Source organism: Rhodococcus sp. IEGM 1341, from assembly GCF_030056895.1.
GTDB lineage: Bacteria > Actinomycetota > Actinomycetes > Mycobacteriales > Mycobacteriaceae > Rhodococcoides.
The window spans coordinates 57672-170904 of sequence record NZ_JASHKV010000009.1; the positions used below are offsets into that span (position 1 = coordinate 57672).

113 protein-coding genes, 4 tRNA genes, 2 pseudogenes and 2 riboswitches (2 of these 121 only partly in view) are annotated in these 113233 nt (G+C 65.2%); of the genes and pseudogenes, 58 read left to right on the plus strand and 61 right to left on the minus strand.

Translation table 11 applies throughout. From position 1 onward, the window contains the following. The 3 genes in view from purS to QM615_RS18245 are tightly spaced (at most 36 nt apart) and all read left to right on the plus strand, a layout consistent with a single transcriptional unit that may run on beyond the window. On the plus strand, positions 1-22 hold the final stretch of the coding sequence (gene purS, locus QM615_RS18235) for a phosphoribosylformylglycinamidine synthase subunit PurS (protein WP_032395924.1). The gene continues 230 nt to the left of window position 1, outside the view; the window shows 22 of its 252 coding nt (coding positions 231-252); the start codon falls outside the window, past its left edge; its stop codon occupies positions 20-22. Then, positions 19-696, plus strand: a complete 678-nt coding sequence (gene purQ / locus QM615_RS18240) for a phosphoribosylformylglycinamidine synthase subunit PurQ (protein ID WP_068283306.1) — start codon at positions 19-21, stop codon at positions 694-696. Before purS ends, purQ begins: the two co-directional genes overlap by 4 nt. A gap of 36 nt (positions 697-732) precedes the next feature. After that, positions 733-1083, plus strand: a complete 351-nt coding sequence (locus tag QM615_RS18245) for a VOC family protein (RefSeq protein WP_149404994.1) — start codon at positions 733-735, stop codon at positions 1081-1083. 124 nt (positions 1084-1207) lie between these two features. Here the strand turns inward: QM615_RS18245 and QM615_RS18250 are convergent, their stop codons facing one another. After that, on the minus strand, positions 1208-2104 hold the full coding sequence (locus QM615_RS18250; RefSeq protein WP_283347713.1) for a hypothetical protein: 897 nt from the start codon (positions 2102-2104) through the stop codon (positions 1208-1210). A 58-nt stretch (positions 2105-2162) separates the two neighbouring features. On the opposite strand from QM615_RS18250, the gene QM615_RS18255 reads away from it, so the two are divergent. After that, positions 2163-3437, plus strand: coding sequence for a M18 family aminopeptidase (locus QM615_RS18255; protein WP_149405582.1), 1275 nt, complete (start codon positions 2163-2165; stop codon positions 3435-3437). Positions 3438-3806: 369 nt separating this feature from the next. On the opposite strand, the gene QM615_RS18260 is transcribed toward QM615_RS18255, so the two are convergent. Beyond that, a complete protein-coding gene (locus tag QM615_RS18260; RefSeq protein WP_262498243.1) occupies positions 3807-4571 on the minus strand; it encodes a nucleoside phosphorylase in 765 nt (254 codons plus the stop codon). 113 nt (positions 4572-4684) lie between these two features. Between QM615_RS18260 and purL the strand changes: the two genes are divergently transcribed. The 10 genes from purL (at position 4685) to purM (ending at position 18211) form a co-directional block, all read left to right on the plus strand. Continuing rightward, positions 4685-6976: a phosphoribosylformylglycinamidine synthase subunit PurL gene (purL, locus tag QM615_RS18265; RefSeq protein ID WP_269594779.1), complete on the plus strand. Its 2292-nt coding sequence runs from the start codon at positions 4685-4687 to the stop codon at positions 6974-6976. Between the two features lie 83 nt (positions 6977-7059). Further along, positions 7060-8787 carry an alpha/beta hydrolase gene (locus QM615_RS18270; protein ID WP_269594860.1) on the plus strand — a complete coding sequence of 576 codons (1728 nt, stop codon included), beginning with the start codon at positions 7060-7062 and terminating at the stop codon, positions 8785-8787. Further along, a complete protein-coding gene (locus QM615_RS18275; RefSeq protein ID WP_502941891.1) occupies positions 8784-9437 on the plus strand; it encodes a CPBP family intramembrane glutamic endopeptidase in 654 nt (217 codons plus the stop codon). Before QM615_RS18270 ends, QM615_RS18275 begins: the two co-directional genes overlap by 4 nt. A gap of 5 nt (positions 9438-9442) precedes the next feature. Beyond that, positions 9443-9829 (plus strand): sterol carrier family protein, encoded by a 387-nt coding sequence (locus QM615_RS18280; RefSeq protein WP_269594780.1) that lies wholly within the window; start codon positions 9443-9445, stop codon positions 9827-9829. Positions 9830-9954: 125 nt separating this feature from the next. Beyond that, the gene (gene purF / locus QM615_RS18285) at positions 9955-11517 is read left to right on the plus strand and encodes an amidophosphoribosyltransferase (RefSeq protein ID WP_269594781.1); all 1563 of its coding nucleotides are present in this window, start codon (positions 9955-9957) and stop codon (positions 11515-11517) included. A gap of 116 nt (positions 11518-11633) precedes the next feature. Beyond that, positions 11634-13319: an ABC transporter substrate-binding protein gene (locus QM615_RS18290; RefSeq protein WP_269594782.1), complete on the plus strand. Its 1686-nt coding sequence runs from the start codon at positions 11634-11636 to the stop codon at positions 13317-13319. Between the two features lie 56 nt (positions 13320-13375). Then, positions 13376-14416 (plus strand): ABC transporter permease, encoded by a 1041-nt coding sequence (locus QM615_RS18295; RefSeq protein ID WP_269594862.1) that lies wholly within the window; start codon positions 13376-13378, stop codon positions 14414-14416. After that, positions 14416-15384 carry an ABC transporter permease gene (locus QM615_RS18300; protein ID WP_037194582.1) on the plus strand — a complete coding sequence of 323 codons (969 nt, stop codon included), beginning with the start codon at positions 14416-14418 and terminating at the stop codon, positions 15382-15384. Before QM615_RS18295 ends, QM615_RS18300 begins: the two co-directional genes overlap by 1 nt. Next, on the plus strand, positions 15381-17018 hold the full coding sequence (locus QM615_RS18305; RefSeq protein WP_283347714.1) for an ABC transporter ATP-binding protein: 1638 nt from the start codon (positions 15381-15383) through the stop codon (positions 17016-17018). The genes QM615_RS18300 and QM615_RS18305 overlap by 4 nt, the downstream gene beginning before the upstream one ends. A gap of 92 nt (positions 17019-17110) precedes the next feature. After that, positions 17111-18211, plus strand: coding sequence for a phosphoribosylformylglycinamidine cyclo-ligase (gene purM, locus QM615_RS18310; protein ID WP_027495851.1), 1101 nt, complete (start codon positions 17111-17113; stop codon positions 18209-18211). Positions 18212-18283: 72 nt separating this feature from the next. Here purM and QM615_RS18315 read toward each other — a convergent pair whose 3' ends face one another. The 3 genes from QM615_RS18315 to ygfZ all read right to left on the minus strand — a co-directional run bounded on the left by QM615_RS18315 (position 18284) and on the right by ygfZ (position 20501). After that, on the minus strand, positions 18284-18475 hold the full coding sequence (locus QM615_RS18315; protein WP_082898823.1) for a DUF3073 domain-containing protein: 192 nt from the start codon (positions 18473-18475) through the stop codon (positions 18284-18286). Between the two features lie 272 nt (positions 18476-18747). Then, positions 18748-19383, minus strand: coding sequence for an MOSC domain-containing protein (locus QM615_RS18320; protein ID WP_283347715.1), 636 nt, complete (start codon positions 19381-19383; stop codon positions 18748-18750). After that, complete coding sequence (gene ygfZ / locus QM615_RS18325) at positions 19380-20501, minus strand: CAF17-like 4Fe-4S cluster assembly/insertion protein YgfZ (protein WP_283347716.1); 1122 nt, start codon at positions 20499-20501, stop codon at positions 19380-19382. The genes QM615_RS18320 and ygfZ overlap by 4 nt, the downstream gene beginning before the upstream one ends. 110 nt (positions 20502-20611) lie before the next feature. Here ygfZ and QM615_RS18330 point away from each other — a divergent pair, with 110 nt between their 5' ends. The 6 genes from QM615_RS18330 to QM615_RS18355 all read left to right on the plus strand — a co-directional run bounded on the left by QM615_RS18330 (position 20612) and on the right by QM615_RS18355 (position 28813). Next, complete coding sequence (locus tag QM615_RS18330; RefSeq protein WP_068049893.1) at positions 20612-21910, plus strand: dicarboxylate/amino acid:cation symporter; 1299 nt, start codon at positions 20612-20614, stop codon at positions 21908-21910. A 34-nt stretch (positions 21911-21944) separates the two neighbouring features. Further along, positions 21945-22811, plus strand: coding sequence for an aminodeoxychorismate lyase (locus QM615_RS18335; protein ID WP_283347717.1), 867 nt, complete (start codon positions 21945-21947; stop codon positions 22809-22811). Between the two features lie 131 nt (positions 22812-22942). Then, a complete protein-coding gene (locus QM615_RS18340) occupies positions 22943-24490 on the plus strand; it encodes a cytochrome ubiquinol oxidase subunit I (RefSeq protein ID WP_283347718.1) in 1548 nt (515 codons plus the stop codon). 9 nt (positions 24491-24499) lie between these two features. Continuing rightward, the gene (cydB, locus tag QM615_RS18345; RefSeq protein ID WP_283347719.1) at positions 24500-25537 is read left to right on the plus strand and encodes a cytochrome d ubiquinol oxidase subunit II; all 1038 of its coding nucleotides are present in this window, start codon (positions 24500-24502) and stop codon (positions 25535-25537) included. Beyond that, entirely contained in the window at positions 25534-27234 is a 1701-nt protein-coding gene (gene cydD, locus QM615_RS18350; RefSeq protein ID WP_283347720.1) for a thiol reductant ABC exporter subunit CydD, read from the plus strand. The genes cydB and cydD overlap by 4 nt, the downstream gene beginning before the upstream one ends. Further along, positions 27227-28813, plus strand: a complete 1587-nt coding sequence (locus QM615_RS18355; RefSeq protein WP_283347721.1) for an amino acid ABC transporter ATP-binding/permease protein — start codon at positions 27227-27229, stop codon at positions 28811-28813. Before cydD ends, QM615_RS18355 begins: the two co-directional genes overlap by 8 nt. A 196-nt stretch (positions 28814-29009) precedes the next feature. Here the strand turns inward: QM615_RS18355 and QM615_RS18360 are convergent, their stop codons facing one another. Beyond that, entirely contained in the window at positions 29010-29708 is a 699-nt protein-coding gene (locus QM615_RS18360) for a heme-binding beta-barrel domain-containing protein (RefSeq protein WP_411567275.1), read from the minus strand. A gap of 327 nt (positions 29709-30035) precedes the next feature. Between QM615_RS18360 and QM615_RS18365 the strand changes: the two genes are divergently transcribed. Beyond that, complete coding sequence (locus tag QM615_RS18365; protein ID WP_283347722.1) at positions 30036-31571, plus strand: cutinase family protein; 1536 nt, start codon at positions 30036-30038, stop codon at positions 31569-31571. Positions 31572-31650: 79 nt separating this feature from the next. Here the strand turns inward: QM615_RS18365 and QM615_RS18370 are convergent, their stop codons facing one another. The 5 genes from QM615_RS18370 to QM615_RS18390 form a co-directional block, all read right to left on the minus strand. After that, positions 31651-31956 (minus strand): DUF1416 domain-containing protein, encoded by a 306-nt coding sequence (locus QM615_RS18370; RefSeq protein WP_037194601.1) that lies wholly within the window; start codon positions 31954-31956, stop codon positions 31651-31653. A 1-nt stretch (position 31957) separates the two neighbouring features. Then, positions 31958-32794, minus strand: coding sequence for a sulfurtransferase (locus QM615_RS18375; RefSeq protein WP_068049880.1), 837 nt, complete (start codon positions 32792-32794; stop codon positions 31958-31960). A 74-nt stretch (positions 32795-32868) separates the two neighbouring features. Next, complete coding sequence (locus QM615_RS18380; RefSeq protein WP_269594793.1) at positions 32869-33357, minus strand: DUF4395 domain-containing protein; 489 nt, start codon at positions 33355-33357, stop codon at positions 32869-32871. A gap of 252 nt (positions 33358-33609) precedes the next feature. Continuing rightward, positions 33610-34029 carry a thioredoxin family protein gene (locus QM615_RS18385; RefSeq protein WP_269594794.1) on the minus strand — a complete coding sequence of 140 codons (420 nt, stop codon included), beginning with the start codon at positions 34027-34029 and terminating at the stop codon, positions 33610-33612. Further along, entirely contained in the window at positions 34026-34805 is a 780-nt protein-coding gene (locus QM615_RS18390; RefSeq protein ID WP_269594795.1) for an LmeA family phospholipid-binding protein, read from the minus strand. The genes QM615_RS18385 and QM615_RS18390 overlap by 4 nt, the downstream gene beginning before the upstream one ends. A gap of 130 nt (positions 34806-34935) precedes the next feature. Here QM615_RS18390 and QM615_RS18395 point away from each other — a divergent pair, with 130 nt between their 5' ends. The 6 genes from QM615_RS18395 (at position 34936) to pstB (ending at position 40755) form a co-directional block, all read left to right on the plus strand. Further along, entirely contained in the window at positions 34936-35697 is a 762-nt protein-coding gene (locus QM615_RS18395; protein ID WP_068049874.1) for a winged helix-turn-helix transcriptional regulator, read from the plus strand. Then, positions 35698-36603 carry a mycothiol synthase gene (gene mshD, locus QM615_RS18400; protein ID WP_269594796.1) on the plus strand — a complete coding sequence of 302 codons (906 nt, stop codon included), beginning with the start codon at positions 35698-35700 and terminating at the stop codon, positions 36601-36603. Positions 36604-36806: 203 nt separating this feature from the next. Further along, positions 36807-37904 (plus strand): phosphate ABC transporter substrate-binding protein PstS, encoded by a 1098-nt coding sequence (gene pstS / locus QM615_RS18405; protein ID WP_149405012.1) that lies wholly within the window; start codon positions 36807-36809, stop codon positions 37902-37904. 87 nt (positions 37905-37991) lie between these two features. Continuing rightward, positions 37992-39029, plus strand: a complete 1038-nt coding sequence (gene pstC / locus QM615_RS18410; RefSeq protein ID WP_149405013.1) for a phosphate ABC transporter permease subunit PstC — start codon at positions 37992-37994, stop codon at positions 39027-39029. A 3-nt stretch (positions 39030-39032) separates the two neighbouring features. Continuing rightward, positions 39033-39941, plus strand: coding sequence for a phosphate ABC transporter permease PstA (gene pstA, locus QM615_RS18415; protein WP_149405014.1), 909 nt, complete (start codon positions 39033-39035; stop codon positions 39939-39941). A 37-nt stretch (positions 39942-39978) separates the two neighbouring features. Continuing rightward, entirely contained in the window at positions 39979-40755 is a 777-nt protein-coding gene (gene pstB, locus QM615_RS18420; protein ID WP_032395896.1) for a phosphate ABC transporter ATP-binding protein PstB, read from the plus strand. Positions 40756-40909: 154 nt separating this feature from the next. Here the strand turns inward: pstB and phoU are convergent, their stop codons facing one another. From phoU to QM615_RS18450, 6 genes are all read right to left on the minus strand, one after another. After that, the gene (gene phoU / locus QM615_RS18425; RefSeq protein ID WP_094639310.1) at positions 40910-41584 is read right to left on the minus strand and encodes a phosphate signaling complex protein PhoU; all 675 of its coding nucleotides are present in this window, start codon (positions 41582-41584) and stop codon (positions 40910-40912) included. Positions 41585-41650: 66 nt separating this feature from the next. Continuing rightward, positions 41651-43591: an LCP family protein gene (locus QM615_RS18430; RefSeq protein WP_269594798.1), complete on the minus strand. Its 1941-nt coding sequence runs from the start codon at positions 43589-43591 to the stop codon at positions 41651-41653. 118 nt (positions 43592-43709) lie between these two features. Beyond that, complete coding sequence (gene dusB, locus QM615_RS18435) at positions 43710-44849, minus strand: tRNA dihydrouridine synthase DusB (protein ID WP_269594799.1); 1140 nt, start codon at positions 44847-44849, stop codon at positions 43710-43712. Positions 44850-44985: 136 nt separating this feature from the next. Continuing rightward, entirely contained in the window at positions 44986-45942 is a 957-nt protein-coding gene (locus tag QM615_RS18440; protein ID WP_283347723.1) for an acyl-ACP desaturase, read from the minus strand. 519 nt (positions 45943-46461) lie between these two features. Further along, entirely contained in the window at positions 46462-46803 is a 342-nt protein-coding gene (locus QM615_RS18445; RefSeq protein ID WP_269594800.1) for a helix-turn-helix domain-containing protein, read from the minus strand. 17 nt (positions 46804-46820) lie between these two features. Then, positions 46821-47156, minus strand: a complete 336-nt coding sequence (locus QM615_RS18450; protein ID WP_283347724.1) for a type II toxin-antitoxin system RelE/ParE family toxin — start codon at positions 47154-47156, stop codon at positions 46821-46823. A 107-nt stretch (positions 47157-47263) separates the two neighbouring features. Between QM615_RS18450 and QM615_RS18455 the strand changes: the two genes are divergently transcribed. Further along, positions 47264-47449: a helix-turn-helix transcriptional regulator gene (locus tag QM615_RS18455; RefSeq protein WP_269594802.1), complete on the plus strand. Its 186-nt coding sequence runs from the start codon at positions 47264-47266 to the stop codon at positions 47447-47449. Positions 47450-47634: 185 nt separating this feature from the next. Here the strand turns inward: QM615_RS18455 and QM615_RS18460 are convergent. After that, positions 47635-47710: transfer RNA gene (locus QM615_RS18460), tRNA-Lys, on the minus strand. A 69-nt stretch (positions 47711-47779) separates the two neighbouring features. Continuing rightward, positions 47780-49033 (minus strand): lipase family protein, encoded by a 1254-nt coding sequence (locus tag QM615_RS18465; protein WP_283347725.1) that lies wholly within the window; start codon positions 49031-49033, stop codon positions 47780-47782. Between the two features lie 619 nt (positions 49034-49652). Between QM615_RS18465 and QM615_RS18470 the strand changes: the two genes are divergently transcribed. The 6 genes from QM615_RS18470 to QM615_RS18495 all read left to right on the plus strand — a co-directional run bounded on the left by QM615_RS18470 (position 49653) and on the right by QM615_RS18495 (position 51865). After that, a complete protein-coding gene (locus QM615_RS18470) occupies positions 49653-50321 on the plus strand; it encodes a TetR family transcriptional regulator (protein ID WP_068047934.1) in 669 nt (222 codons plus the stop codon). 79 nt (positions 50322-50400) lie between these two features. Continuing rightward, a tRNA-Glu gene (locus QM615_RS18475) sits at positions 50401-50473 on the plus strand. Positions 50474-50597: 124 nt separating this feature from the next. Beyond that, positions 50598-50671: transfer RNA gene (locus tag QM615_RS18480), tRNA-Asp, on the plus strand. A 56-nt stretch (positions 50672-50727) separates the two neighbouring features. Then, positions 50728-50804: transfer RNA gene (locus tag QM615_RS18485), tRNA-Phe, on the plus strand. A 99-nt stretch (positions 50805-50903) separates the two neighbouring features. Continuing rightward, on the plus strand, positions 50904-51479 hold the full coding sequence (locus QM615_RS18490; RefSeq protein ID WP_094671531.1) for a DUF6584 family protein: 576 nt from the start codon (positions 50904-50906) through the stop codon (positions 51477-51479). A gap of 83 nt (positions 51480-51562) precedes the next feature. Further along, positions 51563-51865: a hypothetical protein gene (locus QM615_RS18495; RefSeq protein ID WP_149405017.1), complete on the plus strand. Its 303-nt coding sequence runs from the start codon at positions 51563-51565 to the stop codon at positions 51863-51865. A 13-nt stretch (positions 51866-51878) separates the two neighbouring features. On the opposite strand, the gene QM615_RS18500 is transcribed toward QM615_RS18495, so the two are convergent. Together QM615_RS18500 and QM615_RS18505 are read right to left on the minus strand one after the other, a co-directional pair. Further along, complete coding sequence (locus tag QM615_RS18500; RefSeq protein WP_143536687.1) at positions 51879-52178, minus strand: ANTAR domain-containing protein; 300 nt, start codon at positions 52176-52178, stop codon at positions 51879-51881. A 90-nt stretch (positions 52179-52268) separates the two neighbouring features. Beyond that, on the minus strand, positions 52269-52853 hold the full coding sequence (locus QM615_RS18505) for a helix-turn-helix domain-containing protein (protein WP_149405019.1): 585 nt from the start codon (positions 52851-52853) through the stop codon (positions 52269-52271). Positions 52854-52986: 133 nt separating this feature from the next. Here QM615_RS18505 and QM615_RS18510 point away from each other — a divergent pair, with 133 nt between their 5' ends. After that, positions 52987-54078: a hypothetical protein gene (locus tag QM615_RS18510; RefSeq protein WP_269594804.1), complete on the plus strand. Its 1092-nt coding sequence runs from the start codon at positions 52987-52989 to the stop codon at positions 54076-54078. On the opposite strand, the gene QM615_RS18515 is transcribed toward QM615_RS18510, so the two are convergent. From QM615_RS18515 to metE, 6 genes are all read right to left on the minus strand, one after another. After that, complete coding sequence (locus QM615_RS18515) at positions 54005-54922, minus strand: pseudouridine synthase (RefSeq protein ID WP_269594805.1); 918 nt, start codon at positions 54920-54922, stop codon at positions 54005-54007. The two genes, QM615_RS18510 and QM615_RS18515, sit on opposite strands and share 74 nt — an antisense overlap. Before the next feature lie 89 nt (positions 54923-55011). Next, complete coding sequence (locus QM615_RS18520; RefSeq protein WP_269594806.1) at positions 55012-56007, minus strand: NADP-dependent oxidoreductase; 996 nt, start codon at positions 56005-56007, stop codon at positions 55012-55014. 9 nt (positions 56008-56016) lie between these two features. Continuing rightward, positions 56017-56442, minus strand: coding sequence for an organic hydroperoxide resistance protein (locus QM615_RS18525; protein WP_027495882.1), 426 nt, complete (start codon positions 56440-56442; stop codon positions 56017-56019). Next, on the minus strand, positions 56439-56897 hold the full coding sequence (locus QM615_RS18530) for a MarR family winged helix-turn-helix transcriptional regulator (RefSeq protein WP_283347726.1): 459 nt from the start codon (positions 56895-56897) through the stop codon (positions 56439-56441). Before QM615_RS18530 ends, QM615_RS18525 begins: the two co-directional genes overlap by 4 nt. A 97-nt stretch (positions 56898-56994) precedes the next feature. Then, positions 56995-58038, minus strand: coding sequence for an ABC transporter substrate-binding protein (locus tag QM615_RS18535; RefSeq protein ID WP_283347727.1), 1044 nt, complete (start codon positions 58036-58038; stop codon positions 56995-56997). Between the two features lie 106 nt (positions 58039-58144). Further along, positions 58145-60400 (minus strand): 5-methyltetrahydropteroyltriglutamate--homocysteine S-methyltransferase, encoded by a 2256-nt coding sequence (metE, locus tag QM615_RS18540; protein WP_269594809.1) that lies wholly within the window; start codon positions 60398-60400, stop codon positions 58145-58147. Positions 60401-60530: 130 nt separating this feature from the next. Further along, positions 60531-60744, minus strand: a riboswitch (cobalamin riboswitch). A gap of 239 nt (positions 60745-60983) precedes the next feature. On the opposite strand from metE, the gene QM615_RS18545 reads away from it, so the two are divergent. Then, on the plus strand, positions 60984-62066 hold the full coding sequence (locus QM615_RS18545) for a 3-deoxy-7-phosphoheptulonate synthase (RefSeq protein ID WP_149405023.1): 1083 nt from the start codon (positions 60984-60986) through the stop codon (positions 62064-62066). On the opposite strand, the gene QM615_RS18550 is transcribed toward QM615_RS18545, so the two are convergent. Then, the gene (locus tag QM615_RS18550) at positions 62063-62683 is read right to left on the minus strand and encodes an alpha-ketoglutarate-dependent dioxygenase AlkB (protein WP_269594810.1); all 621 of its coding nucleotides are present in this window, start codon (positions 62681-62683) and stop codon (positions 62063-62065) included. The two genes, QM615_RS18545 and QM615_RS18550, sit on opposite strands and share 4 nt — an antisense overlap. Before the next feature lie 40 nt (positions 62684-62723). On the opposite strand from QM615_RS18550, the pseudogene QM615_RS18555 reads away from it, so the two are divergent. Next, positions 62724-62810, plus strand: a pseudogene (locus QM615_RS18555) (VOC family protein); the annotation flags it as partial. On the opposite strand, the gene QM615_RS18560 reads toward QM615_RS18555, so the two are convergent. Together QM615_RS18560 and QM615_RS18565 are read right to left on the minus strand one after the other, a co-directional pair. After that, positions 62803-63828, minus strand: a complete 1026-nt coding sequence (locus QM615_RS18560) for an AraC family transcriptional regulator (RefSeq protein WP_283347728.1) — start codon at positions 63826-63828, stop codon at positions 62803-62805. The pseudogene QM615_RS18555 and the gene QM615_RS18560 overlap by 8 nt on opposite strands. After that, positions 63825-64997, minus strand: coding sequence for a pyridoxal phosphate-dependent aminotransferase (locus QM615_RS18565; protein WP_269594811.1), 1173 nt, complete (start codon positions 64995-64997; stop codon positions 63825-63827). The genes QM615_RS18560 and QM615_RS18565 overlap by 4 nt, the downstream gene beginning before the upstream one ends. Before the next feature lie 62 nt (positions 64998-65059). On the opposite strand from QM615_RS18565, the gene QM615_RS18570 reads away from it, so the two are divergent. Then, positions 65060-66046: an LLM class F420-dependent oxidoreductase gene (locus QM615_RS18570; protein WP_269594812.1), complete on the plus strand. Its 987-nt coding sequence runs from the start codon at positions 65060-65062 to the stop codon at positions 66044-66046. 16 nt (positions 66047-66062) lie between these two features. Here the strand turns inward: QM615_RS18570 and QM615_RS18575 are convergent, their stop codons facing one another. From QM615_RS18575 to QM615_RS18585, 3 genes are all read right to left on the minus strand, one after another. Beyond that, positions 66063-66731: a DUF3239 domain-containing protein gene (locus tag QM615_RS18575; protein ID WP_269594813.1), complete on the minus strand. Its 669-nt coding sequence runs from the start codon at positions 66729-66731 to the stop codon at positions 66063-66065. 39 nt (positions 66732-66770) lie between these two features. After that, positions 66771-68426, minus strand: coding sequence for a DNA repair helicase XPB (locus QM615_RS18580; protein WP_094639782.1), 1656 nt, complete (start codon positions 68424-68426; stop codon positions 66771-66773). A gap of 88 nt (positions 68427-68514) precedes the next feature. Next, positions 68515-70806: a helicase-associated domain-containing protein gene (locus QM615_RS18585; protein WP_269594814.1), complete on the minus strand. Its 2292-nt coding sequence runs from the start codon at positions 70804-70806 to the stop codon at positions 68515-68517. A gap of 61 nt (positions 70807-70867) precedes the next feature. Here QM615_RS18585 and QM615_RS18590 point away from each other — a divergent pair, with 61 nt between their 5' ends. Beyond that, on the plus strand, positions 70868-71056 hold the full coding sequence (locus tag QM615_RS18590; RefSeq protein ID WP_008719333.1) for a hypothetical protein: 189 nt from the start codon (positions 70868-70870) through the stop codon (positions 71054-71056). A 79-nt stretch (positions 71057-71135) separates the two neighbouring features. Here QM615_RS18590 and QM615_RS18595 read toward each other — a convergent pair whose 3' ends face one another. From QM615_RS18595 to QM615_RS18605, 3 genes are all read right to left on the minus strand, one after another. Further along, positions 71136-71747: a resuscitation-promoting factor Rpf1 domain-containing protein gene (locus QM615_RS18595; RefSeq protein ID WP_149405030.1), complete on the minus strand. Its 612-nt coding sequence runs from the start codon at positions 71745-71747 to the stop codon at positions 71136-71138. Between the two features lie 8 nt (positions 71748-71755). After that, positions 71756-71956: riboswitch (cyclic di-AMP (ydaO/yuaA leader) on the minus strand. 276 nt (positions 71957-72232) lie between these two features. Beyond that, complete coding sequence (locus tag QM615_RS18600; protein ID WP_037187421.1) at positions 72233-72607, minus strand: YccF domain-containing protein; 375 nt, start codon at positions 72605-72607, stop codon at positions 72233-72235. A 2-nt stretch (positions 72608-72609) separates the two neighbouring features. Further along, positions 72610-72828 carry a hypothetical protein gene (locus QM615_RS18605; protein WP_082898830.1) on the minus strand — a complete coding sequence of 73 codons (219 nt, stop codon included), beginning with the start codon at positions 72826-72828 and terminating at the stop codon, positions 72610-72612. 197 nt (positions 72829-73025) lie between these two features. Here QM615_RS18605 and QM615_RS18610 point away from each other — a divergent pair, with 197 nt between their 5' ends. Next, positions 73026-73442, plus strand: a complete 417-nt coding sequence (locus tag QM615_RS18610; RefSeq protein ID WP_269594863.1) for a cold-shock protein — start codon at positions 73026-73028, stop codon at positions 73440-73442. A 13-nt stretch (positions 73443-73455) separates the two neighbouring features. Here QM615_RS18610 and QM615_RS18615 read toward each other — a convergent pair whose 3' ends face one another. From QM615_RS18615 to QM615_RS18625, 3 genes are all read right to left on the minus strand, one after another. Beyond that, positions 73456-73968 carry a DUF2771 domain-containing protein gene (locus tag QM615_RS18615; RefSeq protein ID WP_269594815.1) on the minus strand — a complete coding sequence of 171 codons (513 nt, stop codon included), beginning with the start codon at positions 73966-73968 and terminating at the stop codon, positions 73456-73458. After that, a complete protein-coding gene (locus tag QM615_RS18620) occupies positions 73965-75566 on the minus strand; it encodes an MFS transporter (protein ID WP_410482224.1) in 1602 nt (533 codons plus the stop codon). The genes QM615_RS18615 and QM615_RS18620 overlap by 4 nt, the downstream gene beginning before the upstream one ends. 193 nt (positions 75567-75759) lie before the next feature. Further along, the gene (locus QM615_RS18625; protein WP_410482220.1) at positions 75760-76590 is read right to left on the minus strand and encodes a glutaminyl-peptide cyclotransferase; all 831 of its coding nucleotides are present in this window, start codon (positions 76588-76590) and stop codon (positions 75760-75762) included. 41 nt (positions 76591-76631) lie between these two features. Between QM615_RS18625 and QM615_RS18630 the strand changes: the two genes are divergently transcribed. The 3 genes from QM615_RS18630 (at position 76632) to QM615_RS18640 (ending at position 80909) form a co-directional block, all read left to right on the plus strand. After that, positions 76632-77624 (plus strand): DUF3027 domain-containing protein, encoded by a 993-nt coding sequence (locus QM615_RS18630; protein WP_149405034.1) that lies wholly within the window; start codon positions 76632-76634, stop codon positions 77622-77624. Positions 77625-77725: 101 nt separating this feature from the next. After that, complete coding sequence (locus tag QM615_RS18635) at positions 77726-80368, plus strand: sacsin N-terminal ATP-binding-like domain-containing protein (protein ID WP_502941892.1); 2643 nt, start codon at positions 77726-77728, stop codon at positions 80366-80368. Further along, on the plus strand, positions 80358-80909 hold the full coding sequence (locus QM615_RS18640; protein ID WP_188078532.1) for a phosphatase PAP2 family protein: 552 nt from the start codon (positions 80358-80360) through the stop codon (positions 80907-80909). The genes QM615_RS18635 and QM615_RS18640 overlap by 11 nt, the downstream gene beginning before the upstream one ends. Here QM615_RS18640 and QM615_RS18645 read toward each other — a convergent pair. After that, on the minus strand, positions 80878-81021 hold the full coding sequence (locus QM615_RS18645) for a hypothetical protein (protein ID WP_156516107.1): 144 nt from the start codon (positions 81019-81021) through the stop codon (positions 80878-80880). The two genes, QM615_RS18640 and QM615_RS18645, sit on opposite strands and share 32 nt — an antisense overlap. Before the next feature lie 140 nt (positions 81022-81161). Next, on the minus strand, positions 81162-81401 hold the full coding sequence (locus tag QM615_RS18650) for a DUF2530 domain-containing protein (RefSeq protein WP_082898832.1): 240 nt from the start codon (positions 81399-81401) through the stop codon (positions 81162-81164). A gap of 84 nt (positions 81402-81485) precedes the next feature. Here QM615_RS18650 and QM615_RS18655 point away from each other — a divergent pair, with 84 nt between their 5' ends. Genes QM615_RS18655 through QM615_RS18665 form a run of 3 tightly spaced genes read left to right on the plus strand, consistent with a single transcriptional unit; the run spans position 81486 to position 84747 of the window. Continuing rightward, positions 81486-82937: an NCS2 family permease gene (locus QM615_RS18655; RefSeq protein ID WP_149405038.1), complete on the plus strand. Its 1452-nt coding sequence runs from the start codon at positions 81486-81488 to the stop codon at positions 82935-82937. Positions 82938-82989: 52 nt separating this feature from the next. Further along, positions 82990-83418, plus strand: a complete 429-nt coding sequence (locus tag QM615_RS18660; RefSeq protein ID WP_037188786.1) for an Rv0880 family HTH-type transcriptional regulator — start codon at positions 82990-82992, stop codon at positions 83416-83418. A 57-nt stretch (positions 83419-83475) separates the two neighbouring features. Then, positions 83476-84747 (plus strand): MFS transporter, encoded by a 1272-nt coding sequence (locus QM615_RS18665; RefSeq protein WP_149405587.1) that lies wholly within the window; start codon positions 83476-83478, stop codon positions 84745-84747. 7 nt (positions 84748-84754) lie between these two features. On the opposite strand, the gene QM615_RS18670 is transcribed toward QM615_RS18665, so the two are convergent. Genes QM615_RS18670 through QM615_RS18690 form a run of 5 tightly spaced genes read right to left on the minus strand, consistent with a single transcriptional unit; the run spans position 84755 to position 88461 of the window. After that, the gene (locus QM615_RS18670) at positions 84755-85360 is read right to left on the minus strand and encodes a response regulator transcription factor (protein ID WP_094639381.1); all 606 of its coding nucleotides are present in this window, start codon (positions 85358-85360) and stop codon (positions 84755-84757) included. Further along, positions 85357-86493, minus strand: coding sequence for a sensor histidine kinase (locus tag QM615_RS18675; protein ID WP_149405039.1), 1137 nt, complete (start codon positions 86491-86493; stop codon positions 85357-85359). Before QM615_RS18675 ends, QM615_RS18670 begins: the two co-directional genes overlap by 4 nt. A gap of 38 nt (positions 86494-86531) precedes the next feature. Further along, positions 86532-87305: an ABC transporter permease gene (locus tag QM615_RS18680; protein WP_283347729.1), complete on the minus strand. Its 774-nt coding sequence runs from the start codon at positions 87303-87305 to the stop codon at positions 86532-86534. Then, positions 87302-88237, minus strand: coding sequence for an ABC transporter ATP-binding protein (locus QM615_RS18685; RefSeq protein WP_149405041.1), 936 nt, complete (start codon positions 88235-88237; stop codon positions 87302-87304). Before QM615_RS18685 ends, QM615_RS18680 begins: the two co-directional genes overlap by 4 nt. After that, on the minus strand, positions 88234-88461 hold the full coding sequence (locus QM615_RS18690) for a hypothetical protein (RefSeq protein WP_176460371.1): 228 nt from the start codon (positions 88459-88461) through the stop codon (positions 88234-88236). The genes QM615_RS18685 and QM615_RS18690 overlap by 4 nt, the downstream gene beginning before the upstream one ends. 143 nt (positions 88462-88604) lie before the next feature. Between QM615_RS18690 and QM615_RS18695 the strand changes: the two genes are divergently transcribed. After that, positions 88605-89912: an MFS transporter gene (locus tag QM615_RS18695; protein WP_188078533.1), complete on the plus strand. Its 1308-nt coding sequence runs from the start codon at positions 88605-88607 to the stop codon at positions 89910-89912. A gap of 2 nt (positions 89913-89914) precedes the next feature. Here QM615_RS18695 and QM615_RS18700 read toward each other — a convergent pair whose 3' ends face one another. Then, the gene (locus QM615_RS18700; RefSeq protein WP_149405043.1) at positions 89915-91114 is read right to left on the minus strand and encodes a GNAT family N-acetyltransferase; all 1200 of its coding nucleotides are present in this window, start codon (positions 91112-91114) and stop codon (positions 89915-89917) included. A 116-nt stretch (positions 91115-91230) separates the two neighbouring features. Between QM615_RS18700 and QM615_RS18705 the strand changes: the two genes are divergently transcribed. Both QM615_RS18705 and QM615_RS18710 read left to right on the plus strand, forming a co-directional pair. Beyond that, positions 91231-92034 carry a TrmH family RNA methyltransferase gene (locus QM615_RS18705; protein ID WP_149405044.1) on the plus strand — a complete coding sequence of 268 codons (804 nt, stop codon included), beginning with the start codon at positions 91231-91233 and terminating at the stop codon, positions 92032-92034. After that, positions 92031-92300, plus strand: a complete 270-nt coding sequence (locus QM615_RS18710) for a DUF2537 domain-containing protein (protein WP_068047820.1) — start codon at positions 92031-92033, stop codon at positions 92298-92300. The genes QM615_RS18705 and QM615_RS18710 overlap by 4 nt, the downstream gene beginning before the upstream one ends. 114 nt (positions 92301-92414) lie before the next feature. Here QM615_RS18710 and QM615_RS18715 read toward each other — a convergent pair whose 3' ends face one another. The 5 genes from QM615_RS18715 to QM615_RS18735 form a co-directional block, all read right to left on the minus strand. After that, on the minus strand, positions 92415-93176 hold the full coding sequence (locus QM615_RS18715; protein ID WP_149405588.1) for a DUF6928 family protein: 762 nt from the start codon (positions 93174-93176) through the stop codon (positions 92415-92417). A 92-nt stretch (positions 93177-93268) separates the two neighbouring features. Next, the gene (gene sepH / locus QM615_RS18720) at positions 93269-94168 is read right to left on the minus strand and encodes a septation protein SepH (protein WP_149405045.1); all 900 of its coding nucleotides are present in this window, start codon (positions 94166-94168) and stop codon (positions 93269-93271) included. 112 nt (positions 94169-94280) lie between these two features. Continuing rightward, on the minus strand, positions 94281-94952 hold the full coding sequence (locus QM615_RS18725; RefSeq protein ID WP_149405046.1) for a rhomboid-like protein: 672 nt from the start codon (positions 94950-94952) through the stop codon (positions 94281-94283). 126 nt (positions 94953-95078) lie between these two features. Then, on the minus strand, positions 95079-96200 hold the full coding sequence (serC, locus tag QM615_RS18730) for a phosphoserine transaminase (RefSeq protein ID WP_149405047.1): 1122 nt from the start codon (positions 96198-96200) through the stop codon (positions 95079-95081). 69 nt (positions 96201-96269) lie between these two features. Continuing rightward, a complete protein-coding gene (locus QM615_RS18735; RefSeq protein ID WP_269594832.1) occupies positions 96270-97388 on the minus strand; it encodes a citrate synthase 2 in 1119 nt (372 codons plus the stop codon). A gap of 135 nt (positions 97389-97523) precedes the next feature. Here QM615_RS18735 and pdxH point away from each other — a divergent pair, with 135 nt between their 5' ends. From pdxH to QM615_RS18760, 5 genes are all read left to right on the plus strand, one after another. After that, positions 97524-98141, plus strand: a complete 618-nt coding sequence (gene pdxH, locus QM615_RS18740) for a pyridoxamine 5'-phosphate oxidase (protein ID WP_269594866.1) — start codon at positions 97524-97526, stop codon at positions 98139-98141. After that, positions 98138-99430 (plus strand): MFS transporter, encoded by a 1293-nt coding sequence (locus QM615_RS18745; RefSeq protein WP_283347730.1) that lies wholly within the window; start codon positions 98138-98140, stop codon positions 99428-99430. The genes pdxH and QM615_RS18745 overlap by 4 nt, the downstream gene beginning before the upstream one ends. After that, complete coding sequence (locus QM615_RS18750) at positions 99414-100343, plus strand: aldose 1-epimerase family protein (protein WP_269594834.1); 930 nt, start codon at positions 99414-99416, stop codon at positions 100341-100343. Before QM615_RS18745 ends, QM615_RS18750 begins: the two co-directional genes overlap by 17 nt. Further along, complete coding sequence (locus QM615_RS18755; protein ID WP_068047796.1) at positions 100340-101278, plus strand: carbohydrate kinase family protein; 939 nt, start codon at positions 100340-100342, stop codon at positions 101276-101278. Before QM615_RS18750 ends, QM615_RS18755 begins: the two co-directional genes overlap by 4 nt. Positions 101279-101348: 70 nt before the next feature. Then, complete coding sequence (locus QM615_RS18760; RefSeq protein ID WP_269594835.1) at positions 101349-102647, plus strand: citrate synthase; 1299 nt, start codon at positions 101349-101351, stop codon at positions 102645-102647. 180 nt (positions 102648-102827) lie between these two features. Here QM615_RS18760 and QM615_RS18765 read toward each other — a convergent pair whose 3' ends face one another. After that, the gene (locus QM615_RS18765) at positions 102828-103628 is read right to left on the minus strand and encodes a carbon-nitrogen hydrolase family protein (protein WP_269594836.1); all 801 of its coding nucleotides are present in this window, start codon (positions 103626-103628) and stop codon (positions 102828-102830) included. Between the two features lie 46 nt (positions 103629-103674). Between QM615_RS18765 and QM615_RS18770 the strand changes: the two genes are divergently transcribed. Further along, positions 103675-104316 (plus strand): GntR family transcriptional regulator, encoded by a 642-nt coding sequence (locus QM615_RS18770; RefSeq protein ID WP_283347731.1) that lies wholly within the window; start codon positions 103675-103677, stop codon positions 104314-104316. Here the strand turns inward: QM615_RS18770 and QM615_RS18775 are convergent. Together QM615_RS18775 and QM615_RS18780 are read right to left on the minus strand one after the other, a co-directional pair. After that, on the minus strand, positions 104288-104899 hold the full coding sequence (locus QM615_RS18775) for an MFS transporter (RefSeq protein WP_283347732.1): 612 nt from the start codon (positions 104897-104899) through the stop codon (positions 104288-104290). The genes QM615_RS18770 and QM615_RS18775 overlap by 29 nt on opposite strands. A gap of 73 nt (positions 104900-104972) precedes the next feature. Then, positions 104973-105200, minus strand: a pseudogene (locus tag QM615_RS18780) (MFS transporter); the annotation flags it as partial. Positions 105201-105330: 130 nt separating this feature from the next. Between QM615_RS18780 and QM615_RS18785 the strand changes: the two are divergent. Both QM615_RS18785 and QM615_RS18790 read left to right on the plus strand, forming a co-directional pair. Then, complete coding sequence (locus QM615_RS18785) at positions 105331-106005, plus strand: DUF2848 domain-containing protein (protein WP_283347733.1); 675 nt, start codon at positions 105331-105333, stop codon at positions 106003-106005. 85 nt (positions 106006-106090) lie between these two features. Next, positions 106091-106450 (plus strand): FKBP-type peptidyl-prolyl cis-trans isomerase, encoded by a 360-nt coding sequence (locus QM615_RS18790; protein ID WP_032377394.1) that lies wholly within the window; start codon positions 106091-106093, stop codon positions 106448-106450. Here QM615_RS18790 and QM615_RS18795 read toward each other — a convergent pair. The 4 genes from QM615_RS18795 to QM615_RS18810 form a co-directional block, all read right to left on the minus strand. Then, positions 106443-107480 carry an isopenicillin N synthase family dioxygenase gene (locus QM615_RS18795; RefSeq protein ID WP_283347734.1) on the minus strand — a complete coding sequence of 346 codons (1038 nt, stop codon included), beginning with the start codon at positions 107478-107480 and terminating at the stop codon, positions 106443-106445. The two genes, QM615_RS18790 and QM615_RS18795, sit on opposite strands and share 8 nt — an antisense overlap. 62 nt (positions 107481-107542) lie before the next feature. Beyond that, the gene (locus QM615_RS18800) at positions 107543-108844 is read right to left on the minus strand and encodes a sensor histidine kinase (RefSeq protein ID WP_283347735.1); all 1302 of its coding nucleotides are present in this window, start codon (positions 108842-108844) and stop codon (positions 107543-107545) included. Further along, complete coding sequence (locus tag QM615_RS18805; protein ID WP_283347736.1) at positions 108841-109569, minus strand: response regulator transcription factor; 729 nt, start codon at positions 109567-109569, stop codon at positions 108841-108843. The genes QM615_RS18800 and QM615_RS18805 overlap by 4 nt, the downstream gene beginning before the upstream one ends. A gap of 10 nt (positions 109570-109579) precedes the next feature. Continuing rightward, entirely contained in the window at positions 109580-109786 is a 207-nt protein-coding gene (locus tag QM615_RS18810; RefSeq protein ID WP_068047758.1) for a hypothetical protein, read from the minus strand. A 141-nt stretch (positions 109787-109927) separates the two neighbouring features. Between QM615_RS18810 and QM615_RS18815 the strand changes: the two genes are divergently transcribed. Beyond that, entirely contained in the window at positions 109928-111256 is a 1329-nt protein-coding gene (locus QM615_RS18815; RefSeq protein WP_283347737.1) for a cryptochrome/photolyase family protein, read from the plus strand. A gap of 36 nt (positions 111257-111292) precedes the next feature. Here the strand turns inward: QM615_RS18815 and QM615_RS18820 are convergent, their stop codons facing one another. Further along, positions 111293-112195: a DMT family transporter gene (locus tag QM615_RS18820; RefSeq protein ID WP_283347738.1), complete on the minus strand. Its 903-nt coding sequence runs from the start codon at positions 112193-112195 to the stop codon at positions 111293-111295. 73 nt (positions 112196-112268) lie between these two features. Beyond that, positions 112269-113233, minus strand: the 3' portion of a protein-coding gene (locus QM615_RS18825) for a propionyl-CoA synthetase (RefSeq protein ID WP_269594843.1). The gene runs 892 nt beyond the window's last position; only the last 965 of its 1857 coding nucleotides appear in the window; its start codon lies off the right edge, out of view; it ends in the stop codon at positions 112269-112271.

The window sequence follows — 113233 nt, forward strand, 5'->3', positions numbered from 1 at the left end:
ATCGGTAGAGCCCGCCGCATGAGCGCCCGCGTAGGAGTCATCACTTTCCCCGGGACTCTCGACGACGTCGACGCCTCTCGCGCGGTCACCCTCGCCGGCGGCGAAGCCGTCAGCCTCTGGCATGCCGACGCCGATCTGAAGAACGTCGACGCCATCGTGGTCCCCGGCGGATTCTCGTACGGCGACTACCTCCGCGCCGGAGCGATCGCTCGCTTCGCCCCCGTGATGGAGTCCGTCGTCAAGGCCGCCGAGGGCGGTATGCCGATCCTCGGTATCTGCAACGGCTTTCAGGTGCTCTGCGAAGTAGGCCTGCTGCCCGGCGCTCTGACCCGCAACGAAGGGCTGCACTTCGTCTGCCGCGATCAGTGGCTGGCAGTGGAGAACACCGACACCGCGTGGTCTTCGCGATACGAGCCCGGTGCCGAGATTCTGATCCCGGTCAAGAATGCCGAGGGTCGATTCCAGGCACCGCAGAACGTGCTCGACGAGCTCGAGGGCGAGGGCCGGGTGGTCTTCCGTTACAGCGGCAGCAACCCGAACGGATCGCAGCGTGGGATCGCCGGGATCTCCTCGGCCAACGGTCGAGTCGTCGGTTTGATGCCGCACCCCGAACACGCCACCGAGCCGCTCACCGGACCGAGCGACGACGGCCTCGGCATCTTCTATTCGGCACTGGACACGATCGTCAACGCCTGACTCGAACGTGTCGGTGGTCGCGGTTACTGTGCCGCCATGACACTGAACTTGGCGATGATCACGTTCGACACGACCGACCCGGGACCGCTCGCCCGCTGGTGGGCCGCGCAGGCGGACGGAACGATCGTGGAAGAGAACGACGGGTGGTTCTACGTCGTCGAACTCGCGTCGGCACCGTATCGAATGGCCTTCCAGAAGATCGACGACCCGACGCCCGGCAAGAATCGCGTCCACCTCGACATGACCACCGGTGACCTCGACGCTGAGGTCACGCGGCTCGTCGAGGCGGGTGCACGCGAAATTGCGCAGCACACGATGGGCGACTTTCGCTGGGTGACACTGATCGATCCCGACGGCAACTCGTTCTGCGTGTCCGGTTCGCACTGAGTAGCGGATGCCCGTCCAAGCGTGGGTGATGCTCGTGGTCGGCTGGGACGTCTTTGCGTCGCTGCTGCGGGACGGCCCACCACCCCGCCGCCAGAACAGCGGGTCTACCGGCACGTGACGGCGGTCAGGCCGCGGCCGCCGGCAGCTCAGCCAAGGTAGAGGCGAAAACTCCCGTGGGCCCGCCCGATACGTCGCAGTACTCGCCGTCCCGCCAGAAGAACACCGAGCGTGACAGTGGGCTCGGCGTGTCACGACTGAACATGTCTGCCAGATCGGCGAGCTCGGCTGCTGCCGCGAGCGCCACGTCGGCGTTGCGCGGCCGGTGAAAAATGAACTCGTAGGCATTGGGAACGACGAACAATACGCCGTACAGACATTCGCCGAGGTGCGCGGAGATCAGCGTGGTCATATCGGCAATCTTCGACGCGAGGTAGATCGAATCACCGCTGAGGACCTCGATGTCGACGCTGTTTCTGCTGAGAACTCGGCCGTCCTCGAATTTCAGCGCTGCGGTGTTCCTTCGGCCGGCGGCCCAGGCGGCGCTGAGGTCTCGGCCGACGAGATGCCGATCTGCCAGTGTCACAGCGCGATTCGGAGAAGACAGGTTCAGCACCCGTCGCGGTGCGCCCGGCACGTCGAGTAGCGGGACGGAATACTCGTACTCGCACTCACCCATAGCCGCCAGGGCGGACGGAGCGATGACGCGCTCGCGCAGCCTCGAGTAGAACTCGTCGTCCGACAATCCGGTGAAGAACGTGGGATCCGCCTCGCGCATCATCTCGATCATGAGGTCGACATAGCCGGCGATGATGCCGTCCCACGCCGATCGACTCACCCCGGAGCACCGGGCGAACACATTGTTCAGTGACATGCGAACGCCCGAGCCCACCGCCAACGTCGTCGCATCCTCGCGGTGAACCACCACCCCACGCTTGCGAAATGCTTCGATCGTCTTCATCCGCACGATGGCGAATGTGGTCGCATGAACTGCGCCGTAATCAGGCAGAGAATGAAATTTCATGAAGTCGTCCCCCCGGTCGGTGTGTGCTCTCGAGGTGTTCGACGCGGCGGCTGCCACAATGGTTCCCATGTCGACTCACGCCTCCGCAACCGGTCTCTGCAACTTCGTCGACGTCTCTCCGTCACCGTTCCACGTGTGCCGGACAGTCTCCGTCCAACTCGACGACGCAGGATTCGTACGGGTCGACGAGACCGATACCTGGCCTACGGAAGCAGGCCGCTACTACCTGATCCGCGGCGGATCGCTGGTTGCTTGGAGTACCGAGAGTGATGGTCCGTTCCGTATCGTCGGCGGACACACCGACAGTCCCAACCTTCGCGTGAAGCAACATCCCGATCTTCAATCCGCGGGCTGGCAGATGGTGGGCCTCGAACCGTACGGCGGTGCGTGGCTCAACTCGTGGCTCGATCGCGATCTTGGCATTTCCGGCCGGCTGAGTGTGCGCGACGGAAACGCGGTGCGCGAGGTTCTGGTGAAGGTCGACGAGCCCATTCTGCGAGTCCCGCAGCTCGCGATCCACCTCTCCGAGGATCGCAAGGGCGTCACCCTCGATCCGCAGCGACACGTCAATGCCATTTGGGGCGTGGGCAATTCGCCACAATCATTCATTGCATACGTCGCCGAGCGAGAAGGCGTCGACCCGCATTCGGTACTGGGTTGGGAGTTGATGACGCACGATCTGGCGCCCAGTTCCGTCGTGGGTGTCGAGTCCGAACTGGTCAGCGCGCCGCGTCTGGACAATCAGGGCACCTGCTACGCCGGGACCCAGGCTTTGCTTGCCGCAGTGGACAATCCGACCGCTGTCACGCCGGTGCTGGCCCTGTTCGACCACGAGGAAGTCGGCAGTATGTCCGACCGCGGTGCGTTCTCGGATCTGCTGAACACCGTGCTCGAGCGCATCGTGCTCGGACGCGGCGGCGGCCGTGAGGAATTCCTGCGCACGATGGCCGGATCCATCTGTGCCTCGGGCGATATGGCGCACGCGACGCATCCCAACTACCCGGATCGGCACGAGCCCGCGCATCGCATCGCACTCGGTGGGGGACCGGTGCTCAAGGTCAACCAGAACCTGCGCTACGCAACGGATTCCGCGGGTGCCGGTGCCTTCGCGCTCGCCTGCGATCAGGCTGGAGTTCCCTTGCAGCGCTACGTACATCGAGCCGATCTGCCCTGCGGCTCGACCATCGGACCCATCACTGCGTCACGCACCGGCCTGTCCACGGTGGACGTCGGCGCAGCGCAGCTGGCCATGCACTCGTCGCGAGAGTTGATGGGAGCCAGTGACGTGAAGTCCTACGCCGACGCGTTGGCGGCATTCCTGGCCCCGGCCTGAGCCCGAACGGGGGTCGCAAACGCGCGCGCATTCGTCAGGTGCTCGCGGATTCGTGACCTGTGCTGGGGCGATTTCGCGTGCGTGTGGCAAACGCGCGCGCATTTGCGGGGGGACCGGGGGCGGAGGGTGTGGGCGGAGTCTGAATGCCGCGGCGCAACACCGTTTCCCGTTCCCCGTTCCCCGTTCGGCGGTCGCAAACGCGCGCGCATTCGTCAGGTGCTCGCGGATTCGTGACCTGAGCTGGGGCGAATTCGCGCGCGTATGGCAAACGCGCGCGCATTTGCGGGGGACCGGGGACCGGGGACGGGGCGGAGGCGAGTCAGAGACCCGGTGAACCCGAACCAGCAACCCAGTGAACCCGCGTCTCGGCTAGATCGGGCTCAGTTGCAGGCAAGCATCGGCCGCCAGCCAGAACAATTGTTCGCGCACTGTCGTGGCCTTGGTCCAGCCGCGGTGGTCCCAGTCGGCGGCGAGGGAGTCACCCGCGTACAGCAGTTGCGCGAATCGCACTCCGCGGAATCGGGCGACGGCGCAGAAGGCCGAGGCCTCCATGTCGACGGTGCGGCAGCCTTCGTCGACGCGGCGCGAAACGCGGGCTCGGGTCTCGCGATACAGCGCGTCCGTGGTCCAGGAGCGGCCGGTCACGAAATCGACTCCGGCGTCGGTCAGCACGGATTGCAGCACAGCCACTCCTGCCGGATCGGCGTCGACCACTCGTCCCGGCGGTAGGTAGTGGAACGAGGTGCCCTCGTCGCGGACGGCGCTGTCGACGACCATGACGTGTCCCATGCCCAGGTCGTCGGACAGTGCCCCCGCGCCGCCGACGGCCACGAACTGGGTGCATCCCATCGCGATGGCCTCTTCGAGGAACAGTGCGGCCAGTGGCGCTCCGACGCCGGGGTGGAAGACGGCAAGCTTCTCCCCGTTCCGTTCGATCTCGTAGACGGGATGTTCGCCGTGCTCGGAGCGCATGATCGAGACGACTCTGGCGTCGCCTTTCGCGCAGATGCTCTCGATCACCTCGGAGAAGAAACAGACGACGGCTTTCGGCGGTACGTCGACTCCCTTGGCCACCATCGACGGGTCGATGACGCCCGTTTCGTCCAGATCGTTCTCGGTCAGCGCGATGTCCATCAGTTGATGTTCGCACGACCGATTACAGACCCCGCACGACCGATGCCGTACATGTCGCACGGTCCCGATAGACTCTCCCTGGCATTTCGCTCCATCGAAGGGACCTATTCCTCGTGTCCGCTAGCTCTGTACCCACAGACACTGTCTCCAACGCCGTCGCAACCCCCGACGTAGCGCAGCCGTACAAGGAACTCGGACTCAAGGACGACGAATACGTCCGCATCAAGGAAATCCTCGGCCGCCGGCCGACCGACGCCGAGTTGGCGATGTATTCCGTCATGTGGAGCGAGCACTGCTCGTACAAGTCCTCGAAGGTGCACCTGAAGTACTTCGGTGAGACCACCACCGACGAGATGCGCAAGCCCATGCTCGCCGGTATCGGTGAGAACGCGGGCGTCGTCGACGTCGGCGACGGCTGGGCCGTCACGTTCAAGGTCGAGAGCCACAATCACCCGTCGTACGTCGAGCCCTACCAGGGTGCGGCGACGGGCGTCGGCGGCATCGTCCGCGACATCATGGCCATGGGCGCGCGCCCGATCGCCGTCATGGACCAGCTGCGATTCGGTGCCGCCGATGCACCCGATACGCGCCGCGTCCTGAGCGGCATCGTCGCAGGCGTCGGTGGCTACGGAAACTCCCTCGGCCTGCCGAACATCGGCGGCGAGACGGTGTTCGACGCCTCCTACGCCGGTAACCCTCTGCTGAACGCTCTGTGTGCCGGTGTCATGCGCGTCGAGGACATGCATCTTGCGTTCGCGTCGGGCCTGGGCAACAAGATCATTCTGTTCGGTGCACGCACCGGTCTCGACGGCATCGGCGGCGTGTCCGTGCTCGCGTCGGAGACTTTCGACGGCGACGAAACCGGCGGTGGCCGCAAGAAGCTTCCGGCAGTGCAGGTCGGCGACCCGTTCACCGAGAAGGTGCTCATCGAGGCCTGCCTCGAGCTGTACTCCAACAAGCTCGTCGTCGGTATCCAGGACCTCGGTGGTGCCGGGTTGTCCTGCGCTACTTCGGAACTCGCGTCAGCGGGAAGTGGCGGTATGCACATCGAGCTGGAGAAGGTGCCGATGCGCGCCACCGGCATGACGCCCGCCGAGGTGCTGTCGAGCGAATCCCAGGAGCGCATGTGCGCCGTGGTGACTCCCGACAACGTCGACGCGTTCATGGCCGTCTGCAAGAAGTGGGACGTTCTGGCCACGGTGATCGGTGAGGTCACCGACGGTGAGCATCTGCAGATCACCTGGCACGGCGAGACGGTCGTCGACGTACCGCCGAAGACCGTCGCGCACGAGGGACCGGTGTACAACCGTCCCGTGCAGCGTCCCGCCACCCAGGACGATCTGGTCGCGAACACCACGGCGTCGCTGCAGCGTCCGGAAACCGGGGACGAGCTGAAGGCGACGTTGCTGAAGATGATCGGCTCTCCGCAGCTGTGCAGCCGACGCTTCATCACCGAGCAGTACGACCGCTACGTGCGCGGCAACACCGTCCTCGCCGAGCACGCCGACGCAGGCGTCATCCGCATCGACGAGAAGACCGGTCGCGGAATCGCTTTGGCCACCGACGCGTCGGGTCGCTACACCGCACTCGATCCGTATCAGGGTGCGCAGCTGGCGTTGGCCGAGGCGTTCCGCAACGTCGCCGTCACCGGCGCGACGCCCAAGGCCGTCACCAACTGCCTGAACTTCGGCTCACCCGAGGACCCGGGCGTCATGTGGCAGTTCCAGCAGGCCGTGCGCGGATTGGCGGACGGCTGCGTCACCCTTGGCATTCCCGTGACCGGCGGCAACGTCAGTTTCTACAACCAGACCGGTGCCGAGCCGATCCTGCCGACGCCCGTCGTCGGTGTACTCGGCGTCATCGACGACGTGCATCGCCGCATCCCCACCGGCCTCGGTCTCGAGCCCGGCGAGACGCTGATCCTGCTCGGCGAGACCCACGACGAGTTCGACGGGTCCATCTGGGCTCAGGTCGAGCACGATCACCTCGGCGGCGTGCCACCCAAGGTCGATCTCGCCCGCGAGCAACTGCTGGCAGACATTCTGCTCTCGTCCTCGCGCGACGGATTGGTCTCGGCGGCACACGATCTGTCCGAGGGCGGCCTCGCTCAGGCCGTCGTCGAAGCCGCTCTGGCCGGTGAAACCGGTTGCCGCATCATCCTTCCCGAGGGTGCCGATCCGTTCGTGACGCTGTTCTCCGAGTCCTCGGGCCGCGTACTGGTCGCGGTACCGCGCACGGAAGAAACTCGCTTCACCGGCATGTGCACCGCCCGCGGTCTGCCGTGGGCGCGCATCGGCGTCGTCGACGAGGGTTCGGATTCGATCGAGGTGCAAGGGCAGTTCTCCGTCCCGATGACGGAGCTGCGCGAGACGTTCGAGCGCACTCTCCCCAGACTCTTCGGCTGACCGAGGTGGGGGGACGCACATCGGAGCAGCGCCACGACGAGGTCGACGCGACACTCGAGAAGGACCAGCATCATCGGTACCACCTGCCCTCGGTCGAGTTCGCCGTCCCCTCACCCGCCAAGCATCCGTTCGTCATGTGGGCCTGGGGCCTGCTGCGCCTGGACTTCACCGGAATTGCGTTCAGCGCGTTGTTCTTCTGCTGGTCGTTGACTCCGTCTCTGCTCCCTCGTGGATGGCTGTTCCAGGGCATCATCGGCGGTATCAACGCGGCCATCGGCTACGCCTTCGGCGTCGCGGTGGGTTGGGCCGTGACCCGTTGGTGGCTCTCGTCGCGATCGTGGTGGCCGTTGCCGCGCAAGGTCGAGCTGGCCGTCAAGGTCGCCGTTCCCGTCCTCGCGATCGCGGCATCGATGGTCATGCTGGCGATCTCGGCGGAATGGCAGCGTGAGCTGGCCGCTCTGATGGACGCGGAGGGAACCACCACGACGGGGTATTTCCGCACCGGCGCGCTCAGTATCGCCATGGCAGCGCTGCTGATCTCGGTGTGGCGGGTGTTGCGTGACTTCGTTCGTCTGCTCGCCCGTCAGATCAACCGCATCGTGAAGATGCCGCGCGAAGTGGCCAATGCGCTCGGGGTCGTCGTCCTCGTCGTGCTGTCCGTCGCCCTGGTTCAGGGTGTCCTGCTGCGCGCGGTCTCCGAGGTCACCAATTCCGTGTTCAGTCTGCAGAACGACGAAACCCGGGACGGCGCAGAACAACCCGTCGCCGACGAACGCTCCGGCAGCCCGAACTCGTTGGCGCCGTGGGACACCCTCGGCTTCGAGGGTCGCGACTTCGTCTCCAGCGGACTTCGCGCCGACGAGATGGAGCGAGCCACGGGCCGCCCCAGCCTCGAACCGATCCGGGCATATGCAGGGCTGGAAACCGCAGAGACCCAGGACGAGCGACTGAACATCGTGGTCGCCGAACTCGAACGCACCGGGGCATTCCAGCGCGCGGCTCTCGTCGTCGTCCCGACCACCGGAACCGGATGGGTCAATCCCACCGCCATCGAAGCCGAAGAGCTCATGTTCGACGGCGATGTCGCCACCGTCGCATCCCAGTACTCGTACCTGCCGAGTTGGATCTCCTTCGTCGCGGAGGGAGACAAGGCCGCGCAGGCAGGCAGAGCTCTGATCGACAAGGTGCACGACCGCTGGCTGCAGGAACCGGAGGCCACGCGCCCCAAGTTCTACGTCTACGGCGAGAGCCTCGGTACCCAGGCGGGTGAAGGCGCGTTCGACGGTCTGGCCGACATCCGGGCCACCACCGACGGCGTCCTGTGGGTGGGACCGCCGAACAACAACCGCATCTGGAGTCAGTTCGTCAGCCGACGCGACCCGGGAAGCCCGGAGGTGCGGCCGGTCTACTCCGAGGGCCTGACGGTCCGGTTCGCCGACAACTCGTCGGGCATCCCGCCGGAGGATCAGCCCTGGTACGAGCCGCGGATCCTCTACGTTCAGCACGCGTCGGATCCGGTGGTCTGGTGGTCACCCGACCTGTTGTTCGAGCGTCCCGACTGGCTGTCCGAGCCACCGGGGCCGGACCGGCTGCCGAGCATGCGATGGTTCCCGGTCGTGACCTTCTGGCAGGTGGCCGCCGATCTGACGAACGCCGCAGGCGTTCCCGACGGACACGGCCACAATTACGGAACCCTCGTGCTCGACGGCTGGGTGGCCGTTGCCGCGCCCGAGGGGTGGACCGACCGCGACACCGAACGAGTCCGCGGGGTCATGGAGCAGTTCGCCGGCCGGGACGGTCCGGAGAAGTGAGAACCGCAGTGACGGCCGGAGTGGAGCCTGCGGAACGACCCATTCTGGCCGGAGTGGAGCCTGCGGGACGACCCATTCTCACCGGACTCGCGACGACGGCGTGGAGTACCTACCTCCTTCCCGCGCTCGGTCTCGATGCCCGTGGACGGGCAGTGGCCAACGCGTCGTTCGCCGTCGGTGTGGCTGCACTGTCTCGAACGAGCGCAGCAGAGCTCGGCCTGCGCAACGTCGCCGCCGGGCTGAAGTGGGGCGCTGCGGCGTCGGCCATTCCCGTTCTCGGATCTGCCGTCGTCGCTGCGATTCCTGCGTTGCGTCGCCGCGTCCGGCCGTCCGAGGACGAACTGGCCGAGTGGGTTCTGTTTCGCATCCCGGTGGGAACGGTACTGACCGAGGAACTGCTCTTCCGCGGTGTGCTCGACGCCGCGTCGCCTGCTCTGTCGCCGATCTTCTTCGGGCTCTGGCACATTCACCCGGCCCGCGCGGCGGGTGACACCGTGGTCGGAACGGTGGTGGCAACGGCAGCGGCCGGTGTGGTGTTCTCGTGGCTTCGAGCCCGCAGCGGCAGTGTGCTCGCCCCGGCGCTGCTGCACTACTTTCTCAACGCCAGTGGCGCTGTGCTGGCGCATCTCGCAGCGGACGACAGGAGTTAGGCGCAGTGCCACCGCACAAGGAAGTCGGCCCCGCCGAGGTACGCGAGGCCGTGCTGGCCGTCGAGCAATGGATCAAGGGTGAGGCGGACAAGCCTGCGCGGGCGCAGATAGCCGCAGCGGTACGCACCACTGCCAGAACTCTCGGCCAGAATGCGCCGGGATCCTCGGTGGAGGTGCGGGTACCGCCGTTCGTCGCGGTGCAGTGCATCGAGGGGCCGCGTCACACCCGGGGGACACCGCCGAACGTCGTCGAAACCGACGCGCTGACGTGGCTGCAGGTGGTCACCGGAATCCGCGATTTCGCCGAGGCTCTCGCCGACGGTTCGATCGATGCGTCGGGCAGTAGAGCGGCGGAAGTGGGTCGCTGGCTGCCGCTGTTGTCCATCAGGTGATCGGTGTGAATCGGACACACGTTCACCTACTGGGAATCTCCCGTCCACACGATGCGTTGACTCCGGCCGTGTGCCCGTAGACTCAGGCACGGCCCCCCGCCCCGTCCCCCAAGGGAGCAATGCCCGTGACCAACGCCGATTTGTCGGTCGACAGTCCGAATCTTCTGGTAAGCAAACCCCTCGACGAACCGGAGAACGAGCCGCGCGAGGAGTGCGGAGTGTTCGGAGTGTGGGCACCGGGCGAGGATGTGGCCAAGCTCTCGTATTACGGCCTCTATGCACTGCAGCACCGTGGCCAGGAGGCTGCCGGCATCGCAGTGTCCGACGGTTCCCAGGTGTTGGTGTTCAAGGATCTCGGTCTCGTCAGCCAGGTGTTCGACGAGCAGACGCTCGGCGCTATGCCCGGGCACGTCGCCATCGGTCACTGCCGCTACTCCACCAGTGGTTCGGTCACGTGGGAGAACGCGCAGCCGATCTTCCGTACCACCACCGCCGGGACGGGGATTGCGCTCGGCCACAACGGGAATCTGGTGAACTTCGCCGAGCTCGCCACCAAGGCGCGCGACGCAGGCCTGATCAACGACCGGCTGCAGGGCAACGGCACGTCGGATTCCGACGTGGTGACCGCGCTGCTGGCGCACAAGGCGGCCGACTGCACCATCGAGCAGGCGGCGATGGAATTGCTGCCATTGCTCAAGGGTGCCTTCTGTCTGACGTTCATGGACGAGCACACCCTCTACGCCGCGCGTGACCCGCACGGCGTTCGACCGTTGTGCCTCGGGCGCCTCGATCGCGGCTGGGTGGTTGCCAGCGAGACGGCGGCTCTCGACATCGTCGGTGCCGCATTCGTCCGCGACATCGAGCCCGGTGAACTGCTCGCGATCGACGCCGACGGTGTTCGGTCCTCGCGCTTCGCAGCTCCCGAGCCCAAGGGTTGCGTGTTCGAGTACGTGTATCTCGCTCGTCCCGACAGCGTCATCGGTGGTCGTTCGGTGCACTCGACGCGAGTCGAGATCGGACGTCGTCTCGCGAAGGAACATCCGGCCGAGGGGGACCTGGTGATTCCCGTGCCCGAGAGCGGAACTCCTGCTGCGGTCGGTTTCGCGCAGGGCTCCGGCATCCCGTACGGCCAGGGTTTGATGAAGAACGCCTACGTGGGCCGCACGTTCATTCAGCCGTCGCAGACCATTCGTCAACTCGGTATCCGGCTCAAGCTGAATCCTCTCAAAGAGGTCATACGGGGCAAAAGGCTGGTGGTGGTGGACGATTCGATCGTTCGCGGCAACACCCAGCGCGCCCTGATCAGGATGCTCCGCGAGGCCGGTGCGCTGGAGATTCACGTGCGTATCGCGTCGCCGCCGGTGCGCTGGCCCTGCTTCTACGGCATCGACTTCGCTTCTCCCGCAGAGCTGATCGCCAACGGTGTCGATTCCGAGGACGGAATTCTCGAGGGTGTGCGGCAGGCGATCGGTGCCGATTCGTTGGGGTACATCTCCATCGACGGCATGATCGCGGCCTCCGAGCAGCCTGAATCCCGGTTGTGTGCAGCATGTTTCACCGGCAAGTATCCGATCGATCTGCCGGCCGACAACGCACTCGGCAAGCACGTTCTCGAGGGTCTGCTGGCCTCGGCCGCCGGGCAGCCGGTGGACAACGACGCGAACGTGAGTGCTCTGAGTCGTCCCTGAGCAGGGCGTTCCTGCGAGGGAACAGCAGGGTTTTCTCAATGCCACATATTGGAAACAGTCCGTCGGTACTGTCCTTTCAGTTACATAGGACACACCGATTGGATAGAGGCTTTCAGATGACCCTGTCGCCCGACGACGGACGCATGCAGCGCTACAGCGCGGCATCGAAGACCGCTGCACCCAGCTCAGCGGGACGCAAGCACGGCAAGAAAGTTGCTGCAGTGGCAGCACTGTCGGTACTCGCATTGACTGCGGCAGCCTGCGGCTCGGGCCGCACCGACGAAGCCGGTGGCTCCGGCGAGGGCAGTGGTGACACCATCACCGTCGGCACCACCGACCAGGTGACGTCACTCGACCCGGCCGGCTCGTACGACAACGGCTCGTTCATGGTCATGAACCAGACGTATCCCTTCCTGATGAATTTTGCGCCCGGTAGCTCCGAGCTCGAGCCCGATGTCGCCGAGAGCTGCGATTTCACCGAGCCGACCGTGTACACGTGCACGCTGAAGGACGATCTGACGTTCGCGAACGGCAACCCGCTGACGAGCGAGAGCGTGAAGTTCTCCTTCGATCGCATCGTCGCCATCAACGATCCCAACGGACCCGCGTCGCTGCTGACGAACCTCGACAGCGTCGCGACTCCGGACGAGAAGACCGTCGAGTTCACGCTGAAGGCCGCGAACGATCAGACGTTCCCGCAGATTCTGGCGACACCGGCGGGCCCGATCGTCGACCAGACCGTGTTCCCGGCAGATTCGATTCTCGACGACGACGCCATCGTGGCGGGCACCCCGTTCGCAGGCCCGTACTCCATCTCGAGCTACGCCAAGAACTCCCTCGTCAGCTTCACCGCGAACGGCGACTACAAGGGCATCCTCGGAACTCCGAAGACTTCGTCGATCAACGCGAAGTACTACACCAGCTCCGACAACCTCAAGCTCGACGTGCAGAACAAGGCCATCGACGTCGCGTGGCGATCGCTGACCCCGACGGACGTCGAATCTCTCGGCAGCGTCGACGGTCTGACGGTGCACGAGGGACCCGGCGGCGAATCGCGCTACATGGTCTTCAACATGAACACGATGCCCGGTGACAACCCTGATCAGAAGCTGGCCGTGCGCAAGGCAATTGCGGCCTCGGTGGATCGCCAGGCGCTGTCCGACGGCGTCTACAAGGGCACCTACACCCCGCTGTACTCGGTGGTCCCCACCGGTCTGGCCGGTGCGAACACCGCGTACGGCGACGTCTACGGCACCACCCCGAACCGCGACGAAGCAGCCGGATTCCTCTCTGCCGCAGGCGTTGCCACCCCGGTGCAGCTGAACCTGCAGTACAACCCGGACCACTACGGTTCGAGCTCGAGCGAGGAATACGCCGCGATCAAGAGCCAGCTCGACGCGACGGGCCTGTTCAACGTGAACCTGCAGTCCACCGAGTGGAGCACGTACACCAAGGAACGCGTCGCCGACGCCTACCCCGTGTACCAGCTGGGCTGGTTCCCGGACTACCCCGATGCGGACAACTACCTGACGCCGTTCTTCGGGCCGGACAACTTCCTGCAGTCGCACTTCGAGAGCCCGGCCATCACGTCACTGCTCGATCTCGAGCGCACGACCGCCGACGAGAATGCGCGGATGCAGATCATCGGTCAGATTCAGACCGAGCTCGCGACGAACTACCTGCCGACGCTTCCGTTGTTGGAGGGCAAGCAGATCGCCGTCGCCACCGACGAGATCAGCGGCGTGGACGAGACTCTCGACGCCTCGTTCAAGTTCCGATTCGTCACTCTCGCCAGGGGCTGACCGGCGTGCCCACTACCGACAGCACGACGGTAGAGGGCGAGAAGCAAGCACAGCAGGTGAGCGCGCCGTCACGGTACGGCGCGCTCGCCCGTTATCTCGGGGTCAGATTTCTGCTGATCATTCCGACTGCCTGGATTCTCGTCACCGTCGTGTTCTTTCTGATGCGGGTGATCGGTGATCCGATCACCGCGGCCCTCGGTGGTCGCCTACCTGCCGAACAGATCGCCCAGCGCAAGGCCGAGGCCGGCTACGACCGACCCATTCTGACGCAGTACTGGGAGTACCTGACCGGACTGTTGCGCGGCGATTTCGGCCGCTCCGCCACCGACAACCGCGCGATCAGCGACGTCCTGCTCGTCAACGGCGCTGCCACACTGGAATTGGCGTTCTGGGCACTGCTGGTCGCCTTCGCGGTCGGCATCCCGCTCGGGTTCTTCGCCGCCACCCATCGGGACCGCTTCGGTGACGCCTCGCTGCGGATCTTCGCGATCCTGGCGTACGCGGCTCCGGTGTTCTTCGTCGGCATGTTGCTCAAGCTGCTGTTCGCAGTCAAGCTCGGCTGGCTGCCCGTCGCCGGTCGTGCCAGCACCAATGTGGAACTGGCACTGCAGAACGTCTCGCCCAAGACCAACATTCTGATCGTCGACTCGTTCCTGTACGGCGAGCCGAGCTACATCGTGAACGTGCTCGAGCATGCCGTACTACCCGCACTCGCCCTGGGTCTGTTGACGGCCGGAGTGTTCCTGAGGCTGGTGCGCGTCAACCTGATTCAGACGTTGCAGGCACCGTTCGTCGACGCTGCGCGCGCTCGCGGTTTGAGCGAGGGCACGGTGACGCGACGACATGCGTTCCGCAACGCCATGATTCCCATCGTCACCGTCATCGGCCTGCAGATCGCCGTGCTCCTGGGCGGTGCGGTACTGACCGAGACGACCTTCGAGTGGCAGGGCCTGGGCTACGAACTCGCCCGATACCTCCAGCAACGCGATTTCGTTGCGGTGCAGGGCATCGTGACGTTCCTGGCCGTCGTGGTCGCCGTCGTCAGCTTCGTCACCGACGCGATCGTCGCACTCATCGACCCGAGAGTGAGGTTCTGATGAGCACCGAAGTCGTGCTGTCCGACGTCCCTCCCACCCGTCCGCATCGTCGAGGATTTCCCGGCGTCGCATTCGTCAAGTCCACGTCGGGGTTGCAACGCGTCACCTTGATCGTCGGGTTGGCACTGATGGTGGGGTTCGTGATCGCCGCAGTGTTCGCCCCGCTTCTCGCGCCGTACGGGTTCTCGCAGACCAGTGATGCCGGGCAGGATTTTGCTCGCCAAGCGGCTCCGTCTGCCCAGCACTGGTTCGGCACCTCGGTTCGCGGTGAGGACGTGTTCTCGCGCGTGATCTACGGTGCCCGAACGGCATTGATGGTGATCGCGTCGTCGTTGATTCTCTCGCTGATCATCGGTGTTCCGCTCGGCCTGGCCTCGGGCTACATCGGCCGTTGGTTCGACCGCGTGCTCGTGCTGTTCATGGACGCGATGTACGCGTTCCCGTCTCTGCTTCTCGCGGTGGTTATCTCGATCGTCGTCGCAGGCGGGCAGTCGTCGAGCTTCGGTGGCATCGCATCCGCAGCCATCGCCATCACGGCGATCTTCGTGCCGCAGTACTTCCGCGTCGTGCGCAACGCCACGGTGGCGGTCAAGACCGAACCGTACGTCGATGCCGCTCGGGTCACCGGTGCCGGTACTCCGCGAATCCTGTTCCGCCACATCCTCGCCAACGTGGTGCAGACGCTGCCGGTCATCATCACCCTCAACGGTGCCGAGGCCATCCTGACCCTCGCCGGACTCGGATTCCTCGGATTCGGCATCGAACCCACCTCCGCCTCGGAGTGGGGATACGACATCAACAAGGCGCTGCCCGATATCTCCAACGGCATCTGGTGGACGTCGGTGTTCCCTGGCCTGGGCATCGTGTTGGTGGTGCTCGGCCTGACCATGGTGGGCGAAAGCGCAAGCGAGACACTCAATCCGCTGCTGCGCACCCGCAAGAAGTTCAAGAAGGCGGTGAAGGTATGACATCGAGTGTTGCAACTCCACGCGAGTCCGCATTGTCGGTGAAGTCGTTGTCCGTCACGTTCCTCACCGATGCCGGCGAGGTCGATGCCGTCACCGAAGTCTCGTTCGAGGTGTTCCCCGGCGAAGTACTGGCCGTGGTGGGGGAGTCCGGATCGGGCAAGTCCGTCAGCGTCCGATCCGCCATCGGCCTGCTCCCCGACACCGCACGCGTCGAGGGACACGTGGTACTCGGTGGCCAGGACGTGACTACGCTGAGCAACAAGGCGTGGGCGCAGTTGCGCGGCAACAAGATTTCGATGGTGTTCCAGGAACCGGGCAGCGCCCTCGATCCGCTGTTCACCATCGGCTATCAAATAGTGGAGGCGCTGCGGGCGCACACGCGCGACGACGGCAAGCGAATGTCGGCGAAGGACGCCAAGATTCGGGCCGTCGAGCTGTTGACGATGGTGGGTCTGCCCAACCCCGAGCAGCGGTTCTCGTACTATCCGCACGAGCTCTCGGGTGGGCAGAAACAACGCGTCATGATCGCGATCGCCATCTCGTGCGAGGCGAAGGTCATCATCGCCGACGAGCCGACCACCGCCCTCGACGTCACGGTGCAGGCCGAAATCCTGGAGCTGCTCCGTGATCTCAAGGACCGGCTCGGCTGCGCCATCGTGCTCATCACCCACAGCATGGGCGTCGTGTCCGACCTGGCCGACCGCGTCGTCGTCATGCAGAACGGCCGCGTCGTCGAGGAAGCTCCGGTGGCGCAACTGTTCGACGCACCCGCCGACGACTACACCAAGAAGCTGCTGGCCGCGGTGCCGACCCTCGCCGCCGTGGAGTCCGACAAGACGGTCGACACCTCCGGCGAGCCGGTACTCGACGTCTCGCGTTTGGTGGTGCAGTTTTCCGGCGGCGTCGGCTCACCTGCGTTCCGGGCGGTCGACGACGTCTCGCTCACCATCCACCGCGGCGAAACACTCGGGCTGGTGGGCGAATCCGGCTCGGGCAAGTCCACGATCGGCAGATGTGTTGCAGCACTGCAGAAGCCGACCAGCGGCAGCGTGACGGTGATGGGGCAGAACATCGCAGGCGTGAGCGAACGCAAGCTGAAGCCGCTACGCAAGCGATTCGGGTTCGTCTTCCAGGACCCGTCCGCATCACTGAACCCCCGACTGACCGTCGGGCAATGCATCGCCGAACCGATGATCGTGCATAAGTACGGCTCCAAGGACGCGATCGCGGCGAGGACGACCGAGCTGCTCGACGCCGTGCAACTGCCGTCGGGCACCGACAAGCGCTACCCCCACGAGCTCTCCGGTGGGCAGCGGCAACGCGTCAGCCTGGCGCGGGCACTGGTGCTGGGACCTGATCTGGTGGTCGCGGACGAGCCGACCAGCGCTCTGGACGTGTCGGTGCAGGCAGCCGTGCTCGATCTGTTCGAGGCACTGCAGCAGGAATTCGGCTTCGCCTGCCTGTTCATCAGTCACGACCTCGCGGTGGTCGACCGCGTTGCGCACCGCGTGGTGGTACTGCGCAACGGGGCAATCGTGGAGGAGGGGACACCGTGGAAGATCCTGCGATCCCCGGAGGCGGAGTACACCAAGAAGCTGTTGGCGGCGATCCCGGGTAAGCGCCTGCACACGTGAATTCTTCTCGCCACCGGGCACTCCGGTACCGTTAGGGCGCTATCTGTGCCGTCACGGGCGCTGACATGATCGAGTACACAGGCTGGAGCCGAATGACCGAGGAATCCCAACCCACGAGCGCAACTCACTCGGGCGGTGCCTCCTACGCGGCGGCCGGGGTCGACATCGCCGCAGGAGATCGAGCAGTGCAACTGTTCGCGCCGCTCGCCAAGAAGGCCAGCAGGCCCGAGGTCATGGGCGGTCTCGGCGGTTTCGCCGGCCTCTTCGCGCTCAAGGGCGACTACCGCGAGCCCGTCCTGGCCGCCTCGACCGACGGCGTCGGCACCAAGGTGGCCGTGGCGCAGGCGCTCGGCAAGCACGACACCCTCGGCCTCGACCTGGTCGCAATGGTCGTCGACGACCTCGTCGTCTGCGGTGCCGAGCCACTGTTCCTGCAGGACTACATCGCCGTGGGCCGAGTGGTTCCCGAGCAGGTCGCCGAACTGGTCAAGGGCATCGCAGAGGGCTGCATCATCGCCGGTTGCGCACTGCTCGGCGGCGAGACGGCCGAGCACCCGGGACTGATGGCCGACGGCGATTACGACCTCTCGGCCACCGGCATCGGCGTCGTCGAGGCGGATTCGATCCTCGGACCCGAGCGGGTGCGTCCCGGTGACGTCGTCATCGGCATGGGATCGTCGGGTCTGCACTCCAACGGCTACTCCCTCGCGCGCAAGGTGCTGCTGGAGATCAACCACATGGATCTCGGCGGACACGTCGAGGAGTTCGGCCGCACCCTCGGCGAGGAGCTGCTCGAACCGACCAAGATCTACGCCAAGGACTGCCTCGCGCTCGCGGCGGAAACCGACGTGCGCACGTTCTGCCACGTCACCGGCGGCGGATTGGCGAACAACCTCTCACGGGTGATGCCCGAGGGCCTGGTCGCCGAACTCGACCGCACCACGTGGAGCCCTGCCCCGATCTTCTCGCTGATCGCTCAGCGCGGACGCGTCGAGCGGGCGGAGATGGAGCAGACGTTCAACATGGGAGTCGGCATGGTCGCCATCGTGGCACCCGAGGACGTCGATCGAGCACTCGCCGTGCTGACCGCACGCCACATCGACTGCTGGACGTTGGGCACGGTGAAGAAGGCGGCCGGTAAGGACGTCGCCGACGAGCGTGCGCTGCTGCTGGGTAACCACCCGAGGTTCTGATCGCCCGAGGACGGGCAAACAAGTGAGGGGGAGCCGCATCGCGGCTCCCCCTCAGTCGTTCAGTGCTCAGTACTAGCGTCGCCAGTCCTCGTACTCGTCTTCTTCGACTCGGGAAGGCGCGTCCGAGTCGACGCCGCCACGATGCGAGTTCGACGAACCACCGGAGAGCTCTTGCTGCAGTCTCTCCAAGTCCGTAATAGGCGAGCTGTACTTGAGCTCACGAGCGACCTTTGTCTGCTTTGCCTTAGCCCTGCCTCGGCCCATGGCGGTGCCCCCTCGCGGACTTTCGGGGCGGCCTGGGGAAATTTGGCGGCCCCGTTAGAGTTGGTATTTCTTCCTGGGACACACTCTAGCGCGCGAATCGCCGCGATGCGCAGACGGCACCACGTGTCGGTGCCGGGCGAACGGGCGCGACACGCCCGGGAAAAGGGTCGACGCCGCCTGTACCTGCAGAAATCCGTGCACAGGCAAACTATCTCCGTTTCGCGACACGAGAACTACGTGCTGCGCGTCATGGGGAGCGACGCACTCAGGGGTCAGTTCCGCAACGATTTCAGTGCCGCTGCCGCATCGCGGTAGACCTTCGGTGCCAAATCGGGCTGATCGAGCAAAGTGGACATCGCGGTCGCGTCTGTTCCTCGGAACAGGTCGCGAACCGTCACCCCGTGTTGCGGTACCGACTCCACGGTCACCGCGTCACCACCGCCGAAGACCCCTGGTTCGAGAACTCGAAAGTACGCACCCACATCACCTCGGTCCGCGAAGCGACGGATCCATCTCGGCTGGTCCATCCACCGTGCGAACGTCGCGCAGGGCTTGCGGGCGATCGTCACCTCCAAGGCCACCGTGCCGATGCGAAACCGCGACCCGATCACCGCGTCGGTCACCGGTACACCCTCGGTGCGGAGGTTCTCCCCGAATCGACCCGGTGGAACCGGCACCCCCAGCTCGTCGGCCCAGTGCTGCGCCTCGACCTCGTCGTAGGCGTACACGGCCTGATCGAGTCCACCGTGGAATTTCGTGTCCCGACAGTGATCACCGCCGATACCGAGCTCGTGCACGTCCACCTGCCCGTCGACGGGCCGCTTGTCGATACCACTGTCGACCACCGCTCGGCGTCCGAACGGAACATCGGCGTGCACGACGCAGACCGCCAGGACCCTCCCGGTCACCGGCCGCGCAGGCGGTCGACCGCAGCGCGGCCGGCCTGGACGTCGTCGTACGACGGGATCGAATCCGGATCGATCGACGCGGCACACGGCCCCGCCTCGAGGGCAGTGTCGACCGGAATCGTCCGTTTTAGAAGAGCCAACGCGATCGGCCCCAGCTCGAAGTGGTCGATGACGGTGCCCAGACGGCCCACCGAGCGTCCACCTGCGGTCACCGGATCGCCCGTGCCGGGCCGGCCGTCCGCGGAACCGTCGAGATGCAATAGCACCAGGTGCCGGGGCGGTCGACCGAGATTGTGCACGCGCGAGACCGTCTCCTGCCCGCGGTAGCAGCCCTTCTCCAGATGCACCGCGCCGAACTCGGCTGCGCTGCCGATCCAGCGAACCTCGTGCGGAATGGTCTTCTCGTCGGTGTCCACGCCCACGCGCGGACGCAACGATTCCACCCGCAACGCGTCGAACGCCCAGGTTCCGGCCGGAGCGGCCCCGGCGTCGCGCAGTCGGAGGAACCACTCGCTCAGGCTCGCGCGGGGGATCACCACGTCGTAGGAATTCTCGGCCGGCCAGGGCATCCGCCGCACGAAACCGCCGCCGTCGATCGGCGACGCACCGTAGATCTCGCTCGGAGCCGGCAGGCCGGCCTTCTCGAGCACCGATGCCGCGTCGGATCCGAGGACGGTCAGAACGGCGAGTTCGTCGGCCTCACGGGGTTCGGCCTTGGCCCAGAACACCATCTTCTTCAGGAACGACAGCAGATCCGGTCCGGCCGAGCGCTCGGTGTCGATGTACGTGACGCCGGCCAGGTCGGTCTGGACGAAGTGATGCTCGATGCGGCCGTTGACGTCCAGGCTCAGATTCTCGGCCGAGCTGCCGTCGGGCAGGTTGGAGACGAGTTGGCTCGAGATCGTGTTCAACCAACTCAGACGTTCGTCTCCGCTGATGGCCAGAACGAAACGATGGGAACGGTCGATGACGGCAGCGCCGCTGACCGCGTCGCGTTGTTCGCCGAACGGATTGCCGTAGTGCCAGGCCACCCCGGCATCGACGCTGTCGTCGGGGGAGGGCACTGCGCCGGGGAGTGTCAGAAGTGGACTCGGGCTGATCGTGACTGTGTCGGACACATCTCCATAGTAGGAGCCCGTCGGCGCAGCAACTCGGTGACCGGTCCCTTTACACCCTCGAAACGGCGACGACACGGCACCGCGACGACACGGACCTAGCGTGTCGATCCATGAAGAAACTGGCGCATCCGGCCGCGCAGATCGGCCTCGCCGCGATCGGCGGCATCGTGTTCGGGTTGGTGGTCGGCGAGTGGGCCGCGAACCTGAAGTTCATCGGTGATCTGTTCATCCGACTGATCCAGATGTCGATCGTCCCGCTGGTGATGGCTTCGGTCATCGTGGCCACCGGGTCGATGGCGGGGGCGGGCACCGGCAAGATCGCGTTTCGCACCTTCAAGTGGATGATCGGGTTCTCGGTCGTCGCCGCTGTGCTGGCCTGGGTGCTGAGCACCATCATTCGGCCGGGCGCGGGCATGGTGTTCACCCAGCAGCTCGATCCGGCGCTCGAGGAGTCGGCGAGCGAGGCGCTCGGCTGGCAGGACACGCTGCTGAACTTCGTCAGCACCAACGTGTTCGACGCCATGTCGACGGCGACGATGGTGCCGATCATCGTTTTCTCGCTGCTCTTCGGTATCGCGCTGCGCAGTCACATCACCAAGACCGGCAACACCCAGGTGCTCTCGTTCATGGACCAGATCCAGCAGATCGTCCTGACGATGATCCGGCTCGTCATGGTCATCGCCCCGGTCGGTGTGTTCTGCCTGCTCGCCGCGCTCGCCGGCGACGTCGGGTTCTCCGTGGTGTCCACCGCGCTGAGTTACCTCGGTACGACGCTGCTCGGGGTGTTGATTCTGTTCGCACTCTTTGTCGTGGTCGTGACGATGCGGACCCGATTGAACCCGTGGAAGCTGCCCAGCAAGCTCACTGAACAGACGGCCGTCGCGGTGACGACGACGAGTTCGGCCGTCACGTTCCCGACGGTGCTGCGCAACACTGTCGAGAAGGTCGGCGTCAGTCAGAAGGTCGCCAACTTCACGCTGTCGATCGGGTTGACGATGGGCTCCTACGGTGCCGTTCTCAATTACATGATCGTGGTGATGTTCCTCGCGCAGGCAGGCAACATCGACCTGAGCCTCGGGCAGATCGTGCTGGGCATGGGCCTGGCGGTTCTGCTGAACATGGGCACCATCACTGTGCCCGGCGGATTCCCCGTCGTCGCTATGTTCCTCGCGACCTCGCTCGACCTTCCCTTCGAGGCCGTCGGCCTGCTGATCGCCGTGGACTGGTTCGCCGGGATCTTCCGTACCTTCCTCAACGTGAACGGAGACACGTTCGTCGCGATGCTCGTCGCCAACGCCGACGACGAGATCGACCGCGAGGTCTACAACGGCACCAAGGTCGTCGTCGCCGAGGATCTCGACCTCGACGAGTACGCCGACGCGTTGGCAACGGCCGACCGAGCGGATTGATCGAACGCGTCCGCTCCCCTCTAGGGTGGCGGGCATGTCGGAGTCGGTAGTGGTGACGTTGGACGGCCGAGTGCACGACGCGAATCGGCCGTTGCTGTTCGCCGACGACCTGGCCGCGGTACGCGGCGACGGGGTCTTCGAGACGCTGCTCGTTCGCGGCGGCGCGGCCTGTGCGGTCGAGTTGCATCTGGCCCGGCTGGTGGCGTCGGCGAAGGCGCTGGACCTACCCGTTCCCGATCTCGAACAGTGGCGCGCCGTCGTCGAACAGTCCGTGGGTCTGTGGGCGCAGGAGTCGGAGGACGAGGCTGTTCTTCGCGTGGTCCTCAGCCGGGGACGCGAGGGCGGTGGTGACCCCACCGCGTACGTGACGGTGGGGCCGCTGCCCGAGCGAGTGCAGGCAGCGCGCACCGACGGGGTGTCGGTGATCACGCTCGATCGCGGCTACTCGGTGGATTTCTCGTCGGGAGCGCCGTGGCAGCTCGCGGGGGCCAAGACGTTGTCGTATGCGACCAACATGGCCGCGCTGCGACATGCCGCAACGCAGGGTGTCGACGACGTGATCTACCTCAGCAGCGAGGGGCGGGTGCTCGAAGGTCCGCGCTCGACGGTGGTGCTCGCGCGCGGTAAGACTCTCGTCACACCGTCCGTCGAACAGGGCATCCTGGCCGGGACCACGGTCGCCGGGTTGTTCGCCGTGGCCGAGTCCGCTGGTTGGACATGCGAACACGGGCACCTCTATCCCGCGGATCTCATTGCCGCAGATGGCGTTTGGCTTGTCTCGAGCGTCACTCTCGCGGCTCGGGTCACGGCGATGAACGGCGTTCCCCTGGGCACTCGGAGGCTTGCCGGTGACGTTTCGACGATGGTCGATACGGCCGTGGAGACGGTCGAAACTCGATAGGAGTCCAACGACCCTGCCGAAAGACTCTTCCCTACTACTAACCGTAGTAGTACATTCGAGTTTGTCGCGGGCCAACGCCCTGACCTGCGGTGTTGCCCGTCACAGCTCGGGTGTGAGAGTTCGGAGTATCGATGGACGCGTTGGATGTCTCGCGGTGGCAGTTCGGTATCACCACCGTTTACCACTTCATTCTCGTACCTCTCACGATCGGCCTCGCGCCGATGGTGGCCGCCATGCAGACCATGTGGGTGATCACCGGGAAGGACTCCTGGTATCGGCTGACCAAGTTCTTCGGCAAACTGTTCCTCATCAACTTCGCCCTCGGCGTCGCGACCGGAATCGTCCAGGAATTCCAATTCGGCATGAACTGGAGCGAATACTCACGGTTCGTCGGTGACGTGTTCGGTGCACCCCTCGCGCTCGAGGGATTGGTCGCCTTCTTCCTCGAGTCCACGTTCCTCGGCCTGTGGATATTCGGCTGGAGCCGACTCCCGAAACTCGTTCACCTGGCGACCATTTGGCTCGTCGCCATCGGCGTCAACGCCTCCGCCTTCTTCATCATCGCAGCCAACTCCTGGATGCAGCATCCCGTCGGCGCGATCTACAACGAAGAGACCGGCCGCGCCGAACTCACGGACATCTGGGCACTGCTCACCAACAACACTGCGCTGGCGGCCTTTCCGCACGCCGTCGCAGGAGCATTCCTCACCGCCGCGACCTTCGTCGCCGGCATCTCCGGCTGGTGGATGGTGCGTGAGGCTCGCAGGAAGCAGGCTGAGCTCGCTCCGCTGTCCGAAAACGGACTCACGCCACAGGCTCCACTCCCGGCCACTGGGGTCGCTACTCTGCAGGCTCCGCTCCCGGCCACGGACTCGCGTTCGATGTTCAGATCCGCAGCACGAATGTCCTTCATCGTCATGATCGTTGCCGGCGGTGCGCTCGCCATCACCGGAGACATTCAGGGCAAGCTCATGTTCGAGCAGCAGCCCATGAAGATGGCCTCCGCAGAATCGTTGTGCGACACCGAGACCGGGGCCAGCTTCTCGCTCCTGACCGTGGGCACCCACAACAACTGCGAATCCGTGATTCACCTCATCGCGATTCCCGGACTCACCTCGTTCCTGGCGGAGAACGACTTCGGTGCCACCGTGCAGGGCGTCAACCAACTGCAGGAGCAGTACGAGCAGCAGTTCGGCCCCGGAAACTACAAGCCGAACCTGTTCGTCACATACTGGGCGTTCCGAATGATGATCGGACTAGCCGCCGGCTCGGCCCTGCTCGCCATCGCGGGTCTGTGGGTCACCCGGGGTGGCCGGATTCCCGACCAGAAGTGGTTCTCGTGGTTGTCGCTGCTGGCGATTCCGACGCCGTTCCTCGCCAACAGTGCGGGCTGGATCTTCACCGAAATGGGCCGTCAGCCATGGGTTGTCGCGCCGAACCTCTCGGGAGTCGATCAGATACGGCTGACCGTGGACCAGGGCGTGTCCGACCATCCCGTCGGCCTCGTTCTCGCCTCGCTGGTGACGTTCACACTGCTGTACGCCGCCCTCGGTGGTGTCTGGTTCTTCCTTCTTCGTCGCTATGTCATCGAAGGGCCTCTCGACCACGACGCGCATCCGCACGTCGATCCACCGGAATCGGAAGACGAAGAGCCCAAACAGCTCTCGTTCGCGTACTAGGGGAAAACCATGTCACTACCCGAATTCTGGTTCTTCGTCATCGCCTTCTTCTTCGTCGGCTACTTCGTGCTCGAAGGTTTCGACTTCGGCGTCGGCATGCTCATGCCGATCCTGGGCAGGCATCCCGACGCCGCCACGGGGGAGAAGCGCAGGCGTGCGGTTCTGAACACGATCGGCCCGGTCTGGGACGGCAACGAGGTGTGGCTCATCACCGCAGGTGGCGCACTGTTCGCGGCCTTCCCGGAGTGGTACGCCACGTTGTTCTCGGGCTTCTACCTGCCGCTGCTGCTCATCCTGGTGGCGCTGATCCTGCGTATCTGCGCCATCGAATGGCGCGGCAAGATCGACGACCCGGTGTGGCGTCGGCGCTGCGACATCGGCATCGGCATCGGCTCGTGGGTTCCGGCGGTGCTGTGGGGCGTCGCGTTCGCCAACATCGTGCGCGGCGTCGCGATCGACGAGAACAAGAAGGTCACCGCAGGCTTCTTCGATCTGCTCAACCCGTACGCTCTGCTCGGCGGTGCCACCATGGCTTTGGTGTTCGCCCTGCACGGCGCGGTGTTCATCGCGCTCAAGACTTCCGGGGACGTGCACGAGGATTCCGTGAAAATTGCGGCGCGCCTGTCGGTTCCGGCAGTTCTCGTCGGCGGCACCTTCGCCATGTGGACCCAACTCGCGCACGGCAAGACGTGGACGTGGCTACTCGTCGCGGTGGCCGCTGTCGCACTGCTTCTCGTCGTCGCGCTGACGGCGAAAGTGCGCGAAGGCTGGGCATTCGTCTTCACCAGCGTTGCCATCGTTGCCGTCGTGGTGCTGTTGTTCGCCTCGCTGTTCCCCAATGTCATGCCGTCCAGTACGGATGCCGCGTTCGATCTCACCATCGCGAACGCGTCGTCGAGCCCGTACACGTTGAAGGTCATGACGTGGGCCGCAGCTTTCGCCGCCCCGGTCGTCCTCGGATACCAGGCCTGGACGTACTGGGTCTTCCGCCAGCGCATTTCGAGTGCCCAGATCCCGGACTCGATCGGACTGACGGTGAAATCGTGACCGCGCCCGCTGTGCCGCGGGGACGGGCGAAGGGACCCGTCGATCCGCGACTGTGGAAGTACTCCCGATCGGCGCGGGGCTACCTGATCGTCACTGTCGCTCTGTCGACCGTCGTCACCGTCTGCATCATCGTCGGCGCGCTTGCGATCGGCCGCGTACTGGCCGGCGTCATCACCGACCCGACGGCACGGTCGTTGTCCGCCTGGACGACGGAACTCGCCGTGCTGGCGGGCGCAATGGCCGTCCGTGTGCTCGCCACCGGAGCCCAGTCTCGCTATGCGCACCGGTCGGCGTCACGCGTGGTGGCCGAGCTCGAAGTCGAGGTGCTCACGGCCGCAACACATTTCGAACCGCGCGAGCTCGACCGCGAACGAGAAGAGTTGACCGTCGTCGTCACCCGAGCCATCGGGGGTCTGCGCGCGTACCTGACCGGGTACCTGCCGGCGCTGGTGTCCGCGGTCATCGTCACTCCGCTCGTTCTGGTCGTCATCGTCACTCAGGACGTGACCTCGGCTGTGGTCATCGCGGTGACCCTGCCGCTCATCCCGATCTTCATGATTCTGATCGGGTTGCTGACCAAGGGCCGAGCCGCGGCGACGCTCACGACGATGACCCGGTTGTCTGCGCAGTTGCTCGATCTACTGGCCGGTCTGCCGACCTTGCGCGCGCTGCGCCGCGAACACGGCCCGGCCGCTCGCATCCGTGCACTGGGCGACGCCCATCGACGAACCACGATGCGCGCGTTGAAGGTTGCCTTCCTCTCGTCGATGGTGCTCGAGTTGCTCGCGACCCTGTGTGTCGCACTGGTGGCCGTCGGCATCGGCTTGCGCTTGGTCTTCGGGGAGATGACGCTCGAAGCGGGCATCATCGCGTTGATCCTCGCCCCCGAGGTGTACTTCCCGCTGCGCGCCGTGGGGACCCAGTTCCACGCAGCAGAGGACGGCGTCGAGGCCGCGGAGCGAGCCTTCCGGGTCCTGGACCGGCGTACGACACAGCCGACCTGTGGCCGGACCGTGAACGCGACGACCGCGGACATCGAACTCGTCGGACTCACCGTCGCGAGCCGGGACGGTAACGCTCCGGCCGGACTGAGTGCGCTGTGCCGAACGGGCACCATCACGGTACTGACCGGCCCCAACGGCTCGGGTAAATCGACTGCGCTGCAAGCCGTTCTGGGGCTCACGTCGCCCACGAGCGGTGCGGTACTCGTCGATGGGGTGCCCGTGAGCGATCTCGACCTCGACCGGTGGTGGGCTCAGGTCTCCTGGCTCCCGCAGCGGCCGGTGCTGCTTCCCGGCACGCTGTACGAGAACGTCACCCTCCACGGTGTGCCCGATGCCGATGCACTGGACGCAGCCTGCCGCGCTTCGGGATTCGACGCCGTACTACGAGATCACCCGAACGGCTGGAACACTCGCGTCGGGCAGGGCGGAGTGGGTCTGTCCCTCGGCGAACTGCAACGCCTGGCCCTGACCCGAACCTTCGTCTCCGACGCGACGGTGATGGTACTGGACGAGCCGACGGCGCACCTGGACGCGGCGAGTGAACAGACTGTGCTGCACGCCATTCGAGATGCAGCCGACCGAGGCGTCACCGTGGTGATGGTCGGTCATCGACGCGCGGTGCTGCACGCCGCAGATCGCGTCGTCGAGGTGCGAAGCAGCTCGACGGTGGCACGGGAGTTCGATCATGTCTGACCTACGACGCGCACTGGCCCTGTTCGAGCTCTCCCCGCGCAGGGTGGCACTGGCGGTGGCGGCCGGCGTGGCAACACTCGGCAGCGCACTGGCTCTCGCCGCACTGTCGGCATGGTTGATCACCCGAGCGTGGCAGATGCCTCCGGTGATGGACCTGACCGTCGCAGTGGTAGCCGTTCGGGCGCTGGGCATCTCGCGCGGTGTGTTCCGCTATCTCGAACGATTGACCACGCACGACGCGGCACTACGCGGTACGACGGCAGCGCGCACGAGGATCTACGAGCAGCTGGCGAACGGACACGGCGCGCTCGCTCTGCGTCGCGGTGACGTACTGGCCCGTACCGGGGCGGACGTCGATGTGCTCGGCGACGTTGTCATACGCGCGATCGTCCCCATCTGCGTGAGCGTCGTGATGATGCTCGCAGCCGTCGGACTGCTCGCCGGTATCGCGCCTGCTGCCGCGTCGATCCTGGCGGTGTCGTTGCTGATCGCCGGGATGGGTGCACCGATTCTGGCGGCGCGGTCGGCACGGATCGCCGAGGAGGCCGGAGCCGACGCCGACGCGCGGTTCGCCGAGACCGCCGTCCGAGCACTCGACCACGCCGCGGAACTGCGGGTCGCCGGGCGCCTCGACGCGACCCTCGCCGAAGCCCGCGGTGCAGCGCAGGATTCGGTCACTGCCCGCGACCGGGCGGCGCGACCGTCGGCGCTGGCGGATGCCGCCGTTCCGTTGTCGATCGGTGCATCGGTGATCGGGTCCTTTCTCGTCGGCATCGGGCTGTACGGACCGACCGGAGGCACTGCAGGCGGCATGACTCCGATGGCTCTGGCGATCATCGTGCTGGTTCCGCTCGCTGCCTTCGAGGCGACCGCGGCACTCCCCGGGGCGGCAATCGCCCTGATGCGTGGACGAATCGCGGCCACTCGAGTCATGGCGATGCTGGATGCGGCTCCGCCGCAGTGGCGTGGTTATGTGCCCTCTGGGGTACTCAACCGCACCACTGCGCGGAGCGCACTGATCGGGCCCAGCGGATCGGGCAAGACCACGATGCTGCGGGAGTTCGCCGAGGAATGCGGTTCGGACGCAGCGCTGTTCGCCGAGGACGCGCATCTGTTCGACACCTCGATTCTGGAGAACCTGCGTGTGGTGCGCGGCGATGTCGACGAAGCACAGGCATCGGATGCGCTGCGACGCGTGGGCCTGGGCCCATGGCTCGACGCGCAGCCCCTCGGGGTTCACACCACCCTGGTCGGCGGTGCGCAGGCCGTGTCGGGCGGAGAACGGCGCAGACTGCTGTTGGCGCGCGCTGTGCTCAGTACGGCCCCGATCGTGCTGCTGGACGAGCCGACCGAGCATCTCGACCGAATCTCCGGCGAACAGCTACTGCGAGAGTTGCTCACCACCGACGACGGTCTGTTCGGAGCCGATCGAATCGTGGTGGTCGTCACTCATCAACTGCCGGAGAACACCGACGCCGACCAGGTGATCGACCTCGGCTCGAATCGTGGGAAAAAACTCTTTGCCGACTCGGAAACTCGGGCGTACGTTGTGAAGTACACGAGAGAGGAGGTGGTCTGAAGTTGATGAACTCTAGGACGCGTGAGGTGGCTGTCAGCTAGCCGCAATCGCTGACGGATTCACTGCGAAGACCGCGCGAGCGGCTAGCGAATCCCAGGCAGCTACCCGGCCCCCGAGCCCCCGACCTGTCCGGTCGGGACCTGAAATCAGGTATGGCTCGGGGGCCGTTCGCTGTGGATACCGAAGTGGTTGTGTCTCAGCCGATGTAGCGAGACAGGCGCGCGGACAACCGCGGTGCCAGTGGGCCGTCGGCGACGACGCGTTCCTCGACGTATGCGAGGTCCCCGCCTTCGACGATGCCGTAGAGCCGCTTGGCCCCGCCGACCAACGCACCCGAGGTGCTACGGATGACGACATCGGTGGCCAGTTCCCAGGACGACTTGGTCAGGGCGTGGCCGTAATACAGTTCGACGACTCCGGTGCTGTGGGTCAGCAGCAGTTCGACGAGCTCTTCGTCGTCGGAACCCTTGAGCCCGTGGCCTCCGCTCATCCGCCAGAATCCGGTTTCGCGGAGGTCGGGATGTGCGAAGTTGCCGTCGGAGTCGAGTCGCCACGAACGTGATTCCCAGCTCAGGTAGCTACCCCCGTCGTGCGTGACGACGATCTGCTGACCGAAGGGATAGTCGGTACCCGACTCGGGGTCGTGGCCCTCGCCCTCGCCACGCCACACGCCGACGAGCGGCAGCAGAGCGAGCATCGACGGGTGCAGATCGGGGCCGAGGCGTAGATTGGCCGTGTCGTCGGGGTGCGGGATGTCCGGCAGGACCGGAACGTTCCGCGTCGACGCGTCGGCGAACTTCTGTTCGGCAGCCGCTATTGCTTCGTCGCCACTGGTGACGGGGGTATCGAGCCCCCCGTCTGCTCTGCCGGGTTGCCCCGCAACCGGTTCTGTCACGACTCGTCGTTGACCAGTCGGTAGACGACGTAGAGCGAGAACGCGATGATGGCTACTGCCGCAAGAACGAGAAGTAGCTCGAAGAAGATGACCACGAGTGCGAGTTTAACCCGCAGCGATCGTCGTCGAGGACAGCGGCCCGAATACCGCCTGTGTCCTTGGTGACATCTAACCGAATTCGGGGCCTCGAGTGCGCTGGATCACTCATAGCGGTGGAGAAATCCTGTCGAGCAGGTACCTTCTTCGGGGGGCGTCGGGCGCTCGTGGGTGAGTTTCCGATGTTGTTCACTGTGTTCTGTCACGAAGGCTGGGGAGGTCTCCGCAACAATGCTGCGTCGTAAACGGGCTCTGACATCGTCGTTCGGTCCGTTGTTGATGAGGTCGGCGGTGGTGACCCTGGCGTTGGCGCTGGCCGCTCCCGCAGCCGCATTCGCCGCTCCGGACTCGGGATCGGCAGAATCGGGATCGGCAGAGTCGGGATCATCGGACTCCGGTTCCGCCGACGCGGGTTCCTCCGACTTCGGATCGTCGCAGGGGCCGAACATCGACCCCAACAACTACGCGCAGGACTGCCCCGATGTGCTGGTGCTGGCGGTGTCCGGTGCCACCGACTCGGCGTCGGACCGCAATCCTCTGGCCGAGCAGGCGTCCACTGTCGCGTCGAACTGGGTCGGGAATGTGACGGTCCCGGTCGGTGAGGCGAATGCCGACAGCCCGGGTACCGTCGGCTGGCTCTACGTGCCGTACGCCTCGACGTACGGCTTCGACGTTCTGGACGACGTGCCGACCTACCACGAGTCGATCGTGGAAGGTGTCGCAACGACCAATCGTCTGATGGACGAGTACAAGGTCAAGTGTGGAGACCGAACCAAGTTCGTACTCCTCGGATACAGCGTCGGCGGCGAGGTACTCGATCGTTTGTCCACCGAGATCGGCGCGCGTGACTCGAGTGCCCTGGTCAACGGCGACGACATCGCAGGCGTGATCATGGTCGGTTCGCCCTACCGCCCGGCCGGTGTGCCGAATTTCGGTGACGAGCCGGGTGAATCGCTCGGTGGCTTCATGGACCAGTCGCCGCGGGATTACGGAACGCTGACCGACAAGGTCACCTGGTCGTGCCGACCGTGGGATCTGGCGTGCGACGCTCCGGACGACATCGAACTTCTGCAGCTCGCCCTCGAGGTCATCTCGCAGATGCGGCTGACCGTCCTCAACCCGGTACAGACCGTGTCCGACTTCGCGCGCGCAGTGACGACCATTGCTTCGCGCGCGATCGTTGATATCGCCACCGACAAATCATGGTTCACCTCCGACGAGACTCTGCTGCAGGTCTTGGTGAGGGTGGCGGATGTGGATTACACCGTCGCCGATCAGCAGGCGGTGGACGCACTGACACCGGAGCAGCTCCTCGCCGATCTCAACTGGGCGATGGGGCCCGGTGCCGAGACCGTGGAAGCCAAGCTCCGCGCCGAGGCCACCGGGTTCGAGGAGAACAACAAGGGCATCGCCGACGTCGTGCTCGGGCCCTACCTGGCGCTCGGCTTCCTGCAGCACCTGTCGTACTGGTACAACGACCCCAACGACGGGTACGAGTGGGAGAGCGAGAAGATGGTCGCGTGGATCACCGACCTTGCGCGCACCGAACGCGAGAAGAAGAACGCACCGCAGTCGGCGGCACCTGAAGCCCCCGCCCCGGAGATCGCACCCGAACCCCGCCTGCTGCCGGAGCCCGGAACGGTCACGCAGGTGAGCGATCTCGGAGCGTTCCTCGAATCGCAGGGCATTCCGGTACCGGAAGGGATGTTCCCGCCGCAGTATTCGACGGTTCCCGATCCCGCCGCTTCGGTGCCCGTCCCGAACTAGAAGCCTCCACCGAGCCGAAAGAACCCCGCACCTGCGAGCAGGTGCGGGGTTCTTTTTCGTTCTGGGCGAGCCGGTCGGTTCAGACTCCGACGGTGACGTTCGCCGAGTGCACGCCTGCGCCTTCGGGAGCGATCACGGTGTCGCCGTTGCCCGATGCCGACAGGGCGCGCAGCGTCCACTGTCCGGGAGCGGCGAAGAACCGGAAGTCTCCGGTGCCCGACGCGACGACCTCTGCGGTGAATTCGCCGCTGCCGTCGAGCAGCCGCACGAATGCGCCTGCGACGGGCTCACCGTCGCCGGCGAGGACGCGGCCGGTGATGACCGTTTCCTTCTCGACGTCGACACCTGCGGGGATGGTCTGGCCTTGTACGGGTGCTCCACACATATCAGTGAACCTCCAGCTCGATGGGTGCTCCGACGAGAGAGCCGTACTCGACCCAGCTGCCGTCGTAGTTCTTGACGTCTTCCTTGCCGAGGAGCTCCTTGAGGACGAACCAGGTGTGGCTCGAACGCTCACCGATGCGGCAGTAGGCGATGGTGGCCTTGCTGTCGTCGTAGCCCTTGGTCTTGTACAGCTCTTCGAGCGCTTCGTCGGACTTGAACGTGCCGTCCTCGTTGGCGGTGGTGCTCCACGGGATGTTGATCGCGGACGGGACGTGGCCACGCTGCTGCGCCTGCTCCTGCGGAAGATGAGCCGGGGCGAGGATCTTTCCCGAGAACTCGTCGGGCGAACGCACGTCGATCAGGTTCTTGTTGCCGATGGCGTCGATGACCTCGTCGCGGAACGCGCGGATCGACAGGTCGGGTGCCTCGGCGCGGTACTGCGTGGTCTCACGGCTGACGACGTCCTTGGACAGCGCGCGGCCGTCGAGTTCCCACTTCTTGCGTCCACCGTCGATGAGCTTGACGTCCTTGTGCCCGTACAGCTTGAAGTACCAGTAGGCGTAGGCGGCGAACCAGTTGTTGTTTCCGCCGTACAGCACGATGGTGTCGTCGTTGCTGATGCCCTTGGCCGACAGCAGGTCCGAGAACTGTTCCTGATTGAGGAAGTCGCGGCGAACCGGGTCCTGCAGGTCCTTGCGCCAGTCGAGCTTGACCGCACCTTCGATGTGTCCGCCGTCGTAGGCGCTTGCGTCTTCGTCGACCTCGACGAAGACGGTCTTCGGTGCGTTCAGGTTCTGCTCGGCCCAGTCGGCAGAGACCAGGACGTCGGAGCGAGCCATGGTGTTCCTTTCGGTCTTTCTCTATGGATCGGTGAAGGTCGAGACAGGACTGCAGCCTGCTCAAGCGACCCTGTTCAGGATGCGGTGTGCGAGGTGCTGCGCAGCCGCGAGGCGAGGGGGTAGATCATGCAGCCGAGGCAGACCGCGAACGCGGCGTTGAGGAAAGCCGCGAACAACGCGAAGCCTGCCGCCACGGTTCCGACGACGGGAGCGCCGACCGCGAAGCCGAGGACTCCGACGGCGGCGAACACGAAGCCCACCAGTTGAGCGAACTTCAACGGTGCCACCGGCTCTCGTTCGCTGGTGGGGGAGAGCCGCGGTGCGACGAATGTCGCGTAGATCGTGCCGTACGGACTGCGCTTGGGTCCGCGGACGGCTCCGATTCCGAACACGATCGCCTGTAGCCCGAGCAGGATTGCCGCCGCGGGGACCGAGAACGTGGTCAGGAGGAGAACGACGACCAGAACGGCGGTGGTGATCCACGCCGCGAAGCGTGGACCACGAACGTCCACCTGGTCGATCGTGGCAGTGGGGGTGGTGGTCCGGGTGTCGGGTGTCGACATCGAGAGGTACTCCTGTGCGAGGTCGGGGCACGCCGCATCGGCAGTGCTCGGACATGGATTTCGATCATCGGGCCGTCATCACGCATGGGCGTGGCGGCAGAAGGAAATCAGCAGCAGCGACAGCAACAACCGCCCAGTCGGCACAGATCGACTGTGCGACGACTGGTGAGCATCAGCTCGCGGCAGGAGAACACGAAGAGCATCGTACCCGCTACCAGCGGCGCGTCCTACCGCTGGTCCGAAGAAGCGAGGTCAGAGAGCGTCGAGTGCCGACCGCAGCGCCGCGGCGGACGGCACGCCCGCGATTCTGGAGCGCCGTTGCAATCGGGTGTCGAGTACGAAAGTGGTGGGCAGTGACAGCACGCCCAGTTCGCGAGCGAGGATCGGATGGGCGTCGATGTCGAGTTCGAGTTCTCGGGCATCGCTCCGGCCGTCCAGCACCTGCTGGACGACACGTCGCACGGCTGCGCACGGTCCGCACCAGTCGGCCGAGAAGTGCAGGACGGTCGCAGAGTCGGTCGTGGCACCCGCGTCGAGCAGGAGCGGGTACAGGTCGTCGGTCTCGGTGTCTGGCTCACGCACCGCCCGGACGGTGCCCGATCGGCTCCGGAGGAACAATCCGGTAGCGACGGCAAGGATCGCCACGACGACGAGAACTGTGATCCCTGTCACGGCTTTTCGATTTCGTTGAGGTCGATGGTCACGTTCTCGCCGGATCCTTCGACGACGATCTGCGAGCCCTCCGCATAGACGTCGGTCGGGACCAGCCCGAAGGGCAGGCTCTGACGCTCGATGGTCTTGGTGAACAGTCCGAGAATCGTGGGCTTGGCGAAATCGGGGATCGAGAAGTCCGCCTGACCCTCTGGGCCGAAATAGAAGTCCGACGCCACGATGGCGACGCCGTCACCTTCGAGCAACAGGTCGGCCTGCACGCTCACCGTTGTCTCGAGCGGGCCGACCGGAACCGTTCCGGTCAGCACGACGCCCCCGGTAGTGGTCATGCCCGACCCGCCGGAGCCGCCGGTGCCGTCCGACTTGTCGGCCGGCGGCGCGGAAACCTGCAGGTCGACGATGCCGAGGAACCGGCCGAGGTCCGTGGCCTCGATCCGTACGCGGCCGTCGAGCTCGTCCACGGGAATCGCCCGCACGTTGTTGTCGATCAAGTCGGACAACTCGATGTGCACGCCGCGGAGATTGGCCTCGATCGTCGTCGAGCCGACGTACTCGGTCGGCACGTCCTGCGCGCGGATCTCGATGTTCTGGTAGCGCCCGTCCGCGGCCTGGGTGAGGAACGGGAAACCGTGCACGATCACCTGAGGGTCCGAGGTGAGCTCACCGCCGGCGCGGATCGCGCGGGAGACTCGATACTCCGAGTAGGCCGCAGCGCCGAAATCCACCACGAGGGTGAGGGCCAGCAGGCTGGCGAGTCCGATGAGAAGTGTGCGCACGGGTCCATTGTGACCGACGAATCGCGCACTGCCCTCTTCGGCCGGTTGTACGGACAAGCTAGTCTGTGTCCTTGACGATCACTCAAGTCCAGCCTGGACTGGACCGGCCAGCAGTAAGAATGGAGACGCAGTGGAGCTCCTACTACTGACCTCCGATCCCAATCCGGAGGGCGTTCTGCCGTCCCTCGCTCTCCTGGCGCATCACGTACGCCCGGTACCCACCGAGGTGTCCTCGCTTCTCGAAGCCGGCTCGGCGGACATCGCGCTGGTCGACGCTCGTACGGACCTGGCCGCCGCTCGTGGTCTGTGTCGCCTGTTGGGAAGTACCGGATCGGCCATCCCCGTCGTCGCGGTGCTCACCGAGGGTGGGCTCGTCGCGGTGAATTCCGACTGGGGTCTCGACGACATCCTGCTCCCCGGTACCGGCCCCGCAGAGCTCGACGCCCGGCTGCGGTTGCTGGTCGGCCGTAGTGGAGGAGTTGCCAGCCCGGAGACCTCCGGCAAGATCACGCTCGGCGAACTGGTCATCGACGAAGGTACCTACACCGCTCGGCTGCGAGGTCGTCCGCTCGACCTCACGTACAAGGAATTCGAGCTGCTGAAGTACCTGGCTCAGCACGCGGGGCGGGTCTTCACTCGCGCCCAGCTCCTGCAGGAGGTGTGGGGCTACGACTTCTTCGGTGGCACGCGCACCGTCGACGTCCATGTTCGACGCCTGCGCGCCAAGCTGGGCACCGAGTACGAGTCGCTCATCGGAACGGTACGCAACGTGGGATACAAGGCCGTTCGACCCGCACGCAATGCCAAGGGCGGACCGGTGGTCTCGGACGCTGCCGGCGGAGATTCCGACGATGCGGATTTCGAGTTCGAGCAAGAGAGTACTCTCTCGTAGATGAATTCGGATCCTGCGTTCGACGTCCACCCCATCGACGGCGACGCACCGTCTTCGCGCGTTTCCTACGAGATTCATCAGATCCTCTCCCGTGCAACGGAAGTCGATGGCACTGCGCCCTTGTCGGAGCAGGCTGTGAAGGCTGTCGACCGAGGTGACGACGTCGTTCGTCTGGTCTCCACCGAGGGTGATCGTGTCGTCGGCTACGTCGGAATCGCCGACGGGATGGCCGAGGCCGTCGTCGATCCTCCGTTCCGCGGTCACGGAGTGGGACGCGAATTGGTTTCTCGCGCACTCGAATTCGGCTCCGGTACCCGTATCTGGGCGCACGGCAACCTGCCGGCGGCGCAGTCGGTCGCGGCGCGGCTCGGGTTGCAGGTGGTTCGCGAGCTGCTGCAGATGCGTCGCGCGTCCGCACACCCTGATCTTCCAGATGTGGTTGTGCCGGAAGGTATTTCGCTTCGAACGTATCGTGGGCATCAGGACGATGCCGAGCTGCTGCGGGTCAACAATGCGGCCTTCTCCTGGCACCCCGAACAGGGTGGCTGGACCGATCGCGACATCGCCGCACGACGAGACGAATCGTGGTTCGACCCGGCCGGACTGTTCCTGGCTTTCGAGGAGGGCAGCGACCGCCTCCTCGGCTTCCACTGGACCAAGGTTCATCCGGCCGAAGGCTCGGAACCCGCCATCGGCGAGGTGTACGTCGTCGGAATCGACCCCCAGTCGCAGGGGCGCGGCCTCGGCCGGGTGCTCACGCTGGCCGGCCTGCACTATCTGCATAGCAGAGAACTCGGCCAGATCATGCTGTACGTCGAGGCCGACAACACCGCTGCCGTGCACACCTACAGCAAGCTGGGCTTCGAGAACTACCACGTGGATGCCGCATACGCTCGCAGCGTCTGAACGGACATTTCAGGCTGCGGTGTTCATCTTCCGTTCACCCACGCGGGGGTAAACGTCTACCACCTGCCCTTACCTTTCTCCATGGGTGGCAACCTACGCCGCCTGGTGCGAGGTTCTCTTCTGGAGCCGGCACCCACACAGTCACAGCGCGGCCGATCAGGTCCGAGCGGTGGACACGGCCCAAGATTCCTCGGAGGAAACAGGTGAACCTCAAGCGCAACGGTGCTCTCATGAGCGCAGTGGCCATCAGTGCCATGTTGCTGACCGCATGCGGTAGCGACGCGAACGTCGAGACCGTCGGCGCGGGCGATTCTTCCGCCTCGTGCGAGGGCAAGTCTCCGCTCACGGGCGAAGGATCGTCTGCTCAGCAGAACGCGATGTCCAACTTCACCTCGGTCTACTCGAGCGTCTGCTCCGGCAAGTCCGTCGAGTACACCACCAGTGGCTCGGGCAACGGTCGTACGCAGTTCGTCGCCGGTCTGGTCGACTTCGCCGGCTCCGACTCCGCGATCAAGGACGAGCAGGCAGCCGAGGCGGCCACCCGCTGCGACAGCAACCCGGCATGGAACCTGCCGCTGGTCTTCGGGCCCGTCGCAGTGGCCTACAACCTCGACGGCGTCGACAGCCTGGTGCTCACGCCCGATGTCACCGCACGGATGTTCACCGGCCAGATCACCACCTGGAACGATCCCGCGATCGCCGCCCTCAACGAAGGCGTCGACCTGCCGTCCACCCCGGTCACCCCGGTCTACCGCTCCGATTCCTCGGGCACCAGCGACAACTTCCAGCGCTTCCTGTCCGACGCTGCTCCGGAGGCCTGGACCCTCGATCACAGCTCCGACTGGGCCGGCGGCGTCGGCGAAGGTGCCAACGGCTCCTCGGGCGTCGCCCAGGCCGTGTCCGGGACTCCCGGCTCGATCACGTACGTCGAGTTCGGCTTCGTCGAGCAGGAAGGCCTCAGCGCCGCGAACATCGACTTCGGCAGTGGCCCGGTCGAGCTGAGCACCGAGAGTGCTGCCGCTGCCATCGACGCCGTGACCTTCTCCGGTGAGGGCAACGACCTGGTGCTCGACCTCGACACGCTGTACGCCAGCAACGAGGCCGACACCTACCCGTTGGTGCTCGCCACCTACGAGATCGTCTGCTCGGCGGGCTACGACGCCGACACCTCGGCAGCAGTCAAGTCGTTCCTGCTCAGCGCCGCGAACGAGGGCCAGCAGGGCCTCGAGGAAGCCGGCTACGTGCCGCTGCCGGACCGCTTCAAGGAGCGTCTGATCACCGCTATCGAAGCAATCGCCTGATTAAATGAGACGTAGTCCTGCTTCGGCTCGCGGCATCGCGAGCCGAAGCAGGACCGTCCTCGACCTCCACACGAGACAGTGAGCGGTATGAGCGACACCCACTCGATGACCGGCGTCCCCTCCGCGGCTTCTGTGCCCTCCGCGGGTGCCGCGCACAAACCGGAAGAACCACAATTGTCAGACAAGAAAAAATCGGGGACCGTCACACGTCCCGGTGACAGGATCTTCTCCGGCCTCGCCACGGGCTCGGGCATCTTCATCATCGCGCTGATCGCCGCCGTGGGTATCTTCCTGGTCTGGCGTGCGATCCCCTCACTGTCGAACAACACGGTCAACTTTCTGACCTACAACGGTGCCTGGGACACGTCGAACACCTCGGCCATGGTGTTCGGTGTTCTCGATCTGTTCCTGGTCACCGTCACGGTGTCCCTGTTCGCGCTGGTCCTCGCGATGCCTGTCGCCCTCGGCATCGCCATCTATCTGACGAACTACGCGCCCAAGCGAGTGGCGGGACCGCTCGGTTACGTCATCGACCTGCTGGCCGCAGTCCCGTCGATCGTCTTCGGACTGTGGGGCCTGTACGTCCTCGCGCCGGTGATCAGCCCGTTCGCCGAGTGGCTCAACACCAACCTGGGTTGGTTCCCACTCTTCGGTACCGGGTCGGTCTCCATTGCTGGCGGCGGCACCATCTTCACCGGCGGCATCGTGCTCGCCGTCATGATCCTGCCGATCATCGCTGCCGTGACCCGCGAGGTGTTCATGCAGACGCCGAAGGGTCAGATCGAAGCCGCTCTCGCACTCGGGGCCACCCGCTGGGAGGTCGTGCGAACCACGGTCATTCCGTTCGGAAAATCCGGTTACGTCAGCGGCTCCATGCTCGGCCTCGGTCGCGCACTCGGTGAGACCATCGCGCTCTACATCATCATTCGCAGCACCCAGTCGACGTTCGGCGGAACCTTGTTCGACGGCGGTTCCACATTCGCGACCAAGATCGCGCTGGCCGCGGGCGAGTTCAACAACCCGCTCCAAGCCGGTGCCTACATCGCCGCAGGTCTGGTGCTCTTCATCCTGACGTTCGTCGTCAACGCCGGTGCTCGCGCCGCCATCGCCGGAAAGAAGGACTGACCCATGACCGCAACCATGGACAAGCCCGTCAAGGAACCCACGTTCCAGGGCGTCAGCGCTCGCCGGAAGGCGTCCAACCTCTCGGCGACGATCCTCGTCAGCCTCTCGGTGCTGGTGGCACTCGTCCCACTGATCTGGGTGCTCTACACGGTGATCTCTCGTGGACTGTCCGCGGTGGTCTCACCCACGTGGTGGCAGAACTCGCAGGCCGGCGTCACCCAGTTCATCGCAGGTGGCGGTGCGTACCACGCCATCGTCGGAACGCTCCTGCAAGGACTGTTCTGCGCCGCCATCTCCATCCCGATCGGCATCTTCGTCGCCATCTACCTCGTCGAATACGGCGTGGGCACGCGACTGGCCCGAGTCACCACCTTCATGGTCGACATCCTCACCGGTGTGCCGTCCATCGTCGCGGCCCTGTTCATCTACGCGCTGTGGATCGCCACCTTCGGGTTCCAGCGCTCCGGCCTGGCCGTGGCCTTCGCCCTCGTGCTGCTGATGATCCCTGTGATCGTGCGCTCGGCCGAGGAAATGCTGCGCATCGTCCCTCAGGATCTGCGCGAGGCGTCCTACGCGCTCGGCGTGCCGAAGTGGAAGACCATCGCCAAGATCGTCATCCCCACGGCGCTGTCCGGCATCGTCACCGGCATCATGCTCGCCCTGGCCCGCGTGATGGGTGAGACGGCACCCGTGCTGATCCTGGTGGGATCTGCCACCGCCATCAACTTCAACATTTTCGAGGGGCCGCAGACGTCTCTGCCGCTCATGATGGTCGACCTGCAGAAAGCAGGAACCGGCGTGCTCACCGCTGAGCGCATGTGGGGAGCAGCCCTGACGCTGATCCTGATCGTCGCAATACTCAACATCGGCGCGAAGTTGGTCTCGAAGTTCTTCTCGCCCAAGAACTTCTGACCCACCCGACTCCAGCGAATCCTAAGGAACGAAGAACATGGCAAAGCGTCTCGATCTCAAGGACGTCAACATCTACTACGGCAAGTTCCATGCCGTCTCCGACGTCACTCTGGCCGTACCGCCGCGCAGCGTCACCGCGTTCATCGGACCGTCCGGCTGCGGTAAGTCGACCGTCCTGCGTTCGCTCAACCGCATGCACGAGGTGACCCCCGGCGCCCGCGTCGAAGGCTCGGTGCTGCTCGACGGCGAGGACATCTACGGCAGTGGCGTCGACCCGGTGGGTGTGCGCCGCACCATCGGCATGGTCTTCCAGCGCCCCAACCCCTTCCCGACGATGTCGATCCGCGACAACGTCGTCGCCGGCCTGAAGTTGCAGGGCGGCCGCGGCAAGAAGGAACTCGACGAGATCGCCGAGCGCTCGCTCAAGGGTGCCAACCTCTGGAACGAGGTCAAGGACCGCCTCGACAAGCCCGGTGGCGGCCTCTCCGGCGGACAGCAGCAGCGTCTGTGCATCGCTCGTGCTATCGCAGTCTCGCCCGACGTTCTGCTGATGGACGAGCCGTGCTCGGCTCTCGACCCCATCTCCACTCTCGCCATCGAGGACCTGATCCAGGAACTCAAGCAGGACTTCACGATCGTGATCGTCACGCACAACATGCAGCAGGCCGCACGGGTCAGCGATCAGACCGGCTTCTTCAACCTCGAGGCGACCGGCAAGCCCGGCAAGCTCATCGAGATCGACGACACCGAGAAGATCTTCTCCAATCCGACGCAGAAGGCCACCGAGGACTACATCTCCGGCCGCTTCGGATAACCACACACGAACGCGAGAACCCCCGTCGAGCGAAAGCTCGGCGGGGTTCTTTCGTTCGTGTCTGCGCTCGGTGATTCGATGCGGCTGGTGACTCCTCAACGAAAGCCGAGTAGCGCTGCAGCGCAGCGCCACTCGGTATCGGCGAGGGTGGGTACTACGAAGTGGGGATGTTGTTGTGGCTCAGGTCGACGGGTAGCTCACCGGTCACCAGGAAGATCACTCGACGGCCGACCTCGACAGCGTGATCGGCGAAGCGCTCGTAGAAGCGGCCGAGCAGAGTCACGTCCACCGCAGCAGCGACGCCGTGGCTCCACTCGCGGTCCATCAGCACCGTGAAGAGGTGACGGTGCAGATCGTCCATCGCCTCGTCCTCCTCCTGCAGCTTCGCAGCGCGCTCGGGATCGCGGGTCTCGAGGACCTCACGGGCCGAAGCCCCGATCTGAACGGCGAGGCGACCCATCTCGGCGAAGTACCCGTTGACGACCTCGGGGAGAGCATGGTTCGGGTGCCTGCGACGAGTGATCTTGGCGACGTGCAGTGCGAGTGCGCCCATGCGATCGATGTCGGCGACGATCTGGATGCCGGCCACCACCGAGCGGAGGTCGCCTGCGACCGGAGCCTGCAGGGCGAGAAGGGTGAAGGCCTTCTCCTCGCACACCGCACTGAGCTCGGTGATCCTGTCGTGTTCGGAAATGACCTGCTCGGCGAGTACCAGGTCTGCTTGAAGGAGGGACTGCGTGGCTTTTTCCATGGCCGCACCAGCCAGGCTCGCCATCTCTCCGAGGAGATCGGCAAGCTCGTTCATCTGTTCGTTGTAGGCGACGCGCATGAGCGAAGTTTAGTGGGTCACACCGACCAGTTCCCTGTCCCGAGGGTTAACGGAGCATGAATGAACTCAGGCGCACGTGTCGTCGGCGGCGTTGGTGTACGAGAGATCCTCCGGAAGGGGCGCACTCTGGGTGGTGCCCTCGACCTGAGTGGGATCGATTTGGGTGCCGAATGCCGTCGGAAACTGGGTGTATCCGGGATAGTTCGAGCCGAGCACCACCTCGACGACGTTGTTCAGGCTCGGTGCAAGCTCGATGGCCGCGCCGGGTATCGCCGACGCGACGGTCGCCGCAGCAGCCTCCTGATCCTGGGAGTAGCGCACCACGGTCTGGGCCGCGGTGCCCGAGAAGTTGCCGACCGTCAGGATCTGGAAGCCGTAGACCGCGAGTTCGTCGGATGCCGTCTGAGCCATCCCGGCGATGTCGGATGCGTTGGACACCTGCAGGGAGACAGTTGCTGGATCGACGGCCAACAGCGGCGCGTCGGGTACGGCGGCAGGTGCGGGCTCTTCGGGTGTCACCGGCTCCGCGCGTTCCTCACCGGGCAACGGAGCGTCGTCGATGATGGCCTGGAAGATCGCACCGATCGCGTCGTCGTTGGGGATCTCGTTGCCGTAGTCGTTGGTGCCGGTGGTGGGAATGGTCAGGAAGGTCACCGCACCGGCGTCCACGTTCTGCAGCGAGCGCCCCAGCGTCACCAGGTCCTGAGTCTTGACGTTCTCCACGAAGGTGTCCGAGGTGAACGCGTTGACGAATCCGTTGAGCTTGCCGGGATCGAGCAGCACGTTGTTCGAGAGCGCGGACCTCAGAAGCGACGACAGGAAACGCTGCTGTCGCTTGATGCGGCCGTAGTCGCCGTTGCCCTCGGACTCGACGTTGCGCGCTCGAACGTAGTTCAGTGCGGTGCGGCCGTCGATGCGCTGTGTTCCGACGTTGGGGAGGACGTCACCCAATTCGTAATCGATCAGCGGCTGCGCGGTGCAGACCTCGACACCACCGACCTCGTCGACCATGGACTCGAATCCGGCGAAGTCCATCCCGACGAAGTGTCCGATACGCAGGCCCGAGATCTTCTGGATGGTCTTGACCAGACATTTGGGGCCGCCGAGAGCATACGTGGCGTTGAGCTTGTCGCCGTATGCCTCGGGGAACATCTCTCCGGTGTAGGTATTGGTGTCGTTGTCGAACGCCTCGCATTCCGGCCGCGTCACATCGAGATCACGGGGAAACGAGACGGCGACGACGCGGCTGCGGTCGGCCGGGATGTTGACGAGCATGACCGTGTCCGAACGGGCTCCCTCGGCGTCGGCGACGGTGCCGGCACCCACCTCGCCGCTGGCCCCGGTGCGGGTGTCGGTGCCCACGATCAGATACGTCTCGTCGCCGTATTGGCCTTCGGCGTCGACGACGTCGGTCGAATCGGGATCGAGGGCGGCGACCTGGAGAAATCCCTGATCGGTGTTGCGGAGGTATCCCCACACCACTCCGGTCAAGGCCACCGCCAGAATCGCGACGAGGGAGACCAGGCTTCGGCCGATCATCCGGACTCGACGGCGTCGGCGCACCCGGCTCATGGCCAACCGTGTCAGGGCCGGGCGATCCGTTGCGGGCGCACCCACCGGTTCCGGTGCCGCGTGCGGCGGCGGAGTCGGCGGCACTGCTCGGGCAGGTGGGGGAGTGGAATCGGTGATGGGGGCGATGACCTCGGTCGGCTCTTCGACCTCGGGACGGTCGTCCGGCGCCCGCCGAGTCGATCCCGAGCGCGACATCTTGTCCACCAACTCGGCGACCGAGACGGTGTCGGCGTTACGCGGCGATCGTTTGCCGAGTCTGCCGCTGTCCTCGGGCTGAGGCGGTTGCTCCTCGTCCGGTGTTGCGGGGCCTTCGGAGTGAGGTGGGCGCTGCCCCGACCGTCCGATTGCGCCGGTTTGTCTGATTGAGGACAGCGGGCGCTCCCATGGGGCGCGACCCTCGGGCACCGACGGGCCCGACTCTCGATCGTCTCCCACGAATTCGAACCTGGCCTTCCATCACACGCACGCGCCGCCTGCTCGGCAATCCCAGCCATAGTACTGACTCGAGCGGCAGGGTCCACTCGAGCGAGGTGGGCGGCTGGTCAGGTGCGAATCAGCCGCCGGAATGCATCAGGTCGGCACCGGCGGGGACGCAGACGTCCTCGGGATCGTCGAGCCAACCGTCGGGCAGCGACACCGCGCCCGGTGAGCCCTGTCGACCACGGGGGCCTTCGGCGTCCTTGGGAAACGGAACGGTCGGATCGAGTTGCGCCAGAAGGTCGTCCAGCTCGGTCAGGGTCGAGACCAATGCCATCGAGACCCGGAGGTCGGATCCGGCCGGGAATCCGCGCAGGTACCAGGAGACGTGCTTGCGTAGTTCTCGCAGGCCCTTCTTCTCGCCGTGATGCTGGGCAAGCAACTCGGCATGCCGAGCGATGATGGTGGCCACCTCGCCGAGGGTGGGTGGAGTGGGTTCGGGCCGACCGTTGAGGCGGGCGCTGAGTTCGGCGAACAGCCAGGGCCGACCGAGGCAACCCCGCCCGACGACGACGCCGTCGCACCCGGTCTCCGCCATCATGCGGACCGCGTCGGACGCGGAGAAGATGTCGCCGTTGCCCAGGACCGGGATGCCGGAGACATGTTCCTTGAGTCGAGCGATCTCGTTCCAGTCGGCGGTTCCGGAGTAACGCTGCGAGGCGGTTCGGGCGTGCAGAGCCACCGCCGCTGCGCCCTCGCCTGCGGCGATCCGTCCTGCATCGAGATGAGTGTGGTGGTTCTCGTCGATGCCGACGCGGAACTTGACGGTGACGGGAATGTGGGTGCCCTCGGTTGCCTTGACGGCAGCAGCGACTATGCGGCCGAACAGGTTTCGCTTGTAGGGCAGTGCGGCACCACCGCCTTTTCGGGTGACCTTCGGAACCGGGCAGCCGAAGTTCATGTCTATGTGGTCGGCCAGATCGTCGTCGACGATCATCTTCGCGGCGGCGTACGTGGTGTCCGGATCGACGGTGTAGAGCTGCAGCGACCGTGGAGTTTCGGTGGGGCCGAACGTCGTCATGTGCATCGTGGCCGGCTGCCGTTCGACGAGCGCTCGCGCTGTGACCATCTCGCAGACGTACAGACCCGAGGTGCTACCGGCCCGCTTCAACTCCTGCTCCCGGCACAGGGTGCGGAACGCCACGTTGGTGACGCCGGCCATCGGTGCGAGGACAACGGGGCTGCGCAACTCCAGCGAGCCGATCTGCAGTGTCATGAGGGAAGCCTTTGGAACGGAGGGAACGTGATCATGGTGACATCGGTGGGCCGGGGACAGCGGTCGGAAGACAGAAGCCGGAAAACAGTGGTGCCCGGCACCGAAGTCGGTACCGGGCACACCAGCCGATCTGAGCTTACGACGCGCGTGCTTCGGCCTTCGCGCGTTCGCGGGCGAGGGAGCGATCGCGCATTTCCTCGAACTTGGTGGCCTGCCGCTCGAGGTCTTCGAGGAACGCGGCGAGTTCTTCGCGCTTGTTCTCCCCGCGTGCGGTGAAGTCGTTGCGCTCGAAGACGCTCCACTTGCGCAGGACCGGCCAGACGACGTCCTCGAGGTGCTGACGCAGGTCGTAGATGCCGTGCTTGGCCATCAGCACACCGTTGCGGCGGAAGTTCGGCATCCCGGCACCGGGCATGACGAAGTTCGTCACGATGTCGGAGATCGCGTCGAGGGTCTGGTCGGGAGCGATGTCCATCGCTGCGCCGGTGATGTTTCGGTAGAAGATCATGTGCAGGTTCTCGTCGGCGGCGATGCGCTGGAGCATCCGGTCGGCGATCGGATCGTCGCAGACCTTGCCGGTGTTGCGGTGTGAGACGCGGGTGGCGAGTTCCTGGAAGGTCACGTAGGCGACCGAGTGCAGCAGACCCGTCTGTGATCCTGCCGGTGAGGCGAACCCGTTGGTCATGTGGATCATGCGGGCTTCTTCGAGGGCGACGGGATCGACGCCGCGGGTGACGACGAGGTAGTCGCGCATGACGATGCCGTGGCGGTTCTCCTCGGCGGTCCAGCGGCCGACCCAGGTTCCCCAGGCACCGTCCTGGGAGAAGTTCTCGGCGATCTCACGGTGGTAGGACGGCAGGTTGTCCTCGGTGAGCAGGTTGGTGATCATCGCGGCCTGTGCGACGTCGGAGAGTTTGGACTGCTCCGGGTCGTAGTCCTGGCCGCCGAGTGCGGCGAAGTTGCGACCTTCGTCCCACGGGACGTAGTCGTGAGGGTGCCACTCCCGCGCCATCGAGATGTGACGGTTCACATTGTCCTCGGCAGTGGGCACCAGCTCTTGCAGAAGCTCGAGCTGTGTCAGATCCCTCGCCATTAGATCGCCTCCATAGATTGCGTACGACCGGTCCAGCTTACGGCACCGTAGGTTCGGTGTGAACCGTGTCGAGCCTGTTCACTTGCTGTTCCGGCGGTCGTGATGTTCGGTGTCGATCGACGCGATGTGCCCCCGGAGCGTCGATCCTCCGACCGGCTTCCGCGAGTTCACGACCGCTGCAGTTCCCCCTGCACGTCGCTCGGCCTCGGCCGATCGTTACGTCCGAGTGTACGTTCCGGACAGGTGTGATCACTGTTACCAGGACGGTGTGTGGTGTCCCCAGTAGGACTCGAACCTACGACCTGCGGATTAAAAGTCAGAACGAGTCCGTGACACCTGATGACGGTGAAACCCAGTGAGTGACAGTCAGTCCTGTTCGACGGACCTCCGTGCCATCGGTTGGTGACGGCTGGTTGCGTGGTCACACGGTTCCTCTGTGACCACTTCGAAGCCACCGAACGATGGCACGAAAATGCCCCCCTCCACTGGTGGGAGGGGGGCATGCAATTGAAGGGTGCGTCAGACGAGTTGGCAGTCCGTTTTCGACACACCCTCTGTCGAGGTGGCGTCTGTCGAGGCCTGTACAGCGTCGATATTCACCGAGACCGTCAGGCCGACCGTTCCCGCCATGTTGATCAGGTTGTCGACCGAGAATCGATCGATTTTGCCTGTCTTCAGATCTGATATCCGGGGCTGGGTTACTCCCAGGTTTCTTGCTGCGACCGTCTGCGACCAGCCGAACTCGTCGATGCGCTCTTTGATCTTGATCATCAGAGCGGAGCGCACCTTGAGGTTCTCGGCTTCGGCCGGCGTATCGGACAACGCGTCCCACACACTTGCGAACCTCTGTGATTCCGACATCGTTTGTACTCTCCTCATCACTGTCCCGAACCCAAGGTCTCCAGCGCGATCTTGTATCGCGCCTGACCGATCTTGATGTCCTTCTGGGATGTCTGGTTCGTCTTCTTCTGAAACGCATGAAGAACAACGATTGTGTCGCCAACCTTGGTGACATAGAACACTCGGAACCAACCATCGTTGGCGTCGATGACCAACTCTTGGCAACCTTGACCTACTGTGCCCATGGGCTTGGCCCCGACGGGTCTACCGCCTCGTTGCAGTAGATCGATTTGATAGCCCGCTTGCTGGCGTGCTTCGTCCGGGAAGTCCCTCAGGTCATCGAGGGCCTTGCCGATGAAGTCGACCTCTTTCACGTATCCCGTCGCTTGCTCACCCTGTCACTATACAAACTTTTATATGGTCTGGGTACCGAGTTGCGTTACAGCTTGCTCACGAACATCGGGGCTGATCTGCTCTCAAAATGAGCGCGAATCCGCGTCTGATGAACGTTCACGAACTTGCCGCTGAGCTGGGTGTTGCGGTGGGGACTATTCACAATAACCGGCATACGCACCCGCTGTATTCCAAGGCGATCAAGCTCGGCCCCGCAAACTTGCCGCTGAAGTGGCGACGGACCGACGTCGACGCCTACCTCGACAGCCTCTGAAAACGATGAATCCCTACCGCAGGAGTGCCCGGTAGGGGATTCGTCGCGGAAGCGGCCGCTGGGTTGGTGCCTCGCGCGGGCCGTGACCAGGGGTTACGTCAGGGTCTTCATGACCATTCGGTGACCACTTCGGGTGATTCTGAGGCTCCCGATACTGCGTCTGACCAGGAATTACCTGGTCAAGATGGTGCCCCCAGTAGGACTCGAACCTACGACCTGCGGATTAAAAGTCCGTAGCTCTACCAACTGAGCTATAGGGGCGCGGCTCGAAAGTGTAATGGGCCGCGCGGTGCCGACGGGCAGTACCCCCGGCAGTGGTGTCGACCGGGGTCAGCGTCCGAAGCTGCTGCATCCGCTCGGCACCGGAATGCCGGCCAGTCGGTCGTCGATCCAGGCGTACGCGCCCGGGATGCCGCTGAACGCGACGATCAGGTGCTCGCCGAGATACTCCTCGAGTCTGACGTTCGCACCCTGCGCGCACCATTCGTCGTAGAGGGTCTCGGCTCCCTGTCGTGGAATCCAGAACTCCTGTTGTCCCTGGTAGATCATCGTGGGGATGGTGGGGGCGAGGTCGCCGCCGAGGCGGGTCGCGGCGATGACGCTTTCGGCGATCTCGGTGCGGTCGACGTCGGGGATGTCCGAGAGCGCCTGCGCGGGGATCGGGGCCACCAGTCCACCGGGGGCGAGCAGGCTGACGCACATGTCCTTGGCGACGGTGGCCAGTCGCAGTCCGTTGGCGTTCATCAGCGAGAACAGTTCGGGGTACTCGCGGGCCACTCCGAGCGCTGCGGACAGGAAGAGCGTCGATGCCGCAGTTCCGTTCATCGACGTCAGCAGAATCCGGTAATCGGTCGGCGGACCACCGAACGCCGCGCCGACCAGGTTGACGTCGGGAGCGTACGAGGGGGCCACTTGCGCCGCCCAACCTGTGGCGATCGCCCCACCCGAATACCCCGTGACAGCGATCGGAGACGACGCGGGCAAGCCGAGCTCGGGTAGCCGGACCATCGCTCGGAGGGCATCGAGTACCGCGTGCGCGGCCATGCGTCCGGCGGCGTACGCCTGCCGTGGCCCCTCGTGATCGGTGACGACGACGGCGTAGTTCTTGGCCAGGAAGGCCTGCACTGCCGGGATCTCCCGGGCCAACCCGCGCGGGAGCAGCCAGGACGGTGCGCACGTGTTGCCGAGTGAGTTGATGGCCATGTTGTACGCCACGACGGGCCGGCTTCCGGACCCTGTCCACGGTGCGGTCGGCACGATCACGGTGGTGGCCGCAGCAACGGGCCGGTCCTTGGAGTCGTTGGTACGAAACAGGATCTGAGTCGACGTGACCGGCGTGAACAGCGGCCCGACGGTCACCTGTCGGGTTGCCAGCACCGACCCGGGAGGTCGTTGTTCGTAGCCTGCGGGCGGATCGAACCAGGGCTCGCCGAGTGGTGTGGGTAGGTAGAGAGCTGGATCGGCGACGGGTGCCACGAAGTTGCCCAGAGGGTCGGCGGTCGCCGTTCCGGTCGTCGAGAGCGTGAGCACGGCCACCGCGATCACCGTCGTGATGGAACGAAATGCGCAGATCGATACCTTCATGGCATTCACTCGTCTCGAATCGGCCGATCTCCCCCTGTGGTGTATTTCACAGTAAGTCAGCGCAGGCGCCAGCTCGGTCGAAGACCGTGAACGTGTCGGAAACGTTACCGAGCGGTCTTTCTCATATCGATTACCGTGCAATCGATTTGACCGAATGTGCTCGGCACCTACGACGTATTCGTTTGTTGGGCAGTAGATTTGAAATGCTAACGAGCAAGGCGAAGCAGTTGGCGCTCGAGATCCGTTACCGTGAAATGTAATTCGGTTTTTAACCGAAAGTTGTCCGTGCTCCCGGAGCGGCGTGGGCGACGCGTCGACCGTTCGGTTCGTGGGGAACGGACGGTGTCTCGGGCACCGCCGAAAGCGACTGGGTCGGCGTGTGGTTCGGCGCGGGGAGGGGCGCAGAAGTGCGGCTCGAGTGCGCACCCCCTGCAGCGCACTCGAGCCGCGCAGATCATTCCATTCGGCTTGTTTCGGTTGCCTAACCGATTTTTCTGTCGGGTGTATGTGTCGAAGCGAACCGTAGGTGAGTCGACTCGCATGTCGTTCGGGTGAAGTACTCTCTATCTGTACTACCTGCGGATACGCAGGGCGCTTGGGGCTCGGAGGCACGGAATACATGGCACAACAAGAGCGCGCACGGCGGACCCGGGCGGCCATCGTGGAGGCGGCGGCGGCGGAATTCGCCAAACGCGGATACGCAGCTGCATCCGTCAACACCATTTTGGAGGGCTCCAATGCCACCAAGGGCGCGATGTATTTCCATTTCCAGTCCAAGGAAGATCTGGCCCGGGCTGTGCTCGCTGCCGGACTGGATCGGTACGTCGCCATCACGGAGAAGTGGGCCGACACCACTGCGCATCCGTTCTACGTCATCCGCGGGATCGTGGACGACATCGCACAGAACTTCCAGAACGACGTGATCGTGCGCGCGGAGTTCCGGCTGATAGTCGAGCCGGAGTTCTACGCGGAGGTCCATTCGGGCGGCGGTCGAGTCTGGGGCGCTCAGGGGCTCGCGCAGGCCGAGCGTGCTCTGGCGATGGGTGACCTGAAGCCGGAGTTCGACGCGACCAAGTTCGTGCGAGTGCTCGCAGCGTCGATGGCGGGTCAGCGCTACATGTCGGATCTGGTGGCCGACAACGCAGATCTGCGCGAGCGGTTCGAAGAATCCGTCGAGGTCGTGCTGCTAGCGATGGCGTCGGAGCGTTGGCTCGCCGAGTTCAAACTGCACGGGTGGGATCACTACAGTGAAAACTGCGCAAAAACCGCCTCTGACCTGCCGGTTTGAGATTTACAGCGAAAGTGTCCTAAGCTATCCCAGCTCCCAACGGAACGCCGTTGAGGGTAACGTCGAAGCAGTTCGGCGGGCCCCCTTCGTCTAGCGGCCTAGGACGCCGCCCTTTCAAGGCGGTAGCGCGGGTTCGAATCCCGTAGGGGGTACGTAGGAAGAGATCGGTTTGACAACCCGGTCGGCAGTACAGCATTCTTCGTCTCGCTCTCCGCGAGGTGCGGATTTGCAGTTCGGAGAGTTTCTACGCTAGAAATAGCGCGGCAACAACAGCAAGGCCCTGTGGCGCAGTTGGTTAGCGCGCCGCCCTGTCACGGCGGAGGTCGCGGGTTCGAGTCCCGTCAGGGTCGCAACATCGATACGAGAGTATCGGCATTGCGATGGCATTCTAGTACCGGTGCCGCCCGGCCAGGTAGCTCAGTTGGTACGAGCGTCCGCCTGAAAAGCGGAAGGTCGCCGGTTCGATCCCGGCCCTGGCCACCACGGTGTGGATCGACGAGCACATGTATCGACAAGCACGATGAATGCCCCTTCCGGTACTCCGGCAGGGGCTTTTTCGCGTCCACGAGTTATTGTCGACGCGTGGACGTGATCGATCGAGCGCAGGAGGATCTGGCGCGCGGAGACAGCATCGCTGCCAGGGATCGACTGGTCGGCGCATTGGTCCGAAACCCGACATCGCCCGGCATTCTCGAATTGCTCGCGTACACGTATCTGGTACTCGGCGATCGTGCGGCGGCCGGAGCGGCATGGTTTCTCACCGACAAGTCCGACGACGATCCGACGGCGTCCGCTGCGTTCGCCGCACTGGAGAAGCAGTACAGATCGCCTCTGATGATGGCGCGGGCCCTGCCCATCCACGCGCCGTCCGATTGGTACCCCACCCGTGCTCGGATTCGGCTCGAACGGCTCGGGGCCGCGATCGAAGCCAACGGACAACAGTGGGTGCCGCCGCGAGACGTCGTCTATTTCGACGAGGACGGGCTGAACTCGGACGACTTCTACGACTCCGATCTCGATGCCGACGATGACGACTTCGCCGGTGCTCGTGCGGGGGCGAGCTACCGCACGGTGCGACAGCGAGCCATAGCGGCGACCATCGTGATCGCTATCGCCGCCACCTCGGCGTCCGTGGTCCTGGCACTCGTCTTCGGCTGACACCGGTTCACGAACGAAGCGTTCGACGCCGAGCGTAGAGTCGCGAAAGAATTTCCGGCCGACGATCGAGGGTGACGAGTTCCATGGGCACAGCGAACGGCGCGGCGTCACCGGCTCCGCGAGACGACAACTATGCCGTCAACCTCGAGCAGGCAAAGGTGTTCGCGAGAGGACTGGCCGAACACATCGAGACGTGTTCGGCCTCCATCGAACTGGCGCAGTCCAAGGCATTTCGAGCTCGCGCGGATCGCGCCGAATCCAAGGCCCGAGCATTCGAGTCCGAGGCGTCGGCGCTCAGGACCGAGCTGTACGAAATGTACCGACACATCGATGCGATGACGGCGCGCTTTCCCGAGCTGCGCAGCGATCCATCCGTTCGCGGCTGACTCCCGGGTTCGATCAGACAGCTGCGGAATCGGTGACCATACCGAAGGTCGTCTCCGCGCCTCGACGGCCGAGTGCCGAGCCCCACACCTCGTACACCGCATCGGTTGCGGAGGATCGCTCGATGTCGCGGCCCTCCGCGACGGTGATGAGTGTGCGAGAGAGCTCGAACAGACTGACCCGGTGATTTCTCGCGGTCGTGAACAGCTCGTCGATGGCGTCGGCGACGGAGCCGCCGTGGATCCCGATGAGCACGCCGGTTGCGATGTCCACGTGAGTACGAGATGCAGGCGATTCGGGCAGTCTGTCGGTCATCTTTTTCCTCGAGATGGTGTGGTCGGTGCGGATGACCGAAGCGGTTCCTGGGGTCGAACGGGCTTCACTGTCTCACACGGACATGACATTTCATACCGTCGGTTTCGCCCGCACGTGCATCCGCTCGCCCTGGGGTCCGAACAAGCTCAGAAGCTCGACCGGCCGGTCTCCGACGGCACCGAACCAGTGCGGCACACGAGTGTCGAATTCGGCTGCCTCACCGGCCTTCATCGTCAGATCGTGCTCGCCGAGAATCAGACGCAGGGTGCCGTCGAGGACGTAGAACCACTCGTACCCCTCGTGGGTTCGGGGACGCGGCTCCGAGCTCTCCGGGCGGATCAGAAGCTTGTACGCCTGCAGGCCGCCGGGACGCAGCGTCAGAGGAAGGATCGTCACATGTTCGCGAACGGTGGCCGTGGTGCGCACCCGAGGGTCCGCCACGGGAGGTGCAGTCACCAGATCGTCGAGTTTCATCTGATGGGCCCGAGCGATGGGCCACAGCAACTCGAGGCTGGGCTTGCGGTCACCGGACTCGAGCCGTGACAGTGTGCTGATCGAAATTCCCGTGGTGTCCGACAGCGACGCCAGGGTGGTGTTCTTCTCCATCCTGATGCGCTTGAGGCGGGGGCCGAGGCCTGCGATGACCTCGTCCAGACCCTTGTTCGTGTCGTCCATGACTCCATTGCAGTTTCGGCAACCCAGTTTGTCAACCCGGGAAACAGAGGCGACCGAAAACCGCCCGTGGGCGCGGCGGGCGGCACATAATCGATCGATGACGGGTCGTTCGGGGACCACATACCGCAGTGGCATGATTCGCGATGCTTACGGCAGCCCCGCATCCGAGGCATTCATGGTCGTGGCCATCGCGACCATTCTGATCACCAGGGCATACCTGGAGTTGACCCACTATCCCCAGGTAGGCGGAAAGTCGCTGCACATCGCTCATGCCCTGTACGGCGGAGCGGCGATGATGCTCGCGCTGCTGATCGGGTGGATGTTCATCGGGTTCGGCGTTCGGGTGTTCACCGTGCTGCTCGGTGGGATCGGATTCGGGTTGTTCCTCGACGAAGTCGGCAAATTCGTCACCAAGGACAACGACTATTTCTACGGACCCTCGTCGGAGATCATGTACGTCCTGGTGGTCCTGCTGTTGGTGTTCAGCAGGATCGTCCGGGAGTTCCGCCGGCCCTCGGTCGACGAATCGCTGGCCAATGCGGCTGCGATCGCCGCCGACGGCGTCGCGCACGGACTGCCCAAGCATCGGCGCGACTGGGCGCTACGAATGCTCGCGCGCGCCGAGGCCGAGGGGGCCGACGCGGACACCGTGGCCGGGATCAGACTGTTGCTCGGTCGCTGTCGTTCGTCGACGTCGCGGACCCACTCGCTGTGGAACTTCGTTCCTCGGCTGATCCCCGCCTTCTTCACCAGCCCCCGGTGGATTCCCGTCGTCGGCTGGGGACTGGTTCTGCTCTCCGGGGCCGGAGTGGTGTTCGGAATCGTCGAACTCGTGATCGGCGACCTGGACATCGATCGGCGCGACCTGACGATCGACATCGACGGCATGGGAATTGCCAGCGGGATCCTGTTCGTCAGTGCCTGTCTCACCTTCGCCACGGCGCTGCCGGCGATGCTGCGGTTACGCCCGGAAGGCCCGCTCTGGCCTCTGCGCATCCTCCGCGTGTCCGCGTTGATATTCACTCTTCTCAACGCCCTCGTGGACTTCGCTCAGGAAGGATTTGCCGCGCTGTTCAACGTTGCGATCGGATTGTTCGCGCTTGCAGTCATTTCGCATCGCATCACGGTCCGTACCGCCGAGATCGCCGACGTCACGGCCGAATCTGCTGCATCGCAGGTGGTTCGAGACTCCGATCGCTCTCGAATCGTCGAACCAGGCCGCTGAGCGGATCGACGAACTCGATCGAACGGGCCAACAGGCGGAGGGGGTCGGAGTAATCGTCGTCGGCGACATCGCGGAACGCCGGGTAGAAATTGTCGCCGACGATCGGAATTCCCAACGAGCACATGTGAACTCGAAGTTGGTGGGTCTTTCCGGTTCGCGGATGCAATCGGTACAGGCCGTGGGTTCCGCGCGTGTCGACGAGTTCCACGAAAGTGTCCGCGTTGGGCTCGCCGGGTACCTCACGAGCCTGAAGGACGCCGCGTTCCTTGATGATTCGGCTGCGTACGGTCAGCGGAAAGTCCAGGTCCTGGGCGAGTGGGGCGATGGCGTCGTACTGCTTGGTGATCGCGCGTTGAGCGAACAACTCCTGGTACGGCCGCCGAGCCTGCTGCCTGACGGTGAACACCAGAACACCGGCGGTGAGTCGGTCCAGGCGATGCGCCGGACTCAGTTCGGGCAGGTCGAATCGGCGTCGGAGCAGGACGAGGGCAGATCGCGCGACGTAGGCGCCGCGTGGGGTGGTGGCCAGGAAGTGCGGCTTGTCGACGACGAGCAGGTTCTCGTCCTGATGGACAACGTCGAGGGAGAACGGCACCGTCGGCTCCACGGGTGGATCGCGGTAGAGATAGATGTCCGATCGCGGTCTCGCGACCGTCGTCGAGTCGATGGGTACGCCTGCCGCGTCGACGATCTCGCCGCCGGCGACCTTCTCGGTCAGCCTCGCTGCGTCCTGGGGGAACCGGGCGCGCAGATGCTCGAGCACGGTCACCCCGGTTGCACTGTCCGGCATTCGCACCCGGGTGGGGTCGAGACCGTCGCGCAACGGCAGGGGAGCGGCGGGCATGCATCGACTCTAACCGCTCGAGCATGGAAACACCCCGGTCGGAAATTCCGACCGGGGTGTGGACTGCGGTAGAACCTTTCGGGTCCGACTCAGATGGTGACGACCATCTTGCCGGTGTTCTCACCCTTCATCAGTCCGATGAACGCAGAGGGAGCGTTCTCCAGACCGTCGACGACTGTCTCGTCGAATTCGATTGCGCCACTGTCCAACCACTGGGTCATCTTCGTGCGGAATTCCTCCGTGAGGTGCGCGTAGGAGCCGACGATGAAACCCTTGAGCGTCAGTTCCTTGCCGATGGCCAGCGCGAGATTGCGCGGCGCGGGCGTCGGCTCGGTGGAGTTGTACTGAGCGATGGCTCCGCACATGGCAATTCGGCCGTACTTGTTCATCGAACCGATGGCAGCTTCGAGATGCTCGCCGCCGACGTTGTCGAAGTACACATCGATGCCGTCCGGTGCCGCCTTGCGGAGCTGCTCGGCGACCGGGCCGTCGTGGTAGTCGAATGCCGCGTCGAAACCGAGCTCGAGCAAGCGAGCCACCTTGGCGGGGGAGCCCGCACTGCCGATGACCCGAGATGCGCCGAGCGCCTTGGCGATCTGGCCGACGAGCGATCCGACGGCACCGGCTGCGCCGGACACGAACACGACGTCGCCTTCCTTGAACGACGCGACCTCGGTCAGGCCTGCGTACGCCGTCGTGCCGGTCATTCCGAGTGCGCTGAGGTATGCCGAGGCCTTCGCGGCGCCGAGGTCGACCTTGCTTGCGCCCTTCGCCGGGACGACGGCGAGATCGCGCCAGCCCTTGCCGTGCAGAACGGCGTCGCCGACAGCGAAGCCCTCGGCCTTGGACTCGACGACCTCGCCGACAGCGCCGCCGTCGAGCGGAGCGTCGAGCTGGAACGGCGGGACGTAGGACTTGACGTCGTTCATCCGGCCGCGCATGTACGGATCGACCGACATCACGATGTTGCGGACGAGGATCTGCCCGTCGGCGAGTTCGGGAAGGTCTACGGCCTCCGCGCGAAAGTTGTCCTCCGTCGGCCAGCCTTGTGGGCGGGACGCGAGGTGAATTTCGTGTGCTTTCATGGTGTCTCCCTACTCGTCTTCGGTGACCGTGACGGTGACGTCGATGTTGCCGCGGGTGGCGTTGGAGTACGGGCACACCTGGTGGGCCTTGTCGGCCAATGCCTGTGCGTTCTCGCGGCTCAGGTTCGGCAGCGTCACTTCGAGGGTGACGGCGAGCTGGAAGCCGCCTGCGTCGTTGGGGCCGATGTCGACACGAGCGCCGACGGCCGAATCGGTGACGTCGGCCTTGTCCTGACGTGCCACCATCTGCAGTGCGGAGTGGAAGCATGCGGCGTAGCCGGCGGCGAAGAGCTGCTCGGGGTTGGTGCCGTTGCCGCTGCCGCCCATGGCCTCGGGGATGGCGAGATCGAGATCGAGCCGTCCGTCGGACGTGCGGGCGTGGCCGTTTCGGCCTTCACCGGTGGCCAGTGCCTCGGCGGTGTAGATCGTCTTCATGATGCTCCTTCTGTCTTGCCGGAATCGGTGTGATGCAGAGCGCTCGTCAATGCGTCGAGCGACTCCTTGAGTTTGACGAGATCGTCGACGTTCATGCCGGTCTTCTCGGCGAGCTTGCGTGGAATGTCGAGTGCCTTCGTGCGCATGGCACTTCCGGTCTCGGTCAGGTGGATCTCGACGCGACGTTCGTCGGTGCTCAGGCGTCGGCGCTCGATGAATCCGAGACCTTCGAGCCGCTTGAGCATCGGCGACAGAGTGCCGGTGTCGAGATCGAGTTCGGCGCAGATGTCCTTGACGCCGCGCCCGTCCTTCTCCCACAGCACCAGCAGTACGAGGTACTGCGGGTACGTGACTCCGAGTTCGTCGAGCATCGGGCGGTACACCGCGGTGGTAGCCCGCGAAGCGGAATACAACGCGAAGCACACCTGACGGTCGAGTGCGAGTTCGTTGGTCACTCCAAGAACAGTAGTGCACGGTTGAGTTGTGCGCAACCTACCTGTCCGATGTGATCGGAACCTCGTAGCCTGCTACGAGGTTCCGCGCACGTCGGGGTCAGCTCTGCAGAGCGTTCTTCAGACCGTCGAGCACGATGGTTGCCGCCGTCGGACCTGCGTTGAGGTACCACGGGTCGTCGTCGACTCGGACGATGTGGTTCTCGGTTGCCGCGCTCATTCCGGTCCACAGCGGGTTGGTGGTGTACGACGCGGCGCTCGAATCGGCTTCGGCGTCCTGGCTGGAGACGAACACCCAGTCCGCGTTCGCCAGTTGGATTTCTTCCTCGCTGAAGTCCTGCGAGGTCTTGTCGAACTGCTGGCTTTCCGGTCGGGCCAGTCCGGCGTCCCAGGCGATGTAGCCCGCGAACGACGGGATGCCGAACACGCGTGCCCGGTCGGCGGTGAAGCGGACGAACGAGACCGTGGGCGCGCCACCGCTCGCGAACGAATCTCCCAGTGCCGCAGCATCGGAGGTGAAGGTGTCGACGAAGCTCTGTGCCTGCTCGGTACGGCCCAACGCGTCGGCGAGAAGCAGGAAGTCCTGTTTCCAGTTCACTCCGGTGCCCTCGGTGAGTACGGTCGGCGCGATGGTCGACAGCGTCGAGTAGATGTCCTCGGAGCCGGCCTCGTTCGCCAGGATGAGATCCGGTTCGATGGCGGCGATGGCCTCGATGTCGACCTCCTGCCGGTTGCCGACGTCGACGAACCGGTCCATCCGGTCCGCGTACTGCGGGAACGAGAAGCTGATGTAGTCCGGGACCAGAGCGGCACCGTCTCCGTAGGCGACTCCGGTGGGTACGACGCCCAGAGTGAGGGCCGCGTCGAGCTGACCGGTGGCGATGACGACGATCTTCTTCGGTTCGGCGGGGATCTCGGTGGAGCCGCCGAAGTGGCCGACCGTGCGGGGGAACACTCCGTCCGCGGCACCCGAACCCATGCCGTCGGGGATGCCGGTGGGGCCGGGAGCGTCCGAGGTGGCGTTGTCGGTTCCGGACGCAGCGCTGGTGGAGGGAGTGGCCGTCTGCTCGGCGGTGCCGCCGCAGGCAACGGTGGTCAGTGCGGTGACCGCGACGATCGTGGTGGCCAGGAGTAGACGTTTCACTTCGTTCTCTTTCACAGTCGGACGTAGGCAGGTAAGCCTAGCCTGTATCCGGCGACGCAGGTGAGCGGAACTTCGTAGCAGGGGTCGAGGTTCCGCTCACCCGGTGTCAGCGCAGCGCCACCGCCGCCTGCACCATGTTCGTCAGTGACCGTTCCACCTCGGCCGGCCCGCGGGTCTTGAGCCCGCAGTCGGGATTGACCCAGAGTCGTTCGGCTGGAACCGCTTTCAGTGCCGCCTGCAGTGACTCGGTGATCTCGTCGACACTCGGCACCCGCGGTGAGTGGATGTCGTACACGCCGGGGCCGACGCCGAGGTCGAAGCCGACGGAGTTCAGATCGTCGAGTACCTCCATGTGTGAGCGGGCCGCCTCGATCGACGTCACGTCCGCGTCCAGGGCGACGATCGCGTCGATGATCTCACCGAACTCCGAGTAGCACAGATGTGTGTGAATCTGTGTGTCGTCGGCGACACCGGAGGTCGAGATCTTGAACGACCGCACTGCCCATTCCAGGTACGCCGCTGTATCTTTCGCACGCAGCGGTAGCAGTTCGCGAAGGGCAGGTTCGTCCACCTGGACGATGCGTATGCCCGCTGCCTCCAGATCGATCGTCTCGTCCCGAATCGCCAGTGCGATCTGGGCTGCGGACTCTTCCAACGGTCGGTCGTCTCGGACGAACGACCACGCCAGAATCGTCACCGGGCCGGTCAGCATGCCTTTGACCGGCTTGTCGGTGAGGGACTGGGCATACTCCGACCACTGCACGGTCATGGGCTCGGGACGCGAGACGTCGCCGTACAGAATCGGCGGCCGAACGCATCGAGTTCCGTACGACTGGACCCAGCCGTTCGACGTCGCTGCGAAGCCGCTGAGTCGTTCGGCGAAATACTGCACCATGTCGTTTCGCTCGGGCTCGCCGTGCACCAGCACGTCGAGTCCGATCTTCTCCTGCAGTGCAACGACATCGGCGATCTCGGACCGCATCCGGGATGCGTATTCGGCATCGTCGATCGCGCCCGTTCGCAGCTCTGCCCGAGCACGTCGTATCTGCGTCGTCTGCGGATACGAGCCGATGGTGGTCGTCGGCAACGACGGCAGGTCCAGCCGCTCGGCCTGTGCTCGACGACGTTCCTCGGCCGGAGTGCGGTCGACGGAGACACCCGCCTCCATGCGTGCTCGGATTGCCGAGTCGTGCAGGCGCGGGTCGGTGCGACGGGTCTGGAGCGCATTGCGGGCCTGCTCGAGCTCGGACGACACCGATTCGGTCCCGTCTCGCAGCGCTCGGGCGAGGAGTGTCACCTCGGCGACTTTCTCGGCACCGAACGCCAACCAGGATCGGAGCGGATCGACGATGTCGGTCTCTGCGTCGAGGGTGTACGGAACATGCAGCAGCGAGCACGAACTCGACACCGCAAGCGTGCCGGCACTGCCCAACAGGCTCGCCAACGTTGCCAGTGCCTTGTCGAGATCCGTCCGCCAGATGTTGCGACCGTCGACGATGCCCGCGACTATGTGCTTGCCCGCCAGCGCAGGTACCACGGCAATCTGCTCGACGGTGCCCGGCACCGTCAGATCGATCGAGAATCCCTCGACTCCGGTCGATGCGAGCACGGGCAGCGCAGCGCCGAGGTCGCCGAAGTACGACGCCAGCACTATGGCCGGCCTGGTCGATACTGCGCTCAGAAAGTCGTAGGCCTTCTTCGCGGATTCGATCTCGCTCTGGGTGCGATCGGCCACGAGCGCAGGTTCGTCGATCTGGACCCACTCCGCTCCGGCATCGGCGAGTGTCGTCAGCAGCTCCGCATACAGCGGCAGGATCTCGTCGAGGCGGTCCAGCAGAGGGGCGCTGCCGCCGACTGCCTTGGACAGGAGCAGGAACGTGATCGGTCCGATGATCACCGGTCGGGCCGAAATGCCGAGTGCCACAGCCCCCTTCAGATCGTCCACCACCTTCTCCGAGTGCAGGGAGAAGGTGGTGTCGGGGGAGATCTCCGGGACGAGATAGTGGTAGTTGGTGTCGAACCACTTGGTCATCTCGAGCGGTGCGACGGTGTCGGTGCCGCGGGCTGCCGCGAAGTACCGGTCCAGGTCGGTGCCCAGTCCCATCACTCGCGGTGGCAGCGCTCCGAGAAGCACGGCTGTGTCGAGCATGTGGTCGTAGTACGAAAAGGTGTTCACCGGAACGGAATCGACCCCGGCGGCAGCGAGTTCTCGCCAGGTGTTCTCGCGCAATGTCCGCGCGACGGCTTCGAGTCCGACGGCGTCGAGCCCTCCGGCCCAGTAGTTTTCGACGGCTTTCTTCAGTTCTCGGTTCGGTCCGATACGGGCCGAGCCGAGCACGGTGGCAGTGAATTCGATACTCACGGTTGGTCTCCAGGTGACTGCTGCATCGACGGTGCACCGCCTTCTCGGACGCGCACATCCCGGAGAGCCCCACGAGCAGCCGAACCAGGGTTACGCGCCCATTCCACGAGGCGGTGAACCGCTGCGCACGGCGTGCGCAGCACAGACGGCAGGTATTCGGACTCGCGGGCGCGTGGACGAGAAGCCCACTCCTACTGGCCGTCGCTTCCCGAAGAGGCTTCTTCAGTGCTTGTGGTGACGGCGGTCGTTCCTGCATACCGCTGCGGGACAGTCCCGGATTCTCACCGGGTTCCCTCTCACGATGCGCGGGAACTGCCGCGCATCGCTTCGACGCCGTGGTGAACTTCGGGGCTCCTCATGGACACCTGGCGAACCGACTGCAGGGACGAGCATAGATGCATCGACGGCGAATCTGCTACGGTGCTTTTCATGCAGCGCACGTATTTCTGGTTTAGCAGGCCGGCCCCGGGTGGGTCAGCCAGCGACGCCATGCGCTGACCCTCCACCCCACGAGCCGGATACAGACCGGCTCGAAGTGCGTGTGGAGCATGAGGAGCCGGCCTGGGAACAGGAACGACCCGTCATGACTCTCTCTCTCGACACCCCACCTCTCGATGATCAGCGGACCATCAGCATCAGTCCGCTGGTTGCTCCGTCGGTGCTGCGCCGCGACCATGCAGTGGACGACGCCATCTCTGCCACCGTCAGAAGCGGCCGCGCCGGCGTGGTCGACGTGCTGGACGGCCGTGACGATCGACTGATCGTCGTCGTCGGCCCGTGCTCGGTGCACGACACCGATGCTGCCCTCGACTACGCACGACGCCTCGCGGCCAAGGCGGCCGAACTGGGCGATCGCCTGCACATCGTCATGCGGGTCTACTTCGAGAAGCCGAGGACGACGCTCGGGTGGAAGGGATTGATCAACGATCCGCACCTCGACGGCAGCTTCGACATCAATGCCGGCCTGCGCGTGGGACGTCAACTGCTGCTCGACATTTCCGCGCTCGGTCTGCCGGTCGGGTGCGAGTTCCTCGACCCGATCACCCCTCAGTACATCGCAGACCTGGTCAGCTACGGCGCAATCGGTGCGCGGACTGCGGCCAGTCAGGTGCATCGCCAGCTGTGCAGTGCGTTGTCGATGCCGGTGGGGATCAAGAACTCCACCGAGGGCGACATCCAGGTCGCGGTCGACGGCACCCGTGCTGCCGCCGCGAGCCACGTCTTCCCCGGCACCGACCTCGACGGCCAGGCGGCTCTGATCCGCACCGTCGGAAACCCGGACTGTCACGTCATTCTCCGCGGCGGCGACGACGGGCCGAATTACGATGCCGAATCGGTCGCCGATACCGTTGCACGCCTGCGCAAGTCGGGTCTACCGGAGCGAGTCGTCATCGACGCCAGCCACGGCAACAGCCGCAAGGACCACAACAAGCAGGTCGACGTGGTCACCGACGTGGCAGCGCGGGTCGCGGCAGGCGAACACGGCATCGTAGGTCTGATGCTCGAGAGCTTCCTGGTCGCGGGGCGTCAGGATCTCGAGCTGGGCCACCGTGACGATCTGGTGTACGGGCAGTCGATCACCGACGCCTGCCTCGACTGGGCCACCACGGCAACGCAACTGGACACACTTGCGGCCGCGGTGGAGAAGCGCCGGGCCTCGCGCTAGCGGACCCCGCGCGGTCGGAACTGCACGCTGATGCGTGGGCCGGTCGCGCGGGTGGACTTGGGTACGGCATGTTCCCAGGTTCGTTGACACGAGCCACCCATCACCACCAGGTCGCCGTGACCGAGCGTGAACTTCAACGACGTTCCACCGCCGCGCGGTCGGAGCATGAGTTGCCGTGAGGCACCGAGGGATACGATCGCAACCATGGTGTCCTCGGTGGCGCTGCGGCCGATGTTGTCACCGTGCCAGGCGACGCTGTCGGATCCGTCGCGGTAATAGCACAGTCCGGCGGTGGCGAACGATTCTCCGAGTTCGGCGCGGTAGTGCTCGTCGAGGGCATCGCGTGCGTCGTAGAGTGCGGCGTCGGGCCACCGCTCGCGCTCGGCGTAGAACCGAACCAGGCGCGGGACATCGACCACGCGGTCGTACATCTGCCTGCGCTCGGCCCGCCAATCGACGGAGTCCACCAGTGAATCGAACAGGTGTGTATCGGACAACCAACCCGGCCGAACGTCCACCCACGCCCCGCGTGTGAGTTCGCGACGGGTGACGGACTCGAGCGACCCGACGCCACCGTCGGCGTCACCGAACAACGAGCCCTGCATGGCGAGCGACATGACCGTCACTGTATCGAACGTGTGTTCCCATTTCCAGTGCGCGTCGGTACTGCATCGAGGGCATCAGGGACCCAGTGTCTGGATCACCATGATCGATCCCGAGGGCAACGAGTTCTGCGTCAGCTGAGACGGTACGAGCCGGGGGTCTGGCCGGTCCATCGCTTGAAGGCTCGGCGGAAGGCGCTGGGCTCGGAGAACCCCAACCTGGTCGAGATGTCGTCGACGCTGTCTCCGCGGCTCAAACCGGAAATCGCTGCATCGCGCAGCACTTCTTCTCGCAGTTGGTTGATGGAGGTGCCCTCCTGCCGAAGGATTCGTCGCAGGTGTGGCGGGCTGATGTTCAACATCGCCGCGATTTCGTCGGTTCCCGGTGCGCCACCTTTGAATCCGGTTTCCAGGGCGCGGCGAACCTGGCTCGACGCAGTGCTGTCGTAATCTCGGGACGAGAACAGCAGATTGGGCGACTCCGCGAGGTACTCCGCCAAAGTCGCCTCGGTCTGCACGATCGGTGCCCGCATCACCGCGCTGTCGAATTCCAGTGTGGCGAGCTCGGTTCCGAACTCCACGTGGGTTCCGAAGATGGCGTCGTACATCTTTCCCGCCTCGGGGCCCGGTAGCGCGTAGGGCAGTTGCACCGACAGAAGCTTGACCCGGTTGCCGATGAGCCACGCCGCGAATCGGTGCAGCAGAATCAGCAGGAAGTCGGTCAGCAGTCGCTCGGCGAGTTCGTTGCCTTCCGGGCTCAGGTGGGTGGTGGGAGTGACGTGCACCGTCAGGACCGTGGATTCTTCGGTTCGATCGATCGTCATGGGGCGTACCGGTATCAGTACCCGCATGGTCTCGGACATCCGAATCAGTGCAGCCTGCAGGTTCTCGGTGTGTATGAGGGTCTGGCACACCACGCGAAAGCTCCCGCGCCGCACCGGTACTGCAGCGAGACCGAACAGTTCGTCGCCGGTCATCGTCCAGACCGCCTGGGTGAATGCGGTGACCTGCCGGGTGGTCAGACGCTCGGCAGGATTGTCGAGGATGGTGGATCCGATACCGGCCATCGACAGCGGGTAGGTCATGTCGACCCCGCTCCTCGTCGCGAGGTCGACGGCCTGCCTGACGAAGTAGGCCGGGATCGTCGGTTGCGCAGTCACAACTTCCGTAGCCTTTCGGCCGCGTCGGCGAGAACCTCGTCCTGCTTGCAGAAAGCGAAGCGCACCAACGACTTCCATGGAGCCGGCTCGTCGACGAACGCCGTGACCGGAACCGCCGCGACGCCCACCAGATCCGGCAGGGAACGGCAGAACTCGTAGGCGTCACCGCGTCCGATCGGTGCGATGTCGGCACAGACGAAATACGTTCCCGCGCTGTACTTCACATCGGCACCTGTCGCTGCGAGAGCGGCCGAGAGCGTGTCTCGTTTGCGTTGCAGGCCGTCGCGCATCTGCGCTATCCACGCCTGTTCGTGCTCGAGCGCGTAGGCGACGGCCGGTTGGAAGGGAGTGCCGCCGACGAAGGTCATGAACTGTTTGGCCGCGCGGACGGCGTCGATCAATTCGGCAGGCCCCAGCGCCCAGCCGGTCTTCCATCCGGTGGCGTTGAAGGTTTTGGCGGCACTCGACACCGTGACGGTGCGCTCGAACATCCCGGGCAGTGTCGCGATCGGTGTGTGCACCGTGCCGTCGAAGGTGAGGTGCTCGTAGACCTCGTCGGTGAGGACCAGCAGATCGTGGGTGACCGCGATGTCGGCGATGCGGATCATGGTGTCCCGGTCGAAGACCGTGCCGGTGGGGTTGTGCGGGGAATTGACGATCAGCATGCGCGTGCGGGGCCCGATGGCGCGTTCGAGGGCGTCGGTGTCGACGGTCCATCCGTTGCCGTCGGACACCAGTGGCACGGCGGTTCGAGTAGCACCGGCGAGTGCGATGGCGGCCGCGTAGGAGTCGTAGAACGGTTCGATCAGCAGGACGTCGTCACCTGACTCGATCAGGCCGAGAAGTGTCGCCGAGATCGCCTCGGTGGCACCGACGGTGACGAGTATCTGCGAATCGGGGTCGTAGCGCAGACCGAATCGGGCCGCCCTGTCGTCGGCGATGGCCGCCCGCAGCACCGGCATGCCAGGGCCGGGGGAGTACTGGTTGAGGCCGCTCGCGATGGCCTCACGCGCGGTCTCGAGCATGGCTGGTGGGCCGTCGGTGTCGGGGAAGCCCTGCCCGAGGTTGACGGCCTTCTTCTCGACGGCGAGTGCGGTCATCTCGGCGAAGATCGTCGACGCGAACGGGCGCAACCGTGCCACTGTGCGCGAGGGGAACAACTCGGACATTCCTGCAGCGTAGTTCACAGACGGGAACCGGTCTTTCGCCCTGCGTCTGTACTGTGCCTGTCATGCGATTCGGATTGTTCGTGCCACAGGGGTGGCGTCTCGATCTCGTCGGCATCGACCCTGCCCAGCACTGGAGTGCGATGCGCGATCACGCGCTCGCTGCCGAGGCCGGTCCGTGGGAATCCCTGTGGGTCTACGACCACTTCCACACCGTTCCCACCGCGACCGACGAGGCGACGCACGAGGCCTGGTCGCTGATGTCCGCTCTGGCCGCGACCACCTCTCGAATCCGGCTCGGCCAGATGTGCACCGCGATGTCGTACCGCAACCCGGCATACCTCGCCAAAGTTGCTGCCACAGTCGACATCATCTCCGGAGGTCGCGTCGAGATGGGCATCGGAGGCGGCTGGCACGAGCACGAGTTCCGCGCCTACGGCTATGGGTTCCCCTCTGCCGGAGAGCGATTGGGCAGGCTCGACGAGGGTGTGCAGATCTTCAGACAAGCATGGACGGCCGGAGAAGTATTCCTGGACGGTAAGTACTACGAGATCGACGGTGCCGTGGTGCGGCCCCTGCCGTTGCAGGAGGGAGGCATCCCGCTGTGGATCGCGGGCGGCGGGGAGAAGGTGACTCTGAAGATCGCCGCGAAGTACGCGAACTACACCAACTTCGACGGAACCCCCACTGGTTTCGCCGCCAAATCCGCTCTGCTGCGCGAGCATTGCGCAGCGGTGGGTACCGACTTCGATGCCATCGTCCGCTCGGCGAACTACAACGTCGTCGTCGCGGAGACCGAGGCCGAGGTGGAAGACAAGCTGCGCGCCCTCGAGGCTCGTCTGACCGAGTACGTGGGTGCGGACAAGGCCCACAGCGCACTCGACGCGTACCGCGGCATGCCCGCAGTGGGAACCCCTGAGCAGATCGTGGAGAACCTGACGGCGCTGCAGGAACAAGGGATGACGTACGGCATCTTCTACTTCCCCGAAGCGGCCTACGAACGCTCCGGTATCGAACTCTTCGAGCGGGAAGTGATCGCTGCACTGGCCTAGTGGGTCGCTGCAGGCTCTAGCGCAGGTCGTCGGGAAGATCCGTCGGGTCGATGAGCAACTGCTGGTTCTTGGCCGTGCGGACCTTCTCCGACAGGCCGATGTTGGCGTGCAGCAACGCCCACTCGCCCTCGGTGATCTCCCGGGCGGCGCGTGCGATGACCGCCGGATCGGTGGTTCCCCAGGCGATGGGCATCACCGAGGCCAACTGCCACGCTCGACCTCCGGTGTTTCGGCCACGGTCCGCGAGAACCGACACGGCAGGAACTTGTGCGCCCCGCTCGACGGCGTGTCCGGGCAGGGCCCGGACGACGCGGGTGATCAGCACGTAGTGCGGCTCGTCCACCTCCGGTTTCGCGATGTCGACCAGGGCCAGCAGTATCGCTCCACCCGGTAACTTCTCGGCCACCACCGCCGGCACCAGATCGCCTGCTGCATATTGCGATTCGATGGAACCCATCTTTCGGGGTGCCCACAGCATCACCCAGACCGAGGTGGCCGCGCCGATCAGGAACACCGCGCCGAGGATGTACGACCACGGGGCGGCGATCCAGATGAACCACGCTCCCAGTGCGATGAGGAACACGGCGGTGAGCGCTGCGGAGGCCCGCAACCGGCGAAGCTCGGTGAACGTCTCGTTGACCGACTTCGCGTGGGCTACGTCTACAGGGAACTCGAACTTGCGCACACAGGTATTCCTAGCACGGCACCGAGCCGACCCGAAGTCTCAGATCGCCGGACCGAGCAGATCGTCCGCGTCGGTGATGCGGTACGCGTAGCCCTGTTCGGCGAGGAAGCGCTGACGGTGGGCTGCGTACTCGGCGTCGAGGGTGTCGCGGGAGACCACCGAGTAGAAGTGGGCCTGACCACCGTCGTGCTTCGGCCGGAGCAGTCGGCCCAGGCGCTGAGCCTCTTCCTGCCTGGAGCCGAACGTTCCCGAAACCTGGACTGCCACAGAGGCTTCCGGAAGGTCGATCGAGAAGTTCGCCACCTTGCTCACCACGAGCGTCTGGATCTCGCCCTTGCGGAACGCGTCGAACAGCACTTCACGTTCCTTGTTCTTGGTCGAGCCCTGAATGACCGGCGCGTTCAGCGCTTCACCGAGCTCGTTCAACTGGTCGAGGTAGGCACCGATGACCAGCGTCGGAGCATCCTGGTGTTTGGCGAGGATCGATTTCACGACGGCGATCTTCGTGTGCGCCGTCGAGCACAGCTTGTAGCGCTCCTCGGGCTCGGCCACGGCGTACGACATGCGCTCGGCATCGGTGAGGGTGACGCGAACCTCGATGCACTCGGCCGGCGCGATCCAGCCCTGTGCCTCGATGTCCTTCCACGGTGCGTCGTAGCGCTTGGGCCCGATCAGCGAGAAGACGTCGCCCTCGCGGCCGTCCTCGCGGACGAGCGTCGCGGTGAGGCCGAGGCGTCGACGCGACTGCAGATCGGCTGTCATGCGGAACACCGGCGCGGGGAGCAGATGCACCTCGTCGTAGATCACCAATCCCCAGTCGCGGGAATCGAAGAGCTCGAGGTGCTTGTACTCACCCTTGGTACGACGCGTGATCACCTGGTACGTGGCGATTGTCACAGGGCGAATCTCTTTGCGCTCGCCCGAATACTCGCCGATCTCCTCCTCGGTGAGCGAGGTGCGTGCAATGAGTTCGCGCTTCCACTGGCGACCGGCGACGGTGTTGGTGACCAGAATCAGCGTGGTGGCCTTGGCTCTGGCCATAGCGGCCGCGCCTACCATCGTCTTGCCTGCGCCACAGGGCAGTACGACGACTCCCGAGCCGCCGGCCCAGAACGAATCGGCCGCCATCTCCTGGTAGTCGCGCAGTGTCCAGTTGCCGCCCTCGGTGTCGAGCTCGATGGGGTGAGCTTCGCCGTCGACGTAGCCGGCGAGGTCCTCGGCAGGCCAGCCGATCTTGAGCAACATCTGCTTCACGTGGCCGCGCTCGCTCGGATGCACGATCACCGTGTCCTCGTCGACCATCGCGCCCAGCATGGGCGCAATCTTCTTGTGGCGCATCACCTCTGTGAGCACCGCGCGGTCCAGGCTGATCAGCACCAGGCCGTGCACCGGGCTCTTGACCAACTGCAACCGGCCGTAGCGCGCCATCGTGTCGACGATGTCGACCAGCAACGGCTGCGGCACCGCGTAACGCGAGAAATTCACCAGCGCGTCGACCACCTGTTCGGCGTCGTGGCCCGCGGCACGGGCGTTCCACAGTGCCAGCGGGGTGATGCGATAGGTGTGCACGTGCTCGGGGGCACGTTCGAGCTCCGCGAACGGTGCGATGGCCGCCCGCGCTGCACCCGCGAGTTCGTGATCGACCTCGAGCAACAGCGTTTTGTCGGACTGGACGATCAGCGGGCCGTCGGTCACGGTTCCTCCTAGAGACATCTGCTGCGCCCGAAAGAGCGCAACTTCTCCATTGTCCACAGGTAGGGGCGTGCGTGCACGTGAGCCCGGTCTACTCGACCAATGCGACCGAGGTGATCCGATGCAGGGTGAAGCGCCGAACCCCACCGGTGGCGGGGTCGAACGCGTCGAGTTGGCCACCGCCGATGCTGATCGGATCGACGATGCGATGGGTTGCCACGCCCTGGGCGTCGACGTAGCCGATGCTCACGCTCCGTTTGACCTTCGCCGCGGTCTGCAGCAGCGTCATCGTCGCGGTGCTGCTGGCCCGAGACCCGTCGGCGCGCACCACGGCGCCGCCGTTGCCTGCCGCTCTGTCGGCAGCGCGCATCCCGCGTACCAACGAACCCAGCTGTTCCTCGGTGGGGACGGCCGGAGTGCGGAACGCCTGGCGTGGCCGCCGCGCCGACACCCTCGACCCGCGGGCACGCAGATCGACGATGGTGCCGGACGAGTCCTCGCCCGCAGGCGCGAATCCTGCTCCGCTCAGCACCGTCAGTACTTCGGCGAGCGGGGCCTGTGAGATCGCGACGGTCGGAGCCAGCGCTCGCAGGGCCAGCGATTCGGCTGCCGGGGACGCCATCACCTCGGCCAGCAGTGCCGGGTCCTCGCACCTGACGAACGACGCCGCGACGCCTGCGCGTAGGCGGCCGTGCCGTCGAGCCACGTCGTCGATCAGGTAGGTCAGGGCCTGCGGAACCGGCGTTCTCGAGTGGGTGGCGAACAACGTGTGCAGCTCGGAGGCGGTCAGTCCCACATCGAGAGCGCGGCGCAGGCTGGTGTCGCTGATCCGGTACATCGTGGCCGCGCCCGCGGATTCCACGTCGGCGACCAGTTCGATTCGATCCTGCAGTTCCGGCTCGAGCGGGCCGGGTGCCACCAACGTGAGGTCGGCTTGCACCAGGACGTAGTCGATGGGCTCGGGCAGGGCAGCGCGCATGTCTGCCTCGGCATTGCCGTCGTGCAGCAGGGAGCGGCCCGGGGTCGAGATCGCCCCGCGGGCGACGATGCCGAGAGCGGTGGCTTCGGCGAGAACATGTCCGACGGGTGTGACGCCGAAGCGTCCGGACCACCGGGGTCGACGCCAGGCCAGGGTGCGGGCGAGGTCGGCGGGCTGCGCTGCGTGTCCGCTGCCGAGTTCTGCGAGCAACTCCAGGATCATGCGTCGATCCCGCGGTGCGGCCGGAGAGCGGACTTCCTCGGACAGGGCGGCGATGGGTTTGTCGTTGGGGTCACGCATTCCGATGACCCAGGGTGCCCGCGGCACTTCGAGCCAGGCCGAGGCCAGGGTGTGCCAGCGCGCTGCCGGGGCGGCGGTGAGCCAGGCCTCGACCGCCGGTGTCGGGGCCCAGTAGTCGTCGCCGTTGTCGGACGCAGGAACCGGGTCCGGTGTTCCGCTCGAGATGAGGTGAGCGGCGGCCAGCAACTCGACGAGAACGCTCACTCGATCGTCGTCGAGGCCGGTGGCCTTGGTGATCTTGCGGAGCTCGCGTACTCCCAGTCCGCCGGCCTTCAGAGCGGGTGCAGGCGAAGCGGACAGTGCCTCGATCACCGCGACGCAGTGCCGACCCAGCTCCAGCGCCTCTCCTGCGGCAGCGGCGTCGACGTCGGCGAGCGAATACGTGTTGGTATCGAGTTTGGGTTCGGCGAGCGAGCGCGGGTCCGACATCGGTTCGCCGCGCAGGATCTGGCCCACTTGGACGGGCAGCTCGACGGTTTGTTCGTCCAACCAGATCAGCAGACCGGCGGCGAGCAGCTTCTGGACGGGTCGGTCCGGCGGCGTGCCCGGTGCGGCGTCGCGGGTGCGGCCGGTGGGGGACGATCTGGCGAGGGTGTCGAGAAGGCCGCGTTCGCCGTCGCCGAGTTCTGCCAGCGCCGCGGTGATGTGGGCCTCGGTGAGGTTGTCCACCGGGTCGAGTGCGCGACCGATGCGCCACGGCACCGCGTCCGCCGCTGCGGCGCTGATGCGGAAGCCTGCTGCGTCGCCCCACACCAGCAGGCGTTCGCGCAGCTGGGACAGTGCCTTGTCCACGCTCTTGGCCGGTGCGCGTTTGGCGACCACGGCCAGCAGCGCGGCGCGGGTGACGGGTCGCTCGTATGCCTCTTCGATGGCGAGGATCTCGAGGACCGTCAGAGCGAGGGTGTCGAGGGTGTCCGCGGTGTGCAGGATCGATCGGCGCTGCTCGGCCCGTCCGGCCAGTACGGCAAGGGATGCGGGCGGCGGCGCGGTCAGATCCGGACGCAGCGACATGGCCCTGATCAGCTCGGCGTCGCTGCGAGCTGCGATCCATCGAGGCAGATCCGGGGGCGTATCGGTGTGTCGGTGCGCAGTCGTGTCGGTCATCGTCTATCAGATTAGAGACCTGGGCTGGTGCTTGCCGCAGGGCAGGTGTCAAAATAGGCGCATGGTGAACAAGTCGAAGAAGCCCTATGTCGATCCAGGCTGGCCGGAAACCGCTCGCGGTGACCACGCGGTGACCGAACTCTCGTCCGCTCGCTCGGGTGGCTTGTCGCCCTTCGGCGAGGACACCGAGTTCCCGCTGCCCGTCGAAGACCTTCCCTACGCCCATCCGGTGACCGTGGTCAATCGCTAGCCGCGGCCCTCGAGCACGAAGAAGCCCCCGACAATCCGTCGGGGGCTTCTTTCGTACGAGCTGAACCGTCTCCGGGCGCTTACTGGGGCAGGAATGCCTTGTTGGCCTGGTAGAAGTTCACGATCTGAGGATCGAGCTGGATGCCCTGAGCCGCGTTCTGCACGAACGAGGCGATCTGCGGATCGTTGGTGAGGTTCTGGACGGCGGTGACGATGCCCTCGACGACCTCGGCCGAGTTGTCGACTGCCGGGATGGACGTCAGGTCGGGCAACGCGGGAACTTCCGGTGCCTTGGGGGTGACCGGAACACTGCGCTCGGTGGGCGCGCTGTTCAGGCCGAGGCTCGAGGAGCAGGACGGCCATGCGCCCCAGCCCTGCGAGTCGAGGACCTTCTCTGCGACTGCGATCTGCTCTTCACGGCTGGCCTGGTTGGCCGTGGCCGCGTACTGCTGGCCGCCGTGCGCGTTCCAGGTGCTGGGGGAGAACTGCAACCCACCCTGGTAGCCGTTGCCGGTGTTGATGCCCCAGTTGCCGCCGGCTTCACACTGTGCCAGGCGGTCCCAGTCGGAATCCGGTGCCGCGTTCGCGGTGCCGGTGAAGGCGATGCTCGCGGTGCCCATGATGGCTCCGGTGACTGCGACCTTTGCGACGGTCTTGCCAGTGGTGCTCGGCTTGCGATGACGTCCGCTCATACGAGTTGAAATCCTCTCCACACGCGCCTGCGAGGTCAGCTGTCGGGTTCGGGCTGAGAGGTAGCCCGGCCGTCTCACACACTCCTGCGAGTGGGCAATTGGGCTTCACCCCAAGGGAAGTCGGTGCGGCTTCGTGAGTCGCTACAACTTCCCGGTTGTCCGTGGAGGACGTGGGTCCCCCGTCCTCGTCCCCTGGGTGATCGTCAAGGGTGTTCCGGTTCCCGCGGGACGAGGTTTGGCGCTGCGGGCCGGAATTCGGCCGAACTTTCCGGCCGCTGCTGACCGTACTGAAATTCCCGCCTTACGTCACTATTTGGTAACTGTCGATTTCGGGGCGTCGCCGAGAGCACATTTTGTACCTCTTTCGGGTCGCTCGAGTCGGCCCAGCTAGTGGACGTGCCGGGCATTGAACCCCTGTCCGTTGCCTGTCCGTTACCGGAGCGTGATGTGATGGAAGTCACATCGACGGGAACCGGTTCCGGAGGTCACCGAACGGCAACGATGTCCTTGCCGAGGGGCATCAGGGATACGGGGATCATCTTCAGGTTCGCGATCGCCAACGGGATGCCGATGATGGTGATCGCCATCGCGACGGCGGTGACCACGTGGGTCAGGGCCAGCCACCAACCGGCCAGAATCAGCCACAGCACGTTTCCGACGAGCGCACCGGATCCGGACCCCGGCTTGTCGACGATCGTCGATCCGAACGGCCACAGCGCGTAGACGCCGATGCGGAACGACGCGATGCCGAACGGAATGGTCACGATCAGGATGCACAGCAGCAGCCCGGCGAGGAAGTAGCCCAGTGCCAACCACAGGCCGCCGAAGACCAGCCAGATGACGTTCAGTATCAACCGCATGGTCAACGCGCCCGTCGTCCGGATGCCAGCGCGTACCCCAGCGCCAGCACGAAGCCGGTCGGCGCGGAGAACATGGCCGTCAGGTAGAGCCCGAGTGGGGGCTTCGCGTCGGAGAAGATCGGAAACATCAGGATCGCGACGATGGCGACGAGGCCGATCGCGAACAAAGCCAGCGCGATGCGCAGCAGAGCGGTGCTGCTCTTACGGGTCGTTGTGTCCACATCGACCACGGTAGTGCGAATCGCGACGCTGTGAAGAGCGCAGTGCGGTGAACAACTCGAATGCTCTATCCGGGCTCACCGCGCTAGACTGGTTTATTCGCGTCCTACGTCCTCGTGGGGCGCGAAACTTGTGCGGGCCGAACATCGGTCCCACGGACAACGCAACTGTCACAGCAACAGATGAACGGGTGAGCTCAGTGCCGACCGGCAAGGTGAAGTGGTACGACGTCGACAAGGGATTCGGATTCCTCTCGCAGGAGGAAGGCGAGGACGTTTACGTGCGTTCCTCGGCGCTGCCCGAGGGCGTCGAGGGCCTCAAAGCCGGTCAGCGAGTCGAGTTCGGGATGGCTGCAGGCCGTCGCGGACCGCAGGCCCTGAGCCTGAAGGTGCTCGAGCCGGCGCCGTCGGTGCGTCAGAACTCCGGCAGCACCCGCCGCGAACCCGTCGAGCGCAAGCACACTCCCGACGAGCTGCACGGCATGGTCGAGGACATGATCACGCTGCTCGAAGCGACGGTGCAGCCCGAGCTCCGCAAGGGCAAGTACCCGGACCGCAAGATCGCGCAGCGCATCTCCGAGGTGGTCCGGGCCGTCGCCCGCGAGCTCGACAGCTGATCTCGGGAACGACCTACGGCAGCGTGCCGATCGACCAGATGGCGTGGCTGACGAAGCCCTCCTGATTGGTGTCGGTGTCGATGATGCCGGTGGGCAGACGCACTTCGATCCCGAGCAGGGTTCGGCCGCTGTCGTCCGTGGTGGGCACCGTGACGCTGAGCCTGGTTCCCGGTTCGTTGAACGCGCTGTCCTCCACGACGTTTCCGCTGTCGTCGCCGTAGACCAGGGCGAGCACCCACGGTGCCGAGTAGACGGCCTCGGGAAGCGAGAGCTGCACCGTCGGGGCCTTGCCGACCTGGATCTCGGTGGTTTCTCCGACGTTGGTGCACAGCGGGTCGCTGACGGCGCAGTACAGGTACGGCTCCACGTCGACGGCTCGGCCGTTGGCGTAGGCGGAGACGGTCGGTTCCTTGTCCGGCGCGTTCCCGATCAGCAGCGCGAGTACCGCGACGAACGCAACGGCGACGACGAGCAGACCTGCGGCGATCAGGGCCGCGATCTTCTTGGTGCGGGGAGCGAGATTCACTTGGTCACGTTTTCGCCGAAGGAACCGTCGGACACTTCTTGTTCGACGTGGTCGGGGCGGTTGCCGCCGAAGCCGGGCAGAAGTGATCTGCCGCGGTAGGTGAGGAATGTCTGCACGAGCCCGATCGTAAGCAACACCGAGACCACGGTGAAACCGAGCCAGTACTCGGTGGGGAGCAGCACGCCGAGCGTGCCGCCCAGGACCCAGCACAGTTGCATGACGGTTTCCGATCGGCCGAATCCCGACGCGATCGATTCCGGCGGCAGATCGGCCTGCAGGGACGCGTCGAGGGAGACCTTGGCGAGTGCACTGGCGCTCGACGCGACGAGCGCTGCCACCGCTGCGGTGAGCAGGCTGTCGGTGACCGCGGCGACGACGGCCACGACCGTGACTGCGAGGGTGCAGCGAAGAACCACAAGGGACGGCCGGCCGAGCTTGATCCTGGCTCCGAGCGCGTTGCCGGAGAAGTTGCCGAGACCGGCGGCGGCTCCGACGAGACCGAGCATCGCGGCCTGCTGAAGCGGCTCGTGTTCGGTACGGGATTTGGCGACGAACGCGATGTAGAGCGTCAGGAAGCCGGTGAGAATCCGGATGGTGCCGTTGCCCCAGAGCCCGACGATGACCGCCCGGCCCAGGGGCTGTCTGCGGTTCTTGGCGCTGCTCGACGCCGGGGGCGAAGGGGGCGTGCGGCGGAGGTTCTCGGTGGGAGCCCCGCTTCCCGCGTAATCGCGATCACCGTGCTGATCGGCGTGGTAACTCAAGGTTGCGGGCACTTCACCCTCGGTGATCTCCACCCAGGACGGAATGCGCATGCTCAGGTAGGCACCGAGCACGGTGATCGCGGCGACGAACCACAGGGCTCCCGGCGAACCCGCGGCGAACGCGATGCCGCCGGCGACCGCCCCGGCCGCGATGGTGCCGCCGAGCAGACCGAACACCGTCAGACGTGAGTTGACGCGGACCAGGTCGATCTCCGGCGGCAGTACCCGTGGAGTCACCGCGCTCTTGAGCACCGCAAAAGACTTGCTCAGGACGAGCATGCCGAGCGCGGCCGGATACAACACCCAGCTGTCGAAGTTGAACACCAGCACCACCGCCAACACGGTGCGCAACCCGAAGGACGTGGCGAGCGCGATGCGGCGGCCCTGCTGCAATCGGTCCAGCAGTGGACCGATGAGCGGCGCGATCAATGCGAACGGCGCGATGGTGATGACGAGATACAGCGCGACCTTGGTCTTGTCCTCACCGGTGGCGGCGGAGAAGAAGAGCGTGTTGGCCAATGCGATCGCCAGCGCGGCATCCGATGCGAAGTTCGCCATGGTCGCGTACGTGAGTGCCGTCAAACCGGACTTGTCGGCACCGTCGGCCTTCGCGGCTCGCTGAAACGATGCGATTCCCTTGCCGGTCAGCTCGCGTCCACGCATGGCGGCGACGCGGGTGACGGTCAGCTTCTTGGGCATCGGCGGCGGCTTGCGTGCGCCGGCCTTGCCGCGTGCCGCAGTGATCTGCTCGGTACGCGGCGGGTGCAACGGCGGCAACGGCTCGCGGCGGCTCGGAACATGGGCGGTCACAGGAGTTGCGGCCGGGTAGTTGGCCAGACCGGGGTGCTCGAGTGGGTCAGGAGCGGAGCCTGCGGGGTGCTCGAGCGGGTCAGGAGCGGAGCCTGCGGAGTGACCGGGTCGGTCAGGAGCATCGTTCTGCTCGGGGTCGTGAGCGGAGCCCGCGGAGTGATCCTGGTGTGGGTCGTCCGCACCCGGTGGGGTGTGGGGGAGACGTGGATCGGTCACGGTGTCAATTCTGTCCTACCGACGCGGTATCGGTGAATTGCACCTCGAAGATCGTGGGCCAGTATTTGCCGGTCACGAGAAACCGGTCGGTGCCGGGGATCTGTGCGATGCCGTTGAACACGTCGGCACCCCCTCGTTGGGAGTCCGACATCGAATCCCACAGTGGGGTGCCGTCGATGACGGCCGTCACCGCGCCGGTCTCGGGGTCGATGCGCATGATGTCGAACGTCTGCCACACGTTGGCGTACACCGATCCGTCGTCGGCGCATTCGAGTTCGTTGAGGCGCTCCACCGGATTGCCGTCGAGTGTGACGTTCACGGTGCCCTCGGCCTCGAACGACGTGGGGTCGCGGAAGGTGAGGGTGGACGAGCCGTCGCTCATGACGAGGCGGTTGTCCGGCGTCTGCGTGCACAGCCCCCAGCCTTCGCCCTCGTAGTTCACTCGGCGTCGTTCTGTCAGAGTGTCCCGGTCTCGGGCGATCGCGACACCGTCCTGCCAGGTGATCTGCCACAGCGTGTCGCCGTCGACGGTGATGCCTTCGCCGAACAGGTCGGACGGCAGATCCACGCGATCGAGTTCGGTCATGGTCTCGAGCGACGTCCGCCTGACGAACGAGGAGCCTTCCAATCCGGTGCCCTCGTAGAGCACGTCGCCGTCGATCTCGAAGCCCTGAGTGAAGGCGTCGTTGCCACGGTCGTATTCGCGCAGGATCGCGGTGGTCAGTGTCGGAACCGAGTCGGACGTCACCGGGGTCGGCTGCGTCGTCGACGAACAGGCGGACACGGCCAGCAGCGAGGCCACGAGGGCAGCGTAGGTGCGAGCACGGACGGTCATTGCACCCATGATGGCAGCCCGAACTGGGCGTCACCGAGTCGATGCGGCAAACTGAATGTGTGAGTTTCGTATCTTCTCCAGAGCTCGATTCCATCCGCCCCGTCTTGGCCGATGCCGTGGACCTCGCGCGGCAGGCTCTGCTCGACCTGGGAGAGGGCGGTATCGGCGAGTACCTCGGGGTCACCGCCGAAGACGCCAGCGCGGCCACGCACCGGTTCGCCAGCGATCTCGAGGGGTACCGCGGATGGCAGTGGGCCGTCGTGGTCGCCGCCCCGGAGGACGCGGATCACGCCACGGTCAGTGAGCTGGTTCTGCTGCCGGGCCCCGACGCTCTCGTGGCACCGACCTGGGTGCCCTGGGACGAGCGCATCCGTCCCGGCGACCTGGGCCCCGGCGATCTGCTGTCTCCGCGCCAGGACGATCCCCGGCTCGTTCCCGGGTACGTCGAATCCGGTGACCCCGCCATCGACGAGGTGGCGGGCGAGATCGGCCTCGGCCGAAGCAAGGTCATCAGCCTCGAAGGACGCCTCGACGCCGCCCAGCGTTGGCACGACGGCGACTTCGGCCCCGATACCGAGATGGCCAAGGCTGCGCCGTCGACCTGCGGGCTGTGTGGCTTCTACCTCCCCATCGCCGGGTCGATGTCCGCCGCATTCGGGGTGTGCGGCAACGAGTTCGCGGCCGACGGACACGTGGTGCACGCCGAGTACGGCTGCGGAGCGCATTCGGACACCGAACTCCCCACCGGAGCCGGATCGCCGCAATTCGAGCCGTACGACGACGCGGCACTCGACGTCATCGCCTCGCCGGTCGCCCCGGTCGAGCCGGCTGCTGTTGCCGAGACGACCGACGGCGTCGAGAAGGCCGACACGGACGAGGCTGTCCCGGAGGCGTCGGTGCCTCCACAAGAGGCTGCCTCCGAAGAGTCGGCTGACGAGGTCGTTGCGGTCGACGAGGCCGAACCCGTCGCCGACGATGCGTCGAGTGCCACCGATCTTGCTGCGCAGGAAGAAGCTTCGGCATCTCCGAGCTGATCGATCCGTTCGACACCGCGTCGCTGCGGGAGTCGATTCTCGCGGCGTGGGGCTCTTCTCCCACCCGGCTTCGGGAGGATTCGGCGTCCGAGTCCGATCTGGTGCGCGGGGGTTACCGCGATCGTCTGTTGACCGAGCTGGCGCAGAACGCGGCGGACGCCGCGCAGCGCGCCGGCGTCCCGGGTCGGCTGGCTGTGTGGACCGATGAGTTCGGTGCTCTGCATGTCGCCAATACCGGTGCAGCGCTCGATGTCTCGGGCGTGCACGCCCTCACGGCGCTGCGGGCCTCGGCCAAGGGCTCGACGGATCCTGGCGTCGGGCAGTTCGGGGTCGGGTTCACCGCAGTGCGTTCGGTGTCCGACGAGATCGAGCTGCGTTCCCGTGGCGGCGGCGTGGCGTTCAGCGAACAGCGCACGCTCGAGGCGCTGCGCGAGCGAGGCCTGCCCTTGCCTGACACCGGCGTGCCGGTGCTGCGGCTCGCATGGCCTGTCGCAGATTCGCCCGCCGACGGCTTCGACACCGAGATCGTGTTGACATTGCGAGCCGATGTGGCGGCGGATTCTTTTGCGGCAGGATTTGTGGACGAGGCCGTCGACCTGCTGCTCGAACTGGAGGCGTTGAACTCCATCGAGATCGACGGCGTCGTGATCGACTGCAGCAGAACCGAATTGGACGACCATTCCTCCGAGATCACGATCGGTGCGCGAATCTGGCGGCAGTTCGCCACCCCGGCCGCCCGCTGGCTCGCTCCGGTTGTCGACGGTCTGCCCGTTCCCGCTCCGCCCGATGTGTTGCGCGCTCCGACTCGTTCGGACGAGCTACTGTCGTTGCCCGCGTTGGTCATTGCCGATGTACCGATGCAACCCGATCGGCGACGCGTGCTGCCGGGTGTCTCGTTCGACGCGGTAGCGCACGGGTACGTGGACTTCGTGGCCTCGCTGCCTGCCGCATCCAGGGTGTCGTTCGTGCCCGAGGTCGGATTCGCTCGCAGCGAGGTCGACGGGGCACTGCGCGAACTCGTGTTGCGCCGATTGTCCTGCGCACCATGGCTTCCCGGTGTGGACGGACGCGATCTGGTGCCCGAGCGGGCGAACGTCGTCGCCGACGCCACCGAGGAACTCACCGAGGTGCTGACAGGTGTCGTACCCGATCTGGTCGACGCATCACTGTCGGGTGCACGACATGCGTCGGCGCTCGCGGCAGTGGGTGTGCACCGAATCGGGTTGGCGAGGCTGGCGGAGATGGTCGGTGGGCTCGATCGCGAGCCGAGTTGGTGGCGGCGACTGTTCGACGCGTTGGCCCCACTCGTGGTCGACGGTGTGGCTGCGGAAGAGCTTGCTGCGCTGCCTGTTCCACTCGCGGACGGTCGCACGGTGACCGGTCCGCGGACGACGGCGATCGGCTCCGACGCCTCGGCTGCGGTCACCTGGGTCAGGTTGGTGCACCCGGAGTCGGTGAGTCCGCTGCTGTCGCGTCTGGGTGCCCGCGAGGCGACTGCGACCGAGCTGCTCACCGACCCGGCGCTCGAGGCTGCGCTGGACGATCTCGACTGGGACGAGAGCGAGGAGGTCGACGGTCTGGTCTCGGCCGTGCTCGCGCTGGCGGCAGAGGCGGGCGAACTACCCGGTTGGCTCGGCGGTCTGCCCCTCGAAGACGACGAGGGTGAATTGCGCAGCGCCGACGAATTGTTGCTTCCCGGAGCGCCGTTGGCGGATCTGCTGATACAGGATTCGCCGTTCGGTGTGCTCGCGCCTGCGGTGGTGGCCAGGTTCGGTGAGCGGGCGCTGCGAGCAGTGGGCGTCGGGTGGGGGTTCTCGGTGGTGCGTGACGAACTGCCGACCGGGCCGGATCACGATCTCGACGACGAGTCCGCATGGTGGTCGAGTCTGTCCGAGGAGCCGGAAACACTCCTCGCGGTTCGCGATCTCGACCTCGTTCGATCGGACGGCTGGTTCGATGCGCTGACCGTACTGTTGGACGACCCGAGCACCCGTGCGGCACTGGCCGATCGGGACGGCTACACCGCGTGGTGGATCGGACGCCATGCGCGAGTGCATGGTTCGCGTCCGATGAGCTTTCGGGCACCGTCGGACGAGACGTTCGCCGGGTTGCTCGATCCACTGGATCATCCGCGTGCCGACGAACTACAGGCGGTGCTCAGCGCGTCGATCTGCGACAGCGCCGATACTGCTCGCGTGCTGCTGGCAGCGCTGTCGGATCCACAGCGGAGTCCGACCCCTGCGGTGATCGCGCGAACCCACACGCTCATCGCCACCGCTGTGGTGGAGCGGCGCATCGAGGTCTCGGACATCGATCCCCCGGATCGTGTCCGCACGCTCGGCGGCGCAGTCGTGGACGCATCGGATGCGCTGGTGATCGACGCCCCGTGGCTGGCGAGCGTTGTACCACCGGAGGTCGCCGTGCTCTCGGACATGGCTACCGCTGCGGCCCTGGCCGACGTTCTCGACATCAGGTCTGCGTCGGAGGCGATCAGCGGAGAAGTGCTGGGAGTGGGACGGGTCAGCTCCTGGGATCGTGAACCCGGAGCCGTATCGGCCTGTGCGGTCATGGGATTACCGCTGCCGTCCGGCGGGGTGGTGGTGCATCGCGAACTCGTGGTGCGGCTGTCCGGTGACGTGAGCGGAGATCGAACAGTCAGTGGAGATCGAGCAGTTCCGTGGTGGGTGACCGCCGATGGAACGGTCCATTGCACGGAGAGTTGGGAGCGACCTCGTGGGGTTTGACGGTGTGATCCTGGACTGGATGGTCGAGCATCGAGTCGGGTGGGTCACGACGATGTTCTGGATCATCACCACGCTCGGCAACACGGTGTCGATGTTTCTGCTGTCCGCGGTGGGCGTCGTTGCGTTGCTTCGCGTCGGACGCAGATCGGATGCCGTCGTGATCGCGGGCGCGATGCTGACCGGATGGGGTCTGATGAATGCGCTGAAGTTCGCGTTCGCGCGGGAGCGTCCACCGCTTCCGGAGCGGCTGGTGGACATTGCGAGCCATTCGTTTCCGTCGGGCCACGCGACGATGTCGATGGTGCTTGCCACGGTGGCGATCGCGGTGATGCTGCGATCGTCCACTCCGTGGCTGCATCGGCCGGTACTGCTCGTGTTACCTGTGATCGCGTCCCTGCTGATCGGATTCTCTCGGATCTACCTGGGTGCGCACTGGACCACGGACGTGCTGGCCGGCTGGGTGTTCGGTGCCCTGTGGGGGCTGGGTTGGATCTATGCCGTCAGGCTGATCAGCGCGAGAAATCCGAGCGCTGTGCGATGACGAGCAGCTCGTCGCGCATGGCCGGGCTGGAGACAGCGTTGGCGCGTGCGTAGAGGGCGCGGAGCGAGCGGACGTGGTTGCGGCGAGTGCGGTACTGAGAGACGAGCTTCATGGCCTGGCTTTCGTGGATCAAAAGGTTGTTTTATCTGACATAACCCATGGTCCACGTTAACTTTGTGTTACTCAACCGGTTGAGGGGTTAGTTTGCCCACGTCAGAGGCCTGTGGTGACCGGGCTAACGTGATTCTGATCTCAATCGAGGCCGCGTTGGGCCGTTTTGCTCCCGCGACGTGACGCCGCTCTCTGCATCAGGAAGATTCCGAACCCCACGGCACCGACTGCGATGCCGCACCAACACGTGGCCAGTGCGTCGCCGCCCCCACCTCCGGTGGCGGTGAACACCACCAGCGCGAGGATCCAGCCGAGGATGCCGATCGCCAACACAGGCACCGGATCGGTGAGGCTGCGCGGAATCTGGGGGAGGTCGGCCACGAAACTCAGGTTACGCCACTGCCGCGTGTCTCGGCTGCGCCGTTGCGGTTACCCAAGTGCTTCGGCGTGCTTTATCGTTCGCTCATGCAATTGTCGTCGCGGCTACTCGACAACTACTTCAAGATCACCGAACGAGGCTCGACGGTCGGATCCGAGGTCCGAGGAGGAGTGGTCACCTTCGTGGCCATGGCCTACATCGTCGTCCTCAATCCGCTGATCCTGGGCAGCTTCTCCGCCGACGACGCGGCCGCCAAGACCGACGTGCTCGGCAACATCCTGCCGGTCGCCCAGGTCGCCGCCGTGACAGCGCTGGTGGCCGGATTCATGAGCATCGCGTTCGGCATCATCGCCAACTATCCCTTCGGCATCGCAGCAGGCCTGGGTATCAACACACTGCTCGCCGTGACGATCGCACCGCAGGTGACGTGGCCCGAGGCGATGGGGCTGGTCGTGATCGACGGCATCATCATCGTGCTGCTGGCGGTGACCGGATTCCGCACCGCGGTGTTCAACGCGATCCCGGCCGAGCTCAAGGCTGCGATCGCCGCAGGCATCGGCGCGTTCATCGCCTTCATCGGACTGGTCGACTCCGGGTTCGTTCGCCGCATCCCGGACGCCGCGGGCACGACGGTTCCCGTCGGGCTCGGCATCGACGGGTCCATCGCGTCGTGGCCGACGGTGATCTTCGTGTTCGGGTTGTTGCTGATGGGTGTGCTGGTGGTGCGCAAGGTGCGCGGCGGTCTGCTGATCGGCATCGTGGTGACGACGGTGCTGGCGGCGATCGTCGAGGCCGTCACCGACGTGGGTCCGTCGAGCGGCGTCGACCCCAAGGGCTGGAACCTGTCGGTTCCGCAGCTGCCCACCGAGTTGATTCAGTCTCCCGATCTGTCGTTGGTGGGCAACGTCGATCTGTTCGGAGCGTTCACGCGCATCGGCGTGCTCGCCGCCAGCCTGCTGGTGTTCACGCTCGTGCTCGCGAACTTCTTCGACGCGATGGGCACGATGACCGGTCTGGGCAAGGAAGCGAAACTGGACAAGGACGGGAAACTGCCGAACATCGGCAAGGCCCTGGTCGTCGAAGGGGCCGGAGCCATCGTGGGTGGTGGTGCGTCGGCGTCGTCGAACACCGTGTTCGTCGAATCGGCTTCCGGAATCGCCGAGGGTGCGCGTACCGGACTGGCCAACGTCGTCACCGGATTGCTCTTCCTGTTGGCCATGTTCTTCACCCCTCTCACGGCCGTCGTTCCGATCGAAGCGGCCGCTCCGGCACTGGTCGTGGTGGGTGCGCTGATGATCGGGCAGGTTCTCGACATCGACTTCCGGCGCTTCGATTACGCGTTGCCTGCCTTCCTGACCATCGTGGTGATGCCCTTCACCTACTCCATCGCCAACGGGATCGGCGTCGGTTTCATCACCTGGGTGATACTCGCCGTCGGCTCCGGTCGGGCGAAGTCGGTCCATCCCCTGTTGTGGATCGTGGCGTTGCTGTTCGTCGCATATTTCGCCGTCGGACCCATCACCGAGGCGGTTACATGATGCAGGGTCGGTTCCAGGGCGTATTCTCTGCGCTGTGACGTCGGGAAATGTAATGAAGGACAATCGGGAATTGGCAAGCGACCTGTCGCTTGCGGTGGTGAGGCTGACTCGCCACCTTCGGGGTAGGCGAGTGGACTCGCAAGTCTCGCTCACTCAGCTGTCGGCTCTGGCCACGCTGAGTCGGGAGGGCGACATGACGCCGGGTGCTTTGGCCGCGCGAGAGAAGGTACAACCGCCGTCGATGACGCGGGTGATCGCATCGTTGGCCGAACTCGGCCTGGTGGCGCGCACCCCACATCCCACCGACGGGCGGCAGGTGATCGTCTCGCTGTCACCGGCCGGTCGAGAACTGATCGCCGACGAGGCCAGCGCCCGTGAAGCGTGGATGACCGCGCAGCTCGCAGGCCTCGGACCCGAGCAGCTCGACACACTCCGTGACGCGGTGACGATCATCGGGGCCCTCGTGAGCGACTCCGAGTAGTTACCTAGGTTTATTATCTGAACGGTGGCCCCTGTTTCCCGTACCTCCGGCTCGACGATGTTCGCCGCCCTGAAGACTCACAACTACCGATTGTGGGCGTCGGGGCAGATCGTCTCGCTGGTCGGCACGTGGATGCAGCGGGTTGCTCAGGACTGGCTCGTTCTGACGCTGTCCGGCGGCAACGGCTTCGCCGTCGGTATCGTCATGGCCCTGCAGTTCGGGCCGACACTGTTCCTCTCGGTCTGGGGTGGGGTCCTGGCAGACCGATACGACAAGCGCAAGCTGCTCATGATCACCCAGGTCTTCGCCGCGGTATGCGGTCTGGTGCTCGGCGTGCTCGACGTCGGGGGGATGGTCGAGCTGTGGCACGTCTACGTCATCGCGTTCATCCTCGGCTGCTCGTCCGCGATCGACGCTCCGGTGCGGCAGTCGTTCACCATCGAGATGGTCGGCAAAGAGACCCTCGCCAATGCGATCGCGTTGAACTCGATGACATTCAACATGGCGCGCATCGTCGGGCCTGCCGTGTCCGGAGTGCTCATCACCCTCGTCGGCACCGGCTGGGTGTTCCTCATCAATGCCGTGTCGTTCGCGGCGGTGTTCGGTGCCCTCGTGGCGATGAACGTCGGTCAGCTCTTCCGCGTCGAACCGACCCCACGCGCCAAAGGGCAGGTGCGCGAGGGGTTTCGGTACGTCTGGGGGCGCGGTGATCTACGAGTACTGCTGGCCACGGTCTTCATGGTCTCGACGTTCGGCCTCAACTTTCCGCTGAGCCTGTCGGTGTTGGCGCGCAACACGTTCGGTAGCGGAGCGGACGCCTACGGACTGCTCTCGACAACGTTGGCGGTCGGTACCTTGGCCGGAGCGACTCTGGCTGCCCGGCGGGCGAGCGCGCCGCGACTGCGGCTCTTCATCGGTGCCGTCATCGCATTCGGTGCCTTCGAGTTGATCGTCGGGTTGATGCCCAACTACCTGCTCGTCGCGCTTCTGCTGATACCCACCGGTGCCCTGACTTTGACGTTCACGACGTCGGCGATGAACATTCTGCAGATGTCGGTGCCATCCGACATGCGCGGACGCGTGATGGGCATCTACATGCTGTGTTTCCTCGGCGGTACTCCGCTGGGCAGTCCGGTTCTCGGTTGGCTCGCCGACGCCTTGGATCCGCGGGCACCGTTGCTGTTCGGCGGGGCCATCTCTCTGGCGACCGGCCTCTTCGCGGCCGTGTATCTACTGCGGCACAACAATTTGCGGATCACCGTGGTGCCACCCGCAGACGGTCATCGGCTCCCCACCCTCGATACTGTCGCCGTGAGCACGAAGGTATGAGGGTGAGTCAGATCCAGCCGTGGCGTCGAGCGAGAGCGCAGGCCTCATGCCGGTTCGCTGCCCCCAGTTTCGCCGCGGCAGCTGACAGGTAGTTGCGGGTGGTGCCGGGCGAAAGATGGGCCCGCCGTGCGATCTCCGCGATCGACGCGCCGTCCGCGGCGAACTCGAGCACATCGGCCTCGCGCGGGGTGAGCGGAGAGTCTCCGGCTCCGATGGCTTCCGCGGCCAGCGTCGGGTCGACGTAGCGGCCGCCGCCGTGCACGGTGCGCACCACCTCGGCCAGGGTGGCAGCCGAGGTGGTCTTGGGGAGAAACCCGCGTACGCCCGCTTCGAGCGCCTTCTTCAGGTAGCCCGGCCGACCGTGGCTGGTGACGATGATCGACGCACAGGCGGGCAGCGTCTCGGCGATCTTCTGGGCCGTCTCGATACCGTCGATCCCGCCCATCTGCAGGTCGAGCACGGCCACATCGGGGGCGAGAGAGGCTGCGACGGTCAACGCCTTCTCGCCGGAGTCGGCCTGCCCGACGATTTCGATGTCGTCCTCCAGATCGAGCATGGTCGCCAGAGCGGTTCGGATCAGATTCTCGTCGTCGGCCAGTAGTACTCGAATCATGGTGTGGTCCTCGGCTTCTGGGGCGATGTCGGTAACGTCGCAGTGAGGGTGAATTCCTCGCTCGTCTTCTCCGTGTTCAGCGCTCCTCCGACGGCGACCAATCGTTCGCGCAACCCGCTCAAGCCGGTGCCGTCGTTGCGGCCGGACGATACACTCGGGTGGTCATTGGCCAGGTGGATGCTGTTGTCGGTCAACTCGATTCGACAATAAGTGGCGGACGAGTGGCGCAGAATGTTCGTCACTCCCTCACGGACCACCCAGGCAGCGGCCTCGGCCGCGCGCTCGGACAGAACCGAGGTCTCACCGACCAGTTCGGTGGAAATACCTGCGGCCGACAGCAGGGATCGAGCCCCGTCGAGTTCCGACGCCACATCGACCGATCGGTAGCCGCGAACCAGCTTTCGCGCGTCGGCCATGGATTCCTGGGCCAGGATGCGAACCTCGTCCATCTGGCCCGCCGCTCGATCGTCACCCCGGCGAGCCAGCGTTGCGGCGAGTTCGCTCTTGACCGCTATTGCGGAGAGTGCGCGTCCGACGACGTCGTGCAGATCTCGCGAGAATCGCAGACGCTCCTCGGCAACCGAGAGTGCGGCAGCGGCGTCGCGAGTGGCATCGAGTTCGGTGACAATGCGCAGCAGCCACGCCGACAGTTGCAGGGTGCAGGCAAGAAAGGCGATGAAGAGACCGAGCACCAGCGCCTCGATCGCCGAGCGTCCCAGAGCCGCCGCGAGCGCAGCAGACGCCACGGCGGCCGCCAGGCACCACCGCAACGGGACCAAGGCTGCGACGGCAGTGGTGGCCAGGGCGGCGGCCCACAGCATGTTGTTCGCTTCTCCACTGAACGCAACCACGGCAGCGGAGACGGCCATGATCACCAGGGGCACGCGCGGACTTGCCTTCGACACACCACCGATGGCGGGAGTGCGCTGCACGATCACGAAAGTGGCTGCGGCGCAGACTGCCTGCGCCGCCATCGACACATAGTCGTCAATTTGCAGAGACGTGAGCATCGCGGCGACGGCGACAGCGACGGCGAGCGTCAGGAACGACTGGCGGGTGTAGACGCGCACCTTGTCCACTGCGCTGCTGTCGTTCCAGCCGTGCAGTGGATTGAGGTACTGGTGCAACTTCATGATCTCCAGCCTTGCAGACGGTCGACGAAAGATGCGATCTAGGACCGCGGTTCCCAGCGGAAGTGCGTGCGGGCGATCAGGAGGCTGCCGACGATCCAGGCGAGCATCACCAGCAGCGGCATGCCGGCTTCGGTGAACGTGGCGGCGAAGCCGATGGACGCGTCGCCCGGCGTGGTGGTGCCGAACCAGCCCAGGTTCAGCAGATCCGAGACCGCGGCCATCGGGGTCAGCTCTATCACCCTGCCGAACGAGTCGGGGAGGGCATCACGAAGCAGTGAGGAGCCGACCATGGCGACCAGGATCACCGGCAAGCTGGTGATCTGCGCCGCCTCTGCATTGCGGGTGAACGCCGACGTGATCAACGCCAGTGCGGCGAACAGCGCAGCACCGCCGAACAGGGCGGCCGCGACCAGTAGCGCGTTGGTGGGAACGGGTCCGCCGAAGGCCAGCACCACTGCTCCGACGATCAGGCCGAGGACGACGGTCAGTATCAGCGAGGGGATGGCCGGTCCGAGCAGGATCTGCACATCCGAACTCTCTCCGGTGCGAAGTCGTTTGAGTACCAACTCGTCTCGGCGAGTGGCGTAGACCGAGAGCATGTTGTAGTAGACCATGAACACCAGCAGGAACAGCGCGAAGATCTCGAGTGCGGCTCCGACGCCTGCGTCGGTCAATCCGTCGTCGCTGCGGCTTCCCACGATCAGCAGGGCGATGGGGAAGATCAACGGCATGACGATCGCGTTGAACAGCAGTACGCGGTTGCGTCCGAGCAGGGTGAACTCTGCTCGTGACAGTGCGGTCATCGTGCTCATGCGCTCATCACCTTCTTGTCTGTGAAGTCTGGATTGTCGAATTCGTCTGCGATGGAGAGGAATACGGTCTCGAGTGATGCCGCTCGGGCGTCGAGTCCGTGCAGGGTCACCCCGTTGGTGCGGGCCCACACCAGCAAGTCGGTGAGCGTGTCCTGTACCGAGGACGTCCGGATCGAGACGGTGTCTCCCGAGACGTCCATGTCGGTACCCGGCAGTGACGGCAACGCCGTGCCCGGGGCCTTCAGTTCGATCTTCGCCGGATGGTCGGCGACCACCTCGTCGACCGTTCCGCTGCGAACGACTGCGCCGCGGTGCATGATCGCCAGCCGGTCACACAGCGACTCGGCCTCGTCCAGGTAGTGCGTCGTCAGCATGATCGTCACGCCGGAGTTCTTCAGCTCCTGGATCAGATGCCATGTGTTGCGGCGACTTTCGGGATCGAGTCCGGTGGTCGGTTCGTCCAGGAACAGCACTCGTGGGCGGCTGATGATGGCGCACGCCAGATCCAGCCTGCGCTGCTCGCCGCCGGAGAGAAACTTGACCCGGGTATCGGCGCGGTCGGCCAGGTCGACGCGCCCCAGCACCTCGTCCGTCGGCAGCGGATTGCTGCACGTGCCCGCCCACATGCGCAGGCTCTCCGCGGTGGTCAGATCCTGGGGCAGGCCGCCCTTCTGCAGCATGATGCCCAGAGACGGTCGGACCTTACGGCGGTCGGACACCGGATCCATTCCCAGAATCCGCACAGTGCCCTCGCTCGGCCGTGAAAGTCCCTGAATCACTTCGAGAGTGGACGTCTTGCCGGCACCGTTGGTACCCAGTAGGCCGAACAGTTCGCCCTCTGCGACCTTCAGATCGAGCGCCTTCACGGCCTCGAAAGCGTTCTTGCCCGAACCGTAGCGGCGAGTCATGCCATCGACTTCGATGATGGTCATGATTGCTTCTCCCAGTGGCGGAGTCCGATGACGAACCGCACGCCCATGAAGGCGACGATGACGCCGAGAGCGACGAACGCCGGGAGCGACGTACCGACGATTGCGAACAGCACCGCGACGATCGCGATGCTGATGACGATGACGACGATCTCACGTGCCATCGTCGGAGCCGGCCCGAGCTCCATCAGATCGGTGAACAGGTTTCCTTCGTCTGGTTGCTTCATGACTACGAGTCTGCTGGGCCGGGATCACCGAAAACAGTGCAGCGCATCATCATCTGCAGTGACACCGTCACGGTCCGGCCATGACAAAAGTCATGTGCTCTCGACAGCGCCCGGTATGCCGGGAGTTCGGGTATTTTCAGCACGTGAATCGCACCGAGCCGGTGAGCCCCGACCGTCGTACGCAGGTACGCGTCATTCTGGCGGGTTCGGTACCGAACCTGGTGCAGTGGTTCAACCTGTACCTCTACGCGACGTTCGCGCCGTACTTTCGGACCGAGTTCTTCGATCCGGCTTCGACCAATTCACTCGTGTACGTCTACGGACTCTTCGCGTTGACCTTCGTCGTGCGGCCGCTCGGGTCGTGGCTGTTCGGCAGGCTCGCGGACGTGCGAGGCCGACAGTTCGCGCTCGTCGCTGCGGTCACGCTGATGTCGGCCGGATCGGTCGCTCTGGCACTGACTCCCACCGTCCACGCGATCGGGGCCTGGGCCGCGGTGATCCTCGCCGTCGTGAGCATCGTCCAGGGCATCGCAACCGGCGGCGAGTACGCGGCGGCGACGGTGCTGCTTTCCGAATCGGGCACGCGAGGGCATCGGGGGTTCTTCGCCTCCTTCCAGGCCGCGACCATCGTCGGCGGCCTCGTGCTCGCGCAGGCATGTCTGCTCGTACTCCTCGCGAGCACGGACCGCGCGGCGATCTCCGAATGGGGCTTTCGCCTCGCCTTCGCCGCGGGAGGCGCGGCGGGCCTCGCCTCGTTGTGGTGGGCTCGCGGACTCGATCGTGCGCCTCGTGAACCGGGAGCACCGAGCGCGGACCGAGACGCCACGATGAGGGCGCTGTTCCGCGATCACTGGCGTCCGCTCGTCTGGGTGTTCTTGTTGACCGCAGGCGGGAGTGCCGCGTTCTACACGTACAGCGTCACGGTGCCCTCTGTCGTTCGCGAGACGTTCTTCGCTGCGGACGGTGCCAGAGGAGAGCTCGTTGCGACCGGTCTCGTGTTCGCCGCTTTCGTGGTGTTGATGGTGCTGCAGCCGGTCGGCGGCGCACTGAGCGACCGCATCGGAAGAAAGCCGCTCCTCGTCGTATTCGGGGTACTGGGGATACCGGCGACCGGAGTGCTGGTGCTGGCCACCACGAAAGTGACGTCACCGCCGGCGGTCTTCGTCATCCTGGTGTGCGCGTTTTTCGTCCTCACGTGCTACCTGTCGGTGAACGGCATCGCCAAGGCCGAAGTGTTCCCAGCGCACATTCGTGCGCTGGGTGTCGGCTTCGGTTACGCCGTGGCGAACTCCCTCTTCGGAGGTACGGCACCGCTGATCTATCACGCCACCAGCGGTGGCGGCAGTGTCGAGTTCATCGCCTACGTGACGGTGCTGCTGTCGGTGACCCTGGGCGCGGCGCTCTGGATGCACGGCGGCTCGGCCACCGCACTCGATGCGCCGAACAGGTAGGTCTAGAAACCCCAACCCATGACGGCCGGGCGCGCGGTTCCGAACGTCAGGTCCAATGCGTGCAGTGACGCGTCGTTGCGTGCGGTGAGGCGGTTGGCCGCGGCGAACAAGCGGGCGCGATGGGTGCCGAAGTAGATGCTCGCGAGCACGTCGATGTCGAGTTCGATGTCCGGTTCGGATTCCACCCGGGTGCAGGTGGCTCGGCCGTCGGTCACGGTGAGCGAATAGGTACCGCCCGCATCGAGGAAGGGATCTCGCACAGCGATGATCAACGAGGTGTCGAGAGCGTAGGTGCGTGCCTCGAGCGCTGCCTCGACGTGCATGATGCGGCCCCACAGTGCGTCGTGGTGTCCGGTGACCTTCGGCAGTCGGTTGTTGGTCAGCAGGAACGGCAGGGCTTCGTCTCGTGACTGTTGCACCTCGATGGTGTCGACCAGGTCGACCCCGACGAGGATCTGCCACAGCGCGGCGTAGGCGGCATCGGTCACCGCGATGAATTCCTGTACCACCACCCGGCTCGGGTTGCGTCCGCGTCGGTAGGCGACGTAACCGTCGGGATGGACGATGAAGAACAGAGCCGTCAGTCCGCCGCGTCGGTTCTCTCGGTCGGCGAAGAACCGCTCCCAGCGGATCGGCGGCTTGGGCTGCGCGCCTGCGGTCTGCTGCTGCCAGCGGTGGTAGATGTCGGGGAGCAGTTCGGCGGCCTCGGCGGATTCGATCAGCCGCACACCGGTCGCCGGGGGAGCATCCTTGCGGAACTGCGCGAATCGACGGTCGATCGAGACGCTGATCTCCTCGGTTATCGGCCCGTAGCCGAAGCGTCCGTAGATCGTCGCCTCGCTGGCGGTGAGCAGGGACAGCGGTGCGCCCGCGTCCTTCAGAGCGCGGTGCTGCTGGGTGAACATCGATCGCAGGATGCCGCGTCGACGATGCGTCGGCGCAACCGACACCCAGGAGACTCCGGACGCCTCGACCTGCGCACCACCGGGAACGGTGACCGACATCGGGAAATGCATGGCCACACCCACCGGGGTCTCGCCGTCCCACGCCAGGTACACGTGCTCGGACTGGGTCAGGATCTGCGTCTCGGCCAGGTCCTCGGCGTTCTGGTGCTCGCCGAATGCGTGTGCGTCGAGCAGCGCGACGGCATCCCAGTCGTCGTCGGTGGCGGTGCGGATGGTGATCGATTCGTCGGTAGTCATCGCTCTTTACTTTTCCATACAGGAGTGGAGCCCGCGGAACGACCCGAAAAAACTGCCATACAGAGGGAAGCCTTCGCCGACGGACTGCGAGAAATGCCGGGTGACAAGATGAGCGGGTGGTTCATGTAATCGATGTCGACGACCCCTCCGACCCCCGGCTGGACGATTTTCGCGATCTCAACTCGTCGGATCGGCGGCCCGACCTGCCCGAGGGCAAGGGATTGGTGATCGCCGAGGGTGTGTTGGTTGCGCAGCGACTGCTGACCTCGCGCTTCCCGATGATCAGCCTGCTGGGCGTGGATCGACGGCTCGACGCGTTGCGCGACGATCTGGCGGATTCCGACGTCCCGTTCTATCGGACGTCCGCGGAGGTGATGGCCGAGGTCGTCGGATTCCATCTCAATCGTGGTGTGCTGGCGGCGGCGAACAGGCCGCCTGCACTCGATCTCGACGAGGTGTTGGCCGACGCGAAGACGGTGGCGATTCTCGAGGGCGTCAACGATCACGAGAATCTCGGGTCGATGTTCCGTAACGCGGCCGGCTTGGGCGTGGATGCCGTGCTGTTCGGGGCCGCGTGCGCGGATCCGCTCTATCGACGGTCGGTGCGGGTATCGATGGGGCATGTGCTGCGGGTGCCGTTCGTCAAGGTGCCCGAGTGGCCGCGCGGCCTCGATCGCGTTCGCGCACACGGCTTTCAGCTGATCTCGCTCACGCCCAATCCCACGGCGGTGTCGCTGGCGGCGGCGATGACGGGGGAGAAGGTGGCGTTGTTGCTCGGCGCGGAGGGGCCGGGTCTGACCGAACATGCCATGCGCGCCACGGACATTCGCGCGCGCATTCCGATGGCTCCCGGCACCGACTCACTCAATGTTGCGACCGCCGCCGCGATGGGGTTCTACGAACGCGTGCGCCTCACGTGACCGACCACGACCCGGACGTCCGCTGGACCGGAATCCCGATCGCCGTGATCTCGGCGGCGCTCGTCGGTGTGGCACTGACGACCTTCGGTCTGGAACTGGCCAGAATTCACCCGCTGCTCGCGATCGGTCTGAACATCATCGTCGTCGCGGGTGCGGCACCGACGGTCATGCGATGGCTCGCGATACCGGTGTGGCGCTGGGCCGTGTACGGAGCCGGTATCGGTTCCATGCTGAGCTTCGTGGCACTGGCGGCGCTGGCGTTCTAGCAGTCGTCTTCTCAGTCGGTCTCCGACAGCGGGCACAGTTGCGCACTACCGGCGACATTCGGCGGAATCCCGTCGATCAGCGGTGGTTGCGTGCAACTGTGCCCACCCGAGCCACTATTTGCGCGAGAACCAACGCTTCTTCGGTCGCGGTGCCTGCTCGTCGGGGGCGTCGGGCATCGGTTCCTGTGCGCCACGGCCGTTCGAGCTTCGGTTCTGCTGGTTCGGTGGCGGTGGTTCCTGCCCCGGGACGTACATCGTGAAGCCGCAGACCGGCAGCGTGTTCGGATCGAATTCGTCCGCGTGTGGTGCGCCGGTGTAGCGGAATCCGAGCCACTCGGCGTTGGCTGCCTCGGCGAATTCCTGAGGGTGGAACGGCAGCGACTGCGGATCCGGCATCACTCCGGGCGGATAGATCAGCGGATGCTCACCGGCCCAGAACGATCGCTCCCACACCAGTGGCAGGCCTGCGTCCTCGTAGATGTACACCGGAGTGGCACTGAAGGATCGGCGGAATTCGCCGCGTTCCCAGTACGCGAACGCACCCCAGGCGTGTTGGGGATCCGAGGCGACGAGGTAGGTGTGCTCGGACGCCAGCGGGCGAGTGAAGGATTCGGGAAGCGTCGACGGTGTGGGCACCGCGAGATTCGATCCGCAGACCACGGTGACGCCGGGGTAGCAACCGATGAAGACGTGATCGTCGTCCACGCCTGCCGAGGTCGATATCGGGCCCTGTCCGAGGGGCACTGCCGTCAGGTGGGGGTACAGACGTCCGACGAGTGCGGTCGCAGCGCTCCAATCCGAGGTGGTGGCCTCTCGGAGTACAGAAATGGGATCCGGTGCGTCCACGTACCAGATGGTTGATGCTTTGGCCCCCACTACCGGCACCTCTCTCTCCGTTACTTCCTGGGAAGCCTACGGTGTGAGCGTCGGCGGTTCTGCACCGCGCGGCACATCGGTCACAGCAGAACTCAGTTGTGACCGCTGCTGCGAACGCCGAGCAGGACGTCCTCCCACGATGGCATGGCCGGCTTGCCGCGCTTGTCCTTGCCGCTGGTGTGACCGGCGGCAGGCTTGGGTGCGGGCCTGGGCTCCCTGGTCACCGTCTCGCGCGGCTGTTCGGACTCGGGAGTGGGCGCATCGTCCACCTCGACCTCGATGGTCTCGGCGTCGATCTCGCTGTCGGCGGTGGTGCCGTAGTACTCGTCGAAGCTCTGCTGCGAGGTCTCGTCGTCGGAGTCCTCGGCGGACGTCAGTGCGCGAACCGGTGCCAGACCGCGCAGTTGGCGTCCGAAGTCCGGATCGATCAGCTCGTGAGCAGTGTCGTCGAGCGGGCTGATGGTGCCGCCGTGGCCGTCGGGCAGGAACTGCCAGTGCGCCTTGTTGGTGGTGCGGCCCGCCTGCCACTTGAGCTGCGCGACCCACTTGTTGTCCTCGTCGCGCCAGGCGTCCCACGCCGCGTCGTCGAGATTGTGGCCGCGAGCGCGGAAAGCGAGGGTGACGATCTCGAGCAGGGTCTGCACGGCCGGGCCGTCGTGGCGCAGCGGATGACCGGCCTGAGCCATCGACGCGGCCTGCGAGCGTTCGAGCAACACCGGGTGAGCGAACACCTCGACGCGACTGATGGCCATTCCGGAGTCGGCGGCAACCTGTTCGATGGTCGCTCCGCTGCGGATACGGGCCTGAATTTCCTTGGGCCGAAGCAAGCTGTCCATTTCGATCTCAATCTGTCCTAGTCGAGCGATGTCGCCGCGTGAGGCCGCGCGGAGCTTGTCGTCGGCTGGAAGCCGGAATCTGTCGCCGGTCTTGGGATCTGCGCACACGACGAACTTTCCGTCGGCCTCGAGACCCACCACACGTAAGTCCCGCACCTTGACCTCCTCATCGCGCCGGCTCGCGATACCGTCGAATTCGAGCCTAGTTCACCTGCCGTATTCGGCGGGTGTCCGACACGCATCGCTTCTGCCGACGATCGTTTCCCTATCAGAGGGTAGACAGCTGCGGGCTCGGCTGCACCCATTCGGTCGATGTTGCGTCAATTGTCCTGTGGGACAACGTCGATGCATCGAAGCGACGGTACAGTGCGCCCAGGCCGAAGCCGATGCTCAGGGCAATCGCGTGCCCGACGGCAGTGAAGGTCGGGTCCGATACCCCACTGATCGTGACGACGCCGATCCACAGTGCGGCCCAGCCCGCACACCACGGCATCGGCAGGTATCTGATCATCGACCCCGCTACCGCTGCTGCTGCGTAACTGACACCGACGTCGACGGCCATCGCCAGTGAGTCCGCGAGCCAGTCGTTGTGAATGCCGATGAGCAGGCCGACGGCCACCAGTGCCGTCGCACCGATGTGTCCCGCGCTGAAGGTGACGAGAAAGCGTCGCCAACCGGAGATCCATTCGGCGACGGCGAACAGCAGTGCGACCGCCGCCAACCACAACCAGTTCACCCGTCCTTCGGTGAGAAAGACGCTCGTGACGAGGGTCGCGAGGTGGCCGTCGCCCAGATTGTGCAGATTGGTACTCGCCGCGTGCAGCACGTGCCAGCGATCGTGCGGGCCGATCCGGCCCAGTGCGACGGTGCCCGCCACCGCAAGAGCGATGTACAGCAGGGTCACGCGAGTGCGCAGAGCGAATGTCAGGAGCCTGTACATACGAGCGCTCCCTCCGAGGTCGTTACGCTTGCTTACTTGATAGCAAGTGTAGGCCGCGAAGGGAGCGCCGTAGCTGTGAGCTTGCTGGGAATGGTCGTTCCGCAGGCTCCACTCCTGCCCTGCTGATCAGCTCAGAGTCGACACGACCCAGTCGATGCTTTTGGTCAGTGCGGTGATGTCGTCCGGCTCGATGGCCGGGAACATGCCGACGCGCAGCTGGTTGCGGCCGAGCTTGCGGTACGGCTCGGTGTCGACGACGCCGTTGGCGCGCAGGATCTTCGCAACCTGGGCTGCGTCGACCTTCTCGTCGAAGTCGATGGTGCCGACGACCTGGCTGCGGTGATCCGGGTTCGTCACGAACGGCGTTGCGAATTCGCTCTTCTCGGCCCAGTCGTACAGACGTGAGGACGAATCGGCGGTGCGCTTGGTGGCCCAATCGAGGCCGCCCTGCGCGTTGAGCCACTCGATCTGGTCCGCGAACATCAGCAGTGTCGCCACGGCCGGGGTGTTGTACGTCTGGTTCTTGCTGCTGTTGTCGACGGCGATCGGCAGCGACAGGAAATCCGGGACCCATCGATCCGTGGCAGCGATCTCGCTGACGCGCTCGAGTGCGGCCGGGCTCATCAGCGCCACCCACAGGCCACCGTCGGCGGCGAAGCACTTCTGCGGCGCGAAGTAGTAGACGTCCGAGTCGGCGACGTTCACCGGCAGACCGCCCGCACCGGAGGTGGCGTCGATCGCGATGAGGGCGTTCTCGGAGCCGGCCGGACGGCTGACCGGGATGGCCACGCCCGTCGACGTCTCGTTGTGCGCCCAACCGATGAGGTCGACGGACGGGTCGGAGGTGGGCTCGGGCGCGCTGCCCGGCTCGGCCTTGACGACGATGGGATCACCGATGAACGGGTTGTTCTTGGCCACCGAGGCGAACTTCGAGCTGAACTCGCCGTTGGTCAGGTGCAGCGACTTCTCGCGGATGAGGCCGAAGGCAGCAGCGTCCCAGAACGCGGTGGTGCCACCGTTGCCGAGGACGACCTCGTAGCCCTCGGGCAGCGAGAACAGATCCTTCAGGCCACTGCGCACGCGTCCGACGACGTCCTTGACGGGCTTCTGACGGTGGCTGGTGCCGAACACGGAAGCGCCGACGTCGACCAGGGACTGCAGCTGCTCGGGGCGAACCTTGGACGGGCCGCAACCGAAGCGTCCGTCGGCGGGCAGGAGATCGGCGGGAATGATCGGCAAATCGGCCATGGAGTAGCGCGTCCTAGCGTCGATGGAATATGGCCTCCACAGGCTAGTCGGGTGTCATGACACCGTCGACTACCGGATCAGGTCCCAGCCGTCGACGGACTCGGGGCTGCGGGGTTCAGGGCCGGTGTAGAGGGCAGCCGGTCGGACGAGCTTGCCCAGGCGCTTCTGCTCCAGGATGTGCGCGCACCAGCCCGCGGTACGTCCACAGGTGAACATCGCGGGCATCATGTGCGCCGGCACCTCGGCGAAGTCGAGGATCACCGCGGCCCAGAACTCGACGTTGGTCTCGATGGCGCGGTCGGGGCGGCGCTCACGCAGTTCGGTCAACGCCGCCTGCTCGAGCGCGGCGGCAACCTCGTAGCGGGGTGCGTTCAGTCTCTTGGCGGTAGCGCGCAGAACACGGGCGCGGGGGTCCTCGGCGCGGTAGACGCGGTGCCCGAAGCCCATGAGCTTCTCTTTGCGGTCCAGGATGCCGGTGATGAGAGCGCGGGCGTCACCGGTTCTCTCGACCTCCTCGATCATCGGCAGGACGCGAGCGGGCGCGCCGCCGTGCAGGGGACCGGACATTGCACCGATGGCACCCGAGAGGCAGGCGGCGACGTCGGCTCCGGTGGAGGCGATGACGCGGGCAGTGAACGTCGAGGCGTTCATGCCGTGTTCGGCGGCCGAGACCCAGTATGCGTCGATGGCGGCGACGTGGGCGGGATCCGGTTCGCCCTTCCAGCGGACCATGAAGCGTTCGGTCACGGTGGCGGCCTGATCGATGCGGCTCTGCGGTACAGCGGGCTGGTAGATGCCGCGAGCGGACTGAGCGACGTAGGACAGAGCCATCACCGAGGCGCGAGCGAGATTGTCGCGGGCGGTGGAGTCGTCGATGTCGAGCAGCGGCTGATAGCCCCAGATGGGCGCCAGCATCGCCAGTCCGGCTTGGACGTCGACGCGCACGTCGCCGGTGTGGATCGGCAGAGGGAACGGTTCGGCCGGTGGAAGTCCTCGACCGAACTCGCCGTCGACGAGCAGTGCCCAGGCATCACCGAAGGTGACGTTCTGAGCGACGAGTTCTTCGATGTCGACGCCGCGATACCGCAGTGCGCCACCGTCCTTGTCGGGCTCGGCGATGTCGGAGGTGAACGCGACGACACCTTCGAGGCCGGAGACGAAATCCTCGGGAACTCGTTGAACAGCCATGGCCTGTGGACTCCCTCGTCGCAACTGCACCCGGCTCTGCGCCGCATCCGGGCGTACTTCGTCAGAACCATAGCCGGGATCTACGCGGGAGTAGCGTCTGGGCTTGTGTCTGCAGATGAACAGCGCCTGGCGAACATGCGGGTGGACTATGGAGAGCCCGAGGACCTCGACGTCGATGCTCTGGCGGACGGGTGGTGTTCGCTGGCGCAGCAGTGGTTGTCCGACGCGATAGCCGCGAATCTGCCCGAGCCCAACGCCATCGTGTTGGGGACGGTCGACGGTGCGGGTAGACCCGCCACCCGCACCGTGTTGTGCAAGGACTTCGACGCGGACGGAATGGTGTTCTACACCAACTACGACTCCGACAAGGGCCGTGCGCTCACCGCGACGCCGTATGCGTCGATCACGTTCCCGTGGATCGGAATTGCCCGTCAGCTCACCGTTCGCGGCCCGGTGGTCAGGGTCGACGCCGAGACGACCGAAACCTATTGGCGCACTCGGCCCCGCGGCTCCCAGCTGGGGGCATGGGCGTCCGAGCAGTCGCGGCCCATCGGCTCGCGGGAGGATCTGGCTGCGCGACTGGCCGAGGTCACCGCGACGTTCGACGGCATCGAGGTGCCGGTTCCGCCGAACTGGGGCGGTTTTCGCGTCGAACCGGAGACGGTCGAATTCTGGCAGGGCCGAACGAGCCGCATGCACAACCGAATTCGCCTGACGGTGGCAAGCGGTGTGATCGAGCGTCTGCAGCCGTGAGCGGATTGCGCGGCATTCTTGCCGATACGACTCCGCTGAGGACCCCCGCTTACAAGCGGCTGTGGGTGGCGAACATCGTCACCGTCATCGGGGCGCAGCTGTCCATCGTCGCTGTGCCGCAACAGGTTTTCCAGATCACGCTGAGTTCGGCCTATGTGGGTCTGACCGGTGTCTTCGCGTTGGTGCCGCTGATCGTGTTCGGTCTGTGGGGCGGAGCGCTGGCCGATGTGATGGACCGCCGCACGCTGTTGATGATCACCACCTGCGGTCTGATCGGTACCTCCGCGCTGTTCTGGTTGCAGGCGTTCCTCGACCTGAACAACGTGTGGATCATCCTGGTGCTGTTGGCCGTTCAGCAAGCCTTCTTCGCGGTGAATCAACCGACGCGCAGCGCGATCCTGCCCAGAATTCTGCCCGGCGATCAGCTGCCCGCGGCGAACTCGCTGAACATGACGGTGATGAACTTCGGTGCCATCGCGGGTCCGCTCAGTGCCGGCATCCTGATCTATTACATCGGGCTCGAGACGCTCTATCTGATCGACACCACCGCGTTGTTCGCGACACTGTGGGCGGTGATCCGGCTACCGGGAATTCCGCCGGCCACGTCAGGTCAGCGCGCCGGATTGCGTTCGGTATTCGAAGGTTTCGCGTACCTCGCCACGCAGAAGGTGCTGCTGGCATCGTTCGTCGTCGACATCATTGCCATGGTGTTCGGCATGCCCCGCGCGCTGTTCCCACAGATCGCACACGAGAGCTTCGGCGATCCGGCGTCGGGCGGGCCGGTGCTGGGCATGCTGTTCGCGGCGATGTCCGCGGGCGCGGTACTCGGCGGAGTGTTCTCCGGTTGGCTTCCTCGAGTGCGCAGGCAAGGCCTGGCGGTGCTGATCTGCATCGTCGTGTGGGGCGTGGCGATGATCGGCTTCGGTCTCGCCGTCGGCGCGGCCACCGACGGGGCCACCACCGTCGCCCTGTGGTTCGCGTTGGCGTTCCTGGCCCTCGGCGGCGGAGCCGACATGATCTCGGCGGCCTTCCGCAGCACGATGCTGCAGCAGGTCGCCACCGACGAGATGCGTGGCCGGCTACAGGGTGTCTTCATCGTCGTGGTTGCCGGAGGCCCGCGCGTCGGCGACGTCCTGCACGGCGCCGCAGCGGCGTCGGTGGGGACGGCGGCCGCCGCGGCGGGCGGCGGCGTGCTGGTCGTCATCGGTGTCTCGATCGCCGCGTTGGCTCTTCCGGCATTCATCCGATACCGAGTGGGTGCGGTGGTAAAGAATGGCACTCATGGCTGACGCACAGACCTACTCGTTGACGAGCGGTAAGTATCGGGCAGACATCGCTGCCCACGGGGCGGGCCTACGGGTTCTCGAGTACGACGGCGCACCGCTCACCGAGACCTGGGAGGCAGGCTCCAAGCCGCCGCTGTCGGCGGGGCTGGTGTTGGCCCCGTGGCCCAATCGGACGGCCGACGGAACGTTCACGTTCGAAGGCGTCGAGCATCGGATGGAGATCAGCGAGCCTTCGCGCAACAACGCCAGTCACGGTTTCGTCCGGCGGGTGGAGTGGACCCTGAACGAGCACACCGACTCTCGCGTCGAACAGAGCGTGGACGTCGGGACGCATCAGGGCTGGCCGTTCTCGGTGACGGTGACCGTGGCGCACGAGCTGTCGGCGGACGGTCTCACCGTCACCGCGTCGGCGAAGAACACCGGTGATTCACCCGCGCCGTACGGGATGGGTTTTCACACGTTCGTCAGGGTGGGAGACGTGCCGCTCGACGAGTGCACGCTCGAGCTCTCGGCCGGTACGCGGCTGCCGCTCGACTCGGTGCGCAATCTGCCCGTGGGCAATTCGGTGCCGACTGCCGATACCGAGTACGACTTCCGGCAGCCGCGGACGCTGCAGGGCGTGCAGCTCGACACCCCGTTCAGCGCGTCGCTACCCGAGGCCGACGGCCGAGCGAGCCATGTTCTTCGCGGTCCCGACGGCACCGCGACGGTGCTGTGGACCGACAGCAGCTTCGGTTGGGTGCAGGTGTTCACCGCCGATCCCGCCAACGATCAGGCCTATCCCGATCGAGGGCGGGCGCTGGCGATCGAGCCGATGACCTGCCCACCCGATGCGTTGAATTCCGAGATCGATCTGATCGTGCTGGATCCGGGGCAATCCTGGTCGGGCACCTGGGGAATGAGGTACGAGAAGTGACCATTCTGGTGTGCGGCGAGGCGTTGGTCGACCTGGTTCCGGTGCACGAGGGCCCGCTGCTCTCGCCCAAACTCGGCGGCGGACCGTTCAATGTCGCCGTCGCGATCGGTCGACTTGGTTCGCCCGTCGCGTATCTCTCGCGGATCTCCCGCGACCCGTTCGGTGAGCAGATCCTGGCGAGCCTGCGCGATGCGGGAGTGGACACCACGTGGGTGCAGCGCGGCGACGAGCCGACGACGTTGGCGATGACCACGCTCGCCGAGGACGGCAGCGCCGAGTACTCGTTCTACGCCGACGGCACAGCCGACCGCCTCGTCGCCGATCCCGGCGATCTGCCCGACGAGATCAGCGTGCTCTCGTTCGGCACACTGTCGCTGCTGTACGAGCCCGGCGCGTCGATGTACGCGGGCCTGCTGCACCGGGCCCGGGCGGCGGGCAAGCTCACGATGCTCGACCCGAACATTCGGCCCGCTGCGATCGACAGCACCAGCGGAGACATCACGGCCGACGGGTTTCGCGACCGATTCCGTTCGTGGCTGCCCAGCATCGACATTCTCAAGGTGTCCGAGGACGACTCGTTCTGGTTGGGCCTCGGAACGCAGGGGACCACCGTCGACGACTGGCTCGCGGCAGGGGTCACCGCGGTGGTCATGACCCGCGGCGGCGACGGCATCTCGGTCTTCACCGCATCCGAGGAAATCACGGTCCCCGGTGTCGCGGTCGACGTCGTGGACACGATCGGCGCTGGTGACACCGTGCACGGAGCTCTGCTCAGCTTTCTGCAGAAGGAGACCATTATCACATCGAACGCGGTGAAAGAGATGAGCAAGGAAGATTGGCGAGAAGCGCTCGAGTTCGCCGCGAAAGCAGCGGCGATCACGGTTTCTCGACCCGGTGCCGACCCTCCCTGGGCGTCCGAGGCGTCGAGAGACTAGTTTCACTATCGACGTTAGAACTGTCCGCTTCAAGTACGTGTCCGTTACACGAGTTCGAGAGGGACCATTCGTGCCCGCTGAGAATGATGCCAAAGCCACCCTCACCTATCCCGGTGGCGAATACTCCATGTCGATTGCCGAGGCCTCCGAGGGCAACAACGGCATCGAGCTGGGGAAGTTGCTGGCCACCACCGGCTACACGACGTTGGACGGCGGGTTCGTCAACACCGCGTCGACCAAGTCGGCCATCACCTACATCGACGGTGACGCAGGCATCCTGCGCTACCGCGGTTACCCGATCGAACAGCTCGCGGGCAAGTCTTCGTTCATCGAGGTCAGCTACCTGCTGATCTACGGTGAGCTGCCGTCCGAGGATCAGCTCGAGAAGTTCACCGACAAGATCCGTCGGCACACTCTGCTGCACGAGGACCTCAAGCGGTTCTTCGACGGCTTCCCGCGTAACGCGCACCCGATGCCGGTGCTGTCGAGTGCCGTCAACGCGCTGTCGGCGTACTACCAGGATTCGCTCGACCCCAACGACCCGGAGCAGGTCGAGCTCTCGACCATCCGCTTGCTGGCCAAGCTGCCGACCATCGCGGCGTACGCCTACAAGAAGTCCGTCGGTCAGCCGTTCCTGTACCCGGACAACTCCAAGAGCCTGGTCGAGAACTTCCTGCGCCTGACGTTCGGCTTCCCGGCCGAGCCGTACGAGGTCGATCCCGAGATCGTCAAGGCTCTCGACATGCTGCTCATCCTGCATGCCGATCACGAGCAGAACTGCTCGACGTCGACGGTGCGTCTCGTCGGATCCTCGCAGGCAAACCTGTTCACCTCGATCTCCGGCGGCATCAACGCGCTGTGGGGCCCGCTGCACGGCGGAGCCAACCAAGCCGTGCTCGAGATGCTGGACAAGATCAAGGCCGAGGGCGGCGACGCAACGGACTTCCTGCGTCGCGTCAAGAACAAGGAAGACGGCGTCAAGCTCATGGGCTTCGGACACCGTGTGTACAAGAACTTCGACCCGCGCGCGACGCTGGTCAAGGAGACCGCGCACACGATCCTCGGCAAGCTCGGCAACGGCGACGAACTGCTCGAAATTGCCCTCAAGCTCGAGGAGACCGCGCTGACCGACGATTACTTCGTCGAGCGCAAGCTGTACCCCAACGTGGACTTCTACACCGGCTTGATCTACCGCGCGATGGGCTTCCCGCCGCGCATGTTCACGGTGCTGTTCGCGATGGGCCGTCTCCCGGGCTGGATCGCGCACTGGCGCGAGCAGAACGAGGACACGACCGGCAAGATCGGCCGTCCGCGCCAGATCTACACCGGCTACACCGAGCGCGCCTACCAGGACGTCAGTTCCCGCTAGATCTCGCTGCACGACAACGCCGCCGACTCCCTTGGGGAGCCGGCGGCGTTGTTGTGTCCGGCTGCGCCGAGTTCGCAGTTACGTAGGTCAAATGGCCGTTTTCGGCTGCACAACTGCGAACTCGAAGTTGTGGACGAATTTCGGCCGAAAGGCATCCATAACTTCGAGTTCGCGCAACCGTCAGGCGTCGAAATACTTGCGGTTCTTCAACACCGGCAGAGTTTTGCGTACGGCGTCGACGAGTTCAGTGTGGATGTCGATCGTCAGCATGCCGGGCGTCGCGTCGAGTTGCCCGAGGATCTCGCCGGTGGGGGAGCAGACGATGCTGTGTCCCACGCCCAACGGTGCATTGCCCTCGGCGGCAGCGGGTTCGGCTTGGTCGCAGGCCGCGACGAACGTCGTCGAGTCCAGGGCACGTGCCCGCGCGAGCAGGGTCCACTGCTCCACTTTGCCGTCGCCCGATCCCCACGACGCCGGGACGACGACGACTTCCGCGCCGAGATCACCGAGTTTCTGGAACAGTGCCGGGAATCGAATGTCGTAACAGGTGGCGAAGCCGACCCGAACGCCGGCGATGTCCACCACGAGAGGGTCCGAACCCGGTGCAACTGTGTCGGATTCGGCGAATCCGAACGCATCGAACAGGTGGATCTTGTCGTAGCTCGCGTCGATACCGGGCCCGGTGACGAGCAATGTGTTCGTGACCCTTTCGTCGGCGGCGGGGGTGAACATTCCGGCGACGACGGTGATGCCCACGTCGGACGCTATGGTGCGCACCGCGTTCGCCCATTCACCGTCCAGGGGCTGCGCGAACTTTCGGATGGGTCCGCCGAAGCATCGCATCGTCGCCTCCGGAAACACGACGAGATCCGATCCCGCATGCGCTGCGGCACGGGTGTGGGTGGCGATGAGTTCGAGGTTCTCGGCGGGCTGTTGGCCGCTGGTGATCTGGGCGAGGCTGATGCGGATGGACGAGCTCACGGTGTGACTCCTGGTTTCGTCGGAGGAAGACAGGTATACATATCGTATGCAGCCGCTGTCGGGGAGGGAGAAGGCGTACCGGTACGTGCGCGATCAGGTGTTGTCCTCACCGGCCGCCACCGGCACTTTTCTGAACGAGCAGGAACTTGCGACGCAGATCGGAGTATCCCGTACCCCGGTTCGTGAAGCGTTGCTGATGTTGCAGTCCGAGGGTCTGGTCGAGATGGTGCCCAAGCGGGGCGCGCACGTGCCGGCGATGTCCGGACGCCAGATCGCCGAACTGATGGATCTGCGCGGAGTTCTCGAGCGGCACGCGGCCACCCGTGCGCTGCGAGCCGGTGACGCGCCGATCACGCAGATGCGGCACGCGTTGACGCAGCAGGAACTGCTGATGAACTCCGACGACGCAGATGCACCCAAGCAGTTCATCGACTGGGACGGCACGTTCCATCAGAGTTTGATCGATTCGGCGGGAAGCGATCTGCTCTCGCGCACGTACGCCGGACTGCGGGCTCGCCAGCTTCGGGTCGGGTTGAGCGCGTTGTTCACCGCGGCGAACCGTCAGCACCGGGTGTGCGCCGAGCACCAGGCCATCATCGACGCACTCGGTGCGGGCGACGAGGACCTGGTGCACGCGAAGATCGACGCTCACCTCGAGGTCACACTTCAGACTCTGCTGCGCGCGTAGCCTTTTCGCGCTCCTGGCCCAGCAGCACGTAGTGCTCGTCCTCGGTGGGGTCGGGGTTGCGACCGAGTGCGAGACCGACGAGTGTCACGGCACCGACGATCACGATGTATCCCGCGATCGGCACCCAGCTGTCCGTTCTGTCCAGCAGGTAGACGAAGATCAGCGGTGCCATTGCGCCACCGAACACACCGGCGATCGTGTACGCCAACGAGCTGCCGGTGGACCGCAGTCGCACGCTGAACTGTTCGGTGACGAACGCAGCCTGCGGTCCGTACATGAACGAGTGGAACGCCAGTCCCACAACGACACCCAGGATCAGCAGCGGCAGAGATCCGCCGCCGATGACGAGGAAGAAGATGGCGCTCCAGGCCACACCGCCCACAGCGGCGACGCCGTAGACGAGGCGTCGGTTGATGCGATCGGACACGGCTCCGGCGAGCGGAATCAGGCCGAGCTGGCAGGCGGAGCCGACCAGAATGGCGGTGAGTACCTCGCTGCGCTCGAAGCCCAGTTTCTGCGTGCCGTAGGTGATCGAGAAGACCGTGAACAGTGCGTAGATGACGTCGGGTGCGACGCGGGACATACGTGGTGACGCCGATCAGCATCAGCGTGATGACGAGTAGTTGCTTGCGGCCGATGACATCGCCGAGGCGCCCGAAGACGAATCCACCGACCGGCCGGGCGACGTACCCGACGGCGTAGGTGGAGAACGCCAGCAGTGTCCCGGTCAGCGGATCGCTGTCCGGGAAGAAGACCAGGGGGAACACCAGCGCTGCGGCGGCCGAGTAGACGGCGAAGTCGTACCACTCCAATGCCGTTCCGGTCAGGCTGGCCGCGAAGGCCTTGGCCAGGCCTTTTCTATCCACCGAAACAGGTTCGGTCATGACGACTCCTTCGTGTGCCTGAGATCACTCTATCCGTTGTACGTGCTCCATACTTGCTGTATACAAAACGTATGCGCAAGGCTTTCGGCGTATCGGAAACAGAAAATTTACGAGGAGAGGGTCCTTACTGATGCTCACGTTCACGCTGCCCGACGGCTCGACCGAATCGCTCGAGGTGACCGCCCTGCTCAATGCGGGATATGCCGGACGCAACCAGGACGAGGTGGCGTCGCACATCGCGGAGCTGGCCGAACTGGGTGTCCCGGCTCCGACGGTGACCCCGGCGCTGTACCCCATCTCGCCTTATCTGGCGCAGCAGACCGATTCCGTCGCCGTTCAACACGGTCGCACCTCGGGCGAGGCGGAGTGGGCTCTGGTGATCCTCGGCGACTCGATCGACGACGTGCTGCTCACGGTGGCGTGCGATCACACCGACCGTGACCTGGAAGTTCACAGCGTCGCATGGAGCAAGAACGCCGCTCCCGACGTGCTGGGCACCGGTGCGTGGCGGTTGTCCGAGGTAGCCGATCGACTCGACGAGATCACGTTGACCGCCTGGGCCGACGGCACGCTCATCCAGACCGGAACGCTCGGTGATCTTCTCGCGCCGCAGTACTGGCTCGATGTGCTCACCGAACGTGGCTTGTTCTCGCGTGGAACGGTTTTGATCTCGGGCACCATCTCGATGCACCACGGGGTGAATCAGTTCTCCGACGCCTGGAAGGTCGAGATGACCGACCCCGCCACCGGCAATACTCTGACCTGCGAATACAAGACGATATTGATGCCAGCTCCGATCGGCTGAGCGTCACGACGTATGGTCGAAGCGGTATATGCCCAGAGATAGACAGCCGGCGTCGGCGGGCCGGCATCAACCGCAGGAGACTTCAGTGACGAAGCCAGTGATCGAATTTCAGGCCGGACCGGCGCCCTTGGACCTGGTGACGGTCGACCTCGTCGAGGGTGACGGCGCAGAGGCAGTGGCCGGTGGCACCGTCGAGGTGCACTACGTCGGTGTCGAGTTCGATTCGGGAGAAGAGTTCGACTCGTCCTGGAACCGCGGCGAGTCCATCCAGTTCCCGCTGCGCGGACTGATCCAGGGCTGGCAGGACGGCATTCCCGGAATGAAGGTCGGCGGACGTCGTCAGCTCACCATTCCGCCGGAGCTCGCCTACGGTCCCGCCGGTGCAGGACACCGTCTTTCCGGCAAGACCCTCGTGTTCGTCATCGATCTGCTCGACGTCAAATAACTGCAGGGCCGCCAACGGCATTGCGTACCCGCTCGGCTTCGCGGGTTGCCGCGAGATTGGCAGTTCCCTCTCGGGAACCCGCGAGCTTGGCGTGAATGTGCCCGGCTACCGTCACCGGCTCGTACCGGGCCACGTCACCGGGCTCGATGCACGACGGCAGTGGCGCGATCACCGCGTCGAGGTTGCCGTCGTGGAAGAACGCGGCAGATCGCCTGCGCTGGATCGTCCCGTCGGTGATCGGCGGACGGACCCGGTGCAGCGTCGACATCCAGCGATCGTTGGTCAGTCGGGCCGTCAGATCTCCCAGGTTCACCAACATGGCTCCGTCGGCGGGTTGCACGTCGTGCCACCGTCGGTCGGTTCCGAGAACCTGCAGGCCGGGCACTCGATCGGCCCACAGCACCGTCACCAATCCGTAGTCGGTGTGTTCGCTCATCCCGGTGAGCTCGGCGTCCGGCACATGCATGCCGGGTTCGAGCGCGTAGTTGTTCATCCGCAGGGTATCGAGCGATCGACCGGTGATGTTGGAGAACGTATTCGGTGACACACCGAGTGCATCGACGAACACTGTGGTCAGCGTCCGGGCCACGCGTGCTGCCTCGGCGAAATACTCGTCGACGGCGCGCTGGAATTCCGTGGAGTCGGGCCAGGTGTTCGGTTCTCCGGTGCCGACGTTGAAGGCCTCGAAATAATCGTTCATGCCCGACGCCGATTCGACTCCCAGGCTCAGGCTCAGCGATTCGCTCTTCGGAGCGGTGTATCCCCGATTCACTTCGGGTGGGCAGATGTAGGTTCGCTTCTTCGCCAGGTCGAGTCCGAAGAACGAATCCATCGCCGACGCGAGTCCGGCCACGGTGTCCTCGGGAATGCCGTGCCCGAGAATCTGCATGAAACCGACTGTGCTGCAGGCATAGTCGACGTCCGCCGCGACGCTGCGTCGGGCAGTCCCGTCGCCTGCCGCGGTGGCATCACCCAGAACGTACGGCGAGATGTCGATGGTGGGGACGAAGAAATCCGACAACGTGTGCATGGGTACATGATCCACGGCTCGGATGGGCCCGCAGGTTTCTCCCGCGTAAAGACTGCCGAACGTCAGCTGTCCTGCAGCTCCAGCACCAATCGGGCACCGCCGAGCGGGCTGTCGGTGAACCAGGCCCGCCCACCGTGCAATTGGGCTTGCTGCGCCACCAGTGCCAGGCCGAGCCCGGAGCCACCCTTGGCGGCACGGGTGCCGCGCTCGAACCGGCCGAACACCGTCTCGCGTTCCTCGACGGGAACGCCGGATCCGTTGTCGTCGAGCAGGACACGTACCGTCTTGCCCTCGCGCTCGGCGGTGATGACGATCGACGTCGCGTTGCCGTGTCGAACGGCGTTGCCGATCACGTTGTCGACGGCCAGCCGAAGACCGGTCGGCAGTGCGCGCATCGTGATCTCGGAGTCGGCGGCGTACTCCACGCGTATGTCGAGTCCCGGATGCAGTCGTTGCGCATCCTGCGCTGCGACGTCGCAGACGTCGATGATGTCGGTCTCGACTCTGTCGCCCTCACTGGACAATTCGCCCGACGCGAGTCGTTCCAGGGCGGTCAGGGTCGTCTCCACTCGACCCTGAGTCCGCTCGAGATCTCCCAGAATCTCCTGCTGCTGCGACGGCTCGAGGTCGAGAGTTCTGAGCACCTCGATGTCGGTGCGCATCGCAGTCAGTGGGGTCCGCAGCTCGTGAGCGGAGACGGCCGCGAAGTCGCGTGCGGTGTCGAGCGCGGCATTGGTGCGGTCCTGTGCTTCGTTCAGTCTGGTCAGCATGCCGCCGATCGCGACCGCGAGCGCATCGGCTTCGGTGACACCGGTGCGGGTTTCGGGCGCGGTCGGTGGTTGCGCGCTGACCTGCCGGGTCAACGTCACCAACGGTTTGACGGCTCTGCCACCGAAGAGCCAGCCCAGGCCGGTGGACACTGCGATCGCGGCGAGTCCCAGCAGAATCACCTGCCGCTGCTGTTCGTCGGTGACCTGTTGCGCTTCGATGGCAGGCACGCCGATGGAAATCGAGATGGACGACACTGCGGTCGAAACAGCGGTGTAGACCCGGAAGCGTTGCCCGTCGACGTCGACGGTCTGCGACCCGGTCTCGAGCGCGGGCAGCCGTGTCGGAGTGGACGCGACGACGATGTCGCCACTGCGAATGGTGACGGCGAACGCGCCGGAGAGCTGATCGAGGAACGCCTCCAGCGTCGTCGAGGTCGGGATCAGCACCTGAGACGCCGTCGTCAGCCGCTCGTCGAGCTGGTTGACGTTGTTGCGCGAAATAGCGACCGAGGTGACCACCGAGAGTGCGGCGACAACGAGGGTGGCACCGAGGGTCGTGGCGGCGGCCACGCGGGCGCGCAGAGAGAAGCTCATGCGGACTCCCGGACGACGAAGCCGACTCCGCGAACCGTGTGGAGGATGCGCGGCGACCCGTCGGCCTCGAGTTTGCGTCGCAGATATCCGACGAACACGTCCACGACGTTGGTGTCGGCGACGAAGTCGTAGCCCCACACCAGCTCGAGCAGTCGTTCACGCGTGAGGACGACGCCCTTGTTGCGCGCCAGAATCGCGAGCAACTCGAACTCGCGCTTGGTCAGATCGATGTCGGCTCCGCCGCGGTGGACGCGATAGCCCGGGATGTCCACCACCAGGGTTCCGATGGCGACGGCCGAGTTCGGCGCGCCCGAATCTGCAACCGGCACAACCGGACCGGTGCCGCGACGACGCAGCATGGCGCGAATCCGTGCGACCAGCTCGGCCAGCACGAACGGTTTGGTGAGGTAGTCGTCGGCACCGGATTCGAGCCCGGCGATGCGATCGTCCACCGAGCTGCGGGCACTGAGCACGCAGATCGGGATGTCGTTTCCCATGGCGCGCAACGCGGTCACCACGCTCGCGCCGTCGAGTACCGGCATGTTGATGTCGAGCACGATGGCGTCGGGCATCGATCGCGACACCACGCCGAGCGCCTCCGCGCCGTCGGATGCGGTGATGACGGTGAACCCGGACAGGCGCAGTCCGCGTTGCAGCGACGACAGCACGTCGACATCGTCGTCGACGACGAGGACGGTGGCGGGGGCACTCGACGATTCGGTCACCGTTCCAATGCTATGCAACCCAGCTGTCGACGGTGCTTCGGCGTTCGGCCGGCGTCTTGGCGAAGAACTCCTCGAGCGCACTGCGGCGGCCGGTGTCGGCATCGAGTGACCAGGCGAGTGCAGGTGCCTTGGCGTAGAGCTGCTCGTAGTACTTCTCGAAGGTGCAGGTGCTGTCCACCAGGGAAAGAGCGCCGGGGAAGGGGCGTGTGTTCGTCATGGTGTTCTCCTTTTCTCTTCTGTGTTTCCCAAGGTAGAGCCCCATGTTGCGGCCATGGTGAGCCATCGTTGGCGGTTCTCTGAGAGTTCGGCCGAGAGCGGGCTGTGATTGCCGACCGCGTCGGTGGGTAAGACTGGAACCATGTCGCTCGTATGGTTTCGCCGTGATCTCCGTCTGGGGGATCTGCCCACACTCACCGCCGCTGCCGAGTCCGGAGATCCGGTGCTCGGGCTGTTCGTACTGGACGACCGTCTACTGAAGCCCTCGGGCGGGCCGCGCAAGGATTTCCTGTTCCGTTCGCTCGAAGCATTGAACGAGCAGCTCGACGGCCGGTTGATGGTGGTGCACGGCGACCCCGAGACCGTGGTCCCCAAGGTCGCGCAGGCGATCGGCACCGAGGACGTACACATCAGCGCCGATTACGGCCCGTACGGACGCGACCGAGACAAGCGCGTCGGCGAGAAGGTGACTCTGGTCGAGACCGGATCCCCGTACGCGATCGCACCCGGGCGGATCGCCAAGAGTGACGGCGAACCGTACAAGGTGTTCACGCCGTACTCCCGGCAATGGCTGGAGCACGGGTGGCGCGGACCGGCCGACACGTCCGCGAAGACCGTGGAATGGATCGACCCGGACAAGGTGAAAGGCGTTCGGCGGGCGAAGATTCCCACCGAGAAAGAGGCGTCCGACGCGGCAGCGGGTGAGAAGGCTGCGTCGAAGCAGTGGAAGGAATTCCTCGAGGAGGTCTCGGCGTACGACGACGAGCGCAATCGTCCCGACCTCGATTCGACGAGCCGGATGTCGGTGCATCTGAAGTACGGAACCATTCATCCTCGAACGATGTTGGCCGACCTCGGCAAGCTGCGCAGCGAAGGGGCAGCGTCGTATCGCAGGCAGATTTGTTGGCGAGACTTCTACGCCGACATCCTGTTCCAGCGCCCCGACAGCGCCCGAGAGAACTACGTCAAGAAGTTCGACAAGATCGAGATCGACTCGGGCAAGCACGCCGACGAGTTGTTCGAGGCCTGGTGCAAAGGCGAGACCGGCTTCCCGATCGTCGATGCCGGTATGCGGCAGTTGAACTCGGAGAAGTGGATGCACAACCGGGTCCGCATGATCGTCGCATCGTTCCTCGTCAAGGATCTGCACCTGCCGTGGTGGCGAGGTGCGCGCTACTTCATGCAGCATCTCGTGGACGGCGATCTGGCCAACAACCAGCACGGCTGGCAGTGGACCGCCGGAACGGGCACCGACGCCTCGCCGTACTTCCGCGTGTTCAACCCCATCACCCAGGGCGAGAAATTCGACCCCACCGGCGATTACGTGCGGCGCTGGGTGCCGGAGCTGCGCGGCGAAGAAGGAAAAGCCGTGCACACGTTGAAGTTCGGCCGGCCCAAGGAATATCCAGAGCCGATCGTCGACCACAAACACGAACGGGAAGTGGCGATCGCGCGCTTCAAGGCGCTGTAAGAGTTCAGCGCTCTAGCGGAGCCTGCGGAGTGACCCCTATCTTCTGCGGGACAACCCGACTCCCACGAGACAGATCATGCCGCCGACCACGGCGAGGTAATGTGGAACCTCGCCCAGTAGCAGCCAGGCCAGTGTGATGGTGATCGGCGGAACGGCATATGTGGTGATGCCGAGCTTCCCCGCGTTCATTCGCGTCAACGCGTAGGCCCAGGTGCTGAACGCCAGGGCCGTCGGTACCAGGCCGAGGTAGATCAATCCGCTGGTGGCTCCCGCCGATGCAGTGGACAAGTCGCCGAGCAGAGCAGGCGCAAAGGGCAGTGTGCACACTGCGCCGATGGTGCAGGCCATCCACGTCACCTGAAGTCCGGGGATGGTGCGCAGCACCGGCTTCTGGCTGAGCACTCCGACGGCGTAGGTCACCGCGGACACCAGACACAGTGCGATGCCCAGGAAGTCAGCGTCTGTCTTGGTCGTGGACGTGGTGGTGACGGCTGTGACGACACCGACCATCACTGCTCCGGCGAACGCGATGCCCGCTCCGATCACCAACCACTTCGGAAAGCCCTCGCCCAGAAGCAGACCCGCGAACAGGGCGACCAGAATCGGCCCGATCTGAATGATCATCGACGTCGTGCCGGCGTCGACGCGTTGCTCGGCGGCATTGAGGGCGACGTTGTAGATACCGAACCAGAAGACGCCGATGCTGATGATCTGCAGCCACTGTGTGCGGTTCGGCTTGACCCACTGCCTTCTGACCATAACGATCGCACCGAGCGCGACGGATCCGATGAGCAACCGGCCCAATGCGAGCGGACCGGCTCCGAAGGATTCGCCGACGCCGCGAATCGCCACGAAGGCCGAGGCCCACGAGATCACCGTGACGGTGACGGCTCCGAGAGCAAGCCAATCCACCGCGGGACGGGTGTCGAGATCTGTCATGTCGACGACGCTATCGCGCGGGAGCCTTCTGTGGCGCGCGGGTTTCGGCCATGGTTGCTCGTATTACCGCCGCCTATCTGCCGAGCAGCTTCTCCAGTGCGTCGAGGACTGCCGGATCCTCGATGGTCGACGGCACGCCGTATTCCTCACCGGCGACGATCTGCCGCATCGTTTTCCGCAGGATCTTGCCCGAGCGGGTCTTGGGCAGGGCTCCGACGATCGTCACGTCGCGGAACGTGGCGAGGGCACCGATCTGATCGCGGACCATGGCCACCAGTTCGGTGCGCAGTTGTTCCTCGGTGATCTGCTCGCCGGCCTTGAGTACCACGTACCCGCTGGGGCGTTGGCCTTTGAGGTCGTCGTGGATGCCGATCACCGCGCATTCGGCCACGGCGGGGTGACCGGCGAGCACGGCTTCCATCGACCCGGTCGACAGACGGTGGCCGGCGACGTTGATGACGTCGTCGCTACGGCCGAGGACGTAGACGTAACCGTCGGCGTCGATGTAGCCCGAATCGCCGGTGAGGTAGTACCCGGGGAACGTATCCAGATACGAACGCTGGAAACGTGATTCGTCGTTCCACAGCCCCACCAACGCGCCCGGTGGCAGCGGCAGCTTCACGACGATGTTGCCCTCGGTGCCTGCGTCCACCGGATTGCCCGAGGCGTCGAGGATACCGACCTGGAACCCCGGCACCGGCACCGTCGGCGAGCCCGATTTGATCGGAAGTGGTTCCAGACCGCGAAGATTGGCGCAGATGGCCCACCCGGTTTCGGTCTGCCACCAGTGGTCGACCACGGGCCGGTCCAGGGTTCGCGAAATCCATTCGTACGTATCGGGATCGAGACGCTCACCTGCGACGAACAGGGTCTCGAGCGACGAGACGTCGTACTTCTCGAGCTCGGCCGCATGGGGATCGACCTTGCGGATGGCGCGCAGTGCAGTCGGCGCAGTGAACAGGGCACGGACACCGTGATCCTGGATCACCCGCCAGAACGCGCCGGCATCGGGAGTCCCGACGGGTTTGCCCTCGTACA

Bases quoted from the DNA above. Each gene is read 5' to 3' on its own strand.
- QM615_RS18525 (WP_027495882.1), bottom strand. From the start codon at position 56,442: ATGAAGACGATCTACACCGCCGAGGCACTGGCCACCGGTGAAGGCCGA.
- QM615_RS18510 (WP_269594804.1), top strand. From the start codon at position 52,987: ATGATTCGCGATGCTTACGGCAGCCCCGCATCCGAGGCATTCATGGTC.
- pstC (WP_149405013.1), top strand. From the start codon at position 37,992: ATGAGCGACACCCACTCGATGACCGGCGTCCCCTCCGCGGCTTCTGTG.
- QM615_RS18465 (WP_283347725.1), bottom strand. From the start codon at position 49,033: ATGAAGGTATCGATCTGCGCATTTCGTTCCATCACGACGGTGATCGCG.
- QM615_RS18330 (WP_068049893.1), top strand. From the start codon at position 20,612: ATGAAGAAACTGGCGCATCCGGCCGCGCAGATCGGCCTCGCCGCGATC.
- purQ (WP_068283306.1), top strand. From the start codon at position 19: ATGAGCGCCCGCGTAGGAGTCATCACTTTCCCCGGGACTCTCGACGAC.
- QM615_RS18440 (WP_283347723.1), bottom strand. From the start codon at position 45,942: ATGGCGAGGGATCTGACACAGCTCGAGCTTCTGCAAGAGCTGGTGCCC.
- QM615_RS18495 (WP_149405017.1), top strand. From the start codon at position 51,563: ATGGGCACAGCGAACGGCGCGGCGTCACCGGCTCCGCGAGACGACAAC.
- QM615_RS18820 (WP_283347738.1), bottom strand. From the start codon at position 112,195: ATGACAGATCTCGACACCCGTCCCGCGGTGGATTGGCTTGCTCTCGGA.
- QM615_RS18260 (WP_262498243.1), bottom strand. From the start codon at position 4,571: ATGGACATCGCGCTGACCGAGAACGATCTGGACGAAACGGGCGTCATC.
- QM615_RS18335 (WP_283347717.1), top strand. From the start codon at position 21,945: ATGTCGGAGTCGGTAGTGGTGACGTTGGACGGCCGAGTGCACGACGCG.
- QM615_RS18810 (WP_068047758.1), bottom strand. From the start codon at position 109,786: ATGACGAACACACGCCCCTTCCCCGGCGCTCTTTCCCTGGTGGACAGC.
- QM615_RS18700 (WP_149405043.1), bottom strand. From the start codon at position 91,114: ATGACTACCGACGAATCGATCACCATCCGCACCGCCACCGACGACGAC.
- QM615_RS18570 (WP_269594812.1), top strand. From the start codon at position 65,060: ATGCGATTCGGATTGTTCGTGCCACAGGGGTGGCGTCTCGATCTCGTC.
- mshD (WP_269594796.1), top strand. From the start codon at position 35,698: ATGAATTCGGATCCTGCGTTCGACGTCCACCCCATCGACGGCGACGCA.
- QM615_RS18590 (WP_008719333.1), top strand. From the start codon at position 70,868: ATGGTGAACAAGTCGAAGAAGCCCTATGTCGATCCAGGCTGGCCGGAA.
- QM615_RS18815 (WP_283347737.1), top strand. From the start codon at position 109,928: ATGTCGCTCGTATGGTTTCGCCGTGATCTCCGTCTGGGGGATCTGCCC.
- QM615_RS18795 (WP_283347734.1), bottom strand. From the start codon at position 107,480: ATGCACACGTTGTCGGATTTCTTCGTCCCCACCATCGACATCTCGCCG.
- QM615_RS18355 (WP_283347721.1), top strand. From the start codon at position 27,227: ATGTCTGACCTACGACGCGCACTGGCCCTGTTCGAGCTCTCCCCGCGC.
- QM615_RS18595 (WP_149405030.1), bottom strand. From the start codon at position 71,747: ATGAGCGGACGTCATCGCAAGCCGAGCACCACTGGCAAGACCGTCGCA.
- QM615_RS18470 (WP_068047934.1), top strand. From the start codon at position 49,653: ATGGCACAACAAGAGCGCGCACGGCGGACCCGGGCGGCCATCGTGGAG.
- QM615_RS18750 (WP_269594834.1), top strand. From the start codon at position 99,414: ATGGCACTCATGGCTGACGCACAGACCTACTCGTTGACGAGCGGTAAG.
- QM615_RS18665 (WP_149405587.1), top strand. From the start codon at position 83,476: ATGTTCGCCGCCCTGAAGACTCACAACTACCGATTGTGGGCGTCGGGG.
- cydB (WP_283347719.1), top strand. From the start codon at position 24,500: ATGTCACTACCCGAATTCTGGTTCTTCGTCATCGCCTTCTTCTTCGTC.
- pdxH (WP_269594866.1), top strand. From the start codon at position 97,524: ATGCGGGTGGACTATGGAGAGCCCGAGGACCTCGACGTCGATGCTCTG.
- QM615_RS18645 (WP_156516107.1), bottom strand. From the start codon at position 81,021: ATGAAGCTCGTCTCTCAGTACCGCACTCGCCGCAACCACGTCCGCTCG.
- QM615_RS18365 (WP_283347722.1), top strand. From the start codon at position 30,036: ATGCTGCGTCGTAAACGGGCTCTGACATCGTCGTTCGGTCCGTTGTTG.
- QM615_RS18660 (WP_037188786.1), top strand. From the start codon at position 82,990: ATGAAGGACAATCGGGAATTGGCAAGCGACCTGTCGCTTGCGGTGGTG.
- QM615_RS18685 (WP_149405041.1), bottom strand. From the start codon at position 88,237: ATGACCATCATCGAAGTCGATGGCATGACTCGCCGCTACGGTTCGGGC.
- pstB (WP_032395896.1), top strand. From the start codon at position 39,979: ATGGCAAAGCGTCTCGATCTCAAGGACGTCAACATCTACTACGGCAAG.
- purM (WP_027495851.1), top strand. From the start codon at position 17,111: ATGACCGAGGAATCCCAACCCACGAGCGCAACTCACTCGGGCGGTGCC.
- QM615_RS18775 (WP_283347732.1), bottom strand. From the start codon at position 104,899: ATGTCCCGCGTCGCACCCGACGTCATCTACGCACTGTTCACGGTCTTC.
- QM615_RS18245 (WP_149404994.1), top strand. From the start codon at position 733: ATGACACTGAACTTGGCGATGATCACGTTCGACACGACCGACCCGGGA.
- QM615_RS18455 (WP_269594802.1), top strand. From the start codon at position 47,264: ATGAGCGCGAATCCGCGTCTGATGAACGTTCACGAACTTGCCGCTGAG.
- QM615_RS18630 (WP_149405034.1), top strand. From the start codon at position 76,632: ATGCGGCAAACTGAATGTGTGAGTTTCGTATCTTCTCCAGAGCTCGAT.
- QM615_RS18625 (WP_410482220.1), bottom strand. From the start codon at position 76,590: ATGACCGTCCGTGCTCGCACCTACGCTGCCCTCGTGGCCTCGCTGCTG.
- QM615_RS18550 (WP_269594810.1), bottom strand. From the start codon at position 62,683: ATGTCGCTCGCCATGCAGGGCTCGTTGTTCGGTGACGCCGACGGTGGC.
- QM615_RS18505 (WP_149405019.1), bottom strand. From the start codon at position 52,853: ATGGACGACACGAACAAGGGTCTGGACGAGGTCATCGCAGGCCTCGGC.
- QM615_RS18315 (WP_082898823.1), bottom strand. From the start codon at position 18,475: ATGGGCCGAGGCAGGGCTAAGGCAAAGCAGACAAAGGTCGCTCGTGAG.
- QM615_RS18800 (WP_283347735.1), bottom strand. From the start codon at position 108,844: ATGAGCTTCTCTCTGCGCGCCCGCGTGGCCGCCGCCACGACCCTCGGT.
- QM615_RS18785 (WP_283347733.1), top strand. From the start codon at position 105,331: ATGCTCACGTTCACGCTGCCCGACGGCTCGACCGAATCGCTCGAGGTG.
- QM615_RS18290 (WP_269594782.1), top strand. From the start codon at position 11,634: ATGACCCTGTCGCCCGACGACGGACGCATGCAGCGCTACAGCGCGGCA.
- QM615_RS18600 (WP_037187421.1), bottom strand. From the start codon at position 72,607: ATGCGGTTGATACTGAACGTCATCTGGCTGGTCTTCGGCGGCCTGTGG.
- QM615_RS18255 (WP_149405582.1), top strand. From the start codon at position 2,163: ATGGTTCCCATGTCGACTCACGCCTCCGCAACCGGTCTCTGCAACTTC.
- QM615_RS18250 (WP_283347713.1), bottom strand. From the start codon at position 2,104: ATGAAATTTCATTCTCTGCCTGATTACGGCGCAGTTCATGCGACCACA.
- QM615_RS18770 (WP_283347731.1), top strand. From the start codon at position 103,675: ATGCAGCCGCTGTCGGGGAGGGAGAAGGCGTACCGGTACGTGCGCGAT.
- QM615_RS18520 (WP_269594806.1), bottom strand. From the start codon at position 56,007: ATGAAAGCACACGAAATTCACCTCGCGTCCCGCCCACAAGGCTGGCCG.
- QM615_RS18675 (WP_149405039.1), bottom strand. From the start codon at position 86,493: ATGAAGTTGCACCAGTACCTCAATCCACTGCACGGCTGGAACGACAGC.
- QM615_RS18565 (WP_269594811.1), bottom strand. From the start codon at position 64,997: ATGTCCGAGTTGTTCCCCTCGCGCACAGTGGCACGGTTGCGCCCGTTC.
- QM615_RS18545 (WP_149405023.1), top strand. From the start codon at position 60,984: ATGACTCTCTCTCTCGACACCCCACCTCTCGATGATCAGCGGACCATC.
- QM615_RS18725 (WP_149405046.1), bottom strand. From the start codon at position 94,952: ATGTACAGGCTCCTGACATTCGCTCTGCGCACTCGCGTGACCCTGCTG.
- phoU (WP_094639310.1), bottom strand. From the start codon at position 41,584: ATGCGCGTCGCCTACAACGAACAGATGAACGAGCTTGCCGATCTCCTC.
- QM615_RS18300 (WP_037194582.1), top strand. From the start codon at position 14,416: ATGAGCACCGAAGTCGTGCTGTCCGACGTCCCTCCCACCCGTCCGCAT.
- pstA (WP_149405014.1), top strand. From the start codon at position 39,033: ATGACCGCAACCATGGACAAGCCCGTCAAGGAACCCACGTTCCAGGGC.
- QM615_RS18375 (WP_068049880.1), bottom strand. From the start codon at position 32,794: ATGGCTCGCTCCGACGTCCTGGTCTCTGCCGACTGGGCCGAGCAGAAC.
- QM615_RS18655 (WP_149405038.1), top strand. From the start codon at position 81,486: ATGCAATTGTCGTCGCGGCTACTCGACAACTACTTCAAGATCACCGAA.
- serC (WP_149405047.1), bottom strand. From the start codon at position 96,200: ATGGCCGATTTGCCGATCATTCCCGCCGATCTCCTGCCCGCCGACGGA.
- QM615_RS18380 (WP_269594793.1), bottom strand. From the start codon at position 33,357: ATGTCGACACCCGACACCCGGACCACCACCCCCACTGCCACGATCGAC.
- QM615_RS18670 (WP_094639381.1), bottom strand. From the start codon at position 85,360: ATGATTCGAGTACTACTGGCCGACGACGAGAATCTGATCCGAACCGCT.
- QM615_RS18340 (WP_283347718.1), top strand. From the start codon at position 22,943: ATGGACGCGTTGGATGTCTCGCGGTGGCAGTTCGGTATCACCACCGTT.
- dusB (WP_269594799.1), bottom strand. From the start codon at position 44,849: ATGACACTGCAGATCGGCTCGCTGGAGTTGCGCAGCCCCGTTGTCCTC.
- QM615_RS18370 (WP_037194601.1), bottom strand. From the start codon at position 31,956: ATGTGTGGAGCACCCGTACAAGGCCAGACCATCCCCGCAGGTGTCGAC.
- QM615_RS18500 (WP_143536687.1), bottom strand. From the start codon at position 52,178: ATGACCGACAGACTGCCCGAATCGCCTGCATCTCGTACTCACGTGGAC.
- QM615_RS18515 (WP_269594805.1), bottom strand. From the start codon at position 54,922: ATGCCCGCCGCTCCCCTGCCGTTGCGCGACGGTCTCGACCCCACCCGG.
- QM615_RS18445 (WP_269594800.1), bottom strand. From the start codon at position 46,803: ATGTCGGAATCACAGAGGTTCGCAAGTGTGTGGGACGCGTTGTCCGAT.
- QM615_RS18305 (WP_283347714.1), top strand. From the start codon at position 15,381: ATGACATCGAGTGTTGCAACTCCACGCGAGTCCGCATTGTCGGTGAAG.
- QM615_RS18680 (WP_283347729.1), bottom strand. From the start codon at position 87,305: ATGAGCACGATGACCGCACTGTCACGAGCAGAGTTCACCCTGCTCGGA.
- QM615_RS18735 (WP_269594832.1), bottom strand. From the start codon at position 97,388: ATGGCTGTTCAACGAGTTCCCGAGGATTTCGTCTCCGGCCTCGAAGGT.
- QM615_RS18690 (WP_176460371.1), bottom strand. From the start codon at position 88,461: ATGAAGCAACCAGACGAAGGAAACCTGTTCACCGATCTGATGGAGCTC.
- QM615_RS18585 (WP_269594814.1), bottom strand. From the start codon at position 70,806: ATGACCGACACGACTGCGCACCGACACACCGATACGCCCCCGGATCTG.